Origin of the sequence: Pseudoalteromonas byunsanensis (genome assembly GCF_001854475.1) — a bacterium.
Taxonomy (GTDB): Bacteria; Pseudomonadota; Gammaproteobacteria; order Enterobacterales; family Alteromonadaceae; genus Pseudoalteromonas; species Pseudoalteromonas byunsanensis.
The window spans coordinates 115,343-230,685 of the sequence record NZ_MNAN01000026.1; the positions used below are offsets into that span (position 1 = coordinate 115,343).

At 41.4% G+C, this 115,343-nt stretch carries 103 protein-coding genes and 1 pseudogene (2 of these 104 running past the window's edge); 53 read left to right on the forward strand and 51 right to left on the reverse strand.

All coding sequences use genetic code 11. The features are described 5' to 3' along the window. Positions 1-143: the 5' portion of an N-succinylarginine dihydrolase gene (astB, locus tag BIW53_RS04150; RefSeq protein WP_070990556.1), read on the reverse strand. Its footprint begins 1,210 nt before the window's first position; only the first 143 of its 1,353 coding nucleotides appear in the window; its start codon is at positions 141-143; its stop codon lies off the left edge, out of view. 150 nt (positions 144-293) lie between these two features. Between astB and BIW53_RS04155 the strand changes: the two genes are divergently transcribed. The 4 genes from BIW53_RS04155 to BIW53_RS04170 all read left to right on the forward strand — a co-directional run bounded on the left by BIW53_RS04155 (position 294) and on the right by BIW53_RS04170 (position 5,451). Next, positions 294-644: a metalloregulator ArsR/SmtB family transcription factor gene (locus BIW53_RS04155; protein ID WP_070990557.1), complete on the forward strand. Its 351-nt coding sequence runs from the start codon at positions 294-296 to the stop codon at positions 642-644. 14 nt (positions 645-658) lie between these two features. Beyond that, a complete protein-coding gene (locus BIW53_RS04160; RefSeq protein ID WP_070990558.1) occupies positions 659-1,669 on the forward strand; it encodes an ArsJ-associated glyceraldehyde-3-phosphate dehydrogenase in 1,011 nt (336 codons plus the stop codon). 5 nt (positions 1,670-1,674) lie between these two features. Continuing rightward, positions 1,675-2,871, forward strand: a complete 1,197-nt coding sequence (gene arsJ, locus BIW53_RS04165) for an organoarsenical effux MFS transporter ArsJ (RefSeq protein ID WP_070990559.1) — start codon at positions 1,675-1,677, stop codon at positions 2,869-2,871. 396 nt (positions 2,872-3,267) lie between these two features. After that, on the forward strand, positions 3,268-5,451 hold the full coding sequence (locus BIW53_RS04170) for a jacalin-like lectin (protein ID WP_070990560.1): 2,184 nt from the start codon (positions 3,268-3,270) through the stop codon (positions 5,449-5,451). A 61-nt stretch (positions 5,452-5,512) separates the two neighbouring features. On the opposite strand, the gene htpX is transcribed toward BIW53_RS04170, so the two are convergent. Together htpX and BIW53_RS04180 are read right to left on the reverse strand one after the other, a co-directional pair. Beyond that, positions 5,513-6,370 carry a protease HtpX gene (htpX, locus tag BIW53_RS04175; RefSeq protein ID WP_070990945.1) on the reverse strand — a complete coding sequence of 286 codons (858 nt, stop codon included), beginning with the start codon at positions 6,368-6,370 and terminating at the stop codon, positions 5,513-5,515. Between the two features lie 183 nt (positions 6,371-6,553). Then, positions 6,554-7,081, reverse strand: a complete 528-nt coding sequence (locus BIW53_RS04180; RefSeq protein ID WP_070990561.1) for an NADPH-dependent FMN reductase — start codon at positions 7,079-7,081, stop codon at positions 6,554-6,556. 147 nt (positions 7,082-7,228) lie between these two features. Here BIW53_RS04180 and BIW53_RS04185 point away from each other — a divergent pair, with 147 nt between their 5' ends. Both BIW53_RS04185 and BIW53_RS04190 read left to right on the forward strand, forming a co-directional pair. Continuing rightward, positions 7,229-8,134 (forward strand): LysR family transcriptional regulator, encoded by a 906-nt coding sequence (locus BIW53_RS04185; protein WP_070990562.1) that lies wholly within the window; start codon positions 7,229-7,231, stop codon positions 8,132-8,134. 132 nt (positions 8,135-8,266) lie between these two features. Further along, positions 8,267-8,569 carry a DUF6172 family protein gene (locus BIW53_RS04190; protein WP_070990563.1) on the forward strand — a complete coding sequence of 101 codons (303 nt, stop codon included), beginning with the start codon at positions 8,267-8,269 and terminating at the stop codon, positions 8,567-8,569. 67 nt (positions 8,570-8,636) lie between these two features. Here the strand turns inward: BIW53_RS04190 and rrtA are convergent, their stop codons facing one another. Next, positions 8,637-9,230, reverse strand: coding sequence for a rhombosortase (gene rrtA / locus BIW53_RS04195; RefSeq protein WP_070990564.1), 594 nt, complete (start codon positions 9,228-9,230; stop codon positions 8,637-8,639). Between the two features lie 81 nt (positions 9,231-9,311). On the opposite strand from rrtA, the gene ggt reads away from it, so the two are divergent. The 6 genes from ggt to cspE all read left to right on the forward strand — a co-directional run bounded on the left by ggt (position 9,312) and on the right by cspE (position 15,723). After that, a complete protein-coding gene (gene ggt / locus BIW53_RS04200) occupies positions 9,312-11,078 on the forward strand; it encodes a gamma-glutamyltransferase (protein ID WP_070990565.1) in 1,767 nt (588 codons plus the stop codon). Positions 11,079-11,249: 171 nt separating this feature from the next. Next, a complete protein-coding gene (locus BIW53_RS04205; protein WP_070990946.1) occupies positions 11,250-12,944 on the forward strand; it encodes an NAD-dependent malic enzyme in 1,695 nt (564 codons plus the stop codon). A 188-nt stretch (positions 12,945-13,132) separates the two neighbouring features. Beyond that, a complete protein-coding gene (locus BIW53_RS04210; protein WP_070990566.1) occupies positions 13,133-13,843 on the forward strand; it encodes an SIMPL domain-containing protein in 711 nt (236 codons plus the stop codon). A 97-nt stretch (positions 13,844-13,940) separates the two neighbouring features. Beyond that, on the forward strand, positions 13,941-14,570 hold the full coding sequence (locus BIW53_RS04215; RefSeq protein WP_070990567.1) for a sulfotransferase family protein: 630 nt from the start codon (positions 13,941-13,943) through the stop codon (positions 14,568-14,570). A 79-nt stretch (positions 14,571-14,649) separates the two neighbouring features. Continuing rightward, positions 14,650-15,222, forward strand: coding sequence for a MiaE family protein (locus tag BIW53_RS04220; protein WP_070990568.1), 573 nt, complete (start codon positions 14,650-14,652; stop codon positions 15,220-15,222). 291 nt (positions 15,223-15,513) lie between these two features. Further along, complete coding sequence (gene cspE, locus BIW53_RS04225; protein ID WP_070985466.1) at positions 15,514-15,723, forward strand: transcription antiterminator/RNA stability regulator CspE; 210 nt, start codon at positions 15,514-15,516, stop codon at positions 15,721-15,723. Positions 15,724-15,796: 73 nt separating this feature from the next. Here the strand turns inward: cspE and BIW53_RS04230 are convergent, their stop codons facing one another. Next, positions 15,797-17,419, reverse strand: coding sequence for a methyl-accepting chemotaxis protein (locus tag BIW53_RS04230; protein ID WP_070990569.1), 1,623 nt, complete (start codon positions 17,417-17,419; stop codon positions 15,797-15,799). Positions 17,420-17,626: 207 nt separating this feature from the next. Between BIW53_RS04230 and BIW53_RS04235 the strand changes: the two genes are divergently transcribed. From BIW53_RS04235 to BIW53_RS04245, 3 genes are all read left to right on the forward strand, one after another. Further along, positions 17,627-18,700, forward strand: coding sequence for a porin (locus tag BIW53_RS04235; RefSeq protein WP_070990570.1), 1,074 nt, complete (start codon positions 17,627-17,629; stop codon positions 18,698-18,700). A gap of 12 nt (positions 18,701-18,712) precedes the next feature. Further along, positions 18,713-19,120 (forward strand): type 2 periplasmic-binding domain-containing protein, encoded by a 408-nt coding sequence (locus BIW53_RS04240; RefSeq protein ID WP_070990571.1) that lies wholly within the window; start codon positions 18,713-18,715, stop codon positions 19,118-19,120. A 283-nt stretch (positions 19,121-19,403) separates the two neighbouring features. Further along, the gene (locus BIW53_RS04245; RefSeq protein WP_139158777.1) at positions 19,404-19,712 is read left to right on the forward strand and encodes a hypothetical protein; all 309 of its coding nucleotides are present in this window, start codon (positions 19,404-19,406) and stop codon (positions 19,710-19,712) included. Between the two features lie 80 nt (positions 19,713-19,792). Here the strand turns inward: BIW53_RS04245 and BIW53_RS04250 are convergent, their stop codons facing one another. Then, entirely contained in the window at positions 19,793-20,743 is a 951-nt protein-coding gene (locus tag BIW53_RS04250; protein WP_070990573.1) for a phospholipase A2 family protein, read from the reverse strand. A gap of 399 nt (positions 20,744-21,142) precedes the next feature. On the opposite strand from BIW53_RS04250, the gene BIW53_RS04255 reads away from it, so the two are divergent. The 8 genes from BIW53_RS04255 (at position 21,143) to BIW53_RS04290 (ending at position 29,761) form a co-directional block, all read left to right on the forward strand. Then, positions 21,143-22,063 (forward strand): helix-turn-helix domain-containing protein, encoded by a 921-nt coding sequence (locus tag BIW53_RS04255; RefSeq protein ID WP_175442090.1) that lies wholly within the window; start codon positions 21,143-21,145, stop codon positions 22,061-22,063. Between the two features lie 75 nt (positions 22,064-22,138). Beyond that, a complete protein-coding gene (locus BIW53_RS04260; RefSeq protein WP_084228067.1) occupies positions 22,139-23,392 on the forward strand; it encodes a serine hydrolase domain-containing protein in 1,254 nt (417 codons plus the stop codon). Between the two features lie 44 nt (positions 23,393-23,436). Next, complete coding sequence (locus BIW53_RS04265) at positions 23,437-23,841, forward strand: hypothetical protein (protein ID WP_070990576.1); 405 nt, start codon at positions 23,437-23,439, stop codon at positions 23,839-23,841. Positions 23,842-24,285: 444 nt separating this feature from the next. Then, a complete protein-coding gene (locus BIW53_RS04270) occupies positions 24,286-24,669 on the forward strand; it encodes a response regulator (protein ID WP_070990577.1) in 384 nt (127 codons plus the stop codon). Beyond that, positions 24,666-25,571, forward strand: coding sequence for an AAA family ATPase (locus tag BIW53_RS04275; RefSeq protein WP_070990578.1), 906 nt, complete (start codon positions 24,666-24,668; stop codon positions 25,569-25,571). Before BIW53_RS04270 ends, BIW53_RS04275 begins: the two co-directional genes overlap by 4 nt. Continuing rightward, complete coding sequence (locus BIW53_RS04280; RefSeq protein ID WP_139158778.1) at positions 25,511-26,509, forward strand: DUF58 domain-containing protein; 999 nt, start codon at positions 25,511-25,513, stop codon at positions 26,507-26,509. Before BIW53_RS04275 ends, BIW53_RS04280 begins: the two co-directional genes overlap by 61 nt. Continuing rightward, positions 26,499-28,436 carry a transglutaminase TgpA family protein gene (locus BIW53_RS04285; protein ID WP_070990580.1) on the forward strand — a complete coding sequence of 646 codons (1,938 nt, stop codon included), beginning with the start codon at positions 26,499-26,501 and terminating at the stop codon, positions 28,434-28,436. The genes BIW53_RS04280 and BIW53_RS04285 overlap by 11 nt, the downstream gene beginning before the upstream one ends. Before the next feature lie 2 nt (positions 28,437-28,438). Next, positions 28,439-29,761, forward strand: coding sequence for a Na+/H+ antiporter family protein (locus BIW53_RS04290; protein WP_070990581.1), 1,323 nt, complete (start codon positions 28,439-28,441; stop codon positions 29,759-29,761). Between the two features lie 506 nt (positions 29,762-30,267). On the opposite strand, the gene BIW53_RS04295 is transcribed toward BIW53_RS04290, so the two are convergent. Genes BIW53_RS04295 through BIW53_RS04305 form a run of 3 tightly spaced genes read right to left on the reverse strand, consistent with a single transcriptional unit; the run spans position 30,268 to position 32,373 of the window. After that, positions 30,268-30,702 carry an acyl-CoA thioesterase gene (locus BIW53_RS04295; protein ID WP_070990582.1) on the reverse strand — a complete coding sequence of 145 codons (435 nt, stop codon included), beginning with the start codon at positions 30,700-30,702 and terminating at the stop codon, positions 30,268-30,270. After that, positions 30,699-31,523 carry a M23 family metallopeptidase gene (locus tag BIW53_RS04300; RefSeq protein ID WP_070990583.1) on the reverse strand — a complete coding sequence of 275 codons (825 nt, stop codon included), beginning with the start codon at positions 31,521-31,523 and terminating at the stop codon, positions 30,699-30,701. Before BIW53_RS04300 ends, BIW53_RS04295 begins: the two co-directional genes overlap by 4 nt. Next, entirely contained in the window at positions 31,516-32,373 is an 858-nt protein-coding gene (locus tag BIW53_RS04305) for a 6-carboxytetrahydropterin synthase (protein WP_070990584.1), read from the reverse strand. Before BIW53_RS04305 ends, BIW53_RS04300 begins: the two co-directional genes overlap by 8 nt. A 195-nt stretch (positions 32,374-32,568) precedes the next feature. Between BIW53_RS04305 and fabA the strand changes: the two genes are divergently transcribed. Next, entirely contained in the window at positions 32,569-33,084 is a 516-nt protein-coding gene (gene fabA / locus BIW53_RS04310) for a 3-hydroxyacyl-[acyl-carrier-protein] dehydratase FabA (protein WP_070990585.1), read from the forward strand. A 72-nt stretch (positions 33,085-33,156) separates the two neighbouring features. Here the strand turns inward: fabA and rmf are convergent, their stop codons facing one another. The 8 genes from rmf to BIW53_RS04350 form a co-directional block, all read right to left on the reverse strand. After that, positions 33,157-33,327: a ribosome modulation factor gene (gene rmf, locus BIW53_RS04315; protein WP_070985445.1), complete on the reverse strand. Its 171-nt coding sequence runs from the start codon at positions 33,325-33,327 to the stop codon at positions 33,157-33,159. 716 nt (positions 33,328-34,043) lie between these two features. After that, a complete protein-coding gene (locus BIW53_RS04320; protein WP_070990586.1) occupies positions 34,044-35,051 on the reverse strand; it encodes a cupin-like domain-containing protein in 1,008 nt (335 codons plus the stop codon). Between the two features lie 16 nt (positions 35,052-35,067). Then, complete coding sequence (locus tag BIW53_RS04325) at positions 35,068-35,769, reverse strand: SapC family protein (RefSeq protein ID WP_070990587.1); 702 nt, start codon at positions 35,767-35,769, stop codon at positions 35,068-35,070. A gap of 13 nt (positions 35,770-35,782) precedes the next feature. Next, positions 35,783-37,315, reverse strand: a complete 1,533-nt coding sequence (locus tag BIW53_RS04330; RefSeq protein WP_070990588.1) for a tryptophan halogenase family protein — start codon at positions 37,313-37,315, stop codon at positions 35,783-35,785. A gap of 64 nt (positions 37,316-37,379) precedes the next feature. After that, on the reverse strand, positions 37,380-40,340 hold the full coding sequence (locus BIW53_RS04335; protein ID WP_070990589.1) for a TonB-dependent receptor: 2,961 nt from the start codon (positions 40,338-40,340) through the stop codon (positions 37,380-37,382). A 209-nt stretch (positions 40,341-40,549) separates the two neighbouring features. After that, on the reverse strand, positions 40,550-41,551 hold the full coding sequence (locus tag BIW53_RS04340; protein WP_070990590.1) for a LacI family DNA-binding transcriptional regulator: 1,002 nt from the start codon (positions 41,549-41,551) through the stop codon (positions 40,550-40,552). A 19-nt stretch (positions 41,552-41,570) separates the two neighbouring features. Beyond that, positions 41,571-42,911, reverse strand: a complete 1,341-nt coding sequence (locus BIW53_RS04345; RefSeq protein WP_070990591.1) for a glycoside-pentoside-hexuronide (GPH):cation symporter — start codon at positions 42,909-42,911, stop codon at positions 41,571-41,573. Between the two features lie 8 nt (positions 42,912-42,919). After that, positions 42,920-44,260: a GH1 family beta-glucosidase gene (locus BIW53_RS04350; protein WP_070990592.1), complete on the reverse strand. Its 1,341-nt coding sequence runs from the start codon at positions 44,258-44,260 to the stop codon at positions 42,920-42,922. A gap of 225 nt (positions 44,261-44,485) precedes the next feature. Here BIW53_RS04350 and BIW53_RS04355 point away from each other — a divergent pair, with 225 nt between their 5' ends. The 3 genes from BIW53_RS04355 (at position 44,486) to BIW53_RS04365 (ending at position 49,876) form a co-directional block, all read left to right on the forward strand. Beyond that, positions 44,486-45,784, forward strand: a complete 1,299-nt coding sequence (locus BIW53_RS04355) for a sugar MFS transporter (protein WP_070990593.1) — start codon at positions 44,486-44,488, stop codon at positions 45,782-45,784. Then, positions 45,781-48,300 (forward strand): glycoside hydrolase family 3 protein, encoded by a 2,520-nt coding sequence (locus BIW53_RS04360; protein WP_070990594.1) that lies wholly within the window; start codon positions 45,781-45,783, stop codon positions 48,298-48,300. The genes BIW53_RS04355 and BIW53_RS04360 overlap by 4 nt, the downstream gene beginning before the upstream one ends. Before the next feature lie 460 nt (positions 48,301-48,760). Beyond that, positions 48,761-49,876, forward strand: a complete 1,116-nt coding sequence (locus BIW53_RS04365; RefSeq protein WP_070990595.1) for a hypothetical protein — start codon at positions 48,761-48,763, stop codon at positions 49,874-49,876. A gap of 187 nt (positions 49,877-50,063) precedes the next feature. On the opposite strand, the gene BIW53_RS04370 is transcribed toward BIW53_RS04365, so the two are convergent. From BIW53_RS04370 to BIW53_RS04415, 10 genes are all read right to left on the reverse strand, one after another. Next, positions 50,064-50,594, reverse strand: a complete 531-nt coding sequence (locus BIW53_RS04370; RefSeq protein ID WP_070990596.1) for a hypothetical protein — start codon at positions 50,592-50,594, stop codon at positions 50,064-50,066. A gap of 401 nt (positions 50,595-50,995) precedes the next feature. Beyond that, positions 50,996-51,232: a hypothetical protein gene (locus BIW53_RS04375; RefSeq protein ID WP_070990597.1), complete on the reverse strand. Its 237-nt coding sequence runs from the start codon at positions 51,230-51,232 to the stop codon at positions 50,996-50,998. Between the two features lie 123 nt (positions 51,233-51,355). Beyond that, positions 51,356-51,973, reverse strand: coding sequence for a LysE family translocator (locus BIW53_RS04380; protein WP_070990598.1), 618 nt, complete (start codon positions 51,971-51,973; stop codon positions 51,356-51,358). 50 nt (positions 51,974-52,023) lie between these two features. Beyond that, complete coding sequence (locus BIW53_RS04385; protein WP_070990599.1) at positions 52,024-52,830, reverse strand: hypothetical protein; 807 nt, start codon at positions 52,828-52,830, stop codon at positions 52,024-52,026. 23 nt (positions 52,831-52,853) lie between these two features. Next, positions 52,854-53,597, reverse strand: a complete 744-nt coding sequence (locus BIW53_RS04390) for a transporter substrate-binding domain-containing protein (protein WP_070990600.1) — start codon at positions 53,595-53,597, stop codon at positions 52,854-52,856. Positions 53,598-53,679: 82 nt separating this feature from the next. Next, a complete protein-coding gene (locus BIW53_RS04395; protein ID WP_070990601.1) occupies positions 53,680-54,066 on the reverse strand; it encodes a hypothetical protein in 387 nt (128 codons plus the stop codon). After that, positions 54,066-54,995, reverse strand: a complete 930-nt coding sequence (lhpI, locus tag BIW53_RS04400) for a bifunctional Delta(1)-pyrroline-2-carboxylate/Delta(1)-piperideine-2-carboxylate reductase (RefSeq protein WP_070990602.1) — start codon at positions 54,993-54,995, stop codon at positions 54,066-54,068. Before lhpI ends, BIW53_RS04395 begins: the two co-directional genes overlap by 1 nt. A gap of 14 nt (positions 54,996-55,009) precedes the next feature. Then, a complete protein-coding gene (locus tag BIW53_RS04405; protein WP_070990603.1) occupies positions 55,010-56,092 on the reverse strand; it encodes a M24 family metallopeptidase in 1,083 nt (360 codons plus the stop codon). Between the two features lie 85 nt (positions 56,093-56,177). Continuing rightward, positions 56,178-56,846: a GntR family transcriptional regulator gene (locus BIW53_RS04410; RefSeq protein ID WP_070990605.1), complete on the reverse strand. Its 669-nt coding sequence runs from the start codon at positions 56,844-56,846 to the stop codon at positions 56,178-56,180. A gap of 60 nt (positions 56,847-56,906) precedes the next feature. Next, on the reverse strand, positions 56,907-57,875 hold the full coding sequence (locus tag BIW53_RS04415) for an NAD(P)H-quinone oxidoreductase (RefSeq protein WP_070990947.1): 969 nt from the start codon (positions 57,873-57,875) through the stop codon (positions 56,907-56,909). 300 nt (positions 57,876-58,175) lie between these two features. Between BIW53_RS04415 and BIW53_RS04420 the strand changes: the two genes are divergently transcribed. Further along, a complete protein-coding gene (locus BIW53_RS04420) occupies positions 58,176-59,009 on the forward strand; it encodes a M61 family metallopeptidase (RefSeq protein WP_245699354.1) in 834 nt (277 codons plus the stop codon). Here the strand turns inward: BIW53_RS04420 and BIW53_RS04425 are convergent. The 4 genes from BIW53_RS04425 to BIW53_RS04440 are packed head-to-tail and all read right to left on the reverse strand — an operon-like array spanning position 58,990 to position 65,357. After that, positions 58,990-60,306, reverse strand: coding sequence for a sensor histidine kinase (locus tag BIW53_RS04425; protein ID WP_070990607.1), 1,317 nt, complete (start codon positions 60,304-60,306; stop codon positions 58,990-58,992). The two genes, BIW53_RS04420 and BIW53_RS04425, sit on opposite strands and share 20 nt — an antisense overlap. Further along, a complete protein-coding gene (locus BIW53_RS04430; RefSeq protein ID WP_070990608.1) occupies positions 60,306-60,992 on the reverse strand; it encodes a response regulator transcription factor in 687 nt (228 codons plus the stop codon). Before BIW53_RS04430 ends, BIW53_RS04425 begins: the two co-directional genes overlap by 1 nt. Further along, positions 60,985-64,188, reverse strand: a complete 3,204-nt coding sequence (locus tag BIW53_RS04435; RefSeq protein ID WP_070990609.1) for an efflux RND transporter permease subunit — start codon at positions 64,186-64,188, stop codon at positions 60,985-60,987. The genes BIW53_RS04430 and BIW53_RS04435 overlap by 8 nt, the downstream gene beginning before the upstream one ends. Next, on the reverse strand, positions 64,185-65,357 hold the full coding sequence (locus BIW53_RS04440; protein WP_070990611.1) for an efflux RND transporter periplasmic adaptor subunit: 1,173 nt from the start codon (positions 65,355-65,357) through the stop codon (positions 64,185-64,187). The genes BIW53_RS04435 and BIW53_RS04440 overlap by 4 nt, the downstream gene beginning before the upstream one ends. 533 nt (positions 65,358-65,890) lie before the next feature. Between BIW53_RS04440 and BIW53_RS04445 the strand changes: the two genes are divergently transcribed. Next, a complete protein-coding gene (locus BIW53_RS04445; protein WP_070990613.1) occupies positions 65,891-66,568 on the forward strand; it encodes a hypothetical protein in 678 nt (225 codons plus the stop codon). Between the two features lie 158 nt (positions 66,569-66,726). On the opposite strand, the gene nhaA is transcribed toward BIW53_RS04445, so the two are convergent. From nhaA to gyrA, 14 genes are all read right to left on the reverse strand, one after another. Continuing rightward, positions 66,727-68,064 (reverse strand): Na+/H+ antiporter NhaA, encoded by a 1,338-nt coding sequence (nhaA, locus tag BIW53_RS04450; protein WP_070990615.1) that lies wholly within the window; start codon positions 68,062-68,064, stop codon positions 66,727-66,729. A gap of 221 nt (positions 68,065-68,285) precedes the next feature. After that, on the reverse strand, positions 68,286-69,278 hold the full coding sequence (gene hflC / locus BIW53_RS04455; protein ID WP_070990616.1) for a protease modulator HflC: 993 nt from the start codon (positions 69,276-69,278) through the stop codon (positions 68,286-68,288). After that, complete coding sequence (gene hflK, locus BIW53_RS04460; RefSeq protein ID WP_070990618.1) at positions 69,275-70,327, reverse strand: FtsH protease activity modulator HflK; 1,053 nt, start codon at positions 70,325-70,327, stop codon at positions 69,275-69,277. The genes hflC and hflK overlap by 4 nt, the downstream gene beginning before the upstream one ends. Positions 70,328-70,415: 88 nt before the next feature. Further along, complete coding sequence (locus BIW53_RS04465; RefSeq protein WP_070990619.1) at positions 70,416-71,483, reverse strand: alanine/ornithine racemase family PLP-dependent enzyme; 1,068 nt, start codon at positions 71,481-71,483, stop codon at positions 70,416-70,418. Further along, a complete protein-coding gene (locus BIW53_RS04470; RefSeq protein ID WP_245699355.1) occupies positions 71,480-72,664 on the reverse strand; it encodes an N-acetyltransferase DgcN family protein in 1,185 nt (394 codons plus the stop codon). Before BIW53_RS04470 ends, BIW53_RS04465 begins: the two co-directional genes overlap by 4 nt. 633 nt (positions 72,665-73,297) lie before the next feature. Next, complete coding sequence (gene pyrF, locus BIW53_RS04475) at positions 73,298-74,002, reverse strand: orotidine-5'-phosphate decarboxylase (RefSeq protein WP_070990622.1); 705 nt, start codon at positions 74,000-74,002, stop codon at positions 73,298-73,300. Positions 74,003-74,106: 104 nt separating this feature from the next. Further along, a complete protein-coding gene (locus BIW53_RS04480) occupies positions 74,107-75,243 on the reverse strand; it encodes a lipopolysaccharide assembly protein LapB (protein ID WP_070990624.1) in 1,137 nt (378 codons plus the stop codon). Positions 75,244-75,245: 2 nt separating this feature from the next. Continuing rightward, positions 75,246-75,509 (reverse strand): lipopolysaccharide assembly protein LapA domain-containing protein, encoded by a 264-nt coding sequence (locus BIW53_RS04485; protein ID WP_070990625.1) that lies wholly within the window; start codon positions 75,507-75,509, stop codon positions 75,246-75,248. 22 nt (positions 75,510-75,531) lie between these two features. Then, on the reverse strand, positions 75,532-75,819 hold the full coding sequence (gene ihfB, locus BIW53_RS04490) for an integration host factor subunit beta (RefSeq protein ID WP_070985414.1): 288 nt from the start codon (positions 75,817-75,819) through the stop codon (positions 75,532-75,534). Between the two features lie 60 nt (positions 75,820-75,879). Beyond that, the gene (rpsA, locus tag BIW53_RS04495; protein WP_070985413.1) at positions 75,880-77,547 is read right to left on the reverse strand and encodes a 30S ribosomal protein S1; all 1,668 of its coding nucleotides are present in this window, start codon (positions 77,545-77,547) and stop codon (positions 75,880-75,882) included. Positions 77,548-77,642: 95 nt separating this feature from the next. After that, the gene (gene cmk / locus BIW53_RS04500) at positions 77,643-78,356 is read right to left on the reverse strand and encodes a (d)CMP kinase (RefSeq protein WP_070990627.1); all 714 of its coding nucleotides are present in this window, start codon (positions 78,354-78,356) and stop codon (positions 77,643-77,645) included. A gap of 158 nt (positions 78,357-78,514) precedes the next feature. After that, complete coding sequence (gene aroA / locus BIW53_RS04505) at positions 78,515-79,792, reverse strand: 3-phosphoshikimate 1-carboxyvinyltransferase (protein WP_070990628.1); 1,278 nt, start codon at positions 79,790-79,792, stop codon at positions 78,515-78,517. Then, positions 79,792-80,874, reverse strand: coding sequence for a 3-phosphoserine/phosphohydroxythreonine transaminase (gene serC, locus BIW53_RS04510; protein WP_070990630.1), 1,083 nt, complete (start codon positions 80,872-80,874; stop codon positions 79,792-79,794). Before serC ends, aroA begins: the two co-directional genes overlap by 1 nt. A 67-nt stretch (positions 80,875-80,941) precedes the next feature. Next, entirely contained in the window at positions 80,942-83,620 is a 2,679-nt protein-coding gene (gene gyrA / locus BIW53_RS04515; protein WP_070990632.1) for a DNA gyrase subunit A, read from the reverse strand. A 185-nt stretch (positions 83,621-83,805) separates the two neighbouring features. On the opposite strand from gyrA, the gene ubiG reads away from it, so the two are divergent. The 8 genes from ubiG to BIW53_RS04555 all read left to right on the forward strand — a co-directional run bounded on the left by ubiG (position 83,806) and on the right by BIW53_RS04555 (position 91,124). Then, positions 83,806-84,516, forward strand: coding sequence for a bifunctional 2-polyprenyl-6-hydroxyphenol methylase/3-demethylubiquinol 3-O-methyltransferase UbiG (gene ubiG / locus BIW53_RS04520; protein ID WP_070990634.1), 711 nt, complete (start codon positions 83,806-83,808; stop codon positions 84,514-84,516). Continuing rightward, on the forward strand, positions 84,513-85,160 hold the full coding sequence (locus tag BIW53_RS04525) for an HAD family hydrolase (protein ID WP_070990635.1): 648 nt from the start codon (positions 84,513-84,515) through the stop codon (positions 85,158-85,160). The genes ubiG and BIW53_RS04525 overlap by 4 nt, the downstream gene beginning before the upstream one ends. A 362-nt stretch (positions 85,161-85,522) precedes the next feature. Further along, positions 85,523-87,808 (forward strand): class 1a ribonucleoside-diphosphate reductase subunit alpha, encoded by a 2,286-nt coding sequence (gene nrdA, locus BIW53_RS04530; protein WP_070990637.1) that lies wholly within the window; start codon positions 85,523-85,525, stop codon positions 87,806-87,808. Positions 87,809-87,859: 51 nt separating this feature from the next. Then, complete coding sequence (nrdB, locus tag BIW53_RS04535; protein WP_070990639.1) at positions 87,860-88,990, forward strand: class Ia ribonucleoside-diphosphate reductase subunit beta; 1,131 nt, start codon at positions 87,860-87,862, stop codon at positions 88,988-88,990. Next, positions 88,990-89,262: a class I ribonucleotide reductase maintenance protein YfaE gene (gene yfaE / locus BIW53_RS04540; protein ID WP_070990640.1), complete on the forward strand. Its 273-nt coding sequence runs from the start codon at positions 88,990-88,992 to the stop codon at positions 89,260-89,262. Before nrdB ends, yfaE begins: the two co-directional genes overlap by 1 nt. 189 nt (positions 89,263-89,451) lie before the next feature. Then, the gene (locus tag BIW53_RS04545; RefSeq protein WP_070990645.1) at positions 89,452-89,751 is read left to right on the forward strand and encodes a hypothetical protein; all 300 of its coding nucleotides are present in this window, start codon (positions 89,452-89,454) and stop codon (positions 89,749-89,751) included. 57 nt (positions 89,752-89,808) lie between these two features. After that, on the forward strand, positions 89,809-90,345 hold the full coding sequence (locus tag BIW53_RS04550) for a DUF924 family protein (protein WP_070990646.1): 537 nt from the start codon (positions 89,809-89,811) through the stop codon (positions 90,343-90,345). 209 nt (positions 90,346-90,554) lie between these two features. Next, positions 90,555-91,124: an outer membrane beta-barrel protein gene (locus BIW53_RS04555; protein ID WP_070990648.1), complete on the forward strand. Its 570-nt coding sequence runs from the start codon at positions 90,555-90,557 to the stop codon at positions 91,122-91,124. Between the two features lie 44 nt (positions 91,125-91,168). On the opposite strand, the gene BIW53_RS04560 is transcribed toward BIW53_RS04555, so the two are convergent. Further along, positions 91,169-91,693, reverse strand: coding sequence for a YaeQ family protein (locus BIW53_RS04560; RefSeq protein WP_070990650.1), 525 nt, complete (start codon positions 91,691-91,693; stop codon positions 91,169-91,171). 159 nt (positions 91,694-91,852) lie between these two features. Between BIW53_RS04560 and BIW53_RS04565 the strand changes: the two genes are divergently transcribed. From BIW53_RS04565 to BIW53_RS04575, 3 genes are all read left to right on the forward strand, one after another. Then, complete coding sequence (locus BIW53_RS04565; RefSeq protein WP_070990652.1) at positions 91,853-94,333, forward strand: TonB-dependent receptor; 2,481 nt, start codon at positions 91,853-91,855, stop codon at positions 94,331-94,333. Between the two features lie 136 nt (positions 94,334-94,469). Beyond that, positions 94,470-96,296, forward strand: coding sequence for a di-heme-cytochrome C peroxidase (locus BIW53_RS04570; protein WP_070990653.1), 1,827 nt, complete (start codon positions 94,470-94,472; stop codon positions 96,294-96,296). A gap of 235 nt (positions 96,297-96,531) precedes the next feature. Then, a complete protein-coding gene (locus BIW53_RS04575) occupies positions 96,532-97,746 on the forward strand; it encodes a LamG-like jellyroll fold domain-containing protein (protein WP_070990655.1) in 1,215 nt (404 codons plus the stop codon). Positions 97,747-97,997: 251 nt separating this feature from the next. On the opposite strand, the gene BIW53_RS04580 is transcribed toward BIW53_RS04575, so the two are convergent. Then, positions 97,998-98,189, reverse strand: a complete 192-nt coding sequence (locus BIW53_RS04580) for a DUF3185 family protein (protein WP_070990656.1) — start codon at positions 98,187-98,189, stop codon at positions 97,998-98,000. Between the two features lie 215 nt (positions 98,190-98,404). On the opposite strand from BIW53_RS04580, the gene BIW53_RS04585 reads away from it, so the two are divergent. The 4 genes from BIW53_RS04585 (at position 98,405) to BIW53_RS04600 (ending at position 102,036) form a co-directional block, all read left to right on the forward strand. After that, complete coding sequence (locus BIW53_RS04585; protein WP_070990658.1) at positions 98,405-99,229, forward strand: collagenase; 825 nt, start codon at positions 98,405-98,407, stop codon at positions 99,227-99,229. 78 nt (positions 99,230-99,307) lie between these two features. Continuing rightward, positions 99,308-100,018: a hypothetical protein gene (locus tag BIW53_RS04590; protein WP_070990659.1), complete on the forward strand. Its 711-nt coding sequence runs from the start codon at positions 99,308-99,310 to the stop codon at positions 100,016-100,018. Positions 100,019-100,343: 325 nt separating this feature from the next. Continuing rightward, positions 100,344-101,306 carry an ATP-grasp domain-containing protein gene (locus BIW53_RS04595; RefSeq protein ID WP_070990660.1) on the forward strand — a complete coding sequence of 321 codons (963 nt, stop codon included), beginning with the start codon at positions 100,344-100,346 and terminating at the stop codon, positions 101,304-101,306. Next, complete coding sequence (locus tag BIW53_RS04600) at positions 101,299-102,036, forward strand: class I SAM-dependent methyltransferase (protein ID WP_070990661.1); 738 nt, start codon at positions 101,299-101,301, stop codon at positions 102,034-102,036. Before BIW53_RS04595 ends, BIW53_RS04600 begins: the two co-directional genes overlap by 8 nt. 243 nt (positions 102,037-102,279) lie before the next feature. Here the strand turns inward: BIW53_RS04600 and BIW53_RS04605 are convergent, their stop codons facing one another. After that, positions 102,280-102,480 carry a tautomerase family protein gene (locus BIW53_RS04605; RefSeq protein WP_070990662.1) on the reverse strand — a complete coding sequence of 67 codons (201 nt, stop codon included), beginning with the start codon at positions 102,478-102,480 and terminating at the stop codon, positions 102,280-102,282. A gap of 683 nt (positions 102,481-103,163) precedes the next feature. Here BIW53_RS04605 and BIW53_RS21270 point away from each other — a divergent pair. The 3 genes and pseudogenes from BIW53_RS21270 to BIW53_RS04615 form a co-directional block, all read left to right on the forward strand. Continuing rightward, positions 103,164-103,310: pseudogene (locus BIW53_RS21270) on the forward strand (hypothetical protein); the annotation flags it as partial. Positions 103,311-103,600: 290 nt separating this feature from the next. Next, positions 103,601-104,227, forward strand: a complete 627-nt coding sequence (locus BIW53_RS04610; RefSeq protein WP_070990664.1) for a DUF1326 domain-containing protein — start codon at positions 103,601-103,603, stop codon at positions 104,225-104,227. Positions 104,228-104,371: 144 nt separating this feature from the next. After that, positions 104,372-104,965, forward strand: a complete 594-nt coding sequence (locus tag BIW53_RS04615; RefSeq protein WP_245699357.1) for a DUF2182 domain-containing protein — start codon at positions 104,372-104,374, stop codon at positions 104,963-104,965. 134 nt (positions 104,966-105,099) lie between these two features. Here BIW53_RS04615 and BIW53_RS04620 read toward each other — a convergent pair whose 3' ends face one another. Continuing rightward, positions 105,100-106,026: an electron transfer flavoprotein subunit alpha/FixB family protein gene (locus BIW53_RS04620; protein ID WP_070990667.1), complete on the reverse strand. Its 927-nt coding sequence runs from the start codon at positions 106,024-106,026 to the stop codon at positions 105,100-105,102. After that, entirely contained in the window at positions 106,023-106,775 is a 753-nt protein-coding gene (locus tag BIW53_RS04625; protein WP_070990668.1) for an electron transfer flavoprotein subunit beta/FixA family protein, read from the reverse strand. Before BIW53_RS04625 ends, BIW53_RS04620 begins: the two co-directional genes overlap by 4 nt. Positions 106,776-106,951: 176 nt before the next feature. On the opposite strand from BIW53_RS04625, the gene BIW53_RS04630 reads away from it, so the two are divergent. The 4 genes from BIW53_RS04630 (at position 106,952) to BIW53_RS04645 (ending at position 111,846) form a co-directional block, all read left to right on the forward strand. Further along, a complete protein-coding gene (locus BIW53_RS04630; RefSeq protein WP_070990670.1) occupies positions 106,952-108,601 on the forward strand; it encodes an electron transfer flavoprotein-ubiquinone oxidoreductase in 1,650 nt (549 codons plus the stop codon). 136 nt (positions 108,602-108,737) lie between these two features. Beyond that, positions 108,738-109,214, forward strand: a complete 477-nt coding sequence (locus BIW53_RS04635; protein WP_070990672.1) for an acyl-CoA thioesterase — start codon at positions 108,738-108,740, stop codon at positions 109,212-109,214. Positions 109,215-109,337: 123 nt separating this feature from the next. Continuing rightward, complete coding sequence (gene tsaA, locus BIW53_RS04640) at positions 109,338-110,042, forward strand: tRNA (N6-threonylcarbamoyladenosine(37)-N6)-methyltransferase TrmO (RefSeq protein ID WP_070990673.1); 705 nt, start codon at positions 109,338-109,340, stop codon at positions 110,040-110,042. A gap of 79 nt (positions 110,043-110,121) precedes the next feature. After that, on the forward strand, positions 110,122-111,846 hold the full coding sequence (locus tag BIW53_RS04645) for a proline--tRNA ligase (RefSeq protein ID WP_070990675.1): 1,725 nt from the start codon (positions 110,122-110,124) through the stop codon (positions 111,844-111,846). 67 nt (positions 111,847-111,913) lie between these two features. Here the strand turns inward: BIW53_RS04645 and BIW53_RS04650 are convergent, their stop codons facing one another. Next, positions 111,914-112,297, reverse strand: coding sequence for an HDOD domain-containing protein (locus BIW53_RS04650; protein WP_084228070.1), 384 nt, complete (start codon positions 112,295-112,297; stop codon positions 111,914-111,916). Between the two features lie 300 nt (positions 112,298-112,597). Between BIW53_RS04650 and BIW53_RS04655 the strand changes: the two genes are divergently transcribed. Beyond that, entirely contained in the window at positions 112,598-114,631 is a 2,034-nt protein-coding gene (locus tag BIW53_RS04655; RefSeq protein ID WP_070990677.1) for a S9 family peptidase, read from the forward strand. A gap of 194 nt (positions 114,632-114,825) precedes the next feature. After that, positions 114,826-115,343 carry the 5' portion of a UDP-2,3-diacylglucosamine diphosphatase gene (locus tag BIW53_RS04660; RefSeq protein ID WP_070990678.1) on the forward strand. 283 nt of this gene lie beyond the right edge of the window, so only the first 518 of its 801 coding nucleotides appear in the window; it begins with the start codon at positions 114,826-114,828; the stop codon falls past the right edge of the window.

Below are 115,343 nucleotides of genomic sequence, written 5' to 3' on the forward strand. Positions count from 1 at the left end.
TGGAGTGCTGCCTGCTTTGGATTAGAAACCGCATCGGCGTTATTCAGCGACGCAACATTGCCATATGATAATCCAGCGTAATTATGTGTGGGTCCCACCAGACCATCAAAATTCACCTCAAAGCTGGGCTCGTTATTATTCATGTTAGATCCTGTATTCTATATTTTTGATGATGTAAACATTAGTATGACAACTGTAGAGGTAATGGCAATTGGCATTCGATTTCATAACAAAATATTGAATATATGGAAATTCGAATATATGATTTACCGTATATTCAAAAGGAGGCCAGAATGGACTTATTGACCTTTTATAAAGCGCTTGCTGATAACACTCGATTACAGTGCCTATTGCTAATAGAACAAGAGCAGGAGTTGTGTGTGTGCGAATTAATGGCCGCACTTGAGCTTAGCCAACCAAAAATCTCGCGACACCTGGCGCAACTTAAAAAGGTGGGGATTTTGACCGACCGTAAACACAAGCAATGGGTTTATTATCGCATTGATGAACACCTTGCCGACTGGGTTAAAGGTATCATTACTCAGACATACGAACATAACAAATCATTTTTGCAAATCGCCACAGACAAACTCAACAGCATGGGCTCACGCCCTGAGCGTGTGGCCTCTTGCTGTAACAATTAATAAAGGATCAAGCAATGACTATCAAAGTAGGAATTAATGGTTTTGGCCGCATGGGTCGCCTTACGATGCGTGCGCTATATGCAAGCAAAAACATAGAAATCGTTCACATTAACGACCCTGCGGGGGATGCGCCAACATTGGCTCATTTAATGAATTTTGACTCGGTTCATGGTCGCTGGAACTTCGAGGTAGATGCCGATGAGCAGCATATGCTTATCGATGGTCATAAAATTAGTGTCTCTCACAATAAAGAAATTGCGCAAACTAATTGGTCTGAGTGTGATTTGGTGATTGAAGCGTCAGGAAAAATGAAAACCAAAGCCTTGCTTCAAGCATACCTTGAACAAGGCGTTAAACAAGTTGTTGTAACTGCGCCAGTTAAAGAAGAAGGGGTGCTCAACGTAGTTTATGGCGTCAACCATCACGATTATAATAAAGCAGAGCATAACATTGTTACAGCAGCGTCGTGTACTACGAATTGCTTGGCACCAGTCGTTAAGGTATTACAAGAGAAAATCGGTATCGAACATGGTTCGATGACCACCATCCATGACATTACCAATACACAGACAATACTCGATGCGCCTCATAAAGATTTGCGTCGTGCTCGCGCCTGCGGAATGAGCTTAATTCCTACCACTACGGGCTCGGCAACGGCAATTACCCATATTTTCCCTGAGCTAAAGGGCAAACTTAATGGCCATGCTATTCGTGTACCGCTTGCTAACGCTTCAATTACTGACTGTGTGTTTGAATTAAGCAGACCTACCAGCATTGAAGAAATCAACGGTTGGATGAAAGATGCGGCTGAAGGTGAGCTAAAAGGTATTTTGGGCTTTGAAACCCGCCCGTTAGTGTCGATTGATTATCGCACTGACCCTCGTAGTTGTATCGTCGACGCACCATCAACGATGGTCGTTAATGGCACACAAGTTAAAATGTACTTGTGGTATGACAATGAGTGGGGTTATGCGAATCGCACGGCTGATTTAGTGAGATATGTGGTAGCGGAGCGCTTTGCGTAACAGCTATGTTGCTCAGTAATCTTTCTAGTGAAATTAAACAGTATCTAGTTATAACGGGCAATTATTGGGCGTTTACCCTGACTGATGGGGCACTGCGAATGTTGGTTGTGCTGTATTTCCATCAGTTGGGCTATAGCCCTTTAAGTATTGCCATGTTGTTTTTGTTTTACGAACTGTTTGGTGTGGTGACAAACCTTCTTGGCGGCTGGTTGGGTGCTCGCCTTGGTCTGAACAAAACCATGAACCTTGGCTTGTCACTGCAGATTTTATCGCTGGTAATGCTGGCGGTGAATCCACAATGGCTGAGTGTGGCGTATGTTATGGCTGCTCAAGCGTTATCAGGTATTGCCAAAGACCTCAATAAAATGAGTGCTAAAAGTGCCATTAAGTTATTGGTGCCAGAAAACGCAGACAGTACGCTTTATAAGTGGGTCGCAAGACTTACTGGTTCAAAAAATGCGCTAAAAGGTGTAGGCTTTTTCTTGGGCGGCATGTTACTTGGAGTGTTTGGGTTTCAGGGGGCGCTGTGGGCGATGACTGGGCTTTTGATACTCGCTTGGCTAAGCAGCCTAGTGTTACTCAAACAAGATTTAGGTAAGAAAAAGTTCAAGCCTAAATTTAGTGAACTGTTCTCTAAAAGCCGACAAATAAATATTTTGTCAGCGGCACGCCTGTGTTTATTCGCTTCTAGAGATGTTTGGTTTGTAGTCGCACTACCGGTGTTTTTAACTTCAACCTTAGGGTGGGCGCATACACTGGTCGGTAGTTTTATGGCAGGTTGGATTATCTTTTACGGGATAGTTCAAGCTAATGCACCGAAAATTACTCGTAACCAAACCACACCTGCCAAACAACTGACATTTTGGGCTGGGTTGCTCACTGCAATTCCAGCGATAATTGCTTTAGCGCTTTATCAAAATGCCGCCTCGACTTGGGTCATAGTGATTGGTCTATTGTGTTTTGGTGGCGTATTTGCCATTAATTCATCACTGCATAGCTATCTGATAGTGAAATTTGCTGACAGTGATGGCGTTTCGCTGGATGTGGGTTTCTACTACATGGCCAATGCGATGGGTAGATTGTTTGGTACAGTGCTCTCTGGTGCTATTTATCAAACCCTTGGCCTAGAGGCTTGCCTGTGGCTTTCAAGCATACTGCTTCTGATCACTGTGCTCATCAGCAAACGTTTAGGCGATGCTTAACATAGCGCAATAGTGAATATCTCCAAAAAAGCTGACATTGGTCAGCTTTTTTTGTGTCTAAACGAGTTGACTGCACCGGTGTTGAGATTACACGAGATTACATGTATTGCAGTTTTTGGAGGGAAGCTGTGCGTGCGCTATTTATGCTTAGGGTTAGGCTTTACTGTGTTAATTTACATTAACGATTGATATTAAGGTCTTTATCGCTTTGTTGTAACAAACTTGGTCATGATTGTTTAAATGTCAACTATTGTTAATATTGAAATTGATGTAATTTTCACTTTCTCATTGTTTGCACTTTTCACTCCTACATTTTCCTCAGGTTGCTGGTACTGAGTGTAAATTCGTACGCTCAGATTTAAGGACCGAATTAATGTAAAAGGAGAGGAATTTACAATGAAACAACGTAATAAGTTACATACGATTGCGTGTATATTGGCAGGTGGTCTTGCGACTTCACTTATGTCAATAAATAGTCACGCTGCAATAGATACAAGTGATGAGAAAGTCACTCGCTTAGATTTACAAGGGCAAATTGACAACTTCGCGCCGTTCTCAAAAACGCTTTGGGCGGGTGCCCATAACGCCTATGCTTCATACTCTTGGAACGCGGGCACCTACACCGATGTTAACCAATATTACTCGCCCAAAAGCCTACTCAACCGAGGAATAAGGGTGATGGAATTTGATATTTACCCTGAGGGTACTTTTGACTCAACCCCTATGCTGTGTCACAACTCACTTGAGAATAAAGCGCTGTGCTCAAGCTTTCATGCCAAATTATCAAAGGGTTTGGATGACATTAGAGAGTTTTTACAAGACAACCCTGATGAAGTGATCTTGCTTAAAATCGAAGCATACAAACACAACGACCATAACAATTGGCACAACAAAATCGGTGAACGGTTACAAAATGACATTAGTGACTACCTGCTTTTACCATCTGATTGGGGTTATGCAGACGTAAGCTGTGCTTCACTGCCAGTATCGAAACTCACAAAGCGTGACATCTTAGCCGCAGGGAAGCAGTTAGTTGCGGTGGTACAAACTCCTCGAGACCACAGTGATCTGTGCTCATATCACAGCTCGGGTAACTACTCAAAATTCTGGAATACGGTGTTTATTGGCGTAGATGCGTTTGACTCAAGCGGGAATTTGCAAAGTAATCAGCCATTTTGTCAAAACGGCAATGACGAATGCGTGAGTAACGACCAAACCGCCCATTACAATGCTAACAATATGACCGTCGTTATTGATGATGCCACGCAACTGAATGTTGACGGGCCGTCTTCTAGTAAAACGGGCAGTAATGTGCTTGATGAATGGGGTAAAAAGGGCTCACAAATATTAGAGCTGGCATTAGTCGAAGCGAATAACACCAGCGCTGCCAGTAGTTATGGTGCCAATGAAGTACAAATTGAAGATTATATCTGGTCTTGGAAAGCGAATCGTCCTAATGGCACGGGAGATTGTGCAAGTTTAGAAAGTGATGAGTCTATCGCCGACAAAGCCTGTACCGCCTTCCAATATCACGCATGCGTAGATAAAGACAGAAACTGGAAGCTTTCAACCACCAAAGGCACGTGGCATATGGGTTTTGAGTACTGTAAAAACCTTGGTGGTAGTTACACTTTCGCTATGCCATTTAATGCTTACGAGCAAGTACAACTAGTAAGTGAAATTGGAACTAGTAGCGAAGATCATTGGGTGAATTACTATAACGCCTTTGATGACTTTTGGCTTTCAAACGCAGACGCTTATGTTGATTGGAAGTTTGTTGAAAAAATCGCTGTAGGTACAAGCTCACAAGGTACTGCTTTTGATAATATTGCCTTACTTAAACGTAAGGCACTAGTTGGTGGCTCGTTTAACTTAAGCTCAGTTCAGATCCGCTCAGGTAGCCGTATTGATGGTTTCAAAGTCTGCTATGAAACCAGCCAAAGCGTCAGTCATGTCAGTGTAGGCACATCAGAGCTATGTTTTTCCTATGGCGGTAGCGGTGGTAGTTGGGGCAATACATTAAGCTTTGATGCCAGCAGTGGCGATTATTTAAGAGAAGTGAGAATTTGTAAGGAAGATGCAAGGTATGGATACGATACAGTATACTTTTTGAAGTTTACTTCAAACACTGGCAGCAATATTTCCGGCGGCGCGCCTACTGGTAGTTGTACGACCTATAATTCAACATCATCTGAGCAGATATTCGCCTTTCATGGTAGTGAAGGAAATGAGCTTAACTCAGTTGGCATTTATAAAATTGACAACTCACTGGTAAACGGCGGTCTATACGCAACAGGCTGGCTAGATAGAGATGATCCAAAAAATGGTGATAACGAAATGTTTAATGGTCATAAGTCATCTGGCAACATTTCAGCAAGTTGCGAGTCATCTGATATTGCTGCGATTGTGGCTCGTGTGGTAGGTACAAAACTCGATTCAAGCCTCACTGGTCAGAACTTGGTAAACGACGGTTCAGGGTTTGCTTGTTGGAACTCAAGCAATGGCGGTAGTAGCAGCAATACCACCTGCGAAGACTATGAGGTGAGATACTTCTTTACCAACGCCAGTTGTTTGCCTTAAATCACAGTGTTTAAATCAATAAAAAAAGCGCCCGAGGGCGCTTTTTTGGGCTAGTAATAAATTATCTTAGCGCTTGAATACGTTGCTCAAGGGGTGGGTGTGAAGCAAAGAAATCAGCGATGCTTTTACCTGAGGCAATCCCGAATGCCATCATCGACCCTTCAAGTTGTGATTCTTGGTTGTGTTTTAAACGCTCAAGGGCTGCGCGCATTTTATGCGCTCCAACTAAGTTAGCAGCCCCTTTGTCGGCGGCGAACTCGCGCTGGCGGCTAAAGTAGGCCACCACAATAGAGGCTAAAATGCCAAATAGCATTTGGAAAATCAGGTCAAACACAAAATACGCCCAACCAGTACCTTCTTCATCTTCACCGCGGAAGAAGTTATCAACGATACCCGCAAGTACCTTGGCTAGGAATATCACGAAGGTATTCACCACACCTTGGATTAGCGTCAGCGTAACCATGTCACCATTGGCAACGTGTGACACCTCATGGGCAAGCACCGCTTCGGCTTCATCCTGGCTCATGTTATGTAGTAGCCCAGAGCTGACAGCGACTAAGCTATTATTTTTACTCGGACCTGTCGCAAATGCGTTGATCTCAGGACTATCGTAAATCGCCACTTCTGGCATTTTGATGTTGGCTTGTTGCGCTTGACGTGCAACAGTTTGTAGCAACCAATGTTCTGTTTCGTTACGAGCTTGTGCAATCACCATCGCACCGGTTGATTTTTTGGCAATCCACTTTGACATAAACAAAGAAATGAATGCACCACCAAAACCAAATACCAATGCAATGAGCATGATACCGCCATAACTTCTACTGGAGATCCCCAGTACAGACATCAATACAGATAAAACCACCCCTAACACCAGCATTACAGCAAGGTTAGTTAGTAGAAATAACACAACGCGTTTCATAGTCACCTCAGTGATAAAATATAAATTCTGCAAACGATGCAGCATCGAAATCCTAATATGTAAAATGGGGGAGTTTATGTCACTAATCAATAGTGAGAAGGGTAACAAAGTGTGAAAAAATGCGTTTTTGAGAGCAATAATTTTTGTCAAGAGCCAAACAGTGTGTTTGGCTCTGATTATTTCTTATGATTGCAAAGAAAATACCGATTCTTTTAGCTTTTGCTTAAGTTCTTTATCAGCTAACTCACCTTTGTCAGTATCAAACACATCATAAAAACTCGGTACTGACATACTGCCCTTAACATCCATTGCAAAAAACGGCGCTGAACCATTGGCGCTATTTAATACACTTTGTGCGCCACCGGGACCTGGTGATGTTGCTAACAACACCATTGGCTTATCTTGGTAAACTTTTTGGCTAATTCGCGATGTCCAATCAAAAATGTTTTTGTAAGCCGCAGTATAAGAGCCGTTGTGCTCAGCAAACGAAACGATAATCGCATCAGCTTCGCCTATTTTTTTATAAAATGCCTGTGCCTGTGTAGGAATACCGTTTTCGTTTTCTCTGTCTGAACTATAAATTGGCATTTCAAAATCATTTAGGTCTAACACTTCTACCTGTGCTCCCTCAACCAAAGACGCAGCATACATTGCTAGCTGTTTATTGATAGACTGACGACTACTGCTTGCTGCAAATGCTAAAACTTTCATAACACGCTCCTAATTCACTAAGATGTTTACGAGTCGAAGCATCAAGCACCTTACACACATCAACTCGTTATATTTATTTGTTGCCTAGAAGTATATATTAAGCTTCAATAATCATTAATCACCTAAAAGTAAAAATACTGTTTCCATATGACTAATAATGATTTGTTTGATGGTGTGTTGATATTTACCCAAGTCGTTAAAAGTGGTGGGTTTACTGCTGCTGCGCAGGTGTTGGGGCATTCTAACTCCCATATCAGTAAAGAAATTAATAAGCTGGAAGCGCGACTTGGAGTAAGGTTACTCAATAGAACCACGCGCTCAATAGCTTTAACACCTGAGGGAAAAGTGTATTTCAATCATTGCGAGCAGCTAGTGAATGACGCACACGATGCTTTTACTTTGCTGACTCAAAATGATGAAAACCCTAAAGGGGAGCTGAAAATAAGCTGTCCTTTGGGGATCAGTCAAAGTTATATTCAACCTGTTATCGAGCAGTATCTGAGTCGCTACCCCAACGTAAAACTCAATTTAGATCTTAGCGACAAACGCATTGATTTGGTATCGGACGGCTTTGACCTAGTGGTTCGCGCGGCCCCCATGTTAGAAGAGTCTAGTCTTATTTGTAAACGACTGTTTTCATGCCCAACCTATGTCGTTGCATCTGCGGGGTATATTGAATGCCATGGTAGGCCATATCATCCAAAAGAATTACAAAACCATGACTGTATTTGCTATAGCAATCATAAGGTCCCCGACCGTTGGGAGTTCACTCATAAAGATGGTGAGCAATTTGCGGTTAACGTTCGGCAAAAAATAAAAACCAACAACGGCAATATGCAAGCAAGTATGGCGTTGGCTGGTTTCGGCATTTGTCGTTTGCCCGAGTTTTACATTAAGCAGGCGCTTGAGATGAAACAGCTGGTGACTTTGTTTGAGGAGTTTCCTCAGCCTCAAGTAAATGTGTATGCGATTTATCCGAGCAAAAAACACTTGTCTCCAAAAGTACGCTGCTTTATCGACCTGTTAGATGAACGCGCAACGTATACCACATAGACTATTTAATATTTTTGTACGCAAAGACTATGCTTTTAATCGCTTGCACTAATGAAATACGTTAAAATGGTCTATTACTTTCCTAAAACTCGATAATCATCTGGTGATGGGTATCCTGACATTGAGAACACCATGAAAAAAACCTTTGCGTTAACACATCCAAAACTTAAGCCTGCACGCTTAGTAGATGCTATTAAATACGAAGTAAAAAAATATCTTCGCAGAGAGCGTAATAAGAATTTACCTGCGGATGCAGACTTTTGGGATTTTGATTGTCGATTTGGTGCAACAGAGTCTCAAGCTGATGTGATTAAAGTTGCCCAGATCAACAAACATATCGATCATGCGGTAGAAGGGCAGCTAACGTCATTTTATTTGGAAATATTGGCCAAACCTGGTTATAGAACACCTATGCTGGATCAAGACGAAGAATAATTAGCTTGTTTTTTGATGTATCGGCTTAAGCATTACTGCCGATACATCTGTCTTGTTTAACTAAGAGCTAGTGCGAGTTAGAGCAAGCATTTATAAGTCGCTGATACAAAATGGTAAATGATAGTACAAGCCCGCCGACGGCCCCGATAAGATGCGCTTCAATTGCGACTCTAGAATCTATCAGAGCGCCAACTTCTGGACTTGGACCCTGTATTTGTTCCCAAATCAACTTGACCCAAACACCGATAAACAATAAAGCTCCGGTTTTCATTCCTACTTGTATATCTTTAAGCGCCCCCCAAATAATCACGCCATGAAGTAAGCCACTCAATCCGGTATATATTTTTATATCGGGACAAAACAACCAAATGCCAACACCAGTCCACAGTGCCAAAAACACAATGTGGTATAGATAGGTTGGCATAGAGCGATGTTCCGCGTGCAAAATCCAGATAAAAACAACACCTAGTGCGTTGAGCCCCAAATGAGTCCAGTTGGTATGCATAAACTGGCCGGTGAAGATTCTCCACCATTGCTGCTCAACTAGACTACGGTCAAATGCCAGCCAACTGTTTGCGTCTATCAACATCAACAGAGTGCAAATTGAAATCAATAATAAGGGTGGCAGTATGTATTGCTTTTGTAAGGGTAAATCGATCATGTTGTTTATACTTTATTTTTTGCATATTGTGCCTCTTTACTTTTATCATGCCAACGATGAGAACTGATAAAAGTGAATATTATGAAATATGTTTATCCGCTGATTGGTGTTTTGTTACTCAGTAGCTGTGCCTCTGATGGCAACTCAGTGACAAAAATAGAACAGCGCGAAACCAGAGAGCCGGAAGCAGCAACGGGGCTTCAACTTAAGCATCAGGTTATTGGTGAAAAGTACATGGTTGCTGCTGCGAATCCTTATGCCTCAAAAGCGGGTCAGCAGATGTTGGCCAAAGGTGGTAGTGCCATTGACGCTGCCATTGCCACGCAACTAGTATTAACATTGGTTGAACCGCAGTCATCTGGTATTGGTGGTGGTGGGTTCGTTTTATATTATGATAAAAAAAATAATGAGCTAGTTACATTTGACGGCAGGGAAACCGCGCCCAGTGCCGCTGATCATACCTTGTTTTTAGACCAAAAGGGCCAACCAGTTCCGTGGATAAAAGCAGTTGTTGGCGGTCGTTCCGTCGGCGTTCCTGGTATTTTGCATGCGTTTAAACAAGCCCATGATAAATACGGTACGTTACCTTGGGAGCAATTATTTAAGCCAGCTATCGCACTGGCTGAGGAAGGTTTTGTCGTTTCTCCTCGACTCACCATGTTATTAGAGAAGCGGTATAACCCTGGGCTTGAGCAACTATCGCCAGCAAAAGACTACTTTTATCCAAATGGTGAGCCGCTGAAAACCGGCACCGTTAAGAAAAACCCTGAGCTTGCTGCGCTTTACAAACAGGTTTCAAAACAGGGGATTGTAGCTTTCTATCAAGGAGACAATGCTAAAAAACTAGTCGATGCAGTACAAAATTCAGCGGTTGCCCCTGGTAAACTAGCAGAGTCCGATTTAGCACAATACCAAAGCAAAATGCGCGACCCAATCTGTATCGATTACCATAAACATAAAGTGTGTTCGATGGCACCACCAAGCAGCGGTGGTGTAGCGGTCTTACAAATTCTAAAACTACTTGAAGGTAAACGGCTTAGCCAATATCAGCCTAACGACCCTAATAGCTTGCATTTGTTTACTCAAGCATCTCGTTTGGCCTTTGCCGACAGAAATCACTATGTGGCGGACCCTGATTTTGTCGCGGTACCAACCCAAGCACTTTTACAAAGTGACTATCTTTTGCAGCGCGCAAAGTTAATAACAGAGCTTGATAATCATAATGTAGCGGTGGGGGACCCCACACAGGGTAAATTAGTTTATGCCAAGGACGATGGGTATGAGTTACCATCGACGACTCATGTATCAATCGTTGACCAAAATGGTAACGCGGTGTCGATGACCAGCTCTATAGAGATGGCGTTCGGCTCAACGGTTATGGTAAACGGTTATCTTTTAAATAATCAGCTAACGGATTTTTCACTTAGTCCGAAAAAGGACGGGCATTGGGTTGCAAATCGCGTGGAAGCGAACAAGCGACCGCGTAGCTCCATGTCTCCTGTGATGGTATTTAATCCGGATGGAAGCCTACGTTTAGTGGTTGGCTCTCCTGGTGGCAGTCGCATTATCAACTACGTGGCACAAACCATTATAGGCGTGATTGATTGGCAGTTAACACCACAAGAGGCCGTTAATTTGCCTAACATTACTAATCGCAATAAATATACGACCCTGGAGAAGGGCACAGACCTTGAACAGTATGTAACTTTCTTCGAAGAAAAAGGGCATAAGGTGCAGGTAAGAGACTTGAACTCCGGTTTACATGTCATAGAAGTTAAAAATGGCAAGTTATATGGCGGCGCTGACCCTCGACGAGAAGGCATTGCGTTGAGCGAAATCACACAATAACCATAGGATTGAAGTTTACATTCAGGTATACTGTACGGCCCTGTTTACGCTTCTACTGAAGTGTCACAGGGTCTTTTACATTGGTCTGATGTGCGTGAATTTCATTGAAATTTAATCACTTTAGGCAATAATGAACTCTCAGCCTATATAAATGTGTCAAAACTTGTAAATATGACTAAACAAACCGATCCAAATTATTTATACATTCCTTACTCTGGTCCAAATCTTTTAGAAACGCCTCTATTGAACAAAGGCAGTGCATTTAGCCAACGTGAACGGGAAAGCTTTAACCTTTCAGGTTTGCTCCCGCCACGATATGAGACCATAGAAGAGCAAGTAGAGCGTTGCTACCAACAATATTCAAGCTTTAGTGACAACTTGAACAAGCACATTTATCTGCGCGCTATTCAGGATAACAATGAAACGCTTTATTACCGTTTAGTGCGTGACCATCTCGAAGAGATGATGCCTATTATTTACACGCCAACTGTTGGTGACGCCTGTGAAAAGTTTTCTGATATTTACCGTAGTTCACGCGGTTTATTCATCTCATATGAAGAACGTTATCAAATGGATGACATTTTACGTAATGCTACAAAAGGTAAAGTAAAAGTTATCGTAGTAACAGATGGTGAGCGTATCTTAGGCCTTGGAGATCAGGGCATTGGCGGTATGGGGATCCCAATTGGTAAGTTGTCTTTGTACACAGCATGTGGCGGTATAAGTCCAGCTTACACATTACCAGTGATGCTTGATGTGGGTACCAACAATGAAAAGCTACTTGCAGATCCCATGTATATGGGGGCACGTCATAAGCGTATCGCTCAACAAGAATACGACGAATTTCTAGAGTTATTTATTAATGCGGTCAAACGTCGTTGGCCAAATGTGTTGTTGCAATTTGAAGATTTTGCTCAGCCAAACGCTATGCCACTACTTAAGCGCTACCGTGATGAAATTTGTAGCTTTAATGATGATATTCAAGGGACAGCTTCTGTCACTGTGGGTTCATTGCTGGCAGCTTGCCGAGTTAAAGGCGCGAAGCTTTCCGAGCAAAAAGTAGTATTTGTTGGTGCAGGTTCAGCGGGCTGTGGTATCGCAGAGCAAATAATTAGCCAAATGGTTGCAGAGGGTGTCTCGGATGAACAAGCTCGCTCTCAGGTCTATATGGTCGACCGCTTTGGTTTGTTAACTGAAGGTATGGGCGAGTTACGCGATTTCCAAGCGGCGTTAGTGCAAAGCAAAGATGCATTAAGCGAATGGACTTACAGCGGTGATTATGCGTCATTACTAGATGTTATGCACTGCGCGAAACCTGACATTCTAATTGGTGTATCAGGTCAACCTGGTTTGTTTACAGAACAAGTAATACGTGCGATGCACAATGGCTGTGAACGTCCAATCATCTTTCCATTGAGTAATCCGTCACGTCAGGTTGAAGCGCATCCTAAAGATGTGATTGAATGGACCAATGGTGAAGCGATTGTAGCAACTGGCAGCCCGTTCGACCCAGTACAGCTAAACGGTAAGATGTACCCTATCCCGCAGTGTAACAACAGTTACATCTTCCCTGGTATTGGTCTGGGCGTTATCGCTTCGAAGGCGACACGCATCACTGATGCAATGTTAATGGTTTCTAGTGAAACACTTGCAGAGTCTTCGCCTTGGGCAAACACAGGTAAAGGTAGTCTGCTACCAGCGTTGATTGAAATAGAGGCATTGAGTAAACGTATTGCGTTTGCCGTTGCCAAAAAAGCCATGGAAGAAGGTGTTGCACTTGAAATGCCAGACGATGCAATTTGGGCTGCTATCGAGAAAAACTATTGGTTACCAGAGTATCGGAATTACAAACGCCGTAGTATTTAATTATGGCGTCATAAATTGGAAAGCCAGCGTTTGCTGGCTTTTTTTGTATCTATGGCTTTTATCGCTTGTTTTTTGGCTTTAAAAGCGCTCTTATAAACCCATATACAATATTGTACTAGAGCCCGTTCAGTGATGATTAAGGGCAATGTGCTTCAATACTCGCGATAATCTATAAAAGGAACACCATTATGCGCATGATCTCCTCATTAATAGCGACTTTATTCTGTGCAGGTTCATTTGCCGCTGCGCTCCCTGATGAGCCCCACCTCTATGTAGAGGGCACTGCAAAAATGCAGGTGCAACCAGACAGAGCGACAATCCGTGTAGCAATTAGTGAAAAAAGTAAGCAGTTGGTAGAGGCTAAAAATAAGGTTGATACTGTGGTGGCAAATGCCATCAAGTTAGCGAAGCGTTTTGACATCAAAAAAGATGACATTCACGCCGAGCAGCTGAATATACACCGCCAAACTAGGTATAACCGCAACACCAACGAAGAGGAGTTTGAGGGCTTTAGGATCACCAGAAGCTTAACGCTCACTCTTGGAAAAATTGACAGTTATCCAGAGTTATTACAAGAATTAGTTAACGCAGGCATTACTGAGTTTAATAATACCGAATTTAGTGTCAGTAACCATAATGAGCTTGCGGACAAGTTGAAAAAAGAAGCGATCAAGGATGCAAAATCCGCCGCTAGTGAATTAGCCAACGAGTTTGATGTCGACCTTGATAAGCTCTATTCAGTGTCTTTCGCGCCAATGAACGTGCCTTCAGTACCATATGTGAGGCAAGCTGCGCGAGCGACACTGATGGACACAGAATCAGGCAGCTACAAAGAAGCCTATAATACCGGCGCTATCACTATTTCTGCACAAGTCTTTGCCGTATACCTAATCAAATAATCTGACCTAGCATAGGCGCTTTTCAGGCGCCTATCACATTAAAGACAAGTAACGTATAATCCCGCTTTTGCATAGAAGTTTGAGGGTTTAAAGCGGGATGAGTAAAGTATTTGTTGTTGGTTTACCAAGAACTGGCACCACAAGCCTATGCATTGCTTGTTTAGAGCTCGGGTTTAAAACCGCGCACACAGCCTACACAAGAAAAACGTTTCAAGACGCTGAAGTGATAGCCGACACGCCCGTATTCAATGACTACCAACGCCTTGCTGACGTATATCCGAATAGTCGCTTTATTTATCTAGAACGCGATATAACCAATTGGTTACCTTCTATATCGCAATTACTAGAACGTATGGCGGCAAACCTGTTGCGCTGCGATGGTGGGTTTAATGACACAATTAAACGGTGTTTTCTCGCTACGTTTTCTGGTTTAACTCAAAACACACTTAGAGATCACGACTTTTTGCGCGATTGTTATATTAAACATCAACAGCAAGCAATCACGTTTTTCAAGGCAAAGCAATTACCCTATTTACTACTGAATGTGGCTGAGGACGATGCGTTGGATAAACTGAAAAGGTTTTTAAACACAGAAGCTGCTGACTTAGATACCATGCCTTTTACCAATAAAGCAGGTAAAGTGACCGCTTGGAATGACATAAGTCATCCATTAAAAATATCGTCAACCAGAAACGGAAAGGTAGATAAGGATGCGACCTTGTATTAACTAATCGGCACTTTGCGCAAACGCCACAATAAGATAGAATGTCCGCAATTTTTTCAGTGAACTCAGTAAGTATTTCCCAATGTTTGAACTCAAATATCACACGCCTTTTGAATGGACACACAAAGTACTCGAAGACTTTGATACCTTTTTACAAGACCATGCTGCGGCGGAGAAGAAGGCATCAGGTATGGCTGTATCAATGTTAAGTCATTATCCAGATAGAATTAAACTGGTTAAAGCTATGGCAGATTTAGCGATTGAAGAAATGATCCATTTTAAACAAGTACTTAAAATATTGACCGAGCGTGGTGTGACTTTAGGAAATGATCAAAAAGACCCATATGTTAAAAAAATTCGAGCGTTGTTTAGAAATGGTCGTGACGAATTTCTAATCGACCGCTTGCTGGTTGCTGCGGTGATTGAAGCCAGAGGCCATGAGCGCTTTTCATTGGTAGCGCAAGCACTACCTGATGGCAAAGAGAAAGATTTCTATGTGGCAATTGCAAAATCGGAAGAAAAACATAAGAATCTTTTCGTAGAGCTTGCTTATGAGTATTTTGATAAACAATTAATAGACCAGCGCTTGGAAGAGATTTTAATTGCAGAAGCTAAGATCTGCGAAGAAATTCCATTCACCGCAGCACTACATTAGTTTATTATTAGCATTTATATAGGTCAGACGAATAGGGCACGTTCAACATTCGTCTGGCTGGTCAAAAAATAACACCTTTCGGAAAATAAACAAAAAATTATGTTGACTTAGCTGTCAAACTCTATATAGTGAGCATCAGCTTAAAAGTAAGACTTTTTATACACTCCATTTCGAAGCGTTAACGTTAGTACCTCCGTCCTGTAGTTTTTAAATATCATTTATTTTTTGTGCTATTCCGTCTGACTTTGATGATAGTCAGCATTTTAAATTTTAATTTACAGGATAGATATTATGTCTAACACAGTTACTGGTACCGTTAAGTGGTTCAATGAGTCTAAAGGTTTTGGTTTTATCGCTCAAGAAAATGGCGCGGACGTATTCGCTCATTTCAGCGCAATCAAAGGTGATGGCTTCAAAACTTTGGCTGAAGGCCAACGTGTAGAATTCACTCTAGCTCAAGGCCAAAAAGGTCCTCAAGCTGAGAACATCGTTGCACTTTAATTTTAAATAATTAAGTGAAACAAAAAAAGGTAGCCATTGGCTACCTTTTTTAATGTCTGCGATTCGAGCAAAGTTACAGTTTAAATTTAGAAGTTGAGTCTAGTAGGTTATCTGATAACTTATGTAGATTTTGTGCAACATCACGTACTTGCTCTAATGCCCTCATTGTCTCCTCAAATGAACTATGCATATTAGAAACGTTATCTACAACCATGGCCGCCACAGATGTTTGCTCCTCAGTCGCTGTTGCAATCTGAGAGTTCATGCCATTGATCGCTAAGATCTGCTCAGATATTTCTTGAATTGAATTACCCGTTGCTTCTGCCGCTTGGGCATTATTGGTCGCCATATCTCTTGCTGTATTCATAGCATTTACAGAATCTGACGCGGCAACCGTAAGTATATTTATAAGCTCTCTGATCTCATTGGTTGATTTAGCTGTACGTGAGGCCAGTTCTCGTACTTCATCAGCGACCACCGCAAAGCCTCGTCCTTGTTCACCAGCCCTCGCTGCCTCAATTGCTGCGTTTAAAGCTAGTAGGTTGGTTTGTTCAGCAATTGAAGTAATTACATTCAGGATTTGTGTCACGTTTTGGGTGTCATCAGCAAGCTTATTAATGGTGACAGCGGCTTTGTTTATCTCTTCACTTAAATCTTGTGATTGCGCTACAGATACGTTGATCTGTTTTAAACTCTCATCTACTGCATTTTCAGCAAGTTCCGCAGCTTGAAACGCAGATGCCGCAGATTGAGAAATGTCACCAACGCTTTGTTTCATCTCTTCCATGGAGTTACGCACCACTTCAGCATCACTAGATTGTTGCTGAGTTGCACTTTCTGCTGATTCCATGCCTTGTACAAGACGGGTAGAGTTTTCCATTAATGGCTCTACTACTGCAATGACATCTTCAACGGTACCTCTAAGCAGATTAATGAAGGCGTTGAAGTTTTTCGATACTTGACCAATTTCGTCTGCTGATGAAACTGTTAACTGAGAACTCAAAGAGCCTTTTCCTTCAGCCAACAGGTGAAGGTTACTCGCGGCTTCTCCAGCAGAAGAGCTAATGCCTCTAGCTATCATCACCGCTAATACAATGACCAGAGCTAACGAGATTACAGCGACGATAAACATCATTGTTAAGGCATCATCGGCATTTGACTTAGTATTGTTAATCAATTCTGAAAAGCGTTCGTTGGCGCGTTTTTTATCATTATTCAGATCCGCCAATATCCCTTCAAACAAATCGCTTTTCTGTTTTGCTATTTGTGGAAGTTTTGCAAAATCAGCTGTACCGTCGATCATACTCGTTGCAATTTGCTTGGCAATCTTGCCGTATTCTTGCAGGTCACGAACGGTCTTACTCGTTGGAAAGTTAGAATTTAGCGTAGGTACTTGCTTTAGGTTCTCAGTTAACTTCTTTTGCGTAGCAGCAGCTTTACTGATCAGCTCAGCATCACCGAAGGTTACTGACTGAGTATAGGTTTCATCAAGGTTTTGCATAGCAGTGACGTTTTCAGACGTCAGTATTAATAACTTATAAGTTTGGTTTTCAAGTTCATCAAGTGAGCGCTGGTTCTCCAATAAAGAGTTATAGTTAATCATTACCAAGACAATAAATGCTGCTACAGCAACTATGGTTATCGCATGGATTTTTTTTGAAATACTCATATTCTTAAAATGCAATAAATTCGACATATAACACCTTGTAATATAACAATGTGACAACCTTACGTTGTGTTAATCCCTGCTTTTGGCCCTTTTATAGGCGCAGCGCTAGTTGATTGGCACTTTCCCATGCATTTAAGCTTAGCCATATTCCAATTTTTATCAATAAAACTTTCTTTTTCGGAGGTTTAACTATACTTAGCCTGCCAATAACTTATAAATTAGGCGGAGCTATCTATGAAACTAAAAATGACTCTCTTGATCGCTGCTCTCACTTCAATGACAGCTCAAGCAGAGATTAATATTTCAGGGTTTGCAAGTGTGAACGGTGGTAAAGTACTCAGTGGCACAGGTGCGCCGCATTATGGTGTCGAACCATCATTTCTTGCTGACTATCCAATTGTAAGTACATATACAGAGGATTTTTCCTTTTCACCAGAGTCACTTATAGGGTTGCAGGTGACAGGAGATCTAGGCGACGGACTCAGTGTAACAGGCCAAATTGTGGCACGTGGTGCCAATGATTTTGATGCCGAGTTTGAATGGGCTTACATTTCTTATGACCTCAATGACAACTGGACATTGCAAGCTGGTAAGAAGCGTTTACCGCTCTTTTACTACTCCGATTTCTATGATGTTGGCTATGCCTATGTATGGATGAGGCCGCCAGCAGATAACTACACATGGCAAATTTTCAACTATGAAGGGGTCAATCTACTCTATAATGGATCGGTAGGAGATTGGGGACTGTCCGCAAATATTTACACCGGTAGAGAAGATGACACTGAGAATAAACTGTTATCTGACTTCTTCTTTAGAGCGCCCACACGAGAAATCTGGGAAGATATTTTAGGTGGTGTAGTTAACCTAAGCCATGATTGGTTAGAAATTCGTTTAACGCACATGCGCTATACAAACAAACGTTTTATCAATGGCGAACCTGAACAGTGGAACGGCAAGTTTGAGCGTGATGGTAAGTTTTATGGCTTAGCTGTCAATGCGGACTTTGGCAATCTCTTTGTACTGTCTGAATTGAACCGTCTAGAACTAGATGCTGATTTTGATACTTACATGATCAGTGTAGGGTACCGCTTTGGTGAGATTACACCTTATATTATGTATTCGGACTATGAGCAAAGTGGTGATGGTGATGTTGAGAAACATGATACAACCGCAGTGGGTGTGCGTTGGAATTTCCATCCTTCAGCAGCTTTTAAAGTGCAATATGACCGCGTTAAAGATGACTCGTTTGACTATGCCGTTGCCGGTGATAGTAAAGCGATCACGTTTGGTGTTGATGTAGTATTTTAAGGAGCTTAAGTGATGAAAAATTTAATTTATATAGCATTTATGCTGCTTTGCGCTCAGTCGTATGCAGGTGTGGCTGTGATTGTTCACCCAAGTAACTCGAGTTCATTTGACGATTCGGTGATAAATCGTATCTTTACCGGTAAAGAAAAGTCCTTTAGTAATGGCAGCAAGGCTATCCCAATTGGCCAAGATGCGGGTAACCCAGTTACAGAAGAGTTCAACACCAAAGTATTGAACAAATCTTCAGCACAACTAAAAGCTTATTGGTCAAAACTAATCTTTACAGGAAAAGGCACTCCTCCAAAAGAGGCAGCGAATGACGCTGAAGTGATACAAAGTGTATCAACCAACCCAGACACAATCGGGTTTATCTCATCCGGTTCCGTAACAGGCGATGTTAAAGTAATAAAAGAGTTTTAGAAACTAATTTAGCCTCATAAAAAACTCGCTCAATTGGGCGAGTTTTTGTTTTGTGGGAATCATAATTTTACTCAGATAAAACGACATCGTAACTAAAGTGATTACGTGACACCTGAAACTTGAATATTCTTTGGCAATCCTCTCAAGCATAAAAATAACCCTTTATACCTATTTATTTAGAATTTAATCATCATTAAAGTTTACATTTTAGAAGTGAAAGAGAATAGGTTTAATGTTTGATCAACATAAATGGCCGTATTTGGCTATGCTCGTAGGCGTTTCTATGAGTGCTTTTTTGCTGTCAAAGGTTTTATTCAAAACACAGCATCAAGAAGTAAAGCTCACATCTATTTATGGTGATGTATATATTTTTAGTCTGGTTCAGCCCAAAGGTATCAACCTTTACGCCAAAGAGTCATGCGCAATGACAAAAAAAGCAGACTGGAGATTTCTAAACGCACACAAAGACACAGTATACAAGGCCGAAGTTAGATTCCGACTAGGAGACAACGCTTGGAATTACTGTGCTTTAACACAAGAATCTGAGAGAAGCTTCAAGCAAGCAATAGACTCGTTCTTTCGCGCAGGTTGAACTGTACCGAAGAGATAAAAGCCACTTAGTGGCTTTTATCTCGTTAATTATTATAACTATGTTAGCCAGCGTGCTTTACATTAAGGCCCAGGCTGTAAGATTGTGCAAAACTGATCAGGACTCGGTGCACAAGAACCTCGTGCGGTAAACCTATGGCTGAAAAAGAATACATCTCTTTCATCAATTGAGCGTCTAACTTTCAAAAAGCCGCTAACGTGTGCTCTCTTATCAAACTGATTGCCGAAGTTGATGGTCAGTTTTTTGTTTGATTGATCTCCCCATGTGTGGGTTGACGACCAATCGTATTGAAGATAACTATTGTTTAATATATGCGGGGTCCACGTGTAATCTACCTCGGGAAAAACGCTCTCATATCGACTGATTGAGGTAATAACAGGCGCATTGATGCCACGACGATTATATGCATATGATGTAATTGCATTATTGAACGAGCTTCCTTGGTGCCCTTCGCTTGGAATATATCGACTTAACATTTCGTATTCTTCATAAGCAGTAGGAGGGCGACTAACAATTGATTTGAACTTACTTGCAATGTGGTTTAACAGCCCTTCGTCAATGTATCCTTGGTGCTCAGGTGTTGCAACGCACTGGTCAGCAGCCATTTTGCTATTAACACCTTTGACATGCTGTAGCATTTCATTTTGTCTGGCTAAATATAGTTCTTTACCACTACTGCGCACAAATGCCATAGCTAGTTCTACAACAGGCAAACAGGCCCCCATTGTCAACGGGTTATCTAGACAGTCTTTTCGTAAATCTCTTTTGAGACGTCTATCTGCCGCACCTCTATCGGAGCCAAGAGTATTGTAAGCTCTATCATGTTTATTACAGCTGCTGTGCATATCACCTATGAACTTATTTATTTTTCTGTTCAGTGATGGATCATTTTTGAAAATGGTGCACTTGTCAGTGACAACAGTTTTGGTATTACATACTTTTGCAAAAGCAGAACTTGTAAAGCCTACGCCCAAAGCGAACGTAATACATGATGAGATTATCGTTTTTTTCATTATTCACATCCTTGACGTGTATTTATATTGGGTACTTAATAATAAGTATATTCTACCCCTTGTCAATAACAAAAGTTAACAGAATGGGTTTTAAATGTTTCTTTTAGATTGTTTTAACCAGTGTGGTTTTTGATGTTTTAGTCTATATATTCTGCCAAATGTACTCAATCACGTGATTAGATTTGGGTATCTAGCCTATAAAGTGATATCAATGTGTATTCTATTTGATAGAATATGATCCAAAGTTTCTCTAAAATTCATTAACTTATACTTCGAGACTATATGACCATCGTGCTAACAAATTTGCAAATCATTGACCTTTTCCTTAGGTTCACCACTGTTGGTCTGCTCATTTCGTTGCTTATCTGGTTAAGCAATAAAAAGCACACGAGGGAAAATGTGTCATATTTAGCCCTGAACTGCTGCTTTATTGGCTATATACTGCTTAGCGCACCAATTGAAAATAGCCATTATGGTGGTATAAGAAACGTTTTGCTATTTCTAACTGATATCACACCATACGTCATTTTTTGGGTGACATTAGTACAGCTAAACGATCGCTTTACACTTATTAGTGTTTCTAAATGGTTGATGTATCCTGCTTTACTGTGGTTTTTATTATTAGCTTACAATTTTTTAGTTCTCGCCGGAGATGAACCACTTCATCAAATAAATCATGGAGTTGCCATTGCAGTGTTGTTGATATCTTGCTATTTGGCTGTACGTGAGTTTTTTGACGATCTTAATAATCAAAGACGCAATATACGTCTGTTAATCATCATACTGTGCTCAATGTATATGATAGGTTTGGTTACCTTTGAATTAATGTCATCAGCGATGAGGAACACTTGGCAGTTTAGCTTGATTAACGCCATGCTAATTTTCTTTATAACATTACTCATAACCGTGCGAACATTAGTAATTGATGACAGGTCAAACTTATCGGATGCACGTACAAGCAAGCGGCTTCTGTGTGAGGAAAACCCAAAATTAGCAGAACTGAATCATTTAATGCAGCAAGGAATATTTCTGAACTCAGAGCTAACCATTGGCAAGCTCGCTGAGGAACTAACGATACCACCGCACCAACTTAGACAGTTGATCAATCAGGAGTTGGGATTTAACAATTTCTCGCACTACTTAAATAGCTACCGAATTCCTTGGGTATGTGAACAACTCAAAGACCCTACAAAAAACAAGATTCCAGTTTTAACACTCGCTTTAGAAGCTGGGTATGGCTCAATCGCTCCATTTAACCGAGCCTTTAAAACACTAAAAGGGCAGACACCCACACAATATCGTGATCAATTTCAAAAATGATCAGTATTTTTCTAAATCGATAAGCTTTTTTACTAAAAAACATACCTAATAACGTTTTGTTTTTATTAGGAAGTTATGATGCAGAAAATTTTATTAGTAGTAATTACAGCATGTTTGGCGGCGGGCTATTTGTTGACGCCGATTTATCAAGGACTTGCTTACAAAGGCAAGTTACCATTATTTGGCTTTGATTATGTTTCTTGGCCAAGCGAACAACCCAGTACAAGCATCGTCCATGAAGAAAAATACAAACAAGCAGCGCAACGCTCTATAACTGCACTTAGAAAACAACAAGCCGAAATATTTGCGCCAGGTTACACAGCAGCTGTGGCGATTGATGAAAAATTAGTTTGGACTGGCAGTGTGGGCTGGGCGGATATCACCAAGCGCAGTGTGATGACCGAAGACTCTCAATTACGCATCGGCAGTACGTCAAAAGCGCTTACTGCAACTGGGCTTGCGCGACTAGTTGCGAATAACGAATTTGATTTGGACGAAAAGCTCGAGGAGTATTTAAAACCTCTACCTAACTGTTACTGGGCTGATATCACGGCGCGACAATTGATATCTCATATGGCGGGTATTCCTCATTATAAAGAAAACACCGAATTTATGGGAATGTTAGCAACGGTCAGTGGGAAAAATTATTACCCAGATCCACTTAATGCAATCACGCTATTTGATCAGAGCGAGACCTTATTTTCCCCTGGTGAAAAGTTTAGTTATTCAAGCCTTGGGTTTGTGCTACTAAGCGCTGCGATGCAAAAGAAAACACATAAAACCTATCAGACAATTATATCCGATATGGTGTTAAAGCCGCTGGCGATGGATGACACTTATGCGCCCACACCTAGAACACATAATATCAACTTAGCCACATTTTATTGGCAAAACTCAAGTGAACCTAATGAGTTAAAGCCTTGGTATGATGTAGACCTAAGCCATCGCTTAGCCGGAGGAGGGTGGGTTTCAACCTCAAAAGATTTAGCAAAATTAGGGCAGGGTTTTATGAAAGATGATTTTATACAACCTACAGTTAGGAAAATATTTTGGACACCACAAGCTTTAAACAATGGCGAGATTAACGCGCAAAAGTATGGTTTAGGTTGGCGTATTCATAGCCTAGATTTAGGTGCAGGGTTTACGCCCACTGAGTATATGCACCATGGCGGTGTATCTGCTGGTGCGCAAAGTTTTTTAATGGTTGTACCAAAGTACAAACTCTCAATTGCCGTTAACGCAAACGTCAGAACGAAAGTTTTTTGGGATTTTGGTAAAGTCGCACATGAATTAGCGAGGGTATTTATTAGAGAGATTGAGCAAAGATAGCGTTTTCTTTACACTTAAGTAAAGGACTCAAAGGTGGTAGCCATATGTTCAAGTTTTTTAAAAAGAAGCCCAACAAACAGTATAAGTTATCAGAGTTTGCCTTTCGTCGTATTCACAATGACCAAGTACAGGTTTATCACAAAGGCAACAACAAGTGGATGGCTTGGTATGAAATTGTAGGGGACGTATTTGACGCTTCAGATGAGCTTGTTAGCGAAATGGACTTGCATCATGCGCTAATTGATAGAACTAGAATTGGTACGCTCGATAATACCCGCGCTGCTTTAAAACGCACACCGTATAAGAGCCCTGACGCTTCATGCTATAACGGGTTTGAATCTTTTGTAGCGGATCACGTATCAGACAGTAGCTCGAGCGTCTCGGCTGAATGTGATGGAGATGCAAGTCATTCAAGCTCAAATAGCGCCGATAGCTCTAGCTTTGATTAATACATCTGTTTATCTAAAAAGCAGCTACACAAAAGTACGGCTATGAAATAGTAAAAGAAATTCGATAGCATTAACTAAAAGTGCACTGGTGGCTATCGAGCACCTAGTAATGATAATGCAATTTGCACAAGCTGATACTTTCGTTATTTTATAAACGAAGGTAAGTTTAATAAATGCAAAATATCGTAAATAAACAAGCACATCTGATAGGATACCAAGCTCATTTATGTAATTTAACATAATATAAATTATGGGTAGTTAGATCTTTAATTATTCCCCATGCTTTGTTCCAATCCACTCTATGTTTTAAAATGTCCAATACTAGACGGTATCGGACATTTTGGGTTTTTCTACGTATTCTTGTGATTATAGGCCCAAAGTTATTGAGCTTGCTGTGCTGATGACTTAGTATGTTTTCAGACAAACAATATGAAGTATCGTTATATGGAATTTGTAAAACCGCTGGAGCCGATATTGATTATCGACGACTCCAAAGAGATCCGAGATTATCTCAGCAATATACTGATTGAGTTAGGTTTCGAAGAAATTTTTGAGTCTGAAAATTTTGAGTCTGCTAAAGCCTTGCTAATCGACAACCCGCCCAATGTTATCTTCTTGGATATCGAATTGCCCGACACAGATGGCACCCAAATACTAGAGTTTATAAATGACCATTACCCAAATACACATGTCATTATGTGCTCTGGCCACAACAGCCTCGAAAACGTTCAAAACACTTGGGAACTTGGCGCTAAAGGTTTTATCGCAAAGCCCTTCAATGCTAAAAAAGTTGATACGGTACTAAAGCGCATAGAAATGATTGCATGAGTCATCCGATAAAAAAAATTACACATCAACTTTCGCATATTATTTTTGGAAAAGAACAGCAAATTAAATTGGCAGTATGTTGTTTACTTTGTCGCGGTCACTTATTGATCGAAGACTTACCAGGTATGGGTAAAACTACCTTGTCTCACGGCCTAGCTGATGTGCTAGGTCTTAGTTACCAGCGTGTTCAGTTCACCAGTGATTTACTGCCCGCTGACGTGATTGGTTCAGCCATTTTTAATAGCACTGAACACAAGTTTACGTTTCATGCTGGGCCTGTTTTTAGCCAAGTACTACTTGGGGATGAAATAAACCGTGCCAGTCCAAAAACTCAAAGTGCCTTGTTAGAGGCTATGGAAGAGCGGCAAGTGACAGTAGATGGTGTCAGCCATCCACTGCCAGAGCCGTTTTTTGTGATTGCTACACAAAACCCAATACATCAGTCAGGTACTCACCCCCTACCCGAGTCTCAACTAGACCGCTTCTTTATGCGTATTAGCTTAGGCTATCCAAGCGAAGATGCTGAGCGAAAGTTGATTTTAGGAAGCAAGCAAAATCAACGATTAGAAGTAAGTAAAGTAATTGATATTGAAGAATTATTTAGTCTTCAAACACAGGCAAAAAATGTCACATTGGCTGAGAGTGTACTTGATTATATTCTTGCATTGGTAAAATACACGCGACACTCTGGATTATTTACTGACCCACTTTCACCGCGTGCAAGCATTGCATTGGGCCGTGCTGCCAGAACATGGGCACTGATGGATGAAAGAGATTTTGCAACACAAGACGATGTCCAAGCCGTATTTGGTAGTATTGCCGCACATAGGCTCAATATTCCGTGTCATTTGCAAGAGCAAGCAATATCGGACATTTTAAACGAAGTGGTGATCCCGCTTTGAGCGAAGGATATATAAGCCATTTTCTTTCTCGTGTGATCCGTAAAAAGCATGAAGGCGATCGGATCACGCTCAAACACAATACAATCTACGTTATTCCATCAACAACCGGTTTGGGTTTTGTTTCTGTCAGTGCCTTGAATTTTGTACTTGGTATTAATTATCAAAATAATCTGCTGCTTGGTGTTGCCTATTTGATGATCATATTATTGGTCGTATCTATTATTTATGGTTATTTGAATATGAGTGGAGCTCAAATTAGGTTGGTTTCCATACAATCTGCACATCGCTCTACCCCACCTACGGCAACTTTTGAACTAAATACCAAAGCAAGGCTACAACAACTATCAATTGAACATAATCATATAAAGCAACAAATTACCTTACCTGTCGTGGAAGCTTCCGAGTTGTTCAGTATAGAATTTGAGTTCCCTAGAGGTAAACATTCTTTAGGTCGCTTTAAATTTATAAGCCACTTTCCTTTTGGTTTAGTCTCCGTATGGAGTTACCTGTACTGTAACAAATGTATATACGCGTACCCTGATCCTGTTGTGGATAAAAGTAATAGACAGGAATTTGAAAGTCATAATAGAGAGGCTCAATTAGTACACTCCTCATCACATTTAAGCGATGAGTTTAAGCAGCTAGTGCCTTATCAGTCAGGCACGAATATGCATCGTATTTCTTGGCGACACTTCGCCAAAACACAGCAACTTTTGGTAAAAGACTATGAAGGAGAAACGGGAGCACGCACGTTAGGTTTTGATTTTGATACCCTTGAAGGGAATGTTGAAGAACGCCTTGAAAAGTTATGTTATCTCGTGCTCCAAGCCCATCAAAATAACCTTTGTTATGCATTAAAATTAGGTCCTCGCTTGATAAAGGCGGCTCAAGGAGAGCAGCATAAAGTAACCTGCTTGGAGGCGCTCAGTGATTACTAATCACCTGACCATCACGTTAAGCTACTTATTGATTACCTTTTTACCGGTCACACCTTTTGGTACACCATTTAATATCCTGATGCTATTGCTTGCAATTTGGCATGGTGTAATGGTGTATAAGAAAAATACCGGAGTGAAAAATTCACTGCTAAATATAATTGCAATATTAGGTATTGCAATAACGGTGATCTCCATAAACATTACAAACACCGTAGAGCTGTTCGTAGCCTTAATGCTACTTGCTTGCCAATTGAAAGTACTACAAGCGACAACAAATAGACAATGGCAGCAGATCCATGTTTTGAATTTTTTCACCATACCTAGCGTATTTTTGTTCTCGCAAAGTTTATATGTTGCACTTATGGTTATGATGCTGCTGGGAATAAACTTAGTGGCTATGTTGCAACTACAGCATAGAGCTTCGTTGGCATATTCAGGTAAATTCACGCTCTCAACAGTTTTACTTAGCATGGCACTGAGCATACTGTTATTAATATTTATGCCAAAGCTCCCTGCGTTTTGGCAAATGCCCGGCCCTACACTTGCGAAAACTGGTCTCACAGAAGATGTTGACCCGTTTAACATCGTAAAACTGGCAAAATCAGATGAATTGGCATTTAGAGCAATTTTCAGCGACGGTTCGCAACCACAAATTAATACACCGCTTTATTGGCGTGCAATTATTCATGACAAGTTTGATGGTAACCAGTGGCGCATGTCAAATTTGCAAAACGTCTCTAGCAATTTGACTGCCAATTCAAATCAGCCACCTTATAAAATTATTGCCCAAGCGAGTAATCTGCCATGGCTTTATGCCCTTGAACATGCGATTAGCCCAACAAAAGCGGTCAATAATAATTACTTTGGTACACTTTTTAGAACCGATAAGATTACCTCTACTTTCGAATATCAGGTGCAACCTGCTAATGCGCGCCAACAGGTTCATATGCCGAATTGGCAATATCGCTTTTATACCACCTTGCCAGAGCAGTTAAATCCAAAAACTCAGGCATTGGCTAAACAATGGGATCTTAGTTCAACGACGACCAAACAGTTTATCGACTTAATGCAGCTGTATTTTGTCACACAGGCGTTTAGTTACACACTTACCCCAGATGTCACTAATTCAGAACACAAAGTTGACCAGTTCTTATTTGAGTATAAAAATGGCTTTTGCGGACACTATGCTTCCAGCGTTGCTATTTTACTCAGAAGCGCAGGGATTCCTGCGCGTTTAGTTTCTGGGTATTTAGGCGCTGAGTATAATAATCAACTTGGATACTTCAGTGTATACCAATACGACGCGCACGCATGGGTTGAATATTATGTGCCCAATGAAGGATGGAAAGTCTTAGACCCAACCGCTTGGGTTTCTCCTGATCGTCTGTTGGGGTCACTGTCTGAGCACCAAACATTAGCTGGCGAGTTTCAACAAAACCTGGGCTTAAGCCTCGTTGCATGGTCCGATTTTAAGGCTGTTAATTGGCTTAGATTACAATTGGAGCAGCTAGACTATCAATGGACACGATGGGTTTTGAACTTTGACCAACAAAAGCAGGCGTCTCTTTTACAGGCTTTATTTGGTGCTAAAGGCAAGCAATGGGTTGGCGCGTTGGTGATTTTAATCATATCTGTAGTATTAACACTTTTGTTCTTTTACGTAAAACGGGCTCAGCAAGTAAAAGAAGCGCTCGCAATAAAACGCTACCGGCAATTAATTGGACTGTCGAAGAAGAACTTATCAGCAGCTCCACCCAAACGCGCTGTGGATGAGCTAATTCAGCAATTTACAGATCACCGTGAGATGTTGCAGCAATTTTATGCAGATTTTGCGGCAAATAGATATCAAGGCAAATCTTTTGGCAAAAACCAGAACAAACACGCCAAAAATTTGATAAATTCAATAAAAACAAAAGCAAAGAGATAGATATGAATGCAGTAATTATAGGCGTTTTATTAATGCTCAGTTTGGCGCTGCTGCGCGTCAATGTCATAGTGGCAATGACGGTTAGTGCGATGGTAGCCGGATTAAGTGCAGGACTTGGACTTAACGACACAATGAATGCCTTTAACAGTGGCCTATCTGGGGGCGCGGAAATTGCGCTCAGTTATGCTATGTTGGGCGGGTTTGCAGTAGCAATTTCAAAATCTGGATTGACGCATATTTTGGCTCAGAAACTATTGAGTTTGGTCGATAACTCTGACGAAGCCCATACTAGAGTGCTGAGCTTTACCATTATGAGTATTATCCTGCTATGTGCAGTTGCCTCGCAAAACCTCATCCCTGTGCATATCGCATTTATACCCATTCTAATCCCACCGTTACTGACAATTCTAAACAAGCTTTCTTTAGATAGACGAGCTATTGCTTGTATTTTGACATTTGGTCTGGCAACGTCATATATGGTACTTCCCTACGGTTTTGGTGGTATTTACCTTTACTCAATCTTGCATAAAAACCTAACGGATAATGGCTTAGATATGGTCAATACTCAAGTTCCTATGGCAATGATAATCCCTGCAATAGGAATGCTGGTAGGCTTAGTCATCGCCGTTTTTGTGAGCTATCGTAAAGGTCGAGAATACAAACACAACGAAGCAAGCGAAGTTGCCGCCGCGAAAGAAATTGAAAACCCCAAAAAGGTGATGATAATCGGCGCTATAGCGGTTATCAGTTCATTACTAGCTCAAAACATTAGTGGTTCGATGATCTTGGGTGGCTTAGTGGGTGTCATGATGTTTAGCGTTTTCGGCATCGTCAAGTGGGAACAAAGCTCAGATGTTTTCAGTCGCGGTGTTGCTATGATGGCCATGATTGGCTTTATCATGATTTCGGCGCAAGGCTTTGCATCTGTAATGAAAGCTACCGGTGATGTGGCGAGTTTAGTCGAGGCTTGTTCACAGTTTATTGGTGACAACAAACCGTTAGCTGCTGCAATGATTTTACTAGTTGGTTTGCTAATTACCATGGGGATTGGCAGTTCATTCTCCACGGTTCCCATTATCGCTACGCTATTTGTGCCTTTATGTATGGAAGTAGGCTTTTCAGTGATGGCAACCGCAGCGCTTGTTGGTACTGCTGGCGCGCTGGGCGATGCAGGCTCCCCTGCTTCCGACTCGACCTTAGGACCAACATCTGGGTTAAACGCCGATGGTCAACATGACCATATTTGGGATTCTGTTGTGCCCACATTTATACACTTCAACATCCCGTTGCTTATATTTGGCTGGATAGCTGCAATGGTGCTGTAATTATTTGAGTTTTACTTTAAAAGGCTTATCGAAGTGATAAGCCTTTTTTGTTTAACTGGACAAAAATTAGGAATTTGAAGATCTATATTACCCTACACTCAATTAACTTTTAGCATATGTGTTGATGACGACATCAACGTAATCTTTTTTTTCCCCTATCGCTATGAGGCTGTAACGGTTGGTTTCGTCACCATTGTTTTTTATCTATACGCTGAGATATAAAATGACTTTCAGATTTTATTTTTAGTAGATCAGCCAATACAAGTTTGTAACTGATAAACAACGACTTTATATATCGAGTAAGCTAGAACAATAACATAAAATAACCATATAGTTGAAACCTCTTCCTTTCTACCGCCTTACAATAACGTTTTTGTAGAAAACGAGTTTTAAAATTTATGTTTATTGCTAAGTAATATAGAACCAAGCACCTGTATGATGTGTTCTTGTGGTAATTCATAAAGAGGGCGGTGGCCGCCCTTGCTTTTATTTGTATACTGGACAGGTTATTCTTTAAATCCTGATAACATTTTCTCACAAACTACAGGCGTTGGTCTGTGGTTATCATCAACCGCTACAAAAGTAAAACTACCTGATATGGCCAAGTGCTTGTCATCTTTATGCATTCGCTCTAGATAAATCTCTACTTCAACTTTCAAACTGGTGTTACCAACATGTACGACTCGAGACACTAGCTCTGCAAATGTGCCTGCAGGAATTGCTTCTTTGAAGTCTACTCGGTCTGATGAAATAGTTACCAAGGGCTTTCGACAAAACCGAGTCGCCGCGATGAAAGCAACCTCATCCATCCAAGCTAACGCATCTCCACCAAACAAGGTGTTATGATGGTTTGTTCTACCAGGGAAGACGGTCTTTGTTACCGAAGTTACTGAGTCTTCTATGCGTTTTGCAATAATTGCGTCTTTATCTGTCTGTGTCATTTACTACTTTTGCTCGCCAATGTGTCTTGCATTAATAACTGTGGATCTAGACGTTCATTATACCAATTAAAACGCCAGTCCAAATGTGGGCCGGTTACCCTGCCCGTTGCTCCAATATCTGCAAAGTGATCGCCGGTTTCTAATTGGTCGCCCACTTTGACATGAAGTTTACTCAAATGAATGTATGTAGAGCTGACTCCGTAGCCATGGTCGACAATCACTGTTCCACCGCTGTAATACAGATCAGCATCAGCAAAGGTAACTACGCCCGGTAGTGGAGCCAATACTGGTGTGCCAGTTTTATTTGCTATATCAAGTCCATAATGTGGGTTACGAGGCTTACCATTAAAGAACCTTTGACTGCCATAAACACCTGATATTCTACCCGGGGCAGGCCTAAATACAGGCTCTTTAAAATACTCTAATCGAGATTCTGTAGCGCGCGCTTCTCTAACAGCTTTGGCCTCTTGGCGAATACGTTTTAGTACAGAATCAGGAGGAGACACATACTTTTTCTCAACTCCTGTAATACGGTCAATTTTGAACTCGCGTTCCGTGATCACCAGTTCCTTGCTGTGTTGTTTGTTATCATTATCAACCCAGCTTAATGTATGAGTAGTTTGCGCATCGCGGCCAAAACCAAATACAAACTCTCCGTCATTGGTAAGTTTTAGCTGTTTATCATTGAAGCTTACCTGTTTAACATTGGCAATTTTACCAATCACCATCCCGCCTTGGGTCAGGTTGCCTTTTAGTTCAAGTGCGTTGACATTGAGCGCTGTTAAAATCGACAATGCGAGCACTATCCCTTTTTTAAGCATATGCAATCGCTCCTTTACCCACTCCTTCGTAGGCTTTAACCATAATTTCTTTTTCCGCAGACTCAAGTTTTATTTGGTGCGCCAAATATTCAGCGATACATTCAACGGTGGTATCACAAGGAAGAATGTCACAGCGCTTGCGACTGATAGCTAATTCAAAATAGCCTTGAGTTGCGTCATAGGCAAAGCAGACATCTCCATCTAGCGCCTTTACATGGCGAAGCTGCTGTGGCTGTATTATATCTTCCTCTGTTCCTAGGTAGATATCTTGCCATTTACTTGCCCATAGCTTTTGCAAACGAGGATGTTTCATGCCATCTACGAATACACCTATCTGTGAACGGTGGCCGTGAATGATACGTTGACAGTTACCATCGTGCTTTTTCAAACCGTGGCTGTAATGGTAGTAAAAGCTCTCTGCTTTCTCCGCTCGCAACTCTATACCTATATCTTTTACGTTTTCAGGCATTTTTGGCATGATCACAGATTTGAGAAATTCAACAACAGAATGCTCATCTACCTTGTCACCGTCAAGCAAGCACACTGATTGTTCGGGTGCGCTCATCGCTAAATGATAGCCATCGCCAAACTGACAGTCTAATTCAACACGACCGTCTTTGATATCTACGGTTCCGTTCAACCCTTTTGCAATAGCAAGCTTATGATCTATGGTGTCATCGATAATGCGCTTGATTTGCTTTTTAACCAGCGCGAAATCTAAAACCATAGATTCATTATTTAGTTGACCGTGCAAGGTCAAATCAACTATCCAGCTTTCACCCACTGCGCCACGCTGATTACAAAGGTAAGAAAAATCAATCACTGTCAGTGAATCTACAAAAAGGATCATAAACTTCCGATAATCTAATCAAACTATGGTCGTTATTATAAAGTTTTTTAAGACAAATATCGCGTCAAACCGTAAGAGAATTGCATTTTAATGAGAATTATTCTTACATAAGACACAAATTTAACTGTTCAGAGTTGTTTAGCGTACATCTGTACGCTAAAGTAACCCGGAAATTTTCAGCAAAGATTGTGAACTATGGAACCAAAAAATAGCTATACAAAAGAAGAATTAATCCTATGTGGTCGCGGTGAAATGTTTGGCGAAGGTAACTGCCGCTTGCCAAGTGACAACATGTTAATGATGGACCGAATCGTTGAAATCAATGATGATGGCGGTGAGTTTGGAAAAGGTCACATTATTGCTGAGCTTGATATCAATCCTGAGCTTTGGTTCTTTGATTGTCACTTTAAAGGTGATCCGGTAATGCCAGGCTGCTTAGGTCTTGATGCTATGTGGCAACTTGTTGGCTTTTTCTTAGGATGGTCGGGCGGCCCTGGCCTTGGTCGTGCACTAGGTGTGGGTGAAGTAAAATTTACCGGTCAGATCCTGCCTACCGCGAAAAAAGTAACATATCGCATCGACATGAAACGTGTTATCAAGCGTAAATTATTTATGGGTATGGCTGATGGCACTGTTGAAGTAGACGGCCGCGTGATATACGAAGCAAAAGACTTAAAAGTTGGTCTTTTCCAAGATACCAGTGCATTTTAATAGTGAAAAACTGGTACATACAACAAAGCCCCAAAAGAGGGGCTTTGTTGTATGTAATCTGTGTTTTATGAATTAGGTTTTGAAGGTATTACGATTTTCAATCGCTTCGCGCCATCCACCCAGCCATTCTGATCTAGGCTCTACTTGTTGGTATGGACATAAGTCTTTTGATCTGCCAGCTAATCCTGCTTTAAATCCTTGTGAATGTGCTCTTTCTAAGCGATCTCTTTTCTGTCTCTTCATAGGTAAAATCCTCACCTTTTCTTTTCAATGATGCAGCGACCAAGACGGTCTCTGACATTTAATAATTAGTTAATAAAACCGTCGTTATCAACTCATAGCGCATTTAATTTTCGCTAATGAAGGCGTGTTTTGTAGCACCCTCTTGATAACACAGAAATTGTTTTTTAACTGATGCGTATTACGCGCACATCACGCAGTATTGAATTATTGAGAACAACCAACTTGGGCGAGCCTGCTACGCACAATTGAACGGACGCATCACTCGCTATAAAGTTAGTACAGAGCGGGGTTGGCCAAACCTTCATCTTCAATAAATCATATTCGCCCAATCCATGCAATGATATTTATCAAGGTTTTTTTTAGAGCTGTTAACAGTTAAATTAATTATCTATTGATTTTGGATGGTTTGATTATAGAATCCAATAAAATTGTATTTTTTGGATTAAAACCACCTGTGATTATATAAAAAAACATTCATAATTTTGACATAAAAACTTTCCTTTTGAATTCAATGCTCAACAAAAAACCTCCATAACAGACCACTTTAATTCCAAAAAATCGTCCCCATAACTTGGTTTATTTTCAAAATACATTGACGCTATTTTTGTATTGGCACCTTAATACCTGCCATTTTTATTTAACTTGGGTCAACAAACGGCTATAGGAGTGTCATGAGTTAATACTTCTGTATTGCCTGCGATATTTCTTCGCCAAAACTAGCGATTAAGTTGCTGCAATATTTTCCAACGAATTTGTCTAGCCTGTACGTCATCTATATTCCCTAAACTCCCTAACGCTTCTTTTTCGATATGCTCATGAGTATTGTCAGAAAAAACATAGTGGTCGAATATCGCTTTCCACGCTTGTTTTTGAGCTGGCGGTAAATGCCCAATAGACATTATGGCGTGATTTAATACATCCGTAGGTAAACCTAAATATGCATCGGTTTCACGCCACCAATAATTTATCAAGGCATTGATAGTGGAAGTACTTCTAACATGGTGCCACCACATACTGGGAATATAGATAGCATCCCCAGGTGCTAACTCAGCGTATAAGCTTTGCTCTAGTGCACTTTGAAACTTGGGAAATTTTTGACTGTCTGGGGCGTTGAAATTAACCATGCTGACTATCTGACCTGCCGGAGTGAAGTCAATTGGCCCAGGATATAAAGCATCGATCTGATCTGGCCCAAACATGGTAAATTGCCTTTTGCCAGCAACAACGCAGGCAATATTTTGTGGAATATCATAGTGGGCAGCAACTTCGCTACGATTACCTAGCCACAGACTCACCAACGGCGAATAATCAAGCATAGGCAAAGCATTTTCTTGTGCAAAGTTCGGCAAGCAGTATCCTAACGTTGTCGAGCCCATATAAATACTCTGCTGATTATCTGCCTGTTGATTTTGAAGCCGTGAAAGAACATCACTGAGATGCGTTTTTATCTGACTGAAGTTTTTTTTGGTTTGGCTCTCGTCATAAAAAAACCGTCCATTGTACTTTGCCTCACACTCATAAGCATAAACACTCGCATTGGCATCAAAATGCTTAAGATAGTTACAAAATCTATCATCTGAGTCTAAAGCTGCCGCAACAACGGGCCAATGCGAAACCACACCTTTAAACACCAAGGGCTGTGGGTTATCAGTGCATAACTGCCCATGAACCAACGCAACCATTTCCTCTGGTGCCAAATCATGGTACTGAGTAATTTGCTCCATTCGCTAATAACACTCCCTAACGTGTCTTTCTCTTAATCAGAGACTTAAGCTGACCGAGCGATGCCAACACCATATAGATGTGTTGCAAGTACCCTTTTTTATGTAAGGTTAACACTGCTTCGTCCGTTAAGCCGCAAAGTGCATCCTCATTGATGGTGTATAGGCCATGCAATTGTTGAGTGCCAATATTGATCAACGCGCTTTCCAGTAGCTTAAAGTCTATCAAGTCTTTTAAGAATGCTTGGTTTTCATCATGACCACGATGAATAGTCAGCAAAACCGCATTAATCTTTTGTAAGTACTGTGTCATGCCCCCTTGTGGCGTAAACAAAGGTTCTCCGTGTGTTGTATTTACCCTTGGGTGCGCTATGTCGATATGTATTGCGGGTTCTTGTATTGGAATACCGTTTTGTTGCTTCTCAACAAAGCCAATCAAAAACGGTTGACGTTGGATGCTAAGTGGAATGTAATCAGCATCCCATTTATCGTCCTGTAGATATAAATTTTCTTTTTCATTGAAGCCTAGTAATACTACCGATTGAAACTGACCTGTAGCGGCATCTTTTTTAAAGAATATTGGATATTCACTTTGCAGCTGAGCATATTCATTAGGGAACACTCTGGCAACACTGACGTTATCACCAAGTTGCTCATTGTAGTTTGTGATGACTTTAATATCTTTATGAGTAATGTTGTCAAGCAACTGTTCTTGGGACATAGGAACTCCTTAGTTAAACCTTTGCAATACCGTATTTTGCGATATTGTTGAGCAATAATCTGTTGCTTGGCTGAGTGTCTAAACCTTGCTGAGCTATCTGCGTCACTTGCTTAAAAAGGCTATTAATTTGCGGCGTGATGCTGTAATTATTAACCAACGTGTTGAAACCCATACCATAAAGCACATATTGGTAACTAGCTGGCGAGAAAACTTCATCTATATGGTCCAAATCACCGTGTTTAGGCGGTCGATGACGCCAAAGTGTCAATAAGTTCTTTAAACTTAGCGGGACTTGTTCAGATTTCATGCTTTGCCAATACGCTGTATCGCTGCGCTCGCTAAGTACATAATGAAGTTTTAAAAAATCTATGATACGTGCCCAGTGATAACTAAACTTTGCATTGAAGCGTTGTGCTACAACCTCCATCATGTCTTCACTTTCGGGTAAATTATCACAGACATACTGAGCGCCAAGCTCTATCATAACCAACGCCGATGCCTCCAGCGGCTCGATAAACCCAGCAGACATACCTATCGCGACACAGTTTCTATGCCAAAATTTTTCTCGGTAGCCTGGACTAAATTTTATTTCTTTTACCTGAGCATCTTGATGCACACGTAACCCTTGGCCGCTAATATATTCAAGTAACTGTGAGGAAGCTTCCTCAAAATCACAGTATTCACTGGCAAAGGTGTAGCCTATCCCTCGCCTGCTTTGCAGTGCAATGTCCCATATCCAACCATACGATTGTGCAGTTGATTTGGTACAAGATGCTACATCGCTCTCAGGGGTATTGTGTTGAACTTGCAGCGCAACCGCACGGTCATTTTTCAAGATATGTTTTTTCGAAAGCCACTGAACGCCAAAATGTTTGCCCAGCAATAAAGAACGGCTTCCCGTACAATCTATGAATAATTCAGCGGCCAATTCACCATGTTCTTGTGTGCTGACAGACTCAATATTCTCATCCACCTGACCATTAACTGAAATAACATCATCTTGTATCAAAGTTACGCCAAGTTTGGTTGTGCAGTGCTGTTTCAATAGCTGTGCAAACTTATCGGCATTTAAATGGTAGCCATAATTGGCTCTACCTTGATACTGAGGATCGCTGGCTGTTTTGGGGGCAAGTGATCTATCACACCAATAGCTTTGCGAGCAGGACGCATGAGCGAAATCGACTTTGTCTTTTATCCCTAACCACGGTGTAACAATGTCGAATTGTTCAGTATATCCGGCTGGTAACGAAAACGGATGGTAGTAACTATGCTCTTTTCTTTGCGCCCAGTTGATAAACTCAGAACCCTGTTTGAAAGACGCTTCACACTGGTGCATAAATTCGTCTTCATCGATGCCAATTTTTTGTAATGTGGTACGCATCGTTGGCCAAGTCCCCTCACCAACACCTATGGTGGCAATATGCTTGGACTCAATTAACGTTATTTTCCAGTTTCGACATTGCGAAGCAAGCAGACCAGCAGTTAACCAACCTGCACTACCGCCACCAACAATTAAAACGCGTTTTGTTTTTGTATTATGACTCATAGGTTTCTCTTACCAAGCAGCTAATATAAAGCCGCTTTTCAGCGGCTTTATATTAATACTAGTCTTAGAAAGTATAACGTGCACCTAAGTTATAACGCGCACCATATTGTGCGCCATTTAGGAACTGCTCAGGATAACGAACATATACCCTTTGCGTTTCTTCAGTGATGTTCAATCCTTCAAAGAAGATAGTAAGGTTTTCATTAACCTGATAGTTTACGTTAAGGTCAATCTGTGAGTAAGCCTCTGTAAACACAGGCGATGAGTGCTGATCAAAGTCTGATAAGAACTCATCACGCCAGTTGTATGACACACGAACTGACAAACCGTCTTTATCATAAATAGCTGACAAGTTAGCCGAATCACTCATACCTACAAGTGCAAACTGAGGTGTTGTGATATCACGGTTTACGCTTACGTCTCCGTTAACAATAGTAGCATTCGCCTGAATACCGAAACCACTTTCACCAAACATGTGCTGTATGGCAAGCTCCCACCCATATAAACGTGAAGCTCGTAAGTTTACATCTCGAGAAACCGCAAAAGAAGCTAGCGGATCATTTTCATTTGAGCCAATACGAGTACCCGCTTCTTGACCCATATTCTCGTTAATGCGGTCGTGAATCGCTTGATCGGACGGTTGAATTCCTTCAGCTATCAACTGCTCTCGTGCTTCATCTGCACGTGGCCCAATGAACACATCGCGTAAGCCTTCGATAGTCTCGTCGGTTGTGACATTCACTAAGAAGTTATCAACTTTCTTGTTGAAGTAACCAATCGAAACATAGCTTCCTTGGTCATAATAGTATTCAAAAGACACATCGTAGTTATCTGCAACATAGGGCTGTAACTGTGGATTACCCACTGACACTTTACGCTGGCCGACTTTAGGGTTACCCAAAAAGTTTTTAGTTGAACCTAACGCATCAATCGGGGGACGCGTTAATGAACGAGAGTAAGACGCTCGTGCAATTACATCATCCATAATTTCGTAATCGATGTCGATGCTCGGTAAAAACTCTTCGGTTTCACCTGTACCTGATGAAAAGGTCTGTTCACTGGCGTACACATACTCCCATTCGTTACCATTAACCCACTCCATAGCAACTGCTGGGCGTTCTAGACCTGCTGATTCAACATCCGTTTCCTCATAACGTACACCTATTACAACATTTAGTGGTCTGTCTGCCACTTCAAACGCCATATTTACCTGAGTATACAATGCAGTTGTAGTTTCTTTAACGCGACTATCGTTGTCAATTGGACCTGCTTGAAACTTGCCATTTACTTCTTCTGGCCAACCATCGTTGTATATGTCTGGTGCTATTGTATCGTCAATGGTCTCAAACAGATGAAGAACTTGGTCAAAGTCCGCTGTCATGTAGTAATCGACAGGTTTACTACCCGCGTTAGAGAAACCATCAAGTACACCGTCAATACCTACACGACTAAACATATCATCAGGAAAATGAACTGCTGACCATGTCCACCAACCAGCAGGTAGGTTTTGCGAGTATGCTTTTGTTTCTCTGAACTCCATTTGTGTACGAGATGCACCAAAAGACACTTTACTTACAAAGCCGCTGTCGTTATTAACCCACTCTCCTTTGAGTTGGAATTGAGTCATATCGTTTTCACGCATATCCTGAGAGACTGCGCCAAATAAAGAGCCCATGTCTGCGCCGGTTAGTTCATCCTGGGGGTTACCTTGACCATCGATTAAGTCAAAGCCCCATAACGGGATCCCATTGGCGTCAACCATGTTGGTTTTCACATTGATATTAGCCGTATTGGGGCCAAAAGCGTCTCCCGCATCTTCACAGAAACCACAAGACGTATTACCTATAATTAGGAAGGCATCATTACCTAACCCAGCACCTTCATTAGTTGCTCTAGAATCGTGAGCATCAAACTCAAAACTCAAAGCGTCTGAAGCCTGCCATTGAAGATTAAAGCCTAAAGACTTATTCTCATTCTCGTATTGGGCTCGACTCAAATTGGTCGCGTAGTCCCCACCGATTTCAGCAACATTGGTGTACGTACCATTTTCATTAATTGTGGCACTTTTAACGTTACCACCATTATTAAACCAAACCCCAAACGCATTGCGGTTAGATTCAAATTCAAGTTTCGAATAAGTGTAATCAACCGTTGCTGTTAAATCATCGTTGATGGCATATTGTAAAACCAACTGGCCATTTATACGTGTTCGCTCGTTATCATTAATTGAGTAACCAGAGTTTTGAGGATACCAAGTTGCACCGTCTTCGCGCTTATTGTTATCAGTTAACTCAAGGTCTGGTGAGGCGCTGATATCAACATTGGGGATCCAGTTATCAATGGCCGCTTTTTCTTCTCGGTTGTTTCTATCTTGATAAGATCCAGAGAGAAGTACGCCAAACTTGTCATCGTTAAAGGTATTACTGTATATTCCTGAAACCTCAGGAGTAATAGCGTCTCCCTCTTCGTTTGAAGTCTCAAGTACCCCTTTTACGCCAAGTGATGCTTTCAACCCAGGCGAGGTTAACGGCTTAGCAGTCAACATGTTCACTGTCGCGCCAATACCGCCGCTAGGTAAGTCAGCCTTGGTGGTTTTATAGATTTCTACCGCACTCACGCCCTCAGTCGCGATATTAGCGAAGTCAAAGGAGCGCCCACCTACAGTTGGAAGCTGACGACCGTTAAGCGTAACCAAGTTAAACTCTGGCCCCATACCACGAACCGTCACCTTGCTGCCTTCGTTATTACTGCGGTCAATTGACACGCCAGTTATACGTTGCAATGACTCGGCCAAATTTGAATCTGGAAACTTACCGATATCTTCTGCAGTGATGGCATCTACAACGCCAGTAGCGCTGCGCTTGACATCCATTGACTTGATCAAGCTGCCTTTAATACCCGTAACTTCGATTACTTCTATTTTTTCTTGTTGTTCTTGCGCCATTGCGTACGGTGCCAAGTTACCCGCTAAAATAAGCGATAAACTCGTTGCCAGCATGGATTTGTTAAATTGTTTTGTTGTCATATTGATCCCCGGACCACACGATTGTTTATTGCTCCTCAAAAAAACATAGAGTAAATTTTGAGTCACACACAATGTAAGCGCTTACATTTAAGTTAAAAAAAATGAAAGCGCTTACATTTAAATTAGAGTATATCTCAGTCATAGTCAAATAAAATGTTATATACTCTAATTTATGTTTTTAAAACCTTTAAAATTAATTAGATAGCAAGTCAAACATATTCGATACTTGAGTCTCTTATTTCTAGTTTAGGCACAAACACCGACTCTATATCTAAATTCTTTTTTTCATAAACTTGTTTAAGAATATATTTTGCGGCCATTCTTCCCATTTCATAGATGGGATAGTCGATAGTTGTTAATGTTGGGTATAAATAGTTTGCATAAATAATATTATCAAACCCCACAACTGAAAGCTCGGATGGGACATTGATGCCTAACTGCCTTGCTCGAGTCATAACACCCGAGGCCATTTCATCATTGGCACAAACGACACAACTAAATTTAGGAGCATGCTCACAAAGCCAATCTAACCCTTTTGAGCCGGAACTTTGCTGGTAGTCCCCCTCAAAACATAACGCTTCATCGAAATCTATACCCGCATCAGTTAGCGCTTGTTTGTGACCTTGCAAGCGCTCTTGTGCATCTTGTTTCCATTTCGGGCCGCTGATATATGCCAACTTTTGGTGTCCGAGTTTTATCAAATGCTGTGTCGCTAGATATCCACCTTGCTTATTATCCAAGCGAATACAACGGTTTTCTAGCTGCTTTATATAACGATTGATCAGTACAAATTCTATACCTCTAGATTCGAGGTTCAATAAATACTCGTCTGTTACAGCCTCAGCGTGCAGGATCAAAGCATCACATTTACGACCAATTAAAAACTCTATACTGGCGCGCTCTCGCTCTTCGTCTGAATGGCCTGAGGTGATTATCGTATGCTTTCCTTCGAGCCTTAAGGTATCTTCTATAGCACTCATCATGTCTCCGAAAAACGGACCATGTAGTTCTGACACCAATACACCGACGCTATTTGAACGATTCGACGCCAGTGATTGAGCAATTGAATTAGGCTGATAGCCTAATTCAGCCATCGCTTTAAGCACCTTTTGCTTGGTTTTATCGCTAACCTTTGTATTATTATTCATAACCCGCGATACGGTAGCAAGCGATACTCCCGCAAGCTCTGACACTTGATAAATAGTGGCCATACCCTTCCTTTAAAACTGGTTAACCTTGTTGGCTCTTTAGCTGACTCAACTGCGCTTGTACTGAGATCATATAGGGACCATCAAGCAAATAACTACGCATTAGATATGCCACGACAATCGAACCGAATGCCGGGAAAATGCTAAAACTGAGTGAAATACCATACTGAGTTTGAGGTGATTGTGCCACATCTGCCTGATAACCAAAATAGCTTAGCAGCCAACCCGCAATCGCTCCGCCAAGTGCGATACCAAGTTTTATAAAAAATACCACCGAGGAATATACCATACCTGTCACACGACGCTTGGTGGTCAAATGACCATAATCTATCGTGTCAGCCATCATTGCCCAAAGCAAAGGTGTTGCCATCTGTAAGAAAAAACTCCACAAAGCAAACAAAACAAATGCCCATTGCCACTGATGTTGCTCTACAAAAAATGCAAGTGCGCACAACAGCGCCGCTGTTACTTGCAAACTGATATATGCTTTTACTTTACACACTCGACTGGCAAGCCAACTAGAACATGCACAGCCTAATATGCTGGCTATCATTCCCACGGTTACAAATTGCGTTACCAAATCTGGCAGTTGTAAATAGTACTTCACATAATAAACAGCTAACGATGCCTTAAGCACCTGACCTGTTAGAAGAAATACTCCTACTAATGAAAGAATACGCCATTGAGAATTTTTAAAAAGGAGCTTGAAATCACTACTAATTGCGGGAGTTGATAGACTGGGATTTGGCTTAATTCGCTCTTTCGTTCCTAAAAAGCACAACAGAAACAATATCATTCCGAGTAGGCCCATAAGTGCCATGGTCAGTTGGTAGCCCTTTTGTACATCTCCATTACCCAATAGCTCCACCAGCGGCATCGTACCCGCCGCAATAATAAGCCCACCCAACATTCCAAATACAAAACGGTATGATTGCAAAGATACTCGCTGCTGTGGATCTTTGGTCATAACCCCGCCCAATGCTGAATATGGAATATTAATGGCGGTGTAGACCAGCATCAACAAAGCATATGTCACAAAAGCGTATGCAACTTTTAGGTTATATGGCCACTGGGGCGTTGTAAAAGCTAATATACTGATAAGAGCAAAAGGCACGCACAACCATAAAAGATAAGGCCTATATTGACCATATTTACTTTGCGTTCTATCTGCAATCGCGCCCATTAGAGGGTCTGTTACCGCATCAAAAATTCGCACCACTAAAAACAGTGTACCCACAAGGGCCGGTTCTAAGCCCATCACATCGGTATAGAACAGTAACAAAAACATCATTACTGTCTGGAAAATCAGGTTACTGGCTGTATCCCCTAATCCGTATGCTATTTTTTCTTTTATTGTCAGCATCGTTTTCTCTATTTATGTGATCGCCCGCGCAACATATCCCGATATGCTTTAGCGCTTTGCTTTAATGTCCGTTTTTGAGTCTGGTAATCTACATAGACAATCCCAAAGCGCTTCTCATATCCTTCAGCCCACTCAAAATTATCCATAAGACTCCAAGCAAAATAACCTCGTACGTCCACACCAGAGTCAATCGCTTGTTCGATAGCAGCTAAGTGTGTTTGTATGTAATTAATTCTATCCTGATCGTCAATTTTTCCTTCAACCAACTTGTCTTTCATCGCAGCGCCATTTTCCGTGATTATTACCTCTGGTAATTTATAACAGCGATTTAGGTCCGTTAATAGTTTATATAAACCAGCGGGATAGATCTCCCACCCCATATCAGTTAGAGACATCGTCTGAGGAGCCTGTAACTTAAAACCTTCCTCATCACAGTACTGGTATATGGCACGGCTATAATAGTTGACGCCAATATAATCAATTGGCTGACATATTATACCCATGTCTCCAGACTCTATAATGGGTTTGTGTATATCAGGCATGTCATTAATCACATCCGGGTAGCACCCTTCGAGTAGCGGTTTGATGTACCATTGGTTAAAGTGTTCATCAGCTAAACGCGCGGCGCCAACATCTTGCTCGCTTGTGCTAGCAGCGTAACAAGGGCTGAAGTTGAGCACGATACCATTTTTACTGTTTGGACTGTTTTTTTCTAATACCTTCATAGCTAAGCCATGAGCAAGCAACAAATGATGCGCAGCCTGTTTGCCAAATTGTTTGTTCTTTAAACCTGGCGCGTGAATGCCTGTTTCATAGCCCAAATAAGCACTGCACCAAGGTTCATTAAGCGTTGCATATGAATAGACTCTATCTCCAAATGCTTGCGACACCACATCAACATAATTTGCAAATTCAAAAGCTGTATCTCTGTTTAGCCAACCGCCTTTTTCCTCTAGATATTGAGGCAAGTCCCAGTGATAAAGTGTAACGAATGCCTTTATATTTAGCTCTTCTAGCTTTTTTAGCAAAGCGATGTAAAAATTTAGTCCTTGCTTGTTAATGCTACCATCAAGATTCATCACTCGCCCCCAAGCGACGGAGAACCTGTAAGCGTCAACCCCCAACTTGGCAATCATCTGAACATCTTGCTGCCAAAGCTTGATATGCTCACAGGCAACATCACCATTTGAGCCATCAGAAATATTCCCCTCACCTTCGCAAAACTTATCCCAAATAGTTTCTAGCCTTGAATCGCGACCTCCTTCGATTTGATAAGAAGATGTTGCGACCCCGAAAGTAAATCGTGGGCTATTTAACGGTGAATCGCTTTTAAGTTTCAGTGATGTCATTAGTTATGCTCTTTGCTTATTGTGGTTTTGCCGGCGCTATTAGCCATATCGGTAACATAATAAAAAATACTTGCGTGTTGCTTTAAGAGATGATTATGCTATAAATGAAAGCGCTTACATTTTAAATAAACGTTAATTGCAAACCAGCGTTAGGTCAAGCTGTTTCATTATTTAATAATGTAACTTACTAAAATAAAAACACTTTAATTTAACCGAGGTAATAACATGGCAGGTTCACCCACGGCATTGCCACCAACAGGTCAAGCCGAACACGCACACAATACAAATCATATGTTTGCATTAAGTGCTCTTACAACTCTGTTTTTTATGTGGGGCTTTATTACCTGCTTGAACGACATTCTGATCCCCTACCTAAAGGCTATGTTTTCGCTTACCTATACACAAGCGATGCTTATCCAGTTCTGCTTTTTTGGAGCCTATTTTGTAGTGTCTCTGCCCGCTGGAAAATTGATAAGCAAACTTGGCTTTCAAAGGGGGATAGTGCTTGGCTTAGTGATAGCTGCAATTGGCTGTGCACTATTCTACCCTGCGGCTGCTTTGCGACAATACAATTTGTTCCTAGGGGCACTATTTGTCCTTGCAAGTGGTATCACCATACTACAAGTTTCGGCAAATCCTTTTGTCAGTATTCTGGGTGATGCGAAAACGGCATCTTCTCGCTTAACCATGACCCAGGCATTTAATTCCTTGGGCACCACTGTCGCTCCCGCGTTTGGGAGTATGCTTATTTTATCCGCAGGTGTTGTATCTCAAGGAACTCAGACGGATGCCAGCGGCGTTCAATTTTCTTATTTACTGCTTTGTGCAATGCTTATCGTATTAGCCATTTTATTTTCCTTTTTAAAACTGCCCGTCATCGACCAAAAAAATACCGAGCATAGTGCAGCTTCTGTGACCCCAAATACACTTTTCTCTGTTTTACACCATAAACATCTTACTTTAGGCGCTATCGGGTTGTTTTTATATGTTGGTGGTGAAGTCGCGATTGGCAGCTTTTTAATTAATTACATTGGCCTTGAAAATATTGCCGCCCTTGAAGAGGCGCACGCTGCTCACCTTATCACTTACTATTGGGGCGGCGCGATGGTTGGCCGATTTATCGGTGCCGCTGTGATGCAAAAAATCAACGCATCAAATGTACTTGTATTTAATGCGTTAGCAGGCATGTGTTTAGTTACATTCGCCATACTGGGCGATGGTAAAATGGCAATGTGGTCATTGCTGTTGGTTGGCTTATGTAATTCAATTATGTTTCCAACCATTTTTAGCTTAGCGATTCAGTCACTGAAATCACAAACAGCTCAAGGTTCTGGCCTACTCTGTCTGGCCATAGTTGGCGGTGCAATTGTACCGTTACTTCAAGGCATGTTAGCTGATAGCATCGGACTACAGGCATCATTTGTTTTGCCGGCACTATGCTTTGTCTACATTGCCTTTTACGGCATGTTCGGTACTACGCCAAAAAAATTCAAACGATTTGAGATACAACCGGAAAAACTATGAAAAATAAAGCTTCATTTATCACTTTCAGTATCGCGCTATTCGGCGCGACTGGGTGTGCGCAAGACGCTGACAGCCAGGCAAGTACTAGCGAGCAGATTTGGCCAAAGCTGCCAACCGTCGTTCCAAAAGATCAAAGCATCGAAGATAAGGTCGCCGCGCTCGTTAATACAATGACTCTTGAACAAAAAGTCGCGCAAATGATTCAACCTGAGATCCGCGATGTCAGTGTTGAAGATATGCGGCGCTATGGCTTTGGTTCTTACCTTAATGGCGGTGGCGCTTTCCCAAACAACGATAAGCATGCCACCCCTGCTGACTGGATAACACTTGCAGAGCAAATGTATCAAGCTTCTATGGATGATAGCTTAGATGGGATTAGCATTCCCACTATGTGGGGTACAGATGCAGTTCACGGTCACAATAATGTGATTGGTGCTACGTTATTTCCACATAACATAGGTTTGGGCGCAGCCAATAATCCAAAGTTGATTGAGCAAATAGCGGCCATTACTGCCAAAGAGGTAATGGTAACTGGTATAGACTGGGTATTCGCGCCTACTGTTGCTGTAGTGCGTGATGACCGCTGGGGTCGAAGCTATGAAGGGTATTCAGAAGACCCAGAGATCGTAGGCAAATACGCCGCGGCAATTGTTTCTGGCCTTCAAGGTCGCCCTGGTGATGAGTTTTTGGCTGACAACCGTGTGATCAGTACTGTTAAACACTTTGTTGGTGACGGTGGAACGGTAGGCGGTGATGACCAAGGTAATAACATAGACTCAGAGCAAGACTTGTTTAAAGTTCACGCTCAGGGCTATGTAAAAGGATTGGGTGCGGGAGCACAATCTGTAATGGCTTCATTTAATAGCTGGCATGGAGAAAAAATTCACGGTAATAAATATCTACTTACCGATGTGTTAAAGCAGAAAATGGGTTTTGACGGTTTTGTTGTCGGAGACTGGAATGGACATGGTCAAGTAGCAGGATGCTCAAATGAAAGCTGTAGTCAAAGTATCAATGCGGGACTAGATATTTTCATGGTGCCGACCAAAGCGTGGAAGCCATTGCTGGAAAATACCATCGCACAAGTTAAAAGTGGTGAAATCAGCGAGCAACGCATCAACGACGCTGTTTCACGGATACTACGGGTAAAATTCCGCGCCGGGTTGTTTGATAAGCCAAGCCCAGCTAATAGAGCCCTTTCTGGTAAAACCGAATTGATCGGCCACCCTGAACACCGCGCAGTTGCTCGCCAAGCGGTTCGTGAGTCTCTAGTACTACTCAAGAATAACCAAAAGCTTCTGCCTTTGTCGCCCAATATCAACGTGCTAATAGCCGGAGATGGAGCTCACAACATAGGTAAACAATCTGGTGGTTGGACTATTACTTGGCAAGGTACGGGTAATCGAAATGAGGACTTTCCAGGCGGGAGCTCCATTTATGATGGTATCAAGCAAATCGTTTCAGCAAACAGTGGAACGGCACAATTGAGCGTCGATGGTACATACCAAACTAAACCTGATGTTGCTATTGTAGTGTTTGGTGAAGAACCATACGCTGAAGGAAACGGTGATTTAGGTAACTTGGATTATCAAAGAGGTGATGCTAAAGACCTTGCCCTACTAAAAAGGTTGCGCGCACAAGGTATTCCGGTGGTGTCAGTATTTATAACGGGTCGCCCTCTTTGGATTAACCCCGAGCTAAATGCATCGGATGCTTTCGTTGTCGCTTGGCTTTTAGGCTCTGAGGGCAATGGTGTCGCTGATGTGCTATTTCGCAAAGCCAATGGTGAGGTGAATCATGATTTTAAGGGTAAATTATCATTTTCTTGGCCAGCTTCGCCTGATGATACGAACCTGAATGTCAAAGACCCTGATTATGCTCCGCTATTTGCCTATGGTTATGGGCTCACGTATAGCGACGACGTACAATTAGAAAACCTTAATGAAAATACTTCACCACAGGCACAAAAGCGACAGTCATTGGCTGTTATGCAAGGAAGTGTTAAAAGTCCTTGGTCGTTAAGCTTACACAGTGATGGTGAGGCAATTTATATGGACAGTAATACTGCGTCACTTAATAGTCTTAGCGTGAGAACAACCGATCGCTATATCCAAGAAGATGCGCGCGAAATCACGTTCAAAAATGACAATGTTGCAAAAGTGCAAATTGGACATGCGTTCCCCAACGACATGCGTGACTTTAGTGATTCTGCGAGCACATTAACGTTTGATATCAAGCTCAATAGTAACCTACAAGCAAACACAAAAGTTGGTATAAATTGTGACGCGGCGTGTTCACAGGGTGTTGCCTTAGGTAAGGTGTTGACTGCAGAGGATATCGGAATATGGAAAACCATAAATATTGCCACCAACTGTTTTGCGCAAGATACAGATAATATGGCAAAAGTATACAGCCCTTTTGCTATAGCAAGCCAAAGGCCTGTAAGTCTCACTGTGTCTAATATCGTGTTTAACAAAAACACTAATGACGATGAGCGCTACACTTGTAATAAATAATGTTTCATTTGTCACTTTCCCAAGGGCCTAATGGCCCTTTTTTAATATTCTCTTCTATACGACTTACTAAGTGTTAGCGATGCGCAATAGACCCTGACCTTCCCCCCTTTATCAAAAACCTTATCAATATAAAAGAGATATATAATTACAACCAATTACACATCATCATTAAACGCAATAAGTTTCCCTCCCCCTCTGACCAAACAAGTGTAAATCTTTGTTACAATTAAATGACATGTAAATATCTACCTAGACAAAGGGTTAAACAGCTAAATTCACATCCCAAAAAACAGAATAATCGATTGTTATTTATGACATAAAAAACACTATAATAATTTTCATTTCAGTGCCTTATATAGGTTATTTATCTGGTTAGACCTCACTTTCAATAAACATTAGTTAATAATGTGTTCCGAAATGTATATTTCATGTTTTATTAAAATTCTAACTAGGAAAACTTATGAATTATAATTTGAAAGGATGTGCCTTAGCTTTGGGATTAGCATGTTCAACTGCTTTGCCTTTTTATTCAAGCGCAGCACCTGCTCCACTAACTGCCAATGAACTCAATGATTTTCGTAGTGATTTGGGCGACTACTTCGATGATTCAATTTACGCCGTCGCACAGCTGGATAATAACCAAGAAATTATTAATCAGCTTGAACTTGCAAAAAGCATCATTGGACAGATGACTCAACAGCAACTGCGCGAAACTTATCAAGCTATGGAAGCGAACCCAAGTTTTTGGGAGTTACCTGATCATCTGAGCAAAGTTGCTCAGCTTCAAAGGTCTATTGATAAGTTTGAATCTTCGCCAAAATATAATCAATATGCGATGATGACAGCCAATACAGCATCTGAAGAAGCAAAAACATATGACGACTATAACGAAGCAAGCTGTGACTTCTTCGAAGACCTTTTGGATGAGTTTCCATTTGCTGTTTTTGCGTTACCAGACGAAGCGACTATCGGTATTTTAAGTATAGCCGCTGATGGTGTCGCCAACGCGTTAAGCCCAAGTGTAGTTACCGTCGCAGCTGGAAATGGTGGCGGTGTACCGAATCCATTGAAAATTGGAGCTGTAGCTGCCGCGCAATTGCTGAAACTACATTGGCAAACAGTCAAGTGGTATCGACAAGGTATCGCAGAATGTAAAGGAAAAATGCATCGCGATTACCTATACGAGGTTGTAGGTTTACAGCAGTCAGATTTTACCCCTAAAAAAGAGATCCAGCTCAGCACAGATTTTATCGACAGAAGGTTAAAGGGCCGCGTGCATGAGTATTACTTCATGCTTCATGCAAAACTTGATGGTGAACCAGTAAATATTGAATTTGTGTCTGCCAAACTAACCGATGAGTCGCTTCCTATTGAGTTTAAGGAGTTGGTGGATAAACGTACTGTATCGATGCGCCAGTTGGGCGCTGGCATGTATGAGTTAAAGTTAACTTATGACAATCCTGGGTTCTTCCATCCTAGAAAAATGCAACTAGTAGTTAAGCATACTCGCCCTTCTGCAAAAGAAGGTGAAACTGTTACCCATAAGGGCGTTTCATTTACAAATGTAATGAACTAATTACCAATTTGGCATTTAAATAGTGATATTAGTCTTTTTACATATCACTATTTATAAAAGTTTTTATATTTTAATACTATTTTATTAAATATCAAAACTTATATAAAACATACGAAAAGGCTTTCATTTAACATGAAAGCCTCTTTTAATCTAATACGTTTATATTAATTTGTGAACGCAGTTAAATTTACCACTTATACAGTCTACACTTTTGTTTTGTCTTTAATGCGTAGCTAGAAACTGTATAAGAGCCGACATTATTTTCTCTAACAGGATCGAAAGTGAAGCTTTCCATTGAAACATCCATAGTGCCATTTGAATCCAGCGTATATGTAGTTTGAATTTTTGTGCTGGCTACTTCAAATAGACTCATAAACTCATTACCAATCAAGTATTGGTCAATTACAATACCATTATTTTCGTCGACCGCGTAATGACCAAGGTCACTATCTATTGTAAGCAGGCTGTAGTTTCTTACTTGCTGTGCCTCACCCTCTCCATAAGTAATGATCCAATCGGCTTTCTTCTTAGTTACATCATTAATTTCAAGTGCCATAGGAAAAGCATAGAACACACCTCTTTTAGGAGAGCTCAATTCACATTGACCTTTATAGTAGCCATTCCACTCTTCGGGCGCGCCCGTCTGTGGCACAGCCAAAGCCTTCACACTTGCCAACAGAACTGGCACTGTTATTAATAGTGATAGCTTATTTTTCATACATTACTCCTTTTGAAAATATTTATAAAACATCAAATACACAACATAAAACAGTTGGTACATATAATAAATACATAATTATTACCTAATTTGCAAACATTTAAATAAAACTTTTTAGTATAAACCGCTCAAAAATAAGCTGATGCTTGATAGTAATTATGGTCGTGCTGATTTTTAAAAGCACTATATTAGGCAGGAGGTCAAAAAGTTGGGTAAGTTAAGTGAAAATTAGTAGCTCTGCTAAATTACTTAGTTCAGACACTTCATTTAGCGCTGAGAACCATATCAAACTTGTTCAAAATAATGCCGTTCGCAAGAGGTCCACAATTAATCTCGTTGGTACAAAGTTTAAATTGACGTCAGGGCTAAGCTATATGTATTGTTCATATAAACAACCAGAGCTAAAGATGGCTCTTTTGATAAAAAGAGCTTTTCAACAGATAAAACAAGGATTGTAAATTGGCAACGATGTACACCATGACCATTTGCCAATGCCACCAGCCACATCCCGTTGGAGCATGAGGATCATACACATTTAGAGCAAAATTCTTAGCTCCCAGCGGTGCATGCGACCAAGCTAACTGAGGCGAAAAGTTCTGACCATTACAGTCCCCCTTAAATACAAGGGTTCTAGCCATATTTTTGCCTGACTTAATAATGAAGGCGTCAGTAGTATTACACAACTAATCTGTAGGTCATTTTCATACTATCTCTGTTATCATTCTCAGTATACGAGCGTTTCATTTTATGTCTATGTCGTATCATGTGAGTAGAACTTGCTGTTTAATTTCAACAAGTACAGGAAGTACAGACAACACCAGTAACAGCGCCATCGAATAATTAAACCACCGCCGGTAACTACTCTGAGTTAAGTATTGTTTTAATACTGAACCAAACACAAGCCAAACACCAACACATGGAAATGAGACCAGCAAAAAAACCGCTGATATTTTTAAATTTTGCTCTAAATTAACCGAGCCCACAGTCGTAAACGCGGCTATAGCCCCAGACGCTACAACCCAAGCCTTTGCATTAACCCACTGGTATAAAGCACCATTTAAAAAGGTCAATGGTGAGTTATGATGTTTAGTACTGTATGACGTTGCAGATTTTGCGATTAACACCGCCAAATATAGTAGATATAGCACACCGACTATTTTTATCCCCAAATGAAGCTGAGGGTAATGAACGAACACCTGCATAAAACCGACACCAACCAAAAAAAGCATTATGGTAAAACCAATGCATATACCGAACAGCAGCGGAAGACTTTTTCTGACTCCAAAGTTAACACCCGATGTCATTACCAAAACATTATTTGGCCCAGGAGTAACCGATGAAGACACCGCAAATAGCAAAACTGCAAACAAATATTCCATATTACCAAACCTCCTTTAAAACGCTTATTGTCAGCTTTTTGATTGCTCGATTATGATTGATTATTACTATGCGATTTATCCGTGTGCAACTCAATCACACGGGGAAGATGGATGACTAAGCCTTGAGAGGTAATATAAAGGATCCAATTTAGCTCTCTTGCCAATGGATAAAACCCCTGGCCATCATTGCCAAATATCCACATCGCTCCAATGAGGTAATCTGCTAGTGTCGCTAAAACTAACCCTATGGCGCATAGCCAAATACTCATCGGTGCAGAAACGCCATATTTAAACCATAGTAATATACCGCTGGTTGCTACCAGCGAAATAAGCAGACTATAAAAATACGACACCACAGTAACATACATCCCGGCGTTGGCATTTACTATGTTGATGTAGCTTACAGTGGCAATACCAAATGATAATGAAGCTGCAAGCAATAAACTCCTTACATTGTAATAGTGCTTTAATATATAACTCATAACAAGCAATAGCATCGCATAGCCTGGAGCGAAGAATAGTACCGAATCAATTAAATAATCATGTTTAACAACATCACTACTATCAAAGAATCGGTTACCTAAGTTGAAATTCACAACATCGCCAAAAATACACAGTAACAATGATGCTAAGCACCCCGTTGCCAACAAGCGACGCCAAGGTACGCCTTGCACGCGCCGCCAAATGAATAAACTATTTAGCAATAGCAAACATAGTGTTGTAAATTCAAATGCAAGGATGTAGCTTCGTGTATCAGCGTCAGTAATAGACCAAAACCCTAGCATCGCGCCGCCGGAATCTAACAAGGCAAACAAAACCGCCAACACAGACAAAAGTATGTACTTATCTAATTTCAAAATAATCCTTTAAATATCTTCAGCTAACGATAGCGCTTTCTGATTTGACTCAATTGCTGAGTGCTAAGCGCATGTAACTGCTTTTCCAGTAGTTTCGCTTTGTTAGCGCTGTGCTTGGCATTATAACCTATGTACTGTGGCTCAATGTGAAGGGGTTCATCAAATACATATACCGGAAGTTGAAACTTTGTCACAACCTGTTTCGCCCAATATCTATCAACTAACAAAGCTTCTACATGAGTTGTTTTGAGAATACTAAATAAGGATTTTGCATCTTCATCAGACGCTTCATAATAAGAGCGCCTGGCAACATCAGCATTGAGTTGCTTCAACTTATCGTAAACCTCATCAGGGTAATCATATTCCTGCGCCAGTATTACTCTAAATGTTTTCAGGTTCTGGGCATCTTTGATGGACTTTAAATTTTGATCTTGTGCAACTGCAAATGCCAGTTGCCATGAAGAAATCGAGTAGTTGATCATGCTTAGGTTATCTGACTCATCTATATCTAAGATGAAATCATACTTACCCAATTTAACGTAATCCTTGCAGCGCTTAAAGGGCAACTCTGAGAAGGTTAACACTACATCCGTATTTTTGAACGCACTCTTTAAAATATCTATTTGCATACCCTTTACTTCACCACTTTCGGTATAGTTGTAGGGCCACCATCTTGAAAAACAAACTCGCAATTGTGCTATTTCGCTTTGCGTTGCAAATGCAACCTGCGTAATAGATATAACGATAAGCACAATGAGTAATTTCATAATATGGGTTTTGCTGAGATTAAGTTGTTTTCTTATTATTAGCGTAACCCAAAGCGCACGTAGCGCAACTCTTATCTACGGATTATAAATAACTAAATGAAATACAAATAATCATGAGCAGAGTCAATATCAACCACAGCTTCACATAGCGAGATTTCTCATAGACGTTGTCTAGACATTGCGAAGGGTTATTTGGGTCAATAAAAATATAGGTTGGCTTTTTCGCACAAAAAGAGTCATAAAGTGACTGATTAAACGCTGTTTGACAGCTATATTTTTTATCATCATAGGTAAACTCTACTAACAGACTTGAAGCACCTAACATCTCAATCGGCCCTGCTGTATGCTGCTTAACCTTTGTCACCCCTTCAACCTGAACTTGTCGCCATTGCCTTTTCTTTTTACTCAGAGCAATCGCCACGATGATGATGGCGATGCTCAAGGCAACCGACACTGACAAAGCAAGCATTAGCTATTTAACCTATAAACTAATGATGCTGTAATTAAATCGCTCAATGCCATACCCACCGATTTAAATACGGTTATTTCATCACTATGACGCTGCCAATTCATGTTGTGCATTTCGCTAAGTTCTGCAACCACATCGCTTGCACTAAACACCCCTTGTGCAATTGGAATAAGTAATTCTCCAGCTTCTTTGAGCACATTCACTTTACTATCAACAAATACCGATGCGCGCTTTATTGTGGTGGTATCACATTCGGAGCAATCGGCATGATGATTACCAATTAAATCCACATGAGCGCCCTCCTTTAGCCAACTTCCATCAAACAATGGGTGGTGTGAACCCGTTGCGCAACTGACAATATCAGCACTGGCAATGGTCTGTTGGTTAGACTGACCAGCTAAAAATTCGACATCAGGATACAAGATGCGAAGTTGCTCAATGAGCTGCGCAGCTTTGCTGCTATTTCTGGCTATCACAGTGACCTTATTAATATCTCTCACTCTAAGGTGCGCCTTGATCATATATGGTGCTAGATTCCCTGCGCCAAAAAACACCAAATGCTTTGCATCTTTACGCGATAAATATTGGCTAGCCAAAGCCGAAACTGATGCTGTTCGCCATAAAGTGACGCTCGTACCGTCAATCAAAGCAAGTGGCACACCGTGGCTACGCTCAAACAACATTATTTTTGAATACAAACTCTCATACCCGTCATTGGCATTATTTGGAAAATAAGTAAACGCTTTAACGCCTATGAATTCGTCGTTCCACGCAGGCAATACAGCGAAGGCATCTGCTGAAGATTGAGTCAATGAGTATACGTTACGAGGAGGGGTTCCTGCAGGTTTAGCAAAACCTAGTCTCAACTCATCAATCACACTTTTAAAATTGAGCGTTTGATGTACTTGTTCAGATGAAATAACTTGCATATTTGTCTTCCTTACTAACAAGGCAAAATAAACGATTTAGGTGCATTAGTTAGATACTCAAATCCGGTTTCAGTCACTAGAATATCGTCTTCAATACGCACGCCACCTAAGTGAGGTAAATAAACGCCAGGTTCAATGGTAATGACATTCCCAGCACGCAATGTATAGTCCGTTTTACTGTTAATAAAGGGCACTTCATGTAGGAATAGCCCGACGCCATGCCCAAGGCCTTTACCAGCATAATCTTGGTAACCAGCTGAAAATAAGACTTCATCTGAACAGTGATTTAGGTACTTACAATCGACCCCCGCCTTCACTTTTGCAAGCGCGGCCTGTTGAGCGCTCAACACCGTGTCGAACATTTGTTGCTGCACAGTCGTAGGCTCACCAAACACATAGGTCCTTGTCATATCAGAGCGGTAGCCATTTACTACCGCACCAAAGTCAACCAACAATAAATCCTGATGGTTTAACTTGGCATCTGATGGCTTACCATGAGGTAAGGCACTGCGTTTTGCGAACAGTAAAATCGTTTCAAAGCTGACACCATCTGAACCGAGTTTTTTCATTTTATAATCAAGCTCAGTGGCGAGTTCCTTTTCTGTCACACCCACTGACACCTGATTCAACATATCCGCTAATGCTATATCAGCGATTGCCGCAGCCTTTTTGATACAGTTAGTCTCCCATTCGTCTTTAATAGCACGCTGGGCTTCAATGAGCCCAAGGACTGGGGAAACTTGTACATGTTGTAATTGAGAGCGAATTTCCTGCCATACGGGTACAGTTACATAAGCGGCATCAAATCCTGTTACACCGGCTGGCAATAGTTGTTTAATGCATTCGCCAAGAGTTTGTGTATCTCTGTCACGGCAAATCACTTCGCACTGATATGATTCGTCTTTGGCACGTTCAAAATATCGATAATCAGTGATCAGGTAGTTGTTTTGAGGAGTAACTAATAGATAGGCTGCATTACCGCTAAAACCACTAAGGTAACGAATATTTTCAAAGCCAAAAACCAAAAGGTTATCTATTTCTTGGGCTTTAAGCTGCTGCTTGATTTGTTGTTGTCGACGGAGGTAAATTGCATTCATGGCGTTATGTTATTGCTCTAATTATTGAGTAATAACATAACGTAATTTAATATTGTATACAATATTAAATATTCAACTTAGTGTGTTATTTGTGGTTTTGTTCCATCTTGATCAATAGTTGTTTGATGTCATCTTTGGCACCCGTAATGTGCTTTTTCAAAAATGCACACGCTTGCTCCACATCTTTATTCTTACACAGCTCTAGCAACGTTCTATGCTCTTCTGGTGCGGTATTAATGCCACCAGCTAACAAAATATGCATACGCACATAACGTTCAGAGTTTTTACTGTATACATCGACTAACTCAGCGGTTTGTGGACGTTGAGCTTTGCTGTAGAGCTTAGAGTGAAACTGAGCATTGAGTTTACCTGTAGCAGACTCGGTATCGCCCGCTGCTGTGGCTTCTTCAAGGTCAAACAGTATCGCTTCAGCTTCTAGTAAATCTCTGGGAGTCAGGTTTTCTATTGAATGGCTCAGTAGTTCAGCTTCTAACAATGCTCGTAAGTCAAATATTTCATCTATTTGTTCAGCGCTTAACTGTGTCGCTGTGGCACCTTTATGCGCCTCAAAATTAACAAGCCCTTCGGATTCTAATTGCAAAAGTGCTTCTCGTACTGGAATACGGCTAACATTTAGCTCATCGGCAAGTGCGGCTTGACGCAACGGTTCACCCGCTTTGATTTCACCAGATAAAATCTTTTCTCTAATTGCTTCAGCAACCAATTGCGTACGTGTTTTATGCTCGATAGCCATAATGTTCTCTCAAATTGCATTTAGCATACATTATACATAGATTATTGATTATCGCCATATTTACAATGAGATCTTCGCTACTACCTTACCCAAGTTCTCATTCTCGTGCAAAATTGCATGTGCTAAATCAATCTCAGAAAACTCTACTGTTTTAAAAATAGGAATAGACATTTTTTCCGTAAACAAGGCGTTAGCGAATTGTTTTTTAAACTCTTTAACTAATGTTCTTTTGTATTGCTGGTCTCTATTTCGCAAAGTAGAGCCATGCAGATTGAAGCGTTTGGCCAGTACTTGCGCCATATCAAGCTCCACTTTGCGTCCACCCAACATTGCTAAGTTGATACAGTGACAATCCATCGCCGCAACCTTTACGTTCTTGCTAACATACTCACCAGCAACGGGGTCAATGATCACGTTGGCTTCAAGACCCGCGGCTTTCATCACCGTTACAAAATCATCTTGGGTGTAGTTTATTGCCAGATCAGCTCCAAGTTGACGGGCATACCGACATTTCTCCTCATTGCTTTGTGTTGTGATTACGCTTGCACCTATCGCTTTTCCTAACCTGATGGCGGCACTCCCTACCCCAGACGCTCCACCATGTACGAGCAGCGTTTGTCCTTTTTGTAAACCACCAACCCTTAGAGCAGCATCAAACGCTGTTAAATAAACCTCAGCAAGGCTAGCTGCGGATTCAAAGCTCTGCGCATCTGGTATCTCAAACAACTGTTCTGCGTCGATACAAACATATTCAGCGTATGCTCCACCTGCCGTAAGCGCAAACACCCGCTTATTTATGAGTCCCTGCAGTTGTGTATCACCACATTCGACAACCGTTCCCGCAGCTTCCAACCCGAGAATATCACTGTCACCTTGTGGTGCAGGGTATTTCCCTTGCTTTTGCAACAGATCAGCGCGATTTATACCAAATGCCGACACCTTCACCAGAACTTCGTGTTCTTTGGGCTGAGGAATTTGGGTTTGCGCGATGCTCAGTTTTCCAAAATCGTCATGGCTAATATAATTCATTATTGTTTTATTTTGCTCGACTGACATTTTGCTTGCTCCAATATTTACCGGTATCCATTTGATTATGATGCTATAACATGCCTAGCATTAAACGCTAGTCCATTGTTGATTCTGTATTTAACTTAAAAGTGACTCCTAGATAATGCCCCCGCCTAGCGCTGCGCCACAGTTAAGCATATAAACGTATCTACACCAAAAATGTCTTATTTGTGAGTCACGTTAGATAACCAAATGTCCACTTGTGTAATTATTTTTCAATTTAACGGTCTATTATTGCATACCCAAACTGGAATTATATTTATGCACACTCCTATTGTATTTAAATCTATGCTTTGCGTGGTTTCGTTGCTTGCTACTCCATTAAAAGCAGTAGAAGTTCAGTACACAAACTTATCAAGTCTAAGTGAATCTCATCAGCAAAAAGTTGAAAACTGGATTGATAGTGGACTTCGAAGCACTTTTAAAACACTAGGCGCTTTGAAACAAAATGTTTTACCGGTAAAGTTACAGCCCAGATATTTTGCATTAGAACCCGTGCCGTGGGCCAGTGTTAAACGTGGTAAGTTTGATGGGATTGAGCTGCATTTTCACCGCTACGCAAGTGAGTCTTCGTTAATTAAAGACTGGACGCTTTACCATGAGCTTTCACATCTATATCACCCTCTATTTGACTATGATTACTTTTGGCTCAGTGAGGGCCTTGCCACTTATTTGCAGAATATCATCATGCTAGACAATGGCATTATCAGTTACAGTGAATTCAAAGAAAGGTTGAGCGCGGGGCTCAAAAGGGGCCGCCAGCAGAGTTATGCGATTAAGGGGCCGCTGAGCGAAGTGGCTAATGATATGTGGCAACTTGGCGCGCAACAAAGGGTATATTGGAGCGGTACCGCATTTTTTATTGAAGCTGAATTAGCATTAAAAGCACAAACAGGAGCATATACATCGGTTGTTGAGCTCATCAAGCAGTATCAACAATGTTGTAAACGCGCCAATCACTCCGCTCAGCAATTCTTAACAACGCTAGACAAGCTATCAAAGAGCGCTATTTTTTCTACCCTTTTTAACAGCTATGCTATGCGTCAAGACTTTCCCGTTATCACTCAATCGCAACTTAACTTGCTGAGGTTCTAATTACATCATCGCTAAAATGTATAGTAACAGTACGACCATGGCTGTTATCTTCGCTTTTATATTGCCACTGATATTGAGAGGTTAGCCTTTGCGTTAATTCAAGTCCGAGGCCAAACCCTAATTCATTGTTACTGTTCTCAGGAGCTTTGTCTTTGTTGCTTATAACAACGTGTCGCCCACGCTGTTCAATATTAACCAGCCCCTCATTGGTATGCACAAAAGCATTTCTTATGATATTACTCAATACAATCCTACATACAGTTTCGGGTAAAGCGAATGTGGCCTCATCAGTTTTAATCGCAACAGTCACGGGCTTATCATTAAGCAAATACGTGAGCTGTGATATGAGTTCGTTGATTAAATCAGCCAAAGATACCTGTGTTGTTGGTACTTTCTTCAATACATCACGATTAAGCCACAGCAATGTATCCATTAGTGATGCCATTGTCAGCGTTGCACGTTCAATTCTATTTACACATGTAAGCAGCTTTTCCTTGGGTAAATCACTCTCTAGCATCTTCTTTAGTAACTCTGCGTTACTGCGTGTAACAGCGATTGGAGTGCGTAATTCATGACTTGAATAGGCCAAAAAACGTTTTTCTCGCTCTACACTTTGTTTTACGCTGCGCATACTCTCGGCAATCATCACTGCTAACGTATTAAGTTCGCTAAAACGAAACTCTGGTAATGGTTGTTCTAATTTAGCTTCATCTAAGTGCCCTGCCCAATTTTTTAAACGCTCGACCGGTCGTGTCACTTTTCTTAACACCAAAACCAGAACAATCACAAATACGGCTATGGCAGAAATGGCCGTGGCGATGATAATCACAAAGTGAGGAACTTTGGGTAACTCCAACAATGTATTATCTTTAGAGCTAAAAATAGTCGCCACATAAACAGTCTGAGCCTGATTTTTAACTTTCATGGCAAAATACCCCTCAACGGGTGGCGAAAACCATCCACCTCCGACCATATGCTTGTTCAACTCGTTGAATTCCATCGCAGCTTCATTTATGTTTAGTTGTATTTGTTTTGGCATGTCCCGCCATCGCGACGAAATAATATACTGCTGGTTTTGCTTTGCCTCACCTTTTGTGATTTGCGTTGGCGTATTAGCTAATGTATGAGTGCTAACATCAAACTGTTTGGCTTGTGCATACATAATGCCGCGCATCGCAACGTCCATCCCTGTTGCAAAGTAATGCATACTCAATGCTGACAACAGCACTATGCTGCTTATCCCTGTCAACAGCATGGCAATCAAAACGTAAATACGTAAACTGATCCTGATCTTCATCAACTACCCATTTTCTTTATCACAAAGCCTTTACCACCTACCGTGTGTACAAGCTTTAGCGCATAATTTGCGTCAACCTGCTTTCTAATATAAAACATATGAACCTTTAAGCTGTTGCTATCAGGGGGGTCATCGGCCCATATCGCCTCAATAATTCGCTTTCGAGAAACCACATTAGGACTCTCACGCATTAACAACTCCAGTATTTTAGTGCCAATGGGTGACAAGCTGAGCAACTCATCACCTCGATATGCCTCCTGACGTTTAACATCGAGATGTAAATTTTCTACCGTTAGACGCATAGCTTGACCGCTTTTACGTTTGGCCAAAACTTTGGTTCTTACTACGAGTTCTTCCATCGCAAATGGTTTGATTAGATAATCGTCCGCTCCCTTTTCAAACCCAGTTAGCTTATCTTCCAAAGTATCTCGTGCTGTGAGCATAAGTACCGGAGTGTCTACCCCTTTGTTGCGTATTTGCTCGCACACTTCTAAGCCATTGACTCTTGGAAGGTTCAAATCCAATATGATCACGTCAAAGTTATGTCTTTCAATTAAATTGATTGCCAGAGCTCCATCGCTGGCATGATCACAATAAACATGCTCCAAAGCGAAATAATCCACAATAGCTGCGGCAAGGTCTCTATCATCTTCAACGAGTAAAACACTTTGCTGTGTATTATTCATGACGTGCACCTTTTATTTGACCGATGTGCCCTAAGGTTACCTTTTTCAGCGTTTTTATAATTTCACCACTTCGCTTTTGATTTCTAAGCGTATTCTTCGTTTCTTCCAATATTAATAATAGAGTTGGCGTCAGAAATAATGTAATTAATGATGCGAATAAAATTCCATAACCTAACGCCGCCGCTGCGGGGATCAAAAATTGTGCCTGCAATGATGTTTCACTTAGAAGCGGCAACAAACCAGCAAAAGTTGTGATAGAGGTTAGAAGTATTGCTCTCAATCGCGAGTGCGCAGCCATACTCACCGCTTCCTTGACTGATAAGCTTCCCTCTTTTTTCAACTGGTTATAACGATTAACTAAAAGCAAACTGTCATTTACAACGACCCCGCTCAACGCCAATATTCCATTAAGAGACAGTATGCTAAGAGTCAGACCATTGATCCAGTGTCCTAAGATAGCGCCTACTATCCCAAAAGGGATCGCACTCATTATAACCAAAGGCTGTAAGTAAGATTTCAACGGAATTGCAAGCAGTGCAAATATGGCAACAAGTGCTAGTACAAACATATGCACCATAGAGCTACCCGTTTCTTGTTGCTGTTGAGCCTCACCAGCGAACTCAAAGCTCACATCAGGGTAACGTGATACCAACTCCACTAATGAAGTGTCACGCAGCAGCTTGATCAATTCATGTGGTGCTACCGTTGATTTATCTAGTACAGCGCTGATAAACACAGACCTTTGCCCATTTGTTCTTTTGATCTGTGCACTTTGATACTGGCTGGTGACTTTGGCCACATCGCTCAAAGGCATACGAACGCCATTTGGCGTGGTGATATAAGCTTGGAGTACATCATCGAGTGTCTGTCGTTGCTCTTCTGGATAACGAACTCGCACTTTGATCTCATCTTCACCACGCTGAAAACGTTGAACTATATCACCACCGAAGTTTTGCAATACTTGTTTGGATAACTCTGCACTGTCAAGACCTAGCGCTCTACCATAATCAGTCAATTCGAAGTAATACTGAGGCTCTCCTAAGTCTAGGTTATGGTCAACACCACTGACGCCTTCCTGACGTTTAACCTCTTCTAATAACTCGTTACCCGCTTTTTTTAGTGCTTCACTGTTTGACGACTTTAAAAGCACCTTAAAGTTATCAATCATGCCTCTTTTAGCGAGTACTTTGGTTTTTTTAACCCCTTCGAGCGTACCGGCTGATTGACGCCACATATCTGCAAATTCGTAAGCGCTATAGCTGCTATTTTTAGCCAATTCAACTGTCACGGAGCCTTGCGTATCACTCTCGGCCAGTACCTGTATGCTGGTGATAAAACTGTTCTGTGTTTCGCTGCTTTGCTCATATTTCTTTCTTAACGTACTATCGCTATAAATAGCCAAATTTTCTAATATCAATAAGTTTTTATGAGTTTGCCCAAAGCTTGCGTCATTGTATAAGGTTATATCGGCACTCACAGTATCTCCTGGCACTTCGGGGAAAAATGCCACCCTTACTTGGCCACTAAATGGCAATGAGATCACGCCAATCATCAGAGCGATAAATACAGTGATTACTTTCGCTTTATGGTTTAACGCATAAGCTAAGCCTTTTTGATATAGATGTTCGTTAAAATAGTTAAGCCCATTATCTGCACATGCACTGAGCTTTGCCCACCAACCAAATGACTGAGCTTTTTTACGTGTATTAATGTGTGTGAGGTGCGAAGGTAGTATCAGCTTCGATTCAATCAAAGATAACAACAAAGCTATCGCAACCACAGTGCCAAACTGCGCATATACCTGTCCTAAGCGGCCTTGCACGTTACTCAACGCCACAAATGCTACAACTGTCGTCAACACGCCAAATATTGTTGCCGCTGCCACCTTTTGCGTGCCCAAAATCGTGTTTTCATGAGTATCACCATATTGCGCTCTGGTATGATAGATACTTTCACCAACGACTACAGCATCATCAACAACAATACCCAATGCCATGATAAAGCCAAAAGTCGTCATTTCATTGAGCGTGAGACCTGCGAAGCTTTCAGTCATAAAGAATAACGTGCCGCAAAACACAAATGGCAGACCCATAGCAACCCAAAGCGCAACTCTCACATTCAAAAAAAGCGCTAACACAATGAATACCAATGCAATTCCCGTAAGCGCGTTTTTGATCAGCAAAGACAAACGTTCAGTGATCAGAGTACTTTTATCGAGCCAGCTTTCGATATGTATGTTTTTTGGCAGTATGGCGGAGTTTTGCCATTCACTGACCACTTCTTTAGCCTGTTCGACCATAGTAACGACATCACCAAAGTCATCCATAACAATTTCTAACGCCACTGCGGTCTTAGTGTTGTAGCGAGATACAGCGAAACTATCATCTTCAATAATGCGCGTGACGGTTCCAATGTCTTTTAGCGTTATAGAGCCACCGGAGGCAAAGCTCTTGATAACAATTGACTCGAAGTCGCCGACGCTAAATGCTTGATCAAGTACCTTAAGGCGAACCGATTTATCCTCATGCCTCAGGCTCGTGCCAATCGCGTATGAAGATTCTTTGTTGATTGCCTCAGCAACTTGCTTGAGTGTTAAACCATAGGCTTGTAGCGTTTGCTCCTCAACTTCTACAGATATCATGGCTTGCATCTTCGCTTTTATTTGTACGTCTTTGATATCGCTCTTTGCAAGTAACTGTGTCTTTAATTTAATGGCCCAATCATTCAGACTTTGTCTGTCTACATCTCCATAGAGTTGCACCCACAAAACGTGATCCTGACGTTTAGCTTTGGTGATTACAGCGGGTTCCGCTCGTTGTGGTAAATTATTAATAGCATCAACCTGCGCTTTTACATCTTGGTAAAGCGTGTCAATGTTATAACCGCTTTGCATTTCTATGCTGACATGCGCACCACTAGCATTTGAGGTGGAAGTAATATTTTTTATACCCCCTACCGATTGCAGTGCATTTTCGATTTTAATGGCTACACCCTGCTCTGCCTGAACTGGCTCACCACTGTCATAAACCACAGAAACAGAGACTGTATCTGGTTCAAGGCTCGGAAATGCCTCTTTGCGTAGGTTATTAACTGATAAAAGACCGACGAGTATCACAGCAACAAAAAGTAAATTGGCTGCGACTGAATTTTGCGCAAACCAAGCAATGATGCCAGACTGTTTATTTAGAGCGCTCATAGCATAGCCTCTTCAACGGCTTTGACCATCATGCCTTCAACAAAATGGCTTAAAGGTCTTTTTACGATTTTTAAAGATTGTGTTGTAAGTGGCTTTACAAACACTGATGAGCCTTGTGAAAATACTTTGTTGGCACTTTGTTTATGCAGCTGCCCCTGTTCATCAACAAACCAAACATCACCTGCTTGTGATATTGCAGACGCAGGAAGTTTGATCAACTCCTCTTGAACACCTTGCAACGTGACTTTGACAAAACTGCCAGCAAAGAGTGGTTCGTTATGCTCAAGTGGTCGCTCTACAACAACGATAACCGAACGTTGACGCGTGTTACTATCAATGTGACTTTCTATGCGCGACACATAGCCTCGCCATTGTGCTAAATCGTTATTTGTCAATTCAACACCGACAGGCCAAACATCTCGCTTTAACTCTCCGCTTACTTTTACATTCAGTTCCTGCCACTGGCGCTCTGATAATGGTATCTCGATTTCAGCCCTTTCTATATCGTACAACAAGCCTATGCTGGAATTTGCACTCAAATAGCTACCAGGCTGAATGTTACGCTCTACCACCAGCGCATCAAAAGGCGCTTTGATTACTGTGTTATCAAGCGCTACTTGTGCTTTTTTGAGGGCTTGTTGTGCATAAGCAAGATTCGCTTTTGCAGCGGCTAACTGAGGTTTTCTAAGTACAAGTGACGTTGCTTTTTGCCCACCTTCTTTGCCCAGTAACCACTCTTGGTAGGCGACTTCCCCTTGCCTTTTCTCCTCTTCTAATTCAAGTTCAGCCTGTGCTACTTGCGCCTTTGCCTGAGCAAGTTGAGTCTGATACGTGCTGTCTTCAATCGTTGCTAAGATTTCACCTTTTTTGAGTAATTGGCCTGATTTAAACTTATCGCTCAAAGAAACGACTTTACCACTTACATCACTGGTGAGGTTTAACTTAAAGCGAGGCGTTACCTCACCAAGCCCAGTTACAGTCGCCCGATATATATCAGCGTTGACATCAATAACTCCGATTTGAGGTAAGTTTGATTGCTCACTAATTGACTGCTCCATTAACTGATGCATTTTTTCTGATGTGTCTGTAACACTATGCGCTTTGTTATACATAAGCACACAGCAAAAAGCGCTCACGCTCATTATTACGCTTATTAACTTAAACTTCATCATAACCTCCTAAGACCAAGTCAACATTGAATGGTTGCTGTGTAAACATGCTGATTTAACCCCTATTTCGCTGATGCGATTAAAATATAGGAAAGTACGTATGCTGAAATAGTGGAACATATAGTTCGTCTCCGAATTTGAATTCGTGAAGTTTAAACTTTGAGCGGTTAAAGGAGGGTTAAGCTAAATTGAAAAGGGTTAATTTGAGCAAGGCAAGCCGTACGCCCATAGAAGCTTTTACATTATGCGCCGCAGGGTTGGCTGTGACTTCTACCTCTTTGAATTTTAAGGTTGGCAGCTCTATATTGTAATTTCAAGTTACGTATGTACAAGCTTTTCGTATAGTCATGGGCACAAGTTATTCGCTTCCATTTTTCTTAAAGTAAACACACCTTTCTAATAAAGATCTCCGTAATAGTAATTAAATAAGATAAGTGGTAAAAGTGTACAAAGTATAAAAACGAGAGCGATTGAAGTAGAAAAACGACCCAATCGCTCATAGATTAAGATTGCTATATTTTTTTGAGCTATATATGAAATTGAAAATGGCGGCAGAGAAAATTAAAAAAAACTCCATAGATGCAAAGAGGAAGCGCATGAACTGGCGCTTTATGGATGAGCTCATTCAAGCTGAATTTAATAGCTACAAATCCGATACTGATTCTGTTGATATTCTAGGGGGGCTTTATATAAGTAGAGCAAAAGACAATGAACCTTTAAAAAGCTCACATCTTGTTGGTTCCTGGTACATTAATTCTACACATATCTTAACGGGCGCTAGATTACTTGGCGTTCATGTTGTGAACCCTGAATCTAATAAATTAGAAATTGCCAAAGAAAAAAATGCACAGCTATGGTATTCCCAAAGTCCATCAGGTGATGTCCTTGTCTTTGTTGCCCCCTATCAGTCGGACGTTGGTAAGTTTAATGAAAGTGAGATAATAATTGGTAAATATCAAAATCCGTCCCAAGTTACATCTGAGGCCATAAGAAAACACTTTTCAATATTTTTCAAATACTGTAGTTGTACATCACTGCATTGTGCGTCGAACTTGAGCTGCTACTTATACAGGCAGTACCTTATTTTCAATGATTTCAGGTACAAATCCAGTTACAAACAAAAGCTATTAAGAACGATTGAGCGCTTGCTTATATTAATTATTGGCGGGGCTGCCGTATGGGCCTCACTGTATGCTGGCGGAAAAATATAACAGCGTATGTTGGCTGACTTATGTTGCGCAACGCTCCAAACAAAAGCAAATACGGCGTTGCCAACGTTTTATTTTGCCACTTTTTCGTAATTTAGCTTTAAGTAAAGACTAAATTTATTGTGCCACTACATCCTCTGTGCATTAAACACTCCACAAACTCATTGTTTTTCAACCTTAGAAACATAACGTAGAATGATTAATCCGAACAATGCTGAGAAAACAGAAGCAAATAAAATGCCTAGCTTTGCCGCGTTTAATTGCTCTGGGCTGTACGCCAAGTTGGCAATAAACAGAGCCATCGTGAAACCAATACCTGCAAGCATGCCACCACCGAAGATCATGCCCCAATGCAAGTCTGTTGGAAGCGTTGCAATACGTAGTTGAACCGCAATCCAACTGAACAGGAAAATTCCAATGGGTTTACCCAACACAAACCCAAGAAAAACCGCCATGGTTATTGAGGAAGTAAGACTCAGCTCAGCCAGTGGAATGCCAGCATTGGCAAGTGCAAATAAAGGCATCACAATAAAACCGACCCAAGGATGAAGCAATATTTCTAAGCGCTCAACTGGTGAAAGCGCTTCTCGCGCTGCCGCTTCGGCAGTTCTCAAAGCTTTACGGTCCGGTGTATCGCCGCTCCAATGCTCACCTGGAGGATAGTCCACCACACAGTCCATAATGGCATGAAGTCGATCGTTACTTACCCATTTATTGGTTGGCGTCAACAACCCTAATATGACACCTGTAACAGTGGCATGAATACCCGACGCGTCAACAGCCAGCCATATAAATGTACCAACCACAAAAAACACAGCGATACTTCGTATACCCACAAATGCCATGGTTTTGACAAGAACAAATCCCAACGAAGCAATACCAATTGCAAGCCAGTTGATGTTTCCACCATAACCAATAGCAACAACAATTATTGCACCTAGGTCGTCTACAACGGCTAACGACAGCATAAATACTCGTAAACTTTTAGGAATATTTTTACCAAGCAGCGCAAGGCAACCGAGCACAAATGCGGTATCTGTTGCCATTACAGTGCCCCAGCCATGTTGACTAGCCTGAGAGAACTGCAGTGATAAATAGACAAGTGCAGGCACTAACATGCCACCTAAAGCGCCAAAAACAGACAGCATGGCCAATCTGGGGTTACGTAACTCCCCCAATACCAACTCACGCTTGAGCTCTAAGGCAATCAAAAAGAAAAATAGAGTCATTGCCGCATCATTGACCCACGCTTCTATCGAGCGCTCAAACACAAACGTATTAAACTTAAAACCAATTGATATATGCCAAAAGCTTGCATATATCTCACTCAACGGTGAATTCGCCAAGCCTAGGGCTACTATGGTAGCCAGTAATAAGATAGCGCCCGCTGCCACCTCCACTTTAAAGAACCGCGAAATAGGCTGTACTATCCAGTCAATATGCTCCTTTGGTAACTCAGATGATTGACCCTTTTTTGAACCTGCCGAATAGTCACTCATGGTTTCTATTTACCCTCTTAGCGGTTCACAATGGTGACTTAACAACTTTTAACTCTCACCATCTAGTGTGCTTATCGCTGATCGTTTTCAAAAACCCTACATAAAGACAAAGTATAAAATCTACAAATCATAGCGTACCTTCACCCATCGCAATGTCTTTAGTTGCTTTATCAACATGATTTAAAAAAACGCATCTAGTACGCTTTGCTCTATATTTTGTTTTACTTAGGTTTTCTTACGCTCTTCTCACCCGTTAGCTGTGTTTCATTTAAATACTTGAATAATTGACTATCAGTGGACAACACAAGCGTTGCATTATCAGATAAAATGCTAGGATAAGATTGCATCGTTCGGGTGAATTCATAGAGACTGACCGCCTGCGGGCTTTGATTGTAAGCATGGGCATAGATTTCAGCCGCTTTCGCATCTGCTTGACCTCTGATCTCTTCGACCTGCCTATATGCTTCTGATTGGATTTTGTTTAATTCTCGGACTCTATCACCACGTATTCTTGCTGCCTCACCATTGCCTTCGGACAAAAACCTTTCAGCAATTTGACGACGTTCACTCACCATGCGTTCGTAAATTTTTGGGCGAACACTTTCATTGTAGTTGATGCGTTTAAAGCGGATATCTAACAATTCAATACCAAATACCTGTACTTTTTGAGCAGCTGCTGTAAAAATTTCTTGCTCTACTTGTTGTCGCCCTTTATGAATTGGCACAAGTGAACCAATTTTAGTGTCTGTATCAATTTCACTTAATAGCCCCTCACGCAAGGGTTTTCGGTCTTTACTCGTGCGAATAATTTCAATTAGTTCATGTTTGGCGACAGAATTACGAGTTTCGCTTCCCAAGATATCATCTAACCTAGATTGAGCACTTCGTTCATCGCGCAATCTTAGGAAATATTGCAACGGGTCGGTAATACGCCATCTTGCAAAGATATTCACAGAGATATAAAGCTTGTCTTTGGTTGGCATATCCGAGGGCTCTCCATCCCATTCCAGTACTCGTTTATCAATGGGGTTGACGTCTTGAATAAAAGGGATTTTGATATGCAGACCTGCATCGACGATGGGCTCACCAATAGGTTTACCAAATTGGGTGACAATCACTTGCTCAACTTCATCAACAGTATAGAGCGAGTTATTAAGGGTTAACAGTGTAGCCGTGATAAAAGCAAATGTGATCGCGATATTTCTCTTATTCATAATGCTTCTCCCGACAACCTATTTAGATTGAGCAACGGTAAAACATGGGTATTTCGTTCATCAATGATAATTTTTGAACGAACTTTAGGTAAAACAGATTGCATGGTTTCAAGATAGATGCGCTGCTTAGTGACCTCAGGGGCCTTTATATATTCTGCATACAGTGCATCAAATCGCGAGGCATCACCTTGCGCTTCATTTATCCGCTTTAACCGATAACCGTCCGCCTCACGGATCCGTTGATCTTTTTCACCCAAGGCCAGTGGGATAACTTTGTTATAATCTCGGCGAGCTTCGTTAATGAGTTTTTCTTTTTGTTGCTGCGCTTGATTTACTTCATTGAACGATTCTTGAACGGGTTGTGGTGGATTTATATTTTTGAGTTGGACTTGGTCAATACTAAGCCCCATTGCGTATTTGGTCGATAACGATTGCATTTTTACCAGTGCTTGAGACTCTATCTCTTGTCGTCCTATGGTAATAACCTCATCTACAGTACGGTCGCCTACAACCTCACGCATCACAGACTCTGATACATAACGTAGTGTTTCACTAGGTTCTCTGACTTCAAATAAAAAGTTAACCGGATCAGAAATGCGATATTGCACCACCCATTCAACCAGGGCCGCATTTAAGTCTCCTGTGACCATCTGCGTTTCTTTGAGCCCTTCATTATTACGTGGGCTTTGGTAAGGGTCATTTGAACCAAGGGTAGAGAACCCAAACTCCTGTTTAAGTTGCCTTTTTACTGGCACAGTTGTCGCGTTATCCACTGAGAAAGGTAATTTGAAATGCAGCCCTGGCTGCTTTATGGCTAAAAACTTTCCAAACCGCTGTACAACCGCTACAGAATCGCTAGGAACCGTATAAGCTGAACTCCACGTGGTAAGTAATAAGAATGCAAAAATAAGAATGGTGGCGATGTTTGAAAAGCTACCACGAGGTAACATGGTCTTTATGTTTGGCAATTTTTTAACAAGTTCGTCAAGATCTGGAGGTGATTTATTGCCCCCTCCCCATGGGTTGTCGGTGTTAGAGTTGTGACTCATTTTAATACTCCTCTATTTAGCATTATTAATCGCATCATTTAAATTTAAGTTACGCTCATCTTTAGTCTTGCATTACTTGCAAATAACGTCAGTGATAAAAATACTTTTTAACATACGGAGAGGTCATTGCTGTGAGCAACCCACTGTAATCGAGGTTAAACCTAACCTCCTGACCAACCTGTAAAGCCTCTCCTACACTTTCAACAACAATATGGTCACTGTTACTGGAAATAATAGTCAGCCCTTGTGGTGGTATTATCCCTGACGGATTAATATCTTGACGGCCGAGCGCAAGTAGCGCTTGCTTAACCTGCCCCTTATCAATCACTTCAGGCATCTCACCAAACGCATTCGCGCAGCGTCGCCCCCAAGGCAAAGATGGTTTAATATTGGACTCAATCACTTCTGCAACTAATGTGACTATTTCTGTATGTCCGCCAGCGATGGGATGTTTATTAAGTGCCTCCACACCAAAGTAAACAGCTTCACCTAGTCGCAATTGGTTAACAACATGCGATTGATGTGGGTTCAAACTAAAAGCCCAAATCAGGTTTGCGGAATTACCACCTGATACAATTTCAGCACTAATGCCAAGTTGTTGTTCAACATCTTTCACAAGCTTAGCTAAGAAATTCATATTATCCTGCTCAGGTGCCACACCATAACGACATGTTAAGTTCGCGCCAATACCTTTGAATATGATATTTGGTAACATGAGTGTTTCGCTGATAATACTTAAAAGTTGCTCTGGCATGACTCCTTCTCTAAGATCGCCAAGCTCCACCATAACAATAACGCCATGGTAATAACCCATATTCTTGGCGGCTTTCGAGAGCGCTCTTATTATAACCAGCTCCGTATTAAGACTGACCTCACAACTTAAAACAACTCTATCTACTTGGCTCAACATTGGCGTTCGTATCAACATCATAGGTACTGTAATTCCGGCGTGTCTCATCCTTTCTATGTTTTCAATACGGGAGTCTGCGAGCATCTTTACGCCTGATGAGATAAGTGACGCAGCAATCTCAGGATGACCCATGAACACTTTTGTGACAGGTACTATGTCGATACCATAAGGTTTTAGCGTGTTGATGAGTAACTTTGCATTTGCAGCAATTTTGGCACAGTCGATTTCTAACCTTGGTGTGTTCATTGTGGGGGCGGTATTGGTTTTTCAAGCTGTGGAAATGCTTTAAAAACCATATGCAATAAAAATTCATTTGAATGCGTGAGTGAATCAGTAACGGGTAAATGAAACTCCTTGGAATAGTGATATATATACTCCTCGACTTCGCTATCATGCATTCCTTCGTGATTTATGCAAATGCCTATCACATTGGTATGTGCAAAGTGTTCAATTAATTCTATTTCACTTGCAAGTGAAGGCATTGGCATCTGTTCGAAATCCACTCTGTACTTACGACGAGGAGCATGCTGTAAAATCACTGCGTTGGCCGCTGAACCTCTAATAATCATCGCGCTTGTGCAAAATGCTGGATGACTAAGCGCGCCTTGCCCCTCAATGACAATGACATCTGGTTTCTCAGTTTCATAGGCTCGACAAATAACAGCTTCAAGTTCTCCTGGGCAAAACTGTGCGGGTATAGAATCTACCACTAAACTATAGGGCGAACCTTGCATAACCCCCGTTTGCCCTGTGGCAACTAAAACAACATTAAGCCCTGTTTCTCTCAAAGCATTAACAAGTATTGTTGCTGTAGTACGCTTACCAATCGCGCAATCCGTGCCCAATACTGCGATTCTTGGACAATCTACTTGATTGATAATACCGCTAAAATTTTGTAACTTGCTTTGTTGTCTGGGTTTACGTACGTCTAAAATGACTACACCGTATTGCTGACTCATTGCAAAAAACTCAGGGTCATCATTTAAATATTCATGTAATCCATTGACTATGTTCATTCCAAATTTAATTGCTTCAATAATAACTCGCCTATCTGACAGAGATAAAACGCCGTTGGAAGGCGCTATGCCAAATATAAAATACTCAGGCTTTTCATCTGCCTTTAGAATTGCTTCAATTAAGCTTGCATATATTGGAATACCATTATTCTCGCGATCTAATGCATACCCTGAGTCAAGCCCTGCTTTTTCGCTATCAATAACAGATAGTATTCGGAATTTAGGAGAGAAGCGGATAAGCCCATTCGCTGTTTTTCCATCTGTTTTGGTAAAGTTTCCCTCACAGAAAATAACCGCGTTTAGCTTAGAGCCGTGATAATGACCCGCCTTGAGCAAGTCATTTTGAGTTCTCGGTTGTACAAACTCATTAGAAACAACTGAAAGTCGGTTGTCGGTATTTGAAGAAGACACAATAACACCTCGATATGTATAAAACTTAGTAGGCAATTTGCGCATGCCGAGATGTTAAGTCGGAAGAGGTACAAGCAGTCCCCACTAAGTAAGTTGGGGGAGTATCAATATAGGTTGTTTCTTATGCACTAGATAGTTTTTTCTCATTTATTTTCAGAAACTTCATAAATCGTATACTGAGACTAATGCTCTCGATGAATCCAAAAAATGAGCTATCCCAATAAGAAGTTAACGACAAGTTCAAATCCGCTTAATGACTATGTTCGAAAGATTATTTACTGATTATATGTAATCTAGAAAGATAAACAGAGCGATTTATAGGGTCGGGACAAGAAGAAATGTAGTCCTAATATTTAAGTATATATTAAAATACTACGCCCATTGATCTAACTTACAACACAAATCCGACAGAAAGAACTGATGTCTTTTCGGTTATGTTTATTTATTGTTCTATCTTGAAGCCGGTTGGTTGATGGCCTTCGAGAGCGTTTATGCTACAGCACCCTATTCCATCCGCTACATTACCGGTGTAGCTCCCAAGAAAAATTTACTGACAGCCACCCGTTACAAACAGGTAACTGTCAGAACTAATATCAATGCCTAAAGTGACATTAAGCCCGTGTCTGGTGCGTTTTAAGCAATGGAGTCGTTGATTTCTTTCAATGTTTGCACAGGATCTTGAGCCTGAGTAATTGGGCGACCAATCACTAAATAATCGCTTCCTGCTTGAACCGCTTTTTGTGGTGTCATAATACGTTTTTGGTCACCCGCATCACTTCCTGCTGGGCGAATACCGGGGGTCACGAGTTTGAATTCTCCACCTAGTTGAGACTTTAACAACTGAGCTTCTTGCGCTGAGCAAACAACACCGTCAAGTCCCGCTTCTTTAGCTAGTTTTGCTAAATAAACCACTTGCTCTTGAGGTGTTTTTTCAATGCCTAAACGTAACAACTGGCCCTGATCCATGCTGGTAAGTACCGTCACAGCAATTAGCAATGGCGCGTTGTCGCCATATTTTTCAAGCGCTTCTTTGGCCTTTTGCATCATTTCAAAACCACCACTGGCATGAACATTAACCATCCACACGCCAAGCTCAGCCGCAGCAGTTACGGCTTTAGCAACTGTATTTGGAATATCGTGAAACTTTAAATCTAAAAACACATCAAACCCAAGCTCGACCAGTTCTTTTACAAACTCCGGCCCGTAGTAAGTAAACATCTCTTTACCAACTTTCAAACGACACTGAGATGGAGAAAGCTGCTTAACAAAAGTTAATGCGGCTTGTTTGTCGTCATAATCTAAAGCGATAAGTACTTTTTTTGAATCTGTTTGAGACATAGTATTCCTAAGTTACCCTGAGGTTTGAAAATAAGTTAAGGCTATTAGTGGGCGATATTATACCAAAAGTTTGTCAGTTGGCCTGAGCTTTTATTAAATTTCGATTAATAACCGTCTAAACCTTTGCTCGGGCCAATAGTTTCCCAGTGCTTACATGATGGACACAACCAGTACAGCTTGTGACTGCTAAAGCCGCAGTGCTTACACTGGTACTCTGGTTTTGTTGCGATGTATGAAGTCACCAGCTTGTCTATCTCGATCAAAGCCGCTTTAATCTTTGCGTTATTATTACCAAGTAATTGCAATAAAAAGCTAAAGCCACGAATAGACGGTTCACGTTTTAAACTATCCGTAAGAAATTCTACAGCCTGCTGTTGTTCACCCTTTTCAAGTAGCGCTTGGCAATGTTTGATCCTAATAAGTACGCCTCCTTGGCAAAGCAACTCTTCAATTAACTCGTCAAATTGGTCTTTAAGATTTAACTGAACATAGCTTTGTTCTAGTTCTTTTATATACAAAGGCGCTGTATTGGTCTTACTGACAATAAGTTTGCGCCAATAATAGATTGCTTTAACATGATCTTGCTTCTCAAATGCTTCTTTACCTAATTCGTAATAGGGCCGAATGGTCATATGATCGAGTGCACACGCCTTTTCCATAAGCTTAGGCGTGTCGTCAATCAAAGCCGCTTCACAATAAAAGTTAGCAACCGCCGCACAATGCTGGGGTTTTGTGAACAGCTCGCTATGGGCTTCAAACATGTTGATACCCTTGTGCCATTCGCGCATCTGAGAATAGAGATTTATGATTGGGTCTAGCGCTTCAATGTAGCTATCTTTTACCAAAATAACGAGATGCTCTTCTGCGCTATCCAACAAACCAGCCAAAATATAATCCTGAGCCAACTCTAGGCGACATGAAGCCATATCGCTACTGCTCAAACTAGGCTGATTTAATAGTAATTCGTGAATCTTTATAGCTCGGTCAAGTTCACCTCGTTTTCGAAACAAGGTTGCGAGCGTTAGGTAGTGTTCAACAGAGTCTGCTGATACTTCAAGAAGTTGAATAAGATGTTCAAGGCCCTGATCTTCTTCGCGATCAAGTAAAAACTTTAGACCTTTGCTATATTGTGAGGTAATTTGTCGATTTAGTTCGTGAGCTTGGTTTTTAGCACTGTTTTTTCCCATGACATAGCCATACGCGGCAGCTACAGGAAGCAATAAGAACAACAGCTCAGTCATGGTCAGCGTTCAGTATTAGGTGTCATTTGACGATTGTTTTTCTTAAGCCGATAGTTTTGCCACTTCAACTTCGAAAATACCGAGACGCTTACCACACACCCAACGAATACACCGACAACAAAGCACACACTCATTAAGGTTGATAACGGTAAAGTACTACTGGCTACTATGTAATTTACGTCGACTAGATTAGGGTTTTGAGTACCAATCACAAATGCCAACAATATCAAAACAAGCGCCAATCCTTTTTTAGCTACCTTGATCAAGTGTTACTCCATGTATTCAGTATTATTTAATGCTATCGTTTACACGATCGCGCAACTCTTTACCTGGTTTAAAGTGTGGAACGTATTTTCCATCCAACTCAACTGTTTCACCAGTCTTTGGATTACGGCCAGTTCGAGGTGAACGGTAATGTAATGAGAAACTACCAAAACCACGGATCTCGATACGATCAGAGCTTGATAATGAGCCTGCCATTTGTTCAAGAATTTCTTTAACTGAGTTTTCTACATCCTTTACAGGAATATGTGCATGCTGCTCTGCAAGTTGTTCTATCAATTCTGACTTTGTCATAATGTTTCCTTAGATATAAAAAGGAAGGGCTAAAGTGCCCTTCCTGTATAGACTTATATATTAGTCTTTTTGAGCGTTTTTGAAAGCAGCTGCCATTGCGTTTTCGAACGCTGGCTCTTCTTTCTTCAACTTCTCAAGAACTTCTTTCTCTTCAGCTTCGAACATTGCTTTAACTGATAGGCTGATAGTACGGTTCTTACGATCAACACCTACAAATTTAGCTTCGATTTCGTCGCCTGCAGAAACAACAGTCGTTGCATCTTCGATACGCTCTTGAGCGATGTCAGCTACACGGATGTAACCTTCAACACCTTCGATAAGCTCAACAGTTGCGCCTTTAGCGTCAACTTCAGTCACTTTACCTTTAACAATAGCACCTTTTTTGTTTGCGTCTAGGTAGTTATTGAAAGGATCCGCTTCGATTTGCTTAACGCCAAGTGAGATACGCTCACGCTCTGGGTCAACTTGAAGAACGATAGCTGTGATTTCGTCGCCTTTCTTGTACTCACGTACCGCTTCTTCACCTGGAGTGTTCCAAGAGATGTCAGAAAGGTGAACAAGACCGTCGATACCACCGTCAAGACCGATGAAGATACCAAAGTCAGTGATTGACTTGATCTTACCAGTAACTTGGTCGCCTTTGTTTTGAAGACGAGCAAACTCTTGCCAAGGGTTAGCGATACATTGCTTAAGACCTAAAGAAATACGACGACGTTCTTCGTCGATTTCAAGAACCATAACTTCAACAGTGTCGCCTAAGCTAACAACTTTTGAAGGGTGGATGTTCTTGTTAGTCCAATCCATTTCAGAAACGTGTACTAGACCTTCAACGCCTTCTTCGATTTCAACGAAACAGCCGTAATCAGTTAGGTTAGTTACACGACCAGAAAGCTTAGCACCTTCTGGGTAACGGCCAGCAATAGCTGCCCATGGATCTTCGCCAAGCTGCTTAAGACCTAGAGAAACACGAGTCTTCTCTTTGTCGAACTTAAGTACTTTAACTGCGATTTCGTCGCCAACATTAACGATTTCTGAAGGGTGCTTAACACGCTTCCACGCCATGTCAGTAATGTGTAGTAGACCGTCAACACCACCTAGGTCAACAAACGCACCGTAATCTGTAAGGTTCTTAACGATACCTTTAACTTCTTGACCTTCAACAAGGTTAGCAAGAAGCTCTTCACGCTCTTGAGAGTTCTCTGATTCGATAACTGCACGACGTGAAACAACTACGTTGTTGCGCTTCTGGTCAAGCTTGATAACTTTGAACTCAAGCTCTTTACCTTCAAGGTGTGCTGTGTCGCGTACTGGACGAACATCAACAAGTGAACCAGGTAGGAAGGCACGGATTGAATCGACTTCAACAGTGAAACCACCTTTAACTTTACCGTTAATGATACCCATAACGGTTTCTTGCTCTTCGCAAGCTTTTTCAAGGCGGATCCAAGCTTCGTGACGCTTAGCTTTCTCACGAGAAAGAATAGTTTCACCGAAACCATCTTCGATTGCATCTAGTGCTACATCTACTTCGTCGCCAACAGCAACTTCTAGTTCACCAGCAGCATTTTTGAATTGCTCTGCAGGGATGGCACTTTCTGATTTTAAACCAGCATCAACAAGAACAATGTTGTTCTCGATTGAAATAACAGTACCTTTTACGATTGAGCCTTGCTCTGCTTCAAAACCCTTTAGGCTTTCTTCAAATAACTGCGCAAAATTTTCTGACATACTAAATACGTCTCATATATTAATATTCCAATTAGCAACCATGCTGCATGGGGTAGTTAAAAAAACACCGGCTTCCTGCCAGCGCATTAAAAATATTAGGCTAAGCGCGACTTTTCGAGCTTACCTGAAACCACTGCGTCATCGAGTATTGCCATAACATTTGCAAATACTTGTTGAGCATCCAGTTCGGTCGTATCAATCACGATTGCATCGTCTGCTGGGACAAGAGGCGCAACTTCGCGATTCATATCACGATCATCACGGGCCATAATGTCTTGGAGCAGACCACCTAGTGTAACATCTAGCCCCTTAGCATTCAACTCTAAGTATCTCCTGTTAGCACGTTCTTCTGCGCTTGCAGTTAGATACAGTTTTATTTCTGCATCAGGAAATACTACGGTCCCCATGTCTCTGCCGTCAGCGATTAAGCCTTGTTCACTTCTAAATGCTCGCTGGCGACGCAACAATGCTTCTCGAACGCGCGGTAAAGCCGCTACTTTCGATGCTGCAGAACCTACTTTTTCGTCGCGAATTGTACTACTTACGTCCTCTCCTTCTAAGATAACTTTGCTCTTCTTAGTTGTTGAGTCAATGAGAAATTGTACATCTAAATTGGCCGCAAGAGGCACCAATGCTTCTTCATTATCCAAAGCAATTTGGTGGTGAAGTGCAGCAAGGGACAATACACGATAGATAGCACCGCTGTCCAAAACATCCCAATTTAGTTTTTCAGCTAACAAGCGACAAACGGTTCCTTTGCCTGATCCACTTGGGCCGTCAACGGTGATAACTGGCATAGATGCCGGCATTTAAACCTCCTGAAATGCTCACCTGAAATAAATCGCGAGTATTATACGCAAGTTAAATGAATTTATCCTTAGTTACATGTAACTTTTTGTTAGATAGGCACTAAAACAAGATATTTAGAGCTATTTTGGAAACAGCTCTAAACATTGAAAATCAGTGATTAAACACTGATCGACGCTAGCACGTCGAAATATGTTGGAAAGGTTTTGGCTGTGCAACCCGGATCATTAATCAACACTTCATGCCCACCTACCGCGACCATTGAAAAGCACATTGCTATACGATGATCATTGTAAGTATCAATATCCGTTAGATTAATCTTCGTTGGTGGTGTTATTTCAATAAAGTCATGCCCTTCCACAACTTGTGCACCTACTTTTCTAAGTTCTGTTGCCATTGCAGCTAAACGGTCCGTTTCTTTAACTCGCCAGTTATAGATATTTCTAATTGCTGTAGGCCCATCAGCAAACAGTGCAACGGTTGCCAGCGTCATCGCCGCATCAGGGATGGCGTTGGCATCAATATCTACGCCTTTAAGTTCACCTTTACGCACAACTAGCTTTTCATCGTACCAATCAATCTTAGCACCTACTTGTTCCATAACATTGGCAAAGCCAATATCACCTTGGACGCTCTGTTTACCCACACCGTTTATCTCTACTTCGCCGCCTGCGATCGCAGCAGCAGCGATGAAGTAAGAAGCCGATGACGCATCCCCTTCAACCATAATGCGCTTTGGCGACTGATAAGTTTGTCCGCCTTTTACACTGAAGGATTGATAATTATCATTGTTAACTTCAACCCCAAAATGCGCCATGACTCCAATAGTTATATCGATATATGGTTTTGAAACCAATTCACCTTTTATTTGTATACGAGTATCCCCGCTGAACAATGGCGAGGCCATAAGCAATGCGGTTAAAAACTGGCTTGATATACTGCCGTCTATTTCAACCTCACCGCCGTTTAAGCTTTTGCCATTAATACGTAGTGGCGGATAGTCAGGGTTTTTGAGATATTCAATATCTGCGCCTAGCGCTCGCATAGCATCCACTAGGTGACCAACAGGGCGTTCTTCCATGCGTGGTTCACCCACCAACTCAAATTCACCTTGGGTAGCCGCTAGAACTGCTGTTAAAGGACGATATGCTGTACCCGCATTACCAAGGAACAAAGGTTTCAGAGGTGTTTTTAGCGCACCTGCGCAGCCTTTCACTGTCGCAACTGTTTTATCTTGATTTAATGTGACATTTACACCCATGTGTTCGAGTGCATCTAGCATATGGCGAATATCATCACTATCTAGTAGGTTATGTACTTCAGTTGTCCCCTCAGCCAATGCTGCGAGTAATAAAATACGGTTAGACAAACTTTTAGAGCCAGGTAATGTGACACTACCTGACACTTTAGAAATAGGTTTAAGTGCTAATTGCTCCATCAACTATGCTCCTTGGCGAACTTGTCCATAAACTCTACTAGCGCTTGCACGCCTTCAATAGGCATTGCGTTGTATATGCTAGCACGCATTCCGCCGACTAAACGGTGCCCTTCTAAGGCGACCAATCCAGCTTGCTCTGCTTGTTTTAAAAACAACTCATTCAGGCTGTCACTTTTTAGCCAAAATGGAACATTCATCAACGAGCGACAATGCTTCGCAACCTTATTACTATAAAAGTCAGAACTATCAATATAATCATAGAGAATCGCAGCTTTAGCTTTGTTGTGTGCCGCCATTGCAGGCACACCGCCCATAGCTTCTAAATGTTTGAATACTTCAGCGGCAAGATACCAAGCAAACGTTGGCGGAGTGTTGTACATGCTGCCTTGTTTAGCTTCAATTGTATAATCAAGAATTGATGGACGAGGTAAACCTTCACGTGTCAGTAAGGTTTTTCTAACAATAACGATGCACAAACCAGATGGGCCAATATTTTTCTGTGCGCCAGCGTAGATAATATCAAAGTCGTCTACGTTAATTTCACGAGATAAAATAACAGAGGACATATCCGCAACGATAGGCGCATTCTTGCGCTTTGGCACATCAAAAATCTCAATGCCGTCTATAGTTTCGTTGGGACAATAGTGGATATAAGATGCATCGGCTGGTAACTGCCATTTATCGACAGGCTGAATATCAAACAGTCCGTCCTTGTCAGTGCGGATATTAATGCTTTCGACAGAGGTGAATCTCGCACCTTCCTGACTTGCGCCGCCAGACCAAATACCATTCTCTACGTATACGCCTGGTAGACCATCAAGATGCAAATTAAGTGGAACCGCTGCAAACTGTCCGCGACCTCCACCATGCATGAACAGTACCTCAAATTCATCTGATATATTCATCAAACGACGAAGGCTTGCTTCGCACTCCTCAACCATTGCCAAAAATGGTGCCGAGCGATGACTAATTTCCATGACTGAGACACCCAGACTCTGCCAATCTAAAAACTCTTGTTGTGCTTTTTTCATTACCTCGGGTGGTAACATCGCTGGACCCGCACAAAAGTTATATACCGTCATTTTCCTCATTCCTAAACAACATAAAATTTATCAATAAAAAAAGCGGCCGAAGCCGCTTTAGTTAACTTTATTCACTCGGTGAGTCATCAGTACTCACTGGTGTACCCTCAGGTGCTGGTAGCTCTGCTCCCTCACCTTCGGGAAGTTCTTCAACTGCTATTTCCTCGATACGTTGTAAACCAACTACTTGCTCGTCGTCAATAGTTCTGATCAAAATAACACCTTGGGTGTTACGACCGACAGTTGAAACTTCACTGACACGGGTGCGAACCAACGTACCTCGGTTTGAGATCAACATGATTTCGTTGCTATCGTCAACCTGTACGGCACCGACTACAGCACCGTTACGTTCACTCACTTTTATCGAAACAACACCTTGTGTAGCACGACTCTTCGCTGGATAATCTTCCAGTGGCGTACGTTTACCATAGCCATTCTCAGTTACCGTAAGAATTGCGCCATCCGTCTTAGGAACGATAAGAGATACCACTTTTACATCATCTGGCATCTTAATACCGCGTACACCGGTTGCAGTACGACCCATTGGACGTAACGCTAACATCTCTTCACCCGTTTCTGGGTCAATTTTCACTTCGCCAGTTTCAGAGTCTCGTAGCTTCTCATTGAAGCGCACTACCTTACCGTGGTCGGTAAACAGCATGATGTCATTACTACCATCTGTAATATCAGCGCCAATCAAGCAATCGCCTTCGTTTAGGTTGATTGCAATGATACCGCTTGCGCGCTGACGGCTATATGCTGTCAGAGGAGTTTTCTTAACGGTACCGTTTGCAGTCGCCATTAATACATATTTGTCTTCTTCGTACTCACGTACTGGTAAGATCGTAGTAATACGTTCTTCAGCTTCAAGAGGTAGCAAGTTAACGATTGGCTTGCCACGTGCAGCGCGTGATGCCAATGGTAGCTGATATACTTTCAACCAGTACATGCGACCAGCTGTTGAGAAACACAAAATGGTGTCGTGCGTATTAGCAACTAACAAGCGTTCGATGAAATCTTCATCTTTCATTCGCGTAGCAGCTTTACCTTTACCACCACGACGCTGCGCTTCATAGTCTGTAAGCGGCTGATATTTCACATAACCTTCATGCGATAAAGTTACAACCACATCTTCTTCGTTAATTAAGTCTTCAAGACTAATGTCATGAGCGGCTGCGCTGATTTCTGTACGACGTTCATCACCGTATGTTTCTTTGATGATAACTAGTTCATCGCGGATAACTTCCATCAGTCGTTCTGGAGAAGAAAGTATATAAAGTAGCTCAGCGATTAGGTCTAACAACTCTTGGTATTCTGCAAGGATCTTCTCATGCTCAAGACCTGTTAGCTTGTGTAGACGTAAGTCCAAAATAGCTTGAGCTTGCTGCTCAGATAAATAGTATTGACCATCTCGAATGCCAAGCTCAGCCGCCAACCAATCTGGGCGAGCCACATTGTCTTCGCCTGCTTTTTCAAGCATAGTTTTAACTGTACCTAATTCCCATGGACGAGCTATCAAAGCCTGTTTAGCTTCAGCTGGGTTTGGCGATTTACGAATAAGTTCAATGATAGGGTCAATGTTAGCAAGCGCAATTGCCAAACCTTCAAGGGTATGTGCTCTATCACGTGCCTTACGTAAGTCAAAAACTGTACGGCGTGTTACAACTTCGCGACGGTGGATAATAAAGGCTTCAAGCATTTCTTTTAGATTGAAACACTTAGGCTGATTATTATCTAGCGCAACCATATTCATACCAAATACAGTTTGCAACTGAGTTTGTGCATATAGGTTGTTAAGAATAACTTCCCCTACTTCACCGCGCTTGATTTCAATCACAATACGCATACCGTCTTTATCAGACTCATCACGTAGTGCGCTAATCCCCTCGACTTTTTTCTCTTTTACAAGTTCAGCGATTTTTTCAATTAATCGTGCTTTGTTAACCTGATACGGGATCTCGTGAACAATGATAGTTTCGCGACCCGTTTTTTCGTCTACTTCGATTTCCGCGCGAGCACGAATGTAAACTTTACCGCGACCAGTTTTATAAGCTTGCTCAATGCCTTTCTTACCATTGATGATAGCCGCTGTCGGAAAATCTGGGCCTGGAATGTATTCAATAAGCTCGTCAATGGTCAAATCTGGGTTTTGAATCAGAGCCAAACAGCCATTAACAACCTCGGTTAAGTTATGAGGCGGAATATTGGTTGCCATACCCACCGCAATGCCCGATGAACCGTTAACTAATAGATTTGGCACTTTGGTTGGTAGTACATCAGGAATTTGTTCAGTGCCGTCATAGTTTGGCACATAGTCTACCGTTTCTTTTTCAAGGTCGGCCAGCAGCTCATGTGACATTTTCGCCATACGAACTTCTGTATAACGCATTGCAGCTGCAGAGTCTCCGTCAACGGAACCGAAGTTACCTTGACCATCTACCAGCATGTAACGTAAAGAAAAGGGTTGTGCCATACGTACTATTGTGTCGTAAACAGCACTATCACCATGTGGGTGATATTTACCAATTACGTCACCGACAACACGCGCAGACTTCTTATAAGGCTTATTCCAGTCATTTTTTAATTCGTTCATGGCGAACAGTACGCGACGGTGTACCGGCTTAAGACCATCACGAACGTCGGGTAATGCACGGCCAACGATAACACTCATTGCGTAATCTAAATACGAGTTCTTGAGTTCATCTTCGATATTGACTGGCAGGATTTCATTGGCGAGATCAGTCATTTGATTCCACTTTCCTTCAGTGTCTACCTCTTTTATGTCACACTATCGTGTGGCGAAGAGGTTGAGTTATTATTAATTCTGAACCGCCATGCTAACACACTTTTAAACAATTTACAGGCGCAAAGTTTTAGTGATTTTAATCTGACCCCTCTTATAATGCGCTCAGATTAACGAGGAAGTTTTTTATGACCGAACATCAAAATGTAGACCCACAAGAAATAGCAAAATTTGAAGAAATAGCAGAACGTTGGTGGGATCAAGAGGGCGAATTTAAACCATTGCACGATATCAACCCACTGCGTTTGGACTTCATTAATGATAAATGTCAGGGTTTATTCGACAAAAAGGTGCTGGATGTGGGCTGTGGTGGTGGTATTTTAACCGAAAGCATGGCTAAACTTGGCGCTCACGCTCATGGCATCGACATGGGGCAAGAGCCGCTAAACGTCGCCAAGCTGCATAGTTTAGAGTCTGGCATTAAAGTCGAATATCAAAGAATTCCTGCTGAAGTGTTTGCTGAACAAAATCCTGAGTGTTTCGATGTTGTCACGTGTATGGAAATGCTAGAACACGTTCCGGACCCTGCTTCTATTATTGCCGCTGTCGCCAAATTAGCGAAACCTGGAGCTAGTGTATTTTTTTCAACCCTCAACAAAACAACTAAAGCTTACTTGATGGCTATCGTTGGCGCAGAAAAACTGCTTAAGCTTGTTCCAGAAGGTACTCACGCCCACGAAAAGTTTATTCGTCCATCTACGTTAATTAACTGGGCGGAACAAGTTGGACTTAAAGTGCGAGCCAGTGCTGGAATAAGTTACAACCCCATTAGTAAGACATTTACGCTCAGTGACGACGTCAGTGTTAACTACCTGCTTCACTTTGAGAAACTAGCATGATCCAAGCTGTAATATTCGATTTAGATGGTACGCTGCTTAATACGTGCGATGACTTAGGCGCTGCATTAAACCACACTCTTGAGTCTCATGGCTTACCTCCTGTCACCAAAGAGGTCTACAGCCCAGCGATATCCAACGGTGTCAAGGCTCTGCTCGAAGTAGGATTTAAAGACACACTCTTGATGCATGACGAGCAACTCCTTCGTCAAAGTGTGCTTGATTACTACGCGAATAACATCGCTGTGTATAGCCATTGTTTTGCCGGCATTGCGCAATTGCTCGACACTCTCAATAGTAGAGGTATCAAAATAGGCATAATGACCAATAAGCCAACATTTTTAACATTACCTCTACTAGAGCGTATTGAAGAGCTAAAAAACATTGAAGTGGTTGTATGTGGAGACACCCTAGATGAAGCTAAACCATCGCCGAAACCTTTGTTGCATGCTGCTCAACAATTAGCCGTCAATCCACAACATTGTTTTTATGTAGGAGATGCAGCCAGAGATATTGAAGCTGCAAAAGCGGCTAACATGCGCTCTGTGGCGGCCCTGTGGGGATATGTGCCTAGTCAGGAAATTGCGTTAAGTTGGGATGCGGATCTGAATTTAACTAACCCTGAATCACTAATTGCACATATATAGTGCAAAATTGAGTTGCAAGACACTATATCTTGTGTCTTGTAACTAAAATCCCCACAAGTTGAATATAAAAAAATCAGTTAGATTTTTTTTTAAAATTGATAAAAAAACAAAACATCTTGGTTGATTTTTTCATGGTGTGTTTAGCTGTAAAACCTCAAAGGTTAATAGCCACTAACAGTAGCCGATTATCCCTAAGTTATCCACAATTGTGGCAGAGTTGTTCTATTGCAAATTTGACTCATCCACACTATCTTGTGATCCACGGTAAGCCTATCACCATATATAGTGGTGAATAGATAATCAAAAGTGTGAACCGTGCGTTTACCATAAAAATACAATTCCGAAGGAATACAGGCGCAACTATGAACCAACAGTTATCTGTCAGCAAAAGAAACGGCCGCAAAGAGCCGCTTGATCTAGATAAAATCCATCGCGTGATCACTTGGGCCGCTGAAGGCCTCAGTAATGTTTCTGTATCACAAGTTGAGTTAAAGTCACATATTCAGTTTTATGACGGTATTCGCACCGAAGACATTCATGAAACGATTATTAAAGCGGCTGCAGACTTAATAGATAAAGATTCTCCAGATTATCAGTATCTAGCCGCGCGCCTAGCCATTTTCCATTTGCGTAAAAAAGCGTATGGCCAATTCGAGCCACCACGACTTTATGACCACATAACTAAATTGGTAGAAGACAAACGCTACGATCCACATTTGTTGGTAGATTATACTGAACAAGAACTGGATGAGTTAGATAGCTATGTTGATCATAGCCGTGATATGAACTTCAGCTACGCAGCAGTTAAGCAGCTTGAAGGTAAGTATCTGGTTCAAAACCGTGTAACGGGTGCAATATATGAAAGTGCCCAGTTTTTGTATATTTTAGTTGCAGCAAGCTTATTCTCTGATTATCCAAAAGAGACTCGTCTTGACTACATCAAACGTTTTTACGATGCGATATCGTTGTTTAAAATATCGTTGCCTACACCTATTATGGCAGGTGTACGTACACCGACGCGTCAGTTTAGCTCGTGTGTATTAATTGAATGCGGCGATAGCCTTGATTCTATTAACGCTGCCTCCTCTGCAATCGTTAAATACGTCAGTCAACGTGCGGGTATAGGTATCAACGCTGGTCGAATTCGCGCTTTAGGTAGCCCTATCCGAAATGGCGAGGCCTATCACACCGGTTGTATTCCTTTTTATAAACACTTTCAGACAGCCGTTAAAAGTTGTTCACAAGGCGGTGTTCGAGGTGGCGCAGCAACACTATTCTACCCACTTTGGCATCTAGAAGTAGAAAATCTACTTGTACTTAAAAACAACCGTGGTGTAGAAGAAAACCGTGTTCGCCACCTTGATTACGGTGTGCAGTTTAACAAAACTATGTATTCACGCTTGATCAAAGACGATTACATCACGTTGTTCAGTCCTTCGGACGTTCCGGGACTGTATGATGCCTTTTTTGAAGACCAAGACAAATTTGAGTCTTTATATGTTCAATATGAGCAAGATGAATCAATCCGCAAAAAGCGCATAAAAGCTATCGAGTTGTTCTCTATGTTTGCTCAAGAGCGCGCGAGCACAGGACGTATTTATCTACAAAACGTTGACCATTGTAATACGCACAGTCCGTTTGACTCAAAGGTTGCACCGATTCGTCAATCTAACCTTTGCCTAGAAATAGCATTACCTACTAAGCCGCTGAACAATGTTAACGACCCAGATGGTGAGATTGCCTTGTGTACTCTTTCAGCGTTCAACCTTGGCGCGTTAGAATCACTCGACGAGCTAGAAGAATTAGCAGAACTTGCAGTACGTGCCTTAGATAACCTACTTGATTTCCAAGACTACCCTGTTCCTGCGGCTGAACGCGCAACTATGGGCCGTCGTACATTGGGTGTTGGCGTTATCAACTATGCATATTATCTAGCAAAGAACGGCGTTAAGTATTCTGATGGCAGCGCTAATGGCTTAACTCACCGTACATTTGAGGCGATTCAATACTACCTTATGAAAGCATCAAATGAACTGGCAAAAGAGCGTGGCGCTTGTCCATTATTTAATGAGACGACCTACTCTCAAGGTATCATGCCAATCGACACCTACAAGCGTGACCTTGACAAGATTTGTGAAGAACCTTTGCACTTGGATTGGGATGCTCTACGCGAAAGTATCAAAGCACATGGCATGCGTAACTCAACACTATCAGCATTAATGCCCTCAGAAACATCATCGCAAATTTCCAATGCAACTAATGGCATTGAGCCACCAAGAGGACACATTAGTGTTAAGGCCAGCAAAGATGGTATTTTGAAGCAAGTTGTACCTGAGTATGAACGCCTCAAAAACAACTATGAATTGTTGTGGGATATTCCGTCAAACGATGGATACTTGGGCTTAGTTGGGATTATGCAAAAATTTGTTGATCAAACTATCTCAGCTAATACAAACTACGACCCTAATAAATTTGAGGGCGGCAAAGTACCAATGAAGCTGCTACTTAAAGATCTACTTACAGCGTACAAGCTCGGTGTAAAGACGCTTTATTATCACAACACTCGTGATGGTGCATCAGACGCGCAAGATGAGCTTAAAGCTCAGGCAGAAGATGACGATTGTGCAGGCGGCGCTTGTAAAATATAAGTTTTTAGCGGGTCGTTTGACCCGCTACTTTTGGTATTGAGTATAAAATCTATGTCTTATTCTACTTTTAGCAGAAATCACAATGATCAGTTAAAAGAACCCATGTTCTTTGGCCAAACCGTCAATGTATCTCGTTACGACCAACAAAAATATCCAATATTCGAAAAGTTAATTGAGAAACAACTTTCATTTTTCTGGCGCCCAGAAGAAGTCGATGTCAGTAAAGACCGACTTGATTTTCAAGGCCTTCCAGAACATGAGAAGCACATTTTCTTAAGCAACCTCAAATATCAGACGCTACTCGATAGTGTTCAGGGCCGTTCGCCAAATGTGGCTCTACTGCCGATTGTTTCACTACCAGAACTTGAAACCTGGATTGAAACTTGGGCATTCAGTGAAACTATTCACAGTCGCTCTTATACTCATATCATACGTAACGTAACTCAGTCGCCGGAGCTAATCTTCGATGACATCGTTACCAATGATAGGATAAATCAACGCGCAGATGCAGTTACTCGATATTACGACGAGTTAATAGAAAAAGTTTCTCTATACAACTTGTATGGTGAAGGAAAACATGAGATTAACGGTGAAACAGTAGTTATCAACCAGTTTGAACTCAAAAAACTGCTATATCTGTGCATCATGTCAGTCAATATTCTTGAAGCAATTCGCTTTTATGTTAGCTTTGCGTGTTCATTTGCATTCGCTGAACGTGAACTAATGGAAGGTAACGCTAAAATTATTAAGCTAATCGCTCGTGATGAAGCATTACATTTATCTGGCACACAGCATATTTTGAATATCATGCAAGATGGCAAAGATGATCCAGAAATGGCGATCGTTGCTGCTCAGTGTCACGAGCAAGCGATTGAAATGTTCGTAGAAGCGGCTGAGCAAGAAAAAGAATGGGCGGAATACCTGTTTAAAGACGGGTCTATGATAGGCCTCAACAAGGATATCTTGTGTCAGTATGTTGAATACATTACTAACGTCCGTATGGCAGCAGTTGGTTTACCTTCTCAGTTTGCCAATAAATCTAACCCTATCCCGTGGATCAATGCATGGCTGGTTTCTGATAATGTTCAGGTTGCTCCTCAAGAGGCAGAGATTAGCTCTTACCTCGTAGGTCAAATCGACTCAGAAGTTGATGCTTCAGATTTTGGTGACTTTGACTTGTAATGAGCGATGTTCCAAGTCGAAAAATTACTGTAAGTGATCGTACTGAGCCGCTTGAATTTGCGGCTCAGTCGTCTTCACTGCTAGAGACACTTGAACAAGCAAAAATTGAAGTCGCTTATCAATGTCGAGAGGGTTTTTGTGGCGCTTGTCGAGCAAAATTAGATTCCGGTGAAGTTGCATACAATCAAGAGCCATTAGCTTTTGTAAGAGATGGCGAAATCTTACTTTGTTGCACAAAACCTTTAACTGACATAAAACTTACGCTGATCTAAGCACTCTGCTTATTTGCCTTTTAGAGCACTACAACTAATCTCCCCGTGCTAGCCCATACAGTTCTACAATGCATAACACTCGTAAGGTGACCTAGCGTTAAGTTACATCATCTCCAAACGATTAATTTTGTTTATATATTGAAATTTGAGCGTATGATAATTCCAATTAGCAAAGACAAGGAGCTTAATATGCAACAACAAATCATCAAGCGTTCTAATGCCTCTATTCAAAGCGGTGTCGCAAAAGCCGATGGAATGTTATCAATCACAGATAAGCAATTGACTTTTGAGCCGTTCAATAAACAAATTGGTATGGGTCCATACGCAATTGACCGCGCAAAAATTGCAAAAGTAGAAAAGTGCCAAGGAGTGGGTGCAGGTATCTTACCAATCACGGATAGCGCCATAAGAGTGATACTAGATGATAAGCACACCTATGAATTCATCCTCGCCGAGCCAGAGCAATGGCTAACAATGTTATCCAGCTAGTATCGTTAGGTATTTAAAAGCTGAAATGCTCTGGGTAAAGCAAAAAGGATAGCTATTATGATTGAAGACGTATTAGCATTTTGGTTTGAAGAAATTGATCCTAAAATGTGGTGGCAGAAAAATGCTGAGTTTGACTCACTGATCAAAAAACGTTTTGGCGCTTTACATGCTCAGGCGAGTCGCTCAGAGCTTTATAACTGGCGCACTACCGCACAAGGCAGCCTCGCAGAAATCATTATTCTAGACCAGTTTTCTAGGAATATTCACCGAGACAATCCCTTAGCCTTTGCCTCAGATCCACTAGCTCTTGCACTCGCTCAAACGGCGATAGCTAAAGGCTTTGACCTCAAATTACCCAGCCAACAGCGCAGTTTCGTCTATCTACCATTTATGCATAGCGAATCACCAGCCATACATATAGAAGCCGTGAAATTATATGAGGCCCTTGGAAACAAACAAAACCTCGATTTTGAGTTAAAACATCAGGCTATTATCAATATGTTTGGTCGTTACCCGCACAGAAATGCAATTTTAGGCCGTTTATCTACCAAAGAAGAGATGGATTTTCTGCACCAGCCTGATTCTAGTTTCTAGTAAACGACAACTACATGATGAAGACGATAATTATAATACAAAAGTACATCAGGTCTTGTTATTTCAAATATTCTAGACAATAAAATGTAAATTGTTGATTAATATTTTGTAATTACATATTTATATAGCAATAATTATTCTGCCAGCTATTGATGTTTCTGATTAAGGTATTACAATTCAGTTCATTTTATTATAACTTTGGATTCCACGTGAAAAAATCTATATTGTCCGCGGTCATTCTATCCGCTTTATCTTTCGCATCTAACGCAAGCGCTGAGCAAGTCGATAACCAATGGTTTTGGGGCGTCAATATCAGCTCAGATAGCATTGAACCCGAAATTCCAGGCATGGGCTCAGATAAAGCGTCAGGATTTGGGTTGTTCGCTGGTAAACAGTTCAATGAACATATTTCAGTAATGGCTGGTTACAAAAAGTTTGGTACTCCTACTTTTGAACTATCTGGCATGTGTTTAGGCTGTAGCGCTGTAGATTTTAATATTGACCTGAGCTCCCTTTATGTGAAATCAAGATTAAAAAATACATTCGATAACGGCTTTATGGTATTCGCTGACTTAGCATTAAATTCATGGGACGTTGATGCAAAAGCTTCTTATGCTGGTTATTCTGGTTCGGGTAATGTATCAGGCACTGACTTAAGCTTTGGGGCTGGTATTGGTTACCAAAATGACCGCCATGAGTACACCCTAGGCTTTGAAAACTATGATTTTGACGGTACCGAGGTAACGTCTGCAAGCGTTAGCTACTCATATAGCTTCTAAGCGTTTTAAATTCGGGGTGGTTTACTGCCCCGCCTATCATGATATTAGATTAACTTCAAAGCGTGTGTTTCATAATATTCATGTTTGTCACTGACACTAATATGATTTTGTTCAATAACAATATCCCAGTGTAAACTTCTACTCAGTGCAGAGCTCAACGAGTCAACAAAGTTGGATTCAAGCTCAAAAATACTGATGTTTTCAACATAACTTAAACGTTCTTTTACTGTTTCAAACCATTGAGGATCTTCTTTAATAAGTAGCACCAGCTTTTGAAATTGCTTTGCCAAACGAGTGATTTCATCGAGTTCCAGCGGACATGCGTATAGTGCAACTGTAATATAACCCTGCTCATCTTCAAGCCAAACATCAGGTTTTTGTTTTTCTTGCGTACTATTTAAATGCGCACTCTGTTCATAAGACAGCGCACAGTAGCCCAACAGCTTAAGCACAAAGTGCTCTAGTGTCTCTGCTTTTTGTAATGCCGTGGTAAACACTTCCTGATGATTAGCATGATGGTATAAATCAGCTACATTCAAGCGCGCCTTGAATACAAATGGTTTAGCCATAATAGGTACCCTACTCCTTAATTCACTCTAACTATAGGAGCTATGATCACAATCGCAATAAAAATTAAAAGTTATAATATAACATTATTGAATCTGAAATATGGTGGTGTTATATTATAACAACACCAAACATTCACACTCTAATACAAGTCGAAGATCATGATTAAGCAGTCCCTAATAAGTAGTGCCATTGTTTCCGCATTGTTTTCACCCTATGCGCTTGCGGGCGATGTAAAAGGTAAAGTTGTAGATCACAATAATCAGCCTGTTAGTGGCGCTAAGATTCATTTACATGGAAAGACTCAATCTGTAACCAGTGATAAAAATGGTCAATTTACAATTGCTGTAGATGCAGACTCTCAACTACACGTTACAAAAAACAACTATATAGATGAGCGTATCAATATTATCGCTGAAAATGGCTTTGTTACAGTGCAGCTCAAACCAAGTTCAGTTGAAAGCATCGTCGTATTTGCCTCAGCTCTGCATAAGAATAACGTAGAAATGGCTTCTCCAGTATCTGTGCTCGGAGGTGACGAATTAAAAAATGCCTCCAAGCCAACTTTAGGAGAAACCTTGAAGGGAATTCCTGGTATCAACGCCAGTTATTTTGGTCCTGTTTCTTCAAGCCCTATCATTCGAGGCCTTGATGGCCCGCGCGTAAAAATCACCCAAAATGGACTAGATAGCAGTGATGCCTCTCGCGTCGGACCCGATCACGCCAATACCAACGACAGTTTATCAGCTCAGCAAATAGAAGTTTTACGAGGCCCGGCTACATTACTTTATGGTTCCGGCGCAATTGGAGGAGTGGTAAATGTTGTAGACAACCGTATCCCTAGTGATGTGATTGAATCACTAAGCGGTGCTGCTGAATATGCTCATGATAGCGTTTCTAATACCAACACTTATGCTGCGCTGGTCGAAACAGGCAATAACGGCTTCAATTTTCATTTCGATGGTGTTAACCGTAAAGGTGGAGACTATGAAACGCCTACCTTTGAACTACCGTCCGATGAGCACAGCGAAGAGTCGCAAAGCGAACACGAAGAACATGCTGAATTTGTACATAAGGTAGACAATACCTTCATCGACTCTCAACAAGTCAATTTTGGTACTAGCTATATTAATGAACATGTTACAGTTGGTCTGTCATTTGGTCGTATAGACACGGATTACGGTGTTCCTGGCCACAGTCACGCTCACCATGATGAGCATGATGAGCATGATGAGCATGATGAGCATGATGAGCATGATGAAGATCATGAGCTACATAGCGAAGAGCACGAAGATGTTCATGTTGAAGACTCTCATGATGAACTCGAGCAAGAAAATGTCTTTGCCCGAGTCAAACAAGACAGATGGCAAGCACTATTTAACTACGCATTACATAATCAATGGATCGAAGCTATCAGTATACGTGCCGGTTATACCGACTATACCCATAGTGAAATAGAAGGCGATACAATAGGCACAACCTTTAGCAATAAATCAACCGAGCTACGTACAAACCTAGAACATAAATTTGGTCAATGGCATGGCATTTTCGGTTATCACTACAGTGATAGTGATTATGCAGCTCAAGGTGAAGAAGCATTTACACCATCGACCACAACAAAATCACATGCCATTTATCTACTTGAGGAACGTTCTTTTGGAAATTTCACGCTCGAGCTAGGTGCCCGAGTCGAGGATTATCAACTTAGCAGTCATATAACCGCCAGTAGTCATGGCAATCATGAACAAGAGCATCATGATGATCATCTCGCAGATGAGCATGATTTTGAAGACATTGATTACCAATTGGACTTAACTAACATAAGCGCCTCGCTAGGTGGTGTCTATCAATTCAAAGATGGTCATAACATCGCCATGAATATTTCGCGTTCAGAGCGAGCTCCATTAACAGCTGAACTACTTGCAAACGGCGTTCATATTGCTACTGGCACGTACGAGTTAGGCCTAGGTTATCATTATGAGAATGGAGAAATTCATTTTGAGCCAGAAGAGATCAAACAAGAAACTGCGACCAACGTAGACCTCAGTCTGCGCCGTTTTATCGGTGATTTTGGCTATACCGTTAACGTATTTTACAACGATATCGATAACTATTATTACCAACAGAGCACGGGGCTAGTTTTTAGCGAGGAACATGGCATAGAAACAGCCGAGCACGAGCATGAAGGTGCATTGCCTGTGTTCCAGTTCAATAGTCAAGATGCAAAACTCTATGGTTTAGAAGTAGATGCCCATTACAATATTGATGACAAAAATCGTGTAAAAGTCTTTGCTGATAAACTCAATGCTGAACTACAAAGCGGCGCAGCCCTACCTCGCATACCAAGTGACAAATTAGGGGTTAAGTATGAGTTTGCATACGAAGGTTTCAAAACTAATATGACTGTAACTCGTTATGCCAAACAGGGTGACATCACAGCATATGAAACACCAACAGCTGGTTATACCATTGTTGATGCAAGTATGCAGTACGACTTCAGTCATCAAGGAGTTGACTTTGTCGGTTATATAAATCTGGATAACCTAACCGATGAGCTCGGCTTTGTGCATAGCTCATTTATTAAAGATCTGGCTCCGCTGCCTGGTAGAAACATCAAGTTAGGTATTCGCGCTTACTTCTAACGCTCCATGCAATGTTGACTGTCTCGTTGTATGTGCCAGTTAACATTGCATTTTTATTTGTTTGTAATTCTCTGTAATAGCAACTGTAACAACAATTAACTATTATGTTACATTTTAACCGTTGCAAGGAATATCAATGAGCAAGTTACATCTAGCTTTCGCACTAGGTGCCGTCAGTTTGATAACTGTTGTTGGCTGTAGTTCAAATCAGCACAACGCCCAACCTGACCCAATATCTATTACCCCTGAACGAGGTGAAATCCCCACCCGAACTTGGTTAGACCAAGGCTGGAGCAAACAAATAAGCGAGAATTTTTGGTTCACCAATCAGGGATCACAAATTATCCCTTACAATTGGTTTGTTTGGCTTGAGCAGGCTGACAGCACACAACTGTTTCGCCATGCTAAGCATATGGAATCGCTTAGGTACTTACCAAGTAAAGCAAGCCAAAAAAACCCCGGGGGGTTACCCATTGGCTTCGCACTACACAGTAATCAAACGACAGGCGAAAACTGGGTGGGTATGACTTGCGCTGCTTGTCACACTAATCAAATCGACTACAAAGGCACAAAAATACTCATTGATGGTGCCCCTACCTTAGCAAACTTTGTGTTATTTTTTGACCGTCTCGTTGCAGCCCTAAATAAAACGCTAAGCGATGATGAAAAGTTTGAACGTTTCGCAAAAAATGTATTAGGTGCAAGCTATAACACGGTCAATAAAAACGATTTAAAAGGCCGACTACAAAGCATTGCCCTAAAAACAGCACAACGACAAGCGGTTAACGCTTTGCCAGAAGATTATCCAAAAGATTTTACCAGCTACGCTCGCTTAGATGCATTTGGAAACATACAAAATGCAGGGACGGCTTTTGCGCTTAGTGACTTAACAAATAAAAATGCGCCAACTGGGCCTGTATCTTATCCATTCCTTTGGGGTACCCATCAATCAGATGTAGTGCAATGGAACGCTTCCGCGCCTAACATCTCGATCGTAGGACCACTAGTTAGAAACATTGGCGAAGTCGTAGGGGTATTTGGTGAGTTAGATATAAAAGAAGCACCGTTTTGGCAACGGCTATGGGGTAAGCACACTCGTTATAGCTCAACAGTCGATATGATAGGTCTTGGTAACCTAGAGTCATGGGTTAAAACACTTAAGTCGCCACAATGGCCAACACAGTACTTCCCTGCTATTGATGTCGAAAAAGCTGCAAAGGGTGAATTACTCTATCAACAGCAATGTGCTGGTTGTCACGAAGTTGTCCCCCGTGATAAAGAGCTTGAAGATTATAAAGCGAATCAAACGCTAATAAGTGAACTCGGTACAGACCCTGTGACCGCGTACAATGCATCCTGTAATATGGCAAAAACACTCATACTAGAGGGCACTAAAGAGCGCATTTTAATTGGTTCTAAATTCCAAGAGATTGACAATGCAATTGATATCCCCGTAAATGGGGTTGTTGGACTGGTATTAAAAGATCTTCCTCTCGCTCTTAAAGCCGGTAATATCCCTGAGCGAACAGGTGCTGATGGCGAAAAGATAAGTGTTCTAAAAGAGCTTGAGAACCTTTTAGTACAGCATCTAAAAAAGCGTGGAGAAAAAGCAAACCAAGTTGAGACCGATTGTGTAGACGGTAAACTAGATAATGGCGTTTATAAAGGCAGACCACTTAACGGTATTTGGGCAACAGCACCATATTTGCACAATGGCTCAGTACCAAGCTTGTATGAGTTAATGAAAAAGCCTGATCAGCGTGTAACAGAGTTTTGGGTGGGTAGCCGAGAGTTTGACCCAGTGAATGTTGGCTTTGATACAACAACGGGACTAAATAAATTTAAAGTAAATACAAAGAACGGCAAAGCTATGCCTGGAAATTCAAATAAAGGCCACAGCTATGGCACGCACCTTAGCGACGAACAAAAGTGGCAAGTCATTGAATATATGAAAACACTCTAGAAATTCCAAACTAGGGCACCTCAAAGGATGCCCTAGCTTTTTGCACCCACCCTATCCACTTAAAATACTGCTATAGATCATTCACCGTCTATAAATAACTCAATTTAGTCGCCTTTTATAGAAGCTTGAGGAAGCAAGCGCGACCTCCTTTCCTGGGTAAAATAACGAGATACTGGACAAAATACGGACATTTTGAAATTAAATTAGTCACAACTATAGAAAAAGTGGTTAAACAATGCGTAAAATCAATTTACCTAAAAAAGGAAAATATCAGAGGGCGCTTAAAATGACTACCAGCAATACCAAATCCCAATGTGAAACAATAATGGATAAGTATCTAGGTGTTTGGTTAAGCGACATATATGTATGTTTCGATACTCGTAGGGTCTTTAAACTGCAACAAGAAATAGACCTACCACAATTATCTTTCGATTTGCTCGTTACCTTACTAGAACACTCTCCTGCCCCTCTTACCAGTGCGCAGTTGTTAACGTTAGTATGGCAAAACGTGGTAACAGGTGATGAGAACGTAAAACAACGTGTCCGGATACTCCGTCTAGCACTGGGCCAAACACAAACCAATGAGTACATTAAAAACATACGAGGGAAAGGCTACTATATTGATGCTCAACTACGCTGGCAGCATAGGAATGCAAAAAAAATAGGGGTTAAAGCCCAAACACTGGGTGCTATTTCTGTTATGTCTGTAACTTCCGTTGGAATGACGCTATGGGCACTTTCCAATCCTATAGCTCTAGAGGCAAAAAATACAGAGATCTCCTTGTATCAAGAAAGTGCTATCCGTCTTACCACGTCACAACAAGACTTAGCATTTTGTCTAGATGGTTTTGATGATTACATTGAGTTACCAGATGATGATAACTTAGACATAACAACCGGAGATTTCTCTGTAACCGCATGGATAAAAACAACCTCATACGAACAACGTGTGATTATTGATAAGAGATATGAAAATCAGATGGATACGGTTAAAGGATATGTAATGTTTGTAGATGACGGAAAGCTCGGCTTTCAGCTCGCCGATGGTGTTGGAAGTTGGTACTGTGAACAAGCAAACGGGGCTTGCTCAACTTATATTTCTAACTCATCTGTTTCAGACGGTTTATGGCATCATGTTGCCGTTTCTGTCGATAGAGATGACCCCAATGGTCTACGTTTTTACATTGATGGACAAGCCAGTTGTATCCACGACCCGACCAAGCGAAGTGGATCTTTGGCTAACGATATGCCGTTAAGAATAGGCAGCAGATCTTCCTATCAAACAGGTCTTTTTAAAGGCGCTATTGGTGAAGTTGCAATACATCACCGTGCACTTGATCATGACGAAGTATATTCGGACTACAAAAAGGGTAATCAAAGAAAGTGTTTTAGTATTGCAAGCAAAGGAGGCACGGTATCAAAAGACCAACTTGACCTAGTAGGCCTATAATGTTTTTATGCTAGCAAATGAATAAGGTTATCACTGGTGGCCTTTAGAGTCCCCCACCATAACTTTGGCTGTTGAATGCCATCATTATGTTATCACCACGTGGTAGCAATAACACATTTAGCAAAAGTGAAAATAACGCTTGGTACTCCCAGACTCACATAAAGATCCACAATGCATTAACATATCGACCAAATAGCTCTTACCCTAGTTTGATATGTGCTCCTCAAAAGGACAACCTCAAACGCAGAGAGCTATTTTATCCTGAAAATACCGAAAACGATACAAACCGCCCCACCAACCATTCCAACCCATGCTTCAATAGGGGTTTCTCCGCTTAACGCCCTGCCAAGTTGCGACTGTGCTGAATCATAAATATTGTAACCCCAAGCTACCAAAGCGACTCCAGCAATAATAAAAATAATGCCAATAAGTTTACTATTCATAGTTTTACGTCCTTTTTAGGCAATTGATGACTATTGAGTAAAGCCAATTTTTCCAATTGTGCAAGTGTTTGTTATCTGCAACATGATTAATTCGTACAAACTTCAAACAAATTATTTAAAGTATATTGTATACATTATTCACATTGTGCTATACATTAAATCAATAATCTGGCCGGATTAATTACAAAAAAACAATAACCGGAGGAACAACCAAAATGAAATACACAATAATAGTCAGTGCATTACTTGCCGTATCTGCAACGTCAGTTGTAGCCAAAGGAAAACCAACACCCGATAATATTTTACCTCTACGCCACACCTGTAGTGATACGTTAAGGTTTCAAGCACAAGACATGACTAATACTCAGTTCAATGACTCTTGTGTTATCGTTGGCGCTGAAGAAACCTACTTTCACCAGAGGTTAGAGACCGCATGGCAGCCAGTGAGTAATGACTTAAATGACGACTTATTGATGGTTATCTTTGATGATTACAACCAATACAACCGTTATGGGTCTCGCTTTTTTGGGATCAGTACCAATAATGGCGGTATGTATATTGAAGGCAATGCAACAGATCCAAATAATCAAGCCACCTTTTATGCACATGAAGCCGATTGGTTGCGCCCTGAATTTGCAATTTGGAACCTAGAGCACGAATACGTACACTACTTAGATGGCCGTTTTAACCTAAAAGGTAACTTTTCTGATTATCCACAAAATACCGTATGGTGGAGTGAAGGACTCGCTGAATATATTTCTTTAAAAGACAGTAATTCAGATGCGATTGCACTTATCAATCAATCTGGTCAAAACCTGTCTTTAGGAACTGTATTGAACACCGACTATAGCAATAGTACCGATCAGATCTATCGTTGGGGCTATCTGGCAGCTCGCTTTATGATGGAACGTCATTTAAATGATGTACGTGTGCTTCGCAGCAACACCAGAGAAGGTGACTGGACATCCTATCAACAACAGCTTTCTTTTTGGACCAGCTCCTATGAAAGTGAGTGGCAAGACTGGTTACTGTCACTTTGAGCTTTAGCTAAACATTAACCAGTAATTGGGCCTATTTTGGTGGGCCCATTTTTCTTAACGCTTCTATGGAGATAAAGCATGTATAGATTATTGCTAGTATTGACTATTACACTGGGCTTTAAAACCTACGCTTTACCAAATTACAGTGAGCTAATGCAGCTACAACAAGTGCTAAAAAATGATATTGAGCAGAAAAACTCTGAAAAGTCCATAAAACTCAATGATATTCATACCCTGTTCGCCCCTAGTCAAGGAACACATATTGTCACTTATTTTACGATAAACGATAACGTTGAGTATCCAGCTGAAGTTTTACAAAAGTTGAACCAACACCCCGATTTCTCAGATTTGAAAAATCAGCTTAAAATACTCTCTCATCAACTATTTAGCTTAGAGAAAAAGCAAAAAATGGAGCACGTTCGCCTCTCTGAAACACAATCAGAACAAATGGTTCAAGACCTAATGCTCGCTAATCAGCAAAAATTAGAGCTTGCCCATAAGTACAACACACTCAAAACATCACTCGCACGGGTTTACCTAAGAGAGCGCCTAGTCAGTTCACTAAAAACAACTGTAGCGGAGCTATTGTGCGACCCTGCTCGCTTTAAGGTTATCTCAGATAATACTCATGATTCAGTTGCTATCACTGTTAATACTTGGCCTGACACAAAAAATGGAAAACTCTCTAGCTTGGTATGGGTTGTAGCAGGCAACGTAATAGAGCAATGTCAGTCAACCGCTAAGGAGGTCCAATTCCTCCTAAACCAAGTCACTGAAGTTCATCTGTGATCCTATAAATAGAACTCCTGAACTTTAGAACATAATACAGCGATATAAATTTGCTCAAGAGCTAATGGACTAGCCCCTATGATCAGCAGCACCTTGTTTTGTGTTGTAAGACCCTATACTGGCTTCTATGTTATTCACTATTGCTTGACCCTGATATAATTACTACCTAAGCACTACTATATCGACATTATAGAGATGGATAGCCCAGTCTTTTAGTCTGTGGAACGGCAGTAAAGTATATACTCTATTATTCAAATTTATTGATGAATAAAGGAATCTGTTATGCTAGCATGCGCACATTTTTATGTACCTGAATAATTAAAACATGAGTAAAGCACTAACAATAAGAGGGATCCCTGATAATTGCCTAATAAAGTTCATCGGCAAGGAGAATTTTGCAATTAGTGGTTCTTCAAATATTTCAGACCATTTGATACTGGAAGATATGTCAAATGACACCTGTTTATTGGACCCACTGAAAGGGGGACGTGCAAATATCAATACAAACAACTTATCAGTTGTAATCAACGAGATAGCCGACCCTGATTCACACGCTCTTACCCTTCTCAAATCAATGAAACTGTGTGATACAATTGGCAAGCCAGTCATCAACCCGCCGAGACATATACTTAATACAGACAGAGAGATGATATATAAAACTTTGTCTAAAATAAAAGGGCTTCATATTCCCAAAACGGTTAAGTTAAACCCTAAGTCTCCTCATGATATCGTTAGTTGTATTTATAACAACAAACTAAATTACCCAATGTTAATTCGTGAGGCGGGCTCACATGGTGGAGAAAGTCTGACGCTACTAGAAAATGCCCAACAAGTTGAAAGACTTTATCACCTAGCTTTAGATGGTAGAAAGTACTACTTAACCGAATATGCTGAGTATAAAGACGACGATGGACAATATGCAAAGCATAGGCTCGCTGTTGTCGGCGGCAAGGTATTCTTGCGCCATGTGATCGTTAGTAACAGTTGGATGATCCATTCAAACTCTAGAAAGCATAGCTTTATCAGTAAAGAAAAAGCGCTACAAACGGCTTTCGAGGAAGAGAAAAAGTTTCATATCCAAAAAATCGTTTCTAAGATTTATCGAGAGTTAAAGTTAGACTATTTTGGTATTGACTGTGCAATCAATGACAAGTCTGAAATGTTAATATTCGAAGTTAACGCCAATATGAATATTTTAATCAATGGTCATAACCACGCTGACGAATACATTGCTCCTATCAAATTTGCGCTGTCTAATCTTATAAAGGAAAAGTCACAACGTGTTTGATAGTTACAACGATATATTTACCCAAAGGGCTAAAACTTACGATACCGCAATGCATTGTTGCTCTGACGCCAGAAGAGCAGAATTTGAATGTGCTACTAAGAACTTCCCTTGGAAACATAGAGAAATAGTCGCAGACATCCCCTCTGGTGCTGGTTACCTGTCCAAATACAGGCCCAGAGAAGTTGATTTATATCATATAGATAGCTGTGATACATTCAACCAGCTATCTGAGCAAAAGGTCATTACATCTCCTTTGGAGGATATGCCTTTTCCTGACAACCATTTTGATCGCGTGATTAGTATCGCAGGTTCTCATCATATGGAGGATAAGAACGGTTTCTTTTGCGAAGTCAAACGCGTTTTAAAGCCAGGTGGAGTTTTTAATTACTCAGATGTGATGCAAGGCTCAAAAGAGGATACTTTTTTGAATCAGTTTGTAGATAGCTACAACTCTATGGGGCATCAGGGCATATTTATCAGCAAAGGTACTATATCTGATCTCGCTAACACAGGCTTTGATATTGTCCAAGCAGATTACCAAAGAGTCTGCTGGCAGTTTAACTCAGAGCAAGATATGGTATTTTTTGTCAAAAGTTTGTTCGGATTAGACTTGGCCGATGATGATACAATCTTGACCAACATTAAAGATATATTGGGCTATCAGGTTCAGTCACAAGGGGTGACTATGGAGTGGGCGCTTTATTACATAGATGCACAAAGCAAAGTCTAGTTTGTGCTATGCCAAGATGCATACGTTAGTAAAGAAACCTGCTTATTTAGAATTACTTAAGGGAAGACTGACTTAATAGCACTCGTTTATCCAACCTACATTAAATAGGGTTAAATGTAGGTTGGATGACGGTGCAGCAGCGCCTCCTAAAATTATAAGCAGCTACCTTTTAGTTTAAAAAAGGTATAAACAAAGCTCTAAAGAATTAACTTTAATATTGTGCTGTGACTGCGAAGAACTTCACTACGATTGTTGTTTTTTCCAATCATCGGTTAACATCCCAGCATAGCCCCAGTCTGACTCTTCAATTTCTTGAATTACTACATGGGTGTATTCAGGTTGCTTGCCCAAAACTCGCTGTAAAGATTCAGTGATGTCTTTGACCAATTCTGCTTTTTGCGCTCGAGATGCGCCTTTTGTGATCTGTACATTTACGTATGGCATGGATATATAACCTCCCTTGATTAGCTGAAATCCGTATATAACGTAGATTGTATGACTTAGAGATATACTTCTGACTTAGTACTATACATCTGTTTTGGTACTTGAGAAAAGACAGCTTCAAGCTCTGGTAACACGTCAAACAAGTCTGCGACTACGCCTTAAATCAGCTACTTGAAGACCATTGCTTCGGGATTTTTGTTGGTATCAACAATTTTACCCATTGTTAGCGCTCTCGCTAAAATGTGGCTGTTGCTCGATGCTCGCTCAACGATTAAGTCAACGGTGTTTTGTTCCAGCAGATACTAAAAAGCGGGCAAAGGTATCAATAACAATGTGCTAGCTATCACTTAGTTGTTCCTCGTAACGGAGAACATCTAGATTATGTTGCAAAGCAAACGCTCATTCGTGAACTTGGTACAAACTCAGTCATCGCCTATAACGCTTCATTTCATAAGGCAAAAACACTGATATTAGAGGGCGCAAAAGAGCGCATTTTAATTAGTTCAACATATCAATAAGCAAACAATGTAATAGATATCCCAGTAAATGGTGTTGTGAACTGGCATTAAAAGACCTTCCTGTGACACTCAAGGCCTGCAACATTTCTGAACGAACCGACAAATAAGATAAACGGTGTCAAGAGCAAGAGACCTTGACAGTAAAACGCCTAATGGGCAACAGCGCCCTATTTACACGTTGCTTCAGTACCATACCCGTATGAGTTAATGAAAAAGCCAAAGCAACGTGTTAGCGAGTTTTGGGTCGGTAGTTGTGAATTTTATCCAGTGAATGTTGGCTACGTCACACATGAGGGATTAAACAACTTCTAAGTGAATAATGACATAGGTCAAATCATGTCAGGCAATTCAAATCGAGATCGTAGCTATGGCACTAACCTTAACGATGAACAAAAATGGTAAGTCATTGAGTATATTAAAACGTTTAATATATGCACAGGGCATCATAAACGCTGCCTTCCCATTTATCTAAAAACCTCCCCTCTTTGATGACCGTTAGTCAAAGAATGAATGACCCCTTTTCGCTGTGATATTTATTGTAAAAAGCAAAACAAATGCAGTATTAGACTATAATTTAGCCAACCCAATAGGAGGTAGTAGTTATGAGCAACAAATATGCCTGGGCATTATCAATGAATCAAATCGAAAACTGTAGCTGTAGCCATGGGTGTGGTTGTCAGTTTGGCGGTTTCCCCTCCAGTGAAAATGGTGGCTGCGATGCAATCTTAGGCTTTGAAATACTCCAAGGCCACTTAGATGACCTTGATTTAAGTGGATTAAAAATGGTATTCGCTGCAGCTTGGCCAAAAGCAATGCATGAAGGTAATGGCAAAGGTGCACTATTTATTGATAAAAAGGCCAGTCCTGAACAGGTTGACGCACTTGCGACTATTATGTCAGGCAAAGCAGGTGGTATGCCCGTTGAAGCGTTAGCCACGTTATTTAGTGAATTTGATGGCCCCATCATGGCTGATATAAAGCTTGATAAACAAGACTATACATCTACCGTATCAATTGATGGTGTTATTGAAGTAGAGCAAGCGCCTCATATAAACCCTGTGACTGGTGAAATAAATGAAGTACATATTACCTTTCCCAAAGGTGGCTTTATGTGGAATGACGGCTTTGCCGCTAAGACAAAGTTAATGCATATTAATCACGGTAATATCGCTTTTAATTACTCTGATACCTTTGCTGCCAATGCCATTGTCAATTGGCCAAATGCATAAGCTCGATTATTGATGCCAATAGTTAGCCGAGCCTTTACCCTTATTAGCATCAGCGCTCTCATCTATTTGAGTTGGCACTACATGCTATTCGACATGTCCATGAATATGGAACCCGTGGCAGACTGGACTGCCACGGACCTTTTAATGTTATTCATTATGTGGGCAGTTATGATGGCAGGTATGATGTTACCTTCTGCCGTTCCTGTTATTTTACTCATAGAACGTGTGACACAGCAGCGAATTGCTTCACACCAAGCCTACACACCGACCATTGTATTTACCTTTGGCTATATTTTAGCTTGGTGCTTTTATAGTGTGCTAATAACACTATTACAATATGGGCTTCATCAAATTGACCTATTAACGCCGATGATGAATAGTGCTTATCAATCCTTTAGTGCTTTAATTTTAATTGCTGCCGGTGTTTACCAATTTTCTTCTTTCAAGCAAAACTGTTTAAAACTCTGTCGATCTCCCTTTTCAATACTTAACTCACATTGGCAAGGCAGCATTAAAGGGGCCATCATGTTAGGCTTAAAACAAGGGAGTTATTGTGTTGGCTGTTGCTGGTTATTAATGATGATTTTATTTGTCAGTGGTGTCATGAATATAAAATGGATCTTAATCCTTACATTGGTCGTGATCATTGAAAAACTGGCACCAAGTGGTAGTGCTGAGTTAATCAGCAAATTTCTAGGAGCTGCACTCATTATTTTTGGATTGAGTTATTGGTGGTAACTTGGCCTACCATGAATTACCTTCAAGTATGCGCAAGGCCACGACGACTTAGGTATGTGTTCGAAATATAAAATAAAAAAAAGCCGCGGCCTTACGGCACAACGGCTTTAACAACCAGAATTTTTATTATTCTTTTATAATGCGGCTTCAAGCTCCGGTAACACGTCAAATAAGTCTGCGACTAAGCCATAATCAGCTACTTGGAAAATCGGTGCGTCTGGGTCTTTGTTAATAGCAACAATCACTTTTGAGTCTTTCATACCCGCTAGGTGTTGAATTGCGCCGCTGATACCCACTGCGATATACAAATCAGGTGCAACGATTTTACCCGTTTGACCAACCTGCATGTCATTAGGTACAAAGCCAGCATCAACCGCTGCTCTGGACGCACCAATCGCTGCGCCTAGCTTGTCTGCTATACCATTTAGCAATGCGAAGTTCTCGCCATTTTGCATGCCTCGACCGCCAGAAATAACCACTGGTGCTGCGTTAAGCTCTGGTCGTTCAGATTCTGTTTGCTCAATACCTACAAATGAGCTCAGTGTGTTATCAATTGACATTGACAAGGTTTCAATCTCACACGCGTCCTGCTCGCCTTGCGCGTCAAATGCACTTGCACGCACAGTGATCACTTTTTGTGATTCATTAGACTTCACAGTCGCAATTGCATTGCCCGCATAAATAGGACGTTTGAAAGTATCGGCATCAACGACCGCAATGATTTCTGAAATTTGTGATTTATCTAGCAATGCCGCAGCACGCGGAAGAATATTCTTACCCGTTGTCGATGCACTTGCTAGAATGTGACTGTAGCTGCTAGCTAGCTCAACAACTAGGTCAGCTGTATTCTCAGCTAACTGATGCTCGAACGCAGCGCTATCAGCAACTCGCACTTTACTTACACCTGCTATTTTGGCAGCACTATTTGCTACGTCAGCAACACCAGAACCTGCAACCAAAATTTCAACATTAGCGTCTATCGCTACCGCCGCATTAACTACTTTTGCGGTCTCTGGCTTTAAATGGCCATTTTCATGTTCTGCAATAACTAATACGCTCATGAGATCACCTTTGCTTCAGTTCTTAGTTTTGTTACTAACTCTTCAACACTTTCAACGATAATACCCGCCTCTCGTTTTGCAGGTTCTTCAACTTTCAAAAGCTCGACTCTAGGAGCTAGATCAACGCCGAGGCTGTCTGCTGCAGTTACATCTAGTGGTTTACGCTTAGCTTTCATGATATTTGGCAAAGAGGCATAACGCGGTTCATTTAAACGAAGGTCAGTAGTTACGATTGCAGGTAAAGCCAACGATACGGTCTGCAAACCACCATCTACTTCACGAGTTACTTGTACCTTGCCCCCTTCAACAACCACTTTTGATGCAAATGTACCTTGACTACGATTAGTTAGTGCAGCAAGCATTTGACCAGTTTGATTATTGTCCGAGTCAATTGATTGCTTGCCAAGGATAACCAGCTCTGGATTCTCTTGTTCAACTAACTTAGCTAACAACTTGGCCACGTGCAGTGACTCAAGTTTAGCGTCTGTTTCAATGTGAATAGCTTTATCAGCACCCAGTGCTAACGCTGTTCGTAGCTGTTCCTGACATGCTTTGTCACCAATCGACACAGCTACAACTTCACTGGCAGTGCCAGCTTCTTTTAAACGAATTGCCTCTTCAACAGCAATCTCGCAAAACGGATTCATCGCCATTTTTACGTTGCTTAAGTCAACATCACTGTTGTCTGGCTTTACTCTAGCCTTGACGTTGTAGTCAATCACTCGCTTGATTGGCACAAGTACTTTCATGGTAACTCCATCATCTGGTTATTCTTAAAGCTGACGTATACGTCAACATAATTATTTTATGGAATCAGACTACTTCCTGTTGACGTAAACGTCAACCTAAAATAACCTTACTTTAACGTAATCAAAACTAAAGCCTCTTTTTAGTTAATACACCGTCAAAACATAGTGAGGTTAAAATGGTTGAACGCGAAACCATGGAATTCGATGTAGTTGTGGTTGGTGCAGGCCCTGCGGGCTTATCTTGCGCAATCCGACTCGCACAACAAGCACAGCAACAAGAAAAAGAACTGATGATCTGTGTCGTTGAGAAAGGCTCTGAAGTGGGCGCACATATTTTGTCAGGTGCCGTATTTGAGACAAAAGCACTAGATGAACTTCTACCTCAGTGGAAAGACAAAGGTGCCCCTATCACCACAGAAGTCACAGGTGATGAAATTTACCTGTTTGGTGATCAAAATAAAGCCACCAGCATTCCTCATTTTGCAGTACCAAAAACATTTAAAAACCATGGTAACTATATCGTTTCTATGGGTAACGTATGTCGTTGGTTAGCAGAACAAGCAGAACAGCTGGGTGTGGAAATATTCCCAGGTTTTAGTGCCCATTCTTTGATAGTAGAAGATGACGAAGTCAAAGGCATTGTCACTGGTGATATGGGGGTAGACAAAGACGGTCAGCCTAAAGATAGTTATATGCCTGGTATGGAACTTCGTGCTAAATACACAGTGTTCGCAGAAGGGTGTCGCGGCCACCTAGGTAAACAACTCATCAAACAGTTCAACCTAGATAAAGATGCAACCCCACAGCACTATGGCATTGGCTTTAAAGAAATCTGGCAAATTGACCCAAGTAAACATAAAGAAGGAACTGTAGTGCATGGCACAGGCTGGCCGCTTGAAAATGATACCCATGGTGGCTCTTTCATGTATCACGCAGAAAACAATCAAGTAGTTGTTGGTTTGATAATCGACCTCAACTATAGCAACCCATACTTGAGCCCATTCGATGAATTTCAACGTATGAAACACCACCCTATTTTCGCGCAAGTGTTAGAAGGTGCAGAACGGGTTTCATATGGTGCACGAGCTATCGCCAAAGGCGGCTTCCACTCATTGCCTAAAATGCACTTCCCTGGTGGTTTATTGGTCGGCTGTGACGCCGGTACACTGAACTTTGCCAAAATTAAGGGCAACCACACCGCTATGAAATCAGGCATGTTAGCCGCTGATTGTATTATCGAAGCACTAAGTGAAGAACAACCTCAGGCAGACCTGACCAGTTTCGCGCAGAAGTTTAAAGCAAGTTGGCTGTATGAAGAGTTATACCAATCGCGTAATTTTGGCCCTGTGCTCCATAAATTCGGCAGAATTTTGGGTGGAGCATACAATACGTTAGATCAAAATATTTTTTCAGGCTCTCTACCATTTACCTTTAAAGATACGGATCACGACCACGCAACACTAAAACCTGCCTCTGAAAGTAACAAAATTGAGTATCCAAAACCGGATGGTAAATTAAGCTTTGACAAACTCTCGTCGGTATTTCTATCAAATACTAACCATGAAGAATCTCAGCCATGCCACCTTAAACTGGCTGATACCAGTATTCCAATCTCAGTTAATTTAGAGAAATACGCGGAGCCTGCGCAAAGATATTGTCCGGCAGGTGTGTATGAAATAAATGAAAATGACGCGGGTGACAAACAGTTTGTGATCAACGCACAGAACTGCGTGCATTGTAAGACCTGTGACATTAAAGACCCCAGCCAAAACATTACCTGGGTTACACCTGAAGGTGCTGGCGGACCAAACTACCCTAACATGTAATTTTTCTAAAAATTTATAATCCAACCTAAATTGCAGGGGGCCAAAGAGGCCCCTTTTTCATGCTTTGTGCTAAGTTCAGCAAAACTTCAAATATTGCATATACTTAATCAAAAGAAATAACGATGAGTAACGATCCATGAGCGGACACTCCGAAGTGGTATTTAGATTTCTAGCCGAGCCAACCGATGTAAATTTCGGTGGAAAAGTTCACGGCGGTATTGTTATGAAATGGATAGATCAGGCGGGTTATGCCTGCGCCGCTGGCTGGAGCGGCAGCTATTGTGTAACCGTATCCGTTGCAGGTGTTCGCTTTAAGCGGCCAATTCTGGTTGGACAAATAGTTGAAGTTTCAGCACAAATCGCCCATACGGGTAAAACCAGTATGCAAATATTTATTCGCGTTCGCTGTGGCGACCCACAAAAGCAATCTTTAGTTGAGAGTAACCACTGTATCATTAGCTTTATCGCCATGGACAAAGCAGGTTACCCCGTGCCAGTACCACAGTTTAAACCTAAAACTGAAGAGCAAAAAAAACTTGAATTATATGCAATTAAGATGAAAGAAATCGCCATTGAAACTGAATCATTACTGCAGCGCACAATAGATGACTAGTTCTTCAGCTTCATCCTATATATCAAAGTAATCCTCTAAAACACAGCGATGCTGGTAATGGATTAACAACCATTAACACGCTACAATCTCGGCCGTCGAAACAACCGAAACATAAGAGATACAGTGCAGAACTATCAGATCCAGCCCGTAGGTTTTATTCAATCCCCGTACAAACAAAAGTTTGCAATACCACGCCAGCCCCGACTGGTACCTCAGGCTAAAGCGAAGCTAGTATTCTGCGAAGACTTTAGCCGAGAAGAGTTTATCCGCGGTATCGAAGAGTTCACTCATTTATGGTTATTGTTTCGTTTTCATGAAACAGCAGATAAAGGCTATTCAGCTCTGGTTCGCCCTCCTCGTCTTGGTGGCAACGAACGTAAAGGCGTTTTTGCAACCCGAGCAACCTTTAGGCCCAACGGCATTGGCATGAGCGCAGTTAAACTAGAGGGTGTGGAATACAAAAATGGTCAATTGGCTCTGTTACTCTCTGGTATCGACCTGTTAGATGGCACGCCTATCATCGATATTAAACCCTATTTACCCTACTCAGATGCGATGGCCGATGCCAGTGCTGGATTTGCCGATACCCGACCTGAAACTTTAATGACGGTGAGTTTTAGCGAACAGGCTGAGCAATTTATTGCTCGACAAACCCGCTATCCTGAATTAAAAGAGTTTATCACGAACGTTCTAAAGCAAGACCCGCGTCCTGCATATAAAAAGCACAAGCAACAAACGCAATTTTACGGCATGAACCTATACGAATTTAATATTCGCTGGCAGGTGGACGCAGAGCACAATCAAGTGATTGAGATAACCCGAGAATAAACGCTTTGTCTAGCGAGCTGGCGCTGCTAAACTACAGGCCATTATTACCAAAAACAATTACATTACGAACGGAACCATAATGCGTACCAGTCAATATATCTTGGCGACTTTAAAAGAAACGCCATCAGATGCTGAAATAATCAGCCACCAGTTAATGCTACGTGCGGGCATGATCCGCAAACTGGCTTCAGGTTTATACACTTGGCTGCCATCTGGATTAAAAGTGCTACGCAAAGTAGAGCAAGTTGTACGTGAGGAAATGGATAAAGCAGGTGCTATCGAAATGCTTATGCCCGTTATCCAACCAGCCGACCTTTGGCAAGAATCAGGACGTTGGGAACAGTTTGGTCCCGAATTACTGCGTATTCACGACAGACACAACCGCCCATTTGCACTTGGTCCAACACACGAAGAAGTAATCACCGATTTTGTTCGTAAAGAGATCAGCAGTTATAAGCAGTTACCACTGACCTTATACCAAGTACAAACTAAAGTGCGTGACGAAGTTCGTCCTCGTTTTGGTGTAATGCGTGCGCGTGAATTTACCATGAAAGATGCCTATTCTTTCCATATGACTGACGAGTGTTTAGCACAAACGTATCAACGTATGCATCAAGCTTACTGTAACGTGTTTGAGCGTTTGGGTCTTGATTACCGTCCTGTAATTGCTGACACAGGTTCTATCGGCGGCAGTGTATCTCACGAGTTCCACGTGCTTGCTGAATCAGGTGAAGATGCTATCGCATTTAGTACTGAAAGTGACTACGCAGCTAATATCGAAAAAGCTGAAGCTCTAGCACCAACGGAAGCACGCCCAGAACCAAGCAAAGAGTTAAACACCTTTGCAACGCCTGAAGCGAAAACCATTGCTGCTCTAAAAACGCTGCATGGTGTGAAACCTCACCGCGGTGTGAAGACTTTGATCGTATACGGTGCGCCTGATGAAAATGAACAACGCGGCTTAGTTGCTTTGATCCTACGTGGTGATCATGAACTGAACGAGTTAAAGGCTGAAAAACATCCTCTAGTTGACTCGCCGCTTGAAATGGCTAAAGAAGAAGATATCTTTGCTGCTATTGGTGCTCACCCAGGTTCACTTGGTCCTGCTGGACTTAACATGCCAATTATCGTTGACCGCAGTGCAGCTGTTATGGCTGACTTTGTTGCTGGTGCAAACAAAGATGGCGAGCACTACAGCGGGATCAACTGGGACAGAGACGTTGCTGAATATGAAGTATTTGACTTGCGTAACGTCGTAGAAGGTGACCAAAGCCCATGTGGAAAAGGTGTACTACAAATCAAACGTGGTATCGAAGTGGGTCACATTTTCCAGCTTGGTACTAAATACTCGGAAGCAATGAACGCTGGCGTACTTGGTGAAAATGGAAAAAACCAGATCATGACTATGGGATGTTATGGAATTGGTGTTTCGCGTATCGTTGCCGCAGCAATTGAGCAAAACAATGATGACTACGGCATTAAATGGCCCACAGCGCTTGCTCCATTTGAACTTGCGATAGTGCCTATGAACATGCACAAGTCACACCGTATTCCAGAAATTGCAGAGCGCTTGTATAGCGAGTTTAAAGCTGCCGGTATTGACGTTTTGTTTGATGACCGTAAAGAGCGCCCTGGTGTGATGTTCAATGACATGGAACTACTTGGCGTGCCTTATACCCTTGTTATTGGCGAGCGCAACCTAGACAATAATCAAGTAGAGCTTAAAAACCGCCGCACAGGTGAAAAGCAAATGCTAGATATCGAAGAGGCAGTTGCCGTAATTACAGCGCAAATTCGTGGTTAATTAACCACTGGCTGTTAGTAGTGTTAAGTTGAATCGTTTAGGTCTCTTAGCACTACTTACTTCCTTCCTAACCTTTAAAAATTCCAAACCATCCCATAATCAAAGTATACATAGGGAGCCATTGTGCTATTTCAGTATTTTGACCCACAGTTGCTCTCAAAGCGACCGCTTTAACAAGTGGCACTAATCGTTTAAGACCTAAGGTCATTATTGCTTGGTCGATAGAGTCAATCTCTCGGGCTCGGCGAAAAGCAGCAGAATTAACGACTTGCAAAACAGCAGCCGAAATACCCACATCAGAATGAAGAATTTTTGCGATAGTGCCTATGTTAGGTTCTGGTTTTTTGGCCTCGTGCGAAAATTCAATTAGCGCCTCTGGACGAGGCGGGATCGATACGTTCTTTAAGATACTTTTTTCTTCTTGGGTTAGTGTGATCGCCGTAACTGGTATCCGTCAGATTAAAAATAACACCCTTAATAAGGTATAGCCATCAGAGCTCTAAAGGTCACATTTATTGCCAAGCCTTTCTCCCTCTCAACACAGTCAACATGTTGATAAAATTAAAAATATCGGTCTTATTGCAGACAAGACTTAACGCTATGATAAGCACAGTTATCTGTAGCCCTAGTACAGTAGAAATTAAACACATCTGGTTTTTATTCAATTTTATCGCTTATGAAGTGACATTCACATCGAGCTGAATAACTATGTCATCAATATTAAAGAAATTATTTATAAGGAAGAGTTAATATGTCTTTTAGGCTAAAAAAAACCTTACAGTGTACATTCTTTGCATTTTCTGTACTGCCTGTATGTGCACAAGCGAACTTAGGGCTTCAAGCGGAAGATATTTTTGAACTCGAGTACGCAAGTGATCCGCAGATCTCACCCAATGGCGAACAGATCATTTACGTACGAAATAGCAATGATGTTATCAAAGATGCCAAAAGACAAAACTTATGGTTAGTTGATAGCAAATCCAACACCCAATCACCTCTATTTTCTGACGAAAATCGTTACAATCAACCAAGATGGTCACCCGATGGAAATAAACTTGCTTTTGTCAGTAATGTCTCGGGTAGCAACCAAATTCACGTACATTATCTTAAACAAAACCGGAGCGCGTTACTCACTCAGCTTAAATCAGAAGTGAGCGATTTAACTTGGTCACCAGATGGGAAATGGCTTGCATTCAGCCAAAAGGTTGAAGAAAAACCAACTGTTATTGCCAAAATGCCAACACCTCCAAAAGGGGCTAGTTGGTCAGAGCCTGCAATAGTCATTGATCGCGCATATTATCAAGCTGATGGCCGCGGTTTGGTCAAACCCGGTTACCGTCAGATATTTATATTACCAAGTGAAGGCGGAACACCACGTCAACTTACATCAGGGAATTATCACCACGGCGGTAAATTAGCTTGGCGTACCGACTCAAAAAGCATTATCTTTTCTGCGAACCGCATTAGTGATTGGGAATACAAAGGCCTTGAGGGTGATTTATTTGAGGTAAATTTTGATGGCCAAATTACCCAATTAACTTCTGCACCAGGGAAAGAGCATTCACCGAGCTTTTCACAAAATGGTAAACAGCTCGCTTATCTAAGTGCATCAGGTGAACTTAATCCCTATCGTAACCACAAGTTGAACATCATGGATTGGCAAACTAAAAAGAGCCTACTTATCGCAGAAGACTTTGACCGCTCCATAGAAAACCCAACTTGGGTAAGCACCTCAAAGCTCGCTATTTCATACGATGACCACGGTATGAAAAAACTCGCGACCATCACCACAAATGGAAAAATAAGTGACCTCACTGACAGCTTGTCTGGTACCACGTTGGGACGCCCTTACTTAAGTGGACAGTTTAGTGCTAACTATAAAGGCGAAATCGCTTTTACTAAAGGTAGCAGTCAGCGCCCTGCTGATGTCGCACTAACAACCACTAAAGGCAAAGTGAAACAGCTCACTAAGTTAAACGAAGATTTGCTCGCTCATAAAGAGCTGGGTAAAGTACACGAAATTACCTATGCGTCATCTTTCGATGAAGAGCAAATCCAAGGTTGGTACATCACTCCACCCAATTTCGACCCTACCAAGAAGTACCCATTATTATTAGAAATTCATGGTGGCCCACATTTAGCCTATGGCCCGCATTTTTCTGCTGAGTTACAACGCTATGCAGCTCAAGGCTATGTAGTATTTTATGACAATCACAGAGGAAGTAGTTCATACGGTAAGCGCTTCGCCATGTTATTGAAATATAAATACAGCTCCAAAGAAGATTTTGCAGATCACAACTCTGGTGTAGACGCTATGCTGGACAAAGGCTTTATTGACAAAAACAACTTGTTTATCGCTGGTGGTTCGGCCGGGGGGATTGCAACCGCCTATGCCATTGGCTTGACCAATCGCTTTAATGCTGCGGTTGTTGTTAAACCAGTTATCAACTGGTTGAGTAAAGTGCTTACGGCTGATAGTGGCTTATTACAGATCCCAACACAATTTCCTGGTATGCCGTGGGAGCATATGGAGCATTACTGGCAGCGCTCTCCACTGTCACTGGTTGGGAATGTCACCACCCCTACCATGCTCATGACAGGAGAAGAAGACTTACGTACGCCAATGGCTGAGACTGAACAATTTTACCAGGCATTGAAGCATCGGAAAGTTGACTCTGTATTGGTCAAAATCCCAGGAGCTCCGCATGGAATTGCGGGTAGACCTTCGCGAATGATCAGTAAAATTGAACACACACTCGCATGGTTTGAAAAATATAAGAAATAGACTTGGGCATAGCTAATGGAAGCCGCATCATGCGGCTTCCATTAGACTATTTATGACTAAAAAGAATAAACCTGCAAAACTTCGTAGATTCCACTCACCTACATCAATACTTTCTCTAATCTGTCGTACAAATGTCATGGCTTGTTCATCTAAGCGCTCTAATTTAGATTTTATTACGCTTGAGGCCACGGACTATGACTACAGCGTACTACCCCAGCATCTGGATCTCAGATGTACATTTAGGCTATAAGGACTGCAAAGCCGATTATTTGCTAGATTTTTTGAATAGTACCCGCTGTGATGTGCTTTATTTAGTGGGTGACATTGTTGATTTATGGTCAATGAAACGACAGTTTTATTGGCATCCATCGCATTATAAAGTGCTTGAATGTATTCAAGGCAAAGCTGAATCCGGCACCCGAGTGGTTTATATTCCTGGTAACCACGATGAAACCTTTCGCAAATATGTAGGCAAGAACCTGTTTAATGTTGAAGTTCACAGAACTTTTATCCATACCACGTCTTTGGGTAAGAAATTCTTGCTTTTGCATGGTGATGACTTTGACTCTGCAACCCGTTATAACAAGTTAATTAGTATTGCAGGAGATGCAGCGTACGATTTTCTATTATTTTTAAACCGTTGGACTAATCGTATACGGCGTTTATATGGCGGCCATTATTGGTCATTAGCATCATGGCTCAAAAATCGCGT

What these genes read in the sequence shown, in the direction of transcription:
- BIW53_RS04155 (WP_070990557.1), top strand. Translation starts at nt 294, where the DNA reads ATGGACTTATTGACCTTTTATAAAGCGCTTGCTGATAACACTCGATTA.
- BIW53_RS04160 (WP_070990558.1), top strand. Translation starts at nt 659, where the DNA reads ATGACTATCAAAGTAGGAATTAATGGTTTTGGCCGCATGGGTCGCCTT.
- arsJ (WP_070990559.1), top strand. Translation starts at nt 1,675, where the DNA reads ATGTTGCTCAGTAATCTTTCTAGTGAAATTAAACAGTATCTAGTTATA.
- BIW53_RS04170 (WP_070990560.1), top strand. Translation starts at nt 3,268, where the DNA reads ATGAAACAACGTAATAAGTTACATACGATTGCGTGTATATTGGCAGGT.
- htpX (WP_070990945.1), bottom strand. Translation starts at nt 6,370, where the DNA reads ATGAAACGCGTTGTGTTATTTCTACTAACTAACCTTGCTGTAATGCTG.
- BIW53_RS04180 (WP_070990561.1), bottom strand. Translation starts at nt 7,081, where the DNA reads ATGAAAGTTTTAGCATTTGCAGCAAGCAGTAGTCGTCAGTCTATCAAT.
- BIW53_RS04185 (WP_070990562.1), top strand. Translation starts at nt 7,229, where the DNA reads ATGACTAATAATGATTTGTTTGATGGTGTGTTGATATTTACCCAAGTC.
- BIW53_RS04190 (WP_070990563.1), top strand. Translation starts at nt 8,267, where the DNA reads ATGAAAAAAACCTTTGCGTTAACACATCCAAAACTTAAGCCTGCACGC.
- rrtA (WP_070990564.1), bottom strand. Translation starts at nt 9,230, where the DNA reads ATGATCGATTTACCCTTACAAAAGCAATACATACTGCCACCCTTATTA.
- ggt (WP_070990565.1), top strand. Translation starts at nt 9,312, where the DNA reads ATGAAATATGTTTATCCGCTGATTGGTGTTTTGTTACTCAGTAGCTGT.
- BIW53_RS04205 (WP_070990946.1), top strand. Translation starts at nt 11,250, where the DNA reads ATGACTAAACAAACCGATCCAAATTATTTATACATTCCTTACTCTGGT.
- BIW53_RS04210 (WP_070990566.1), top strand. Translation starts at nt 13,133, where the DNA reads ATGCGCATGATCTCCTCATTAATAGCGACTTTATTCTGTGCAGGTTCA.
- BIW53_RS04215 (WP_070990567.1), top strand. Translation starts at nt 13,941, where the DNA reads ATGAGTAAAGTATTTGTTGTTGGTTTACCAAGAACTGGCACCACAAGC.
- BIW53_RS04220 (WP_070990568.1), top strand. Translation starts at nt 14,650, where the DNA reads ATGTTTGAACTCAAATATCACACGCCTTTTGAATGGACACACAAAGTA.
- cspE (WP_070985466.1), top strand. Translation starts at nt 15,514, where the DNA reads ATGTCTAACACAGTTACTGGTACCGTTAAGTGGTTCAATGAGTCTAAA.
- BIW53_RS04230 (WP_070990569.1), bottom strand. Translation starts at nt 17,419, where the DNA reads ATGTCGAATTTATTGCATTTTAAGAATATGAGTATTTCAAAAAAAATC.
- BIW53_RS04235 (WP_070990570.1), top strand. Translation starts at nt 17,627, where the DNA reads ATGAAACTAAAAATGACTCTCTTGATCGCTGCTCTCACTTCAATGACA.
- BIW53_RS04240 (WP_070990571.1), top strand. Translation starts at nt 18,713, where the DNA reads ATGAAAAATTTAATTTATATAGCATTTATGCTGCTTTGCGCTCAGTCG.
- BIW53_RS04245 (WP_139158777.1), top strand. Translation starts at nt 19,404, where the DNA reads ATGAGTGCTTTTTTGCTGTCAAAGGTTTTATTCAAAACACAGCATCAA.
- BIW53_RS04250 (WP_070990573.1), bottom strand. Translation starts at nt 20,743, where the DNA reads ATGAAAAAAACGATAATCTCATCATGTATTACGTTCGCTTTGGGCGTA.
- BIW53_RS04260 (WP_084228067.1), top strand. Translation starts at nt 22,139, where the DNA reads ATGATGCAGAAAATTTTATTAGTAGTAATTACAGCATGTTTGGCGGCG.
- BIW53_RS04265 (WP_070990576.1), top strand. Translation starts at nt 23,437, where the DNA reads ATGTTCAAGTTTTTTAAAAAGAAGCCCAACAAACAGTATAAGTTATCA.
- BIW53_RS04270 (WP_070990577.1), top strand. Translation starts at nt 24,286, where the DNA reads ATGGAATTTGTAAAACCGCTGGAGCCGATATTGATTATCGACGACTCC.
- BIW53_RS04275 (WP_070990578.1), top strand. Translation starts at nt 24,666, where the DNA reads ATGAGTCATCCGATAAAAAAAATTACACATCAACTTTCGCATATTATT.
- BIW53_RS04290 (WP_070990581.1), top strand. Translation starts at nt 28,439, where the DNA reads ATGAATGCAGTAATTATAGGCGTTTTATTAATGCTCAGTTTGGCGCTG.
- BIW53_RS04295 (WP_070990582.1), bottom strand. Translation starts at nt 30,702, where the DNA reads ATGACACAGACAGATAAAGACGCAATTATTGCAAAACGCATAGAAGAC.
- BIW53_RS04300 (WP_070990583.1), bottom strand. Translation starts at nt 31,523, where the DNA reads ATGCTTAAAAAAGGGATAGTGCTCGCATTGTCGATTTTAACAGCGCTC.
- BIW53_RS04305 (WP_070990584.1), bottom strand. Translation starts at nt 32,373, where the DNA reads ATGATCCTTTTTGTAGATTCACTGACAGTGATTGATTTTTCTTACCTT.
- fabA (WP_070990585.1), top strand. Translation starts at nt 32,569, where the DNA reads ATGGAACCAAAAAATAGCTATACAAAAGAAGAATTAATCCTATGTGGT.
- rmf (WP_070985445.1), bottom strand. Translation starts at nt 33,327, where the DNA reads ATGAAGAGACAGAAAAGAGATCGCTTAGAAAGAGCACATTCACAAGGA.
- BIW53_RS04320 (WP_070990586.1), bottom strand. Translation starts at nt 35,051, where the DNA reads ATGGAGCAAATTACTCAGTACCATGATTTGGCACCAGAGGAAATGGTT.
- BIW53_RS04325 (WP_070990587.1), bottom strand. Translation starts at nt 35,769, where the DNA reads ATGTCCCAAGAACAGTTGCTTGACAACATTACTCATAAAGATATTAAA.
- BIW53_RS04330 (WP_070990588.1), bottom strand. Translation starts at nt 37,315, where the DNA reads ATGAGTCATAATACAAAAACAAAACGCGTTTTAATTGTTGGTGGCGGT.
- BIW53_RS04335 (WP_070990589.1), bottom strand. Translation starts at nt 40,340, where the DNA reads ATGACAACAAAACAATTTAACAAATCCATGCTGGCAACGAGTTTATCG.
- BIW53_RS04340 (WP_070990590.1), bottom strand. Translation starts at nt 41,551, where the DNA reads ATGGCCACTATTTATCAAGTGTCAGAGCTTGCGGGAGTATCGCTTGCT.
- BIW53_RS04345 (WP_070990591.1), bottom strand. Translation starts at nt 42,911, where the DNA reads ATGCTGACAATAAAAGAAAAAATAGCATACGGATTAGGGGATACAGCC.
- BIW53_RS04350 (WP_070990592.1), bottom strand. Translation starts at nt 44,260, where the DNA reads ATGACATCACTGAAACTTAAAAGCGATTCACCGTTAAATAGCCCACGA.
- BIW53_RS04355 (WP_070990593.1), top strand. Translation starts at nt 44,486, where the DNA reads ATGGCAGGTTCACCCACGGCATTGCCACCAACAGGTCAAGCCGAACAC.
- BIW53_RS04360 (WP_070990594.1), top strand. Translation starts at nt 45,781, where the DNA reads ATGAAAAATAAAGCTTCATTTATCACTTTCAGTATCGCGCTATTCGGC.
- BIW53_RS04365 (WP_070990595.1), top strand. Translation starts at nt 48,761, where the DNA reads ATGAATTATAATTTGAAAGGATGTGCCTTAGCTTTGGGATTAGCATGT.
- BIW53_RS04370 (WP_070990596.1), bottom strand. Translation starts at nt 50,594, where the DNA reads ATGAAAAATAAGCTATCACTATTAATAACAGTGCCAGTTCTGTTGGCA.
- BIW53_RS04375 (WP_070990597.1), bottom strand. Translation starts at nt 51,232, where the DNA reads ATGGCTAGAACCCTTGTATTTAAGGGGGACTGTAATGGTCAGAACTTT.
- BIW53_RS04380 (WP_070990598.1), bottom strand. Translation starts at nt 51,973, where the DNA reads ATGGAATATTTGTTTGCAGTTTTGCTATTTGCGGTGTCTTCATCGGTT.
- BIW53_RS04390 (WP_070990600.1), bottom strand. Translation starts at nt 53,597, where the DNA reads ATGAAATTACTCATTGTGCTTATCGTTATATCTATTACGCAGGTTGCA.
- BIW53_RS04395 (WP_070990601.1), bottom strand. Translation starts at nt 54,066, where the DNA reads ATGCTTGCTTTGTCAGTGTCGGTTGCCTTGAGCATCGCCATCATCATC.
- lhpI (WP_070990602.1), bottom strand. Translation starts at nt 54,995, where the DNA reads ATGCAAGTTATTTCATCTGAACAAGTACATCAAACGCTCAATTTTAAA.
- BIW53_RS04405 (WP_070990603.1), bottom strand. Translation starts at nt 56,092, where the DNA reads ATGAATGCAATTTACCTCCGTCGACAACAACAAATCAAGCAGCAGCTT.
- BIW53_RS04410 (WP_070990605.1), bottom strand. Translation starts at nt 56,846, where the DNA reads ATGGCTATCGAGCATAAAACACGTACGCAATTGGTTGCTGAAGCAATT.
- BIW53_RS04415 (WP_070990947.1), bottom strand. Translation starts at nt 57,875, where the DNA reads ATGAATTATATTAGCCATGACGATTTTGGAAAACTGAGCATCGCGCAA.
- BIW53_RS04420 (WP_245699354.1), top strand. Translation starts at nt 58,176, where the DNA reads ATGCACACTCCTATTGTATTTAAATCTATGCTTTGCGTGGTTTCGTTG.
- BIW53_RS04425 (WP_070990607.1), bottom strand. Translation starts at nt 60,306, where the DNA reads ATGAAGATCAGGATCAGTTTACGTATTTACGTTTTGATTGCCATGCTG.
- BIW53_RS04430 (WP_070990608.1), bottom strand. Translation starts at nt 60,992, where the DNA reads ATGAATAATACACAGCAAAGTGTTTTACTCGTTGAAGATGATAGAGAC.
- BIW53_RS04435 (WP_070990609.1), bottom strand. Translation starts at nt 64,188, where the DNA reads ATGAGCGCTCTAAATAAACAGTCTGGCATCATTGCTTGGTTTGCGCAA.
- BIW53_RS04440 (WP_070990611.1), bottom strand. Translation starts at nt 65,357, where the DNA reads ATGAAGTTTAAGTTAATAAGCGTAATAATGAGCGTGAGCGCTTTTTGC.
- BIW53_RS04445 (WP_070990613.1), top strand. Translation starts at nt 65,891, where the DNA reads ATGAAATTGAAAATGGCGGCAGAGAAAATTAAAAAAAACTCCATAGAT.
- nhaA (WP_070990615.1), bottom strand. Translation starts at nt 68,064, where the DNA reads ATGAGTGACTATTCGGCAGGTTCAAAAAAGGGTCAATCATCTGAGTTA.
- hflC (WP_070990616.1), bottom strand. Translation starts at nt 69,278, where the DNA reads ATGAATAAGAGAAATATCGCGATCACATTTGCTTTTATCACGGCTACA.
- hflK (WP_070990618.1), bottom strand. Translation starts at nt 70,327, where the DNA reads ATGAGTCACAACTCTAACACCGACAACCCATGGGGAGGGGGCAATAAA.
- BIW53_RS04465 (WP_070990619.1), bottom strand. Translation starts at nt 71,483, where the DNA reads ATGAACACACCAAGGTTAGAAATCGACTGTGCCAAAATTGCTGCAAAT.
- pyrF (WP_070990622.1), bottom strand. Translation starts at nt 74,002, where the DNA reads ATGTCTCAAACAGATTCAAAAAAAGTACTTATCGCTTTAGATTATGAC.
- BIW53_RS04480 (WP_070990624.1), bottom strand. Translation starts at nt 75,243, where the DNA reads ATGACTGAGCTGTTGTTCTTATTGCTTCCTGTAGCTGCCGCGTATGGC.
- ihfB (WP_070985414.1), bottom strand. Translation starts at nt 75,819, where the DNA reads ATGACAAAGTCAGAATTGATAGAACAACTTGCAGAGCAGCATGCACAT.
- rpsA (WP_070985413.1), bottom strand. Translation starts at nt 77,547, where the DNA reads ATGTCAGAAAATTTTGCGCAGTTATTTGAAGAAAGCCTAAAGGGTTTT.
- cmk (WP_070990627.1), bottom strand. Translation starts at nt 78,356, where the DNA reads ATGCCGGCATCTATGCCAGTTATCACCGTTGACGGCCCAAGTGGATCA.
- aroA (WP_070990628.1), bottom strand. Translation starts at nt 79,792, where the DNA reads ATGGAGCAATTAGCACTTAAACCTATTTCTAAAGTGTCAGGTAGTGTC.
- serC (WP_070990630.1), bottom strand. Translation starts at nt 80,874, where the DNA reads ATGACGGTATATAACTTTTGTGCGGGTCCAGCGATGTTACCACCCGAG.
- gyrA (WP_070990632.1), bottom strand. Translation starts at nt 83,620, where the DNA reads ATGACTGATCTCGCCAATGAAATCCTGCCAGTCAATATCGAAGATGAA.
- ubiG (WP_070990634.1), top strand. Translation starts at nt 83,806, where the DNA reads ATGACCGAACATCAAAATGTAGACCCACAAGAAATAGCAAAATTTGAA.
- BIW53_RS04525 (WP_070990635.1), top strand. Translation starts at nt 84,513, where the DNA reads ATGATCCAAGCTGTAATATTCGATTTAGATGGTACGCTGCTTAATACG.
- nrdA (WP_070990637.1), top strand. Translation starts at nt 85,523, where the DNA reads ATGAACCAACAGTTATCTGTCAGCAAAAGAAACGGCCGCAAAGAGCCG.
- nrdB (WP_070990639.1), top strand. Translation starts at nt 87,860, where the DNA reads ATGTCTTATTCTACTTTTAGCAGAAATCACAATGATCAGTTAAAAGAA.
- yfaE (WP_070990640.1), top strand. Translation starts at nt 88,990, where the DNA reads ATGAGCGATGTTCCAAGTCGAAAAATTACTGTAAGTGATCGTACTGAG.
- BIW53_RS04545 (WP_070990645.1), top strand. Translation starts at nt 89,452, where the DNA reads ATGCAACAACAAATCATCAAGCGTTCTAATGCCTCTATTCAAAGCGGT.
- BIW53_RS04550 (WP_070990646.1), top strand. Translation starts at nt 89,809, where the DNA reads ATGATTGAAGACGTATTAGCATTTTGGTTTGAAGAAATTGATCCTAAA.
- BIW53_RS04560 (WP_070990650.1), bottom strand. Translation starts at nt 91,693, where the DNA reads ATGGCTAAACCATTTGTATTCAAGGCGCGCTTGAATGTAGCTGATTTA.
- BIW53_RS04565 (WP_070990652.1), top strand. Translation starts at nt 91,853, where the DNA reads ATGATTAAGCAGTCCCTAATAAGTAGTGCCATTGTTTCCGCATTGTTT.
- BIW53_RS04570 (WP_070990653.1), top strand. Translation starts at nt 94,470, where the DNA reads ATGAGCAAGTTACATCTAGCTTTCGCACTAGGTGCCGTCAGTTTGATA.
- BIW53_RS04575 (WP_070990655.1), top strand. Translation starts at nt 96,532, where the DNA reads ATGCGTAAAATCAATTTACCTAAAAAAGGAAAATATCAGAGGGCGCTT.
- BIW53_RS04580 (WP_070990656.1), bottom strand. Translation starts at nt 98,189, where the DNA reads ATGAATAGTAAACTTATTGGCATTATTTTTATTATTGCTGGAGTCGCT.
- BIW53_RS04585 (WP_070990658.1), top strand. Translation starts at nt 98,405, where the DNA reads ATGAAATACACAATAATAGTCAGTGCATTACTTGCCGTATCTGCAACG.
- BIW53_RS04590 (WP_070990659.1), top strand. Translation starts at nt 99,308, where the DNA reads ATGTATAGATTATTGCTAGTATTGACTATTACACTGGGCTTTAAAACC.
- BIW53_RS04595 (WP_070990660.1), top strand. Translation starts at nt 100,344, where the DNA reads ATGAGTAAAGCACTAACAATAAGAGGGATCCCTGATAATTGCCTAATA.
- BIW53_RS04605 (WP_070990662.1), bottom strand. Translation starts at nt 102,480, where the DNA reads ATGCCATACGTAAATGTACAGATCACAAAAGGCGCATCTCGAGCGCAA.
- BIW53_RS04610 (WP_070990664.1), top strand. Translation starts at nt 103,601, where the DNA reads ATGAGCAACAAATATGCCTGGGCATTATCAATGAATCAAATCGAAAAC.
- BIW53_RS04615 (WP_245699357.1), top strand. Translation starts at nt 104,372, where the DNA reads ATGTTATTCATTATGTGGGCAGTTATGATGGCAGGTATGATGTTACCT.
- BIW53_RS04620 (WP_070990667.1), bottom strand. Translation starts at nt 106,026, where the DNA reads ATGAGCGTATTAGTTATTGCAGAACATGAAAATGGCCATTTAAAGCCA.
- BIW53_RS04625 (WP_070990668.1), bottom strand. Translation starts at nt 106,775, where the DNA reads ATGAAAGTACTTGTGCCAATCAAGCGAGTGATTGACTACAACGTCAAG.
- BIW53_RS04630 (WP_070990670.1), top strand. Translation starts at nt 106,952, where the DNA reads ATGGTTGAACGCGAAACCATGGAATTCGATGTAGTTGTGGTTGGTGCA.
- BIW53_RS04635 (WP_070990672.1), top strand. Translation starts at nt 108,738, where the DNA reads ATGAGCGGACACTCCGAAGTGGTATTTAGATTTCTAGCCGAGCCAACC.
- BIW53_RS04645 (WP_070990675.1), top strand. Translation starts at nt 110,122, where the DNA reads ATGCGTACCAGTCAATATATCTTGGCGACTTTAAAAGAAACGCCATCA.
- BIW53_RS04655 (WP_070990677.1), top strand. Translation starts at nt 112,598, where the DNA reads ATGTCTTTTAGGCTAAAAAAAACCTTACAGTGTACATTCTTTGCATTT.